Below are 83,706 nucleotides of genomic sequence, written 5' to 3' on the forward strand. Positions count from 1 at the left end.
CGCAGTGGCCAGGCATGCCTCCACCCCACCGACCGGGCTGGGTGGAGGCTGCTGCAGGGCTCTCCGCGTGGGAGATCAGAGGACCGGCCGTCGCAGGCACGTGAGTTCTTACGGTGTTCTTTCGGTGGTGCGGGACCGGACGCCCGTGACTGGCGCGCGGAGTTGACGCTTGGGGTGGCCGTGCCAGCGGTCGGCTGCGAAAAAGGCGGCCCCGAGACCGGCCCCGGCCACGAGCCGTACGGCCCAGGACTCGCCCGCGAGAGAGATGGCGATCAAGTCGACGATCAGGTGTCCCATGAGGAGGGGACCGATGCGGTGGTGGCGTATGTAGAACTGGGCGCACAGCACCGCGTACACCATCATCATGATGGCCGGGAGCCCGAAGTAGCTGTGGAAGAGGATCTCGGGTACGGCGATGACCGTGTAGATCTGCCAGGGCGGCCGGCCTGCGGTGTGCAGGAGGATGCCGACGGTGCCGATCACCACGCCTTCCACGACGATCGTCCACGGCAGAGCGAGGATCAGCTCCAAGCGGCCGGAGGCACGGAGGGCCTCTATCTGGCTGGTGCGCATCACGGGCAGCCAATCGGGGCCGAGCCAGCTCAGCAGCCAGACGGCCCCCTGGGTGGCCCCTGCGCCGTACAGGATGCACAGGTAGACCCGCTCGGTCTGCTTGTAGGCGGTGCGCCAGCGTGTCGCGCGGTCCTTCTCACCGGAGGGGGCGGAGAGAGGGATGCCGTGATGGCGGCAGACTTCGTAGGCCAGCCAGCCGAGCAGGACGCTGCTGATCAGCAGCCCGGCAGTGGAGCCCCCTGGCACCACCGTGTAGACGCTGAGGGCAAGCGTGCCCTCGGCGCATAAGGCGGTCAGGAGCAGCGCTCGGGTCCTGCCGCTGGTGGCGCTGGTGGTGATCCTGCGGCTCACCAGCCAGGCAAGCCATGTCAGCTGAAGGACGATGATGGCGAACGAGGTGAGGACGTAGGCGCGGAATACGGCGTGCGGCCACTGGACGCCGCCGAAATCAATGCCGGTGCCGAGCACGGCCGTAAAGAGGGTCGGCACGCTCGCCAGCGCCAGCAGGGCGAAGGCGTCAGCGACCAGCCGGGTCGGGGACAAGCGGTGTGGTGACAGGTGCATGGGATCTTTCGGACAGCGGGATGAGGGACACAGGGACGGGTTAGCGGAGTGCGGATGCCTCCGTGCTGCGGCCGGACTGCCACGCCCCCAGCTGGGTGCCGAGCAGCAGTGGTATCAGGCTGCTGAACAGCAGGAACGAACAGCAGGCAAGGCGTTTTCTGCGGGGAGTGCGGGAGGTGGGGGACACGGGAGGGCTTTCCTGTCGGGTGAATGGGGGTTGAGTGAATGAGTCCTGAGATGTGCGGGCGGGCGAGGTGTGGGTCCCCGTCTGGCTGGGGTGGGGTCATCCGGTGGGGGTGAGCATCTTTTGCACGGCCTTCAGGTCGAAGCGGGCGATAACCAGGCCGTGATCGCTCAGGGCCTCCAGTCCGGTGTTGACGACCTCGACGCCGAGCAGGGCGTCCGCCCAGTCGTGCGTGCCTAAGATCCAGTCGATCCGCTGCGGCGGGCCCTGGTCCTTGCGGGTCAGACTCGCGGTGAACGCGAGGGCTCCCGGCTGTCCCAGCCTTGTGGCCGCGTGGTGGCCGAGATCGGTGAACACGGGCTTCGTACCGCCGGTGAGAATCCGGCTGGGAGTGGTGTGTGGGACACGCCGGCCGTCGATTTCGACCGTGCGGTGCTGGATGTGGGTGGCGTCTTCGACGCCGTCGTCCCAGTCGATGGGGTCGGTGGTCTCGTCGGTGGCGCGGTGGGGGTAGGAGTTCGCGTCGAGACCGATCAGCACGGCACGGTCCCGCTCGGCGAACACGGTCAGGCGGGCCGCCTCCAGGTCGCGTAGCGGGTGGCTGTAGTGGGTCAGGTGGGCGGATGCGAGGGTGATGGGCTTGGGGCATCCCTTCAGGCGGACCTGGACCCCGCAGATCGGTTTCCAGGGCATGTCCTGGTCGGCGCGGGCCACCGTGGTGAAGAGGTGGGGGTCGAACATGATCCCCGGCGGGTGGCTGCTCCGGTCCTTCTTCGTTTCCGCCATGAACGCGCTCAGGCCGCCGATTTCCTCGGCTTCCGCGTACAGTGCCCGGCCGCCGTTTCTCGCTGCGTCGGTCAGCTCCTGCCGGAGCACGATGTGCGGCTTGAAGTCGGCGAGGATGCTGGACGCCTTCCTCGCTCCTGTCGAGGTGCCCCGGCCGTTATCCTTCACGTTCCACGACGCCACGACCAGCTCGTCGGTGGTCACTATCTTGCTCACTCCTGCTGAAGTCGGCTACAGGTGCTGTCGGTTCGGGCAGCCGTGGTGCCCCCGGCGCGCTCGCCTGCTGGCTGACCGGTGGGGTGCCGGTCGCGCTGTCGGGGCCGGAGGACCGGGTGCGGGCGGGGCAGGGTGCCTTCTGGGGGTGTGGGCGGGTGCCGGTGAGCGCGACCGTGCAGGCCGGTCGCAAGCCTGTGCGGACAGCCGCATCGCGGCTGCGGCGTCCTGGTGAGGCTGGCCGTGAGCGCCACGAGGTTCGCTGCGGCGAGCACCGGATGAGGCGGCAACGTGCGGGCGTGGGCGTACTGGTGGGCGATGACCGCTCGTTCCAGGTCCCAGTTCGTGGCGTCCCTTTCGCCCATGCGCCTGCGGAGTGTCTGCTCCAGGTTGTGTGCCTGTTCCGATGAGGGCAGGGCGGGATCGGCCTCCTTCATCAGGAAGGTCGCGTTGTGTCCTGGGCTATCTGCTCCTGGGGAGTTCTCGGTTCGGGCTTCGGTTGGGTTGGCCGGCCCTGGCGTGGAGCGCGGTCCGCGTCGTCGGCGGTCGCGGAAGCCGGGAGGGGCGGCAGACGCGGGACGCTGTCGGCGGGAGCCCACCGGGTGGGGGGCTGCGGTTCCGGTCTCGGGCCGGGCAGTGCGCACAGGACGTACCGGGCCCCGCCCGGTGCCGGGGAGCTGAGATGAGCGGTCACGACGGGGGCGCACGGCACCTGGTCCCACACCGCACGGAGCGCGGCCGTCGAGGGGCTCTCCAGAAGTCTGGTCACGGTCGACGGCGGGCGCAGTTCGCCGGACGGGTCGGGCACCAGCAGGATGTCGTGTCCGTGGCGGACCACCGCGACGACCGCCTCACGACCTGGTGCCTGCCGTGCGGCTGGCGAAGCCGGGCATCCGCAGTCCGCCTCGGACCTGGTGTTGTGAGCCGTCTCGCACCGGTCGGCGGCGTGCTGCTGTGCGGCCGTGCGTAGCGCGGCGGCGGCATCCGGCCCGCTCACAGCTGCAGCGAGGAGTGTGTCGATGGCGGCCTCGGCGGCCGGATCGGCGCGGTAGGACGGCTCGTAGCCCTCGCTCACGCACAAGGTGCGCCCGCTGGGCAGGTTGAAGCGGCTGCACAGCGCGCCGAGTAGGTTGGCCAGTGCGGTCAGCTGGGGTGAGCGGAACGAGACGATCCGCAGGTCGAGACCGGTCTCGGTGCGGTGGGCGAGTGCGGTGAGCCGCCGCGCCGTGTGCTGCGGGCAGCCGGACCGCCTGTACAGGAGCTGGTCCTGGAGGACGAGCGTGGTCAGCGCGCGGGGCCACGGCCGGGGGCCAGCCCGCGAGGGCACGGGCACGGGCGGGTCCCAGTCCCATTGGGCGGGCCACAGGGGTCCCAGGGCGACCGCCGTCATTTGTCCCGCCGCCTGTTCGGCCGCGGTGAGCCGTTCTGCCGCACCGGGGAACAGGTCCCTGAACACCGGGTCCCTGTTGACCGTGAGCTGGGTGACGGCTTCCCGTTCGGCTTCGCTGTCGATGCCCACCGCGGCCCCGGCCGCCAGGGCCTGCGGCACTGTCGGGGCTGCGAGCCCGGATTCCAGCAGGTGCACCTCGCCCGTGGTGCGGTCGAGAACATCGGCGACCGCGCCCGTGGACAGGCCCGCGCCGAGCCGGCGGTGACGCAGCCACATGCCCAGGAGAACGGCGGCCACAGGAGCGGGAGGAGACCAGAGGCCACCCGTACCCAGCGTGGGTCCGATGGCCTTCATGGGCATCTCGGTGACAGTCTGCCGGGTCACGCGGTCACCGCCGGGAGCACGGTGGCCCCGGAGTTCCGGGCGCCGTTGGTGGCGGGGAGCGCTGCCGGAATGTGGGCGGGTTCGTCGATCGTGGGGCGCTGGGCGGGGATCCGCGCACGGGAGGCGGTGCCCAGTCGCCATGCCGCGTCGCACAGTGCCCAGCTCGTGAAGCCCTGTGGGTAGTTGCCGACGTGGCGTTTGCGGACCGGGTCCCATTCCTCGGCGAAGAGGCCGAGGTCGCTGCGCAGGGCGAGAAGCCTGGCGAAGAGTACGCGGGCCTCGTAGGCCCGTCCGGTCATGGTGAGGGCTTCCACGAGCCAGGCCGTGCAGGCGAGGAAGGCGCCTTCGTGTCCGGGGAGCCCGTCCACGCCCGGGTCGCTGCCCGGGGTGGTGTAGCGCAGGAGGAACCCGTCTGCGGTGGTGAGTTCGCGCTGGACGGCGTCGATGGTGCCGGTGACCCGCGGGTCACCGGGAGGCAGGAACCCCACGATGGGGATGAGGAGGAGGGCGGCGTCAAGGTCGGCCGAGCCGTAGGACTGGGTGAAGGTGTTGCGCACCGGGTCGTAGCCCTTCTCGCACACCTCTTGGTGGATTTCGTCGCGCAGTGCGCGCCAGTGTTCCAGCGGGCCGGCGGCCCGGCCGGACTCGATCAGCCGGACGGTGCGGTCCAGTGCGAGCCAGGCCATCACCTTGGAGTGGACGAAGTGGCGGCGTGGGCCGCGGACTTCCCAGATGCCCTCGTCCGGTTCCTGCCACTGTTCGGCGAGTTCGTGTACCAGTGCGATCTGGAGGGCGTCGGCCTGCGGGTCCGGCTCCAGTCCGTGGAGCCGGGCGGTGTGCAGGGCGTCGATGACCTCGCCGTAGACGTCGAGCTGGAGCTGCCCGGCGGCGGCGTTCCCGATCCGGACGGGCGCGGAATTCTCGTAGCCGGGCAGGTGGCCGAGTTCCCGCTCCGGCAGGTCCCGCTCCCCGCCGACCCCGTACATGATCTGCGTGGGCCGCCCGTCGGCGAGGGTGCGCACGAGCCAGGTGCGCCAGGCTCGGGCTTCGTCCAGGTGGCCGTGGCGGGTGAGTGCGGCGATGGCGAGGGCGCCGTCGCGCAGCCAGTGGTAGCGGTAGTCCCAGTTGCGGCTGCCGCCGATCTCCTCGGGGAGGGAGGTGGTCGGGGCGGCGACGAGAGCGCCGGTGGGGGCGTGGGCGAGGGCCTTGATGGTGATCAGGGAGCGGGTGACGGTGTCCCGGTCGGGGCCGGTGTAGGAGCACCGCTCGGAGAAGGCCCGCCAGTACGCCGTGGTGCGGGTCAGGGTGGTGGCGGTGTCGGGTATGGGTGGGGCGGGCCGGAAGTTCGGCTGCCAGGTCAGCGCGAACGCAAGCCGCTGCCCGGCGGCAATGGTGAACTCTGAGAGGAGCGAGGCGTCGTGGAGGCGGGTGGGCGGCTCGGCGTCCAGCCACAGGCTGCCCGTCCCGGTACGGATTGTGAACCGGTCACCGACGGTGCGGATGCGGGGGCGGCGGCTGCCGTATCTGGGGCGTACGGCGAGGCCGGAGCGCATCGGGACCCGGCCGCGGACGCCTTCGACGATCCGTATCAGCTGGACCGGGCTGTTGTCGTCGGTGTGGGGCGGCATCAGGTCCAGGATCCGCACGGTGCCCTCAGGGGTGTCCCACTCGGATTCCAGGACCAGGGTGTTGTCCAGGTAGCGGCGCCGGGACGCGGGCGCGGGGGTGCCGGTGGCGGAGAGTCCGGTGGTGGGGGCGAGGCTCCATTGGCCGTGTTCCGGGGTGCCGAGCAGGCGGGCGAAGACCGCGTCGGCGTCGAAGCGCGGCGGGCACCACCAGTCGACGCTCCCGTCCCGGGAGATGAGCGCGGCGGTGTTCATGCCGCTGAGGAGGGCGTAGTCCTCCAGCGGCGGGGCGCAGACAGTCATGACGTCCTATGTCCGTTCGGTTGCCGCCGTGGGACCGGCGGGCGGAGCTGGGGGCGGGCAGGGGATGCGCCTCTTCGTCAGCCGATGGCGCAGTCGTGGCCTGCGCGGCGAGGACGACCGGGTGCGGTGAGCTTCAGCGGCGCCAGAGGGGCGACCTTCCGGTGCAGCGCGTCGATGGCTCTGCCATGGTGGAAGACGGCTTTGACGGCTTTGTGGTCGGAGCCGTCGATGTCCAGCACCTCGACTTTGATCACGGCCTGCACCAGGTACGGGTCGCCGTAGATGCGGTCGAGGCGGCTGTAGCCGCCCTGGTCCTCGGTGCCGGGGGCCCATCCGGCCGTGTGGGACAGCGCTTCGCGCTGACCCAGCGTGTGGGCGGCGTAGCGGGCCACGTCGTGCAGTCCGCATCCCAGCAGCTTGCGGTCCAGGTAGGTGCAGCTCTCCAAGGTGCCGTCAGGGCCCGGGTTGGTGCGGTACTGGATGTGAGGCAGGTCCCGCACCGTGGTCCAGTCGATCTGCGGGACTGTCTCCCCGTCCGGTGCGGGATACTCATTGCAGTCTCCGCCGCCGATCCATCCGCCGTGGCGGCCGACGCCGACCAGCCGGGAAATGTCATCGGCCTCCCTCTCCCGCTGGCGGGGTGAGGTCGGTGTGTTGTGCCATGACATCAGGATGATCGGAACGCGGGGGGCGCCGTCCAGCGTGGCGATGATGTTGGTCGGCGGTGTGCGCCAGTCCGTCAGCTCGTACTGGTGGGTGACGGTGAGAACGTCCGGGCGAACGAAAATTGCGGTGGGGTGCTGGCCGACTCCTGCGGGCGCGAGGAAACCTCGCATGCCCCCCAGTGCCCGTTCGGCGAGGTGGAGGCGGGCATGGCCGTCCGCTCGGGATCGGGTCGCTTCCTGCCGGAGGAGAATGGCCGGGTCGTGGGCTGCGAGCGCCTCGTGGGCATCGTGCCACCTCTGGGACGGCCTGCCGTGCTCGTCGGGGCCGCCGTCGAGTTCAAGATTGAAGCTGATCACCGTGAACGTTTCCACGCGTTTCCTCCTGTGATGGGTTCGGGAACTCTGGGCAGACGCCTGTATGTGCGGTGCGCAGGCCCCTGGAATCCGCCCGGCCGCAGGTCCTTGCCGTCTCGAACACTGCGGTCGGGGCCGGCCCGGGCGGCTATCGCCGTGCTTCCAGGTGGCGGTTGAGGTGGCTGCGGACGGCGGGGTGGACGCGGGGCAGATAGGTGCCGATGTCGATGATCGGCACCCACCTCATCTCGACCGTCCCGGCAGCAGTGGGGGCTGCCCAGCTCAGGTATCGGCAGGCCACGAAGGTGGTGCGGGTATGGGTGCGGGGGTGGATCTGATGGCCCAGCCGGGGCCCGAAGACCACCCTCGCTCCGGTCTCCCGGTGAGCCTCGCGGGCCGCGGCGTGCTCGGGTTTCTCTCCGGGGGAGACCTGTCCGCCGGGCAGACGCCAGAGCGGGACAGCGGTGAGGGGGCGGACGAGGAGAACGTGGAGGTCGCGGACGACGACCGCGCAGGCCACGTCGGTGGTGCAGGACGGTGCCCCGGACGGGCCGCCGTCCGTGCGGGGGGTGGGGAGTGCGGACAGGGGCACCGGGGGGAAGCGGTCGTCGGCGGTGGCGCAGGTGACGTGGTCGGTGAGCAGGGCCGCGGCGGCGAGCTGGGTGCGGTTGCCGGCTGCGAAGAGGTCGTGCAGCCGGGAAAGGGTGGTTTCGACGGTGCGCCGGGTCCGGCCCAGATCGAGGGCGATCTCCTGGGCAGAAGCGCCACTGAACACTGCGTTCAGATAGGGACGCTGCCCCTCGGTGACAGGCGGGCGGGCGGAGGGCAGCGGAACGTCGGCGCGGGTGACCAGGTGGTGCAGGACGCCGAGTGACACCGCGTGGATGTTGCTGCCGGCCCCCATGGCCTCGCGCAGGCTGGTCAGACGGCCGGTCACCGAGCCCTGCGTGGTGCCGAGATGCTCGGCGATGGCCGGGGTGCTGGTCGCGGACGCGAGCAGCCGCAGCAGGACGATGCCGTCGGGTCCGATATCGGGACATGGTGGCGGTGCGGGCACGGTGGCCAGAAGGGTCTGGGGCGTGGAAGACACAGAGGCTCCGGAGCAGCGGCGCTGGGGCGGCGTGTGAGGTGTTGGGCAGGTCAGGTACGGGTGGCCGGCGCAGATGCCGGGGCGGAACGGGGGCGGGCGAAGCGCTGTGACCACTGCGGGTGTTTGTCCGGGGTGAGGGCTTCTTCGGCGAGCCGGTGCAGCTGGATGTCGTTGGTGCCTGCGGGGGGTTCGACGCACTGGGCGTCGCGCAGGTAGCGCTCCATGGGCAGGTCGGCCAGGAGTCCGGCCGCGCCGAGCGTCTTCATGCCGAGGGCGGTGGCCCGCAGGGCTGCTCGGACGGTCTGGTACTTGGCGGCCATCAGGTCCGGATCGCAGGGGAGGCCGTGGTCGAGCCGGTGGGCGGCGTGGTAGACGGTGAGGCGGGAGACGCGGAGCAGGACGTCGATCTCCCCGACCCGGTTACGGACCGCGCTCTCCTGGGAGATGCGCGGTCTGCCGCGTACGTGGGCGGTGACGTGGTCGCGGGTGGCGGCCAGGATGCCCAGCGCGATGGCTGCCAGGTTCAGCCTCCCGTACAGGACGGAGCTGGAGTAGGCGATGTCGAGTCCGTCACCGATCTCGCCGATGCGGTGGGTGTCGGGGACCCGGACCGTGTCCAGGACGAGTTCCCCGAAGGAGAAGCCCCGCAGGCCGATGCGCGGGGTGTGCGGGGCCAGGTGTACGCCCTCGCGGCCGGTTTCGACGAGGAACGCCGTCAGTCCCTTCGTACCCTTGCCGGTGCGGACGACCACCCCGTGCACGTGCCCGATGTGCGAGTTGCCGACGTACACCTTCCGGCCGTTCAGCACCCAGTGCCTGCCCCGGCGGCGGCCGGTGGAGGTCATGCCCAGGACGTGGCCGCCGGAGTCCCGTTCGGTCACCGCGATCGTGGGCAGTACGGATCCGTCCGCGACGGCCGGGAGCCACTCGCGCTGCTGTTCCCCGGTGCCGAAGTGCTCGATCATCGCGGTGCCGAGGACGGACGCCTGGACGGCGGCGCCCATGGCAGCGCTGACGTAGGACAGTTCCTCGGTGAGGACGGTCTTCGCGGTGTGGCCGGCGTCCATGCCGCCGTGCTCGGAGGGGACGGTGATGCCGATCCAGCCCATTTTGGCCATCTCGCTCACGAGGCCGTCCTCGATGGCGCCGGTGGCTTCCATGTCGGGTATGCGGGGTGCGATCTCCGCCTGGGCGAAGGCGCGGACCGTGGCGCGCAGGTTCTGGTGCGGGTCGGGATCGGGTGCGGTGGCCCTGTCGCGGGCTGCGGCGGCGCCGGGGCTGGGGCTGGGGTGGAGGTCTGGGAGTCGGTCGGGCATCGCTCTCCCTCCGTTTCTGAGGTCAGCGGTCAGCGGTCGGCGGAGGGCAGGAAGAGAAAGGGCGCCAGATCGTCGGATTCGGACTTGATGAGGGCGAGGTAGTGGTAGGCGTCCGCGTCGGGGCGGGGCGCGGTGTCGATGAAGCAGAGGGTGGCCAGGGTCCGTCCGGACTCCGGGTCGACGAGGGGCGCACCGACGTAGGTGCGGACGCCGAGGAGGTCCACGACCGGGTTCGAGCGGAAGCCGGGATGGGCCCACGTGTCGGTGATGACGAGGGCCCGGCCTTCGCGGGCGATCAGGGACGGGCAGAAACCATGGGTGAGGGGCATGGTGCGCGGGATGAGCGGCAGGTCGGGCCGGTCCGCCCGGTAGAGGCCGGAGAAGTACTGGCCGTCCGCCATGAGGAGGTTGACCATCGCGTACGCGGCTCCGGCAGTGCTGCCCAGCTTGGTGACCGCCTCGTCGAGGTCGCCGCGGGGCTGTTCGTGCAGGCCCAGTTCGTGCAGGCGGGCGGCGCGGGCGGCGGAGGACGGGGCGGGCGCGGGGAGCAGCCCGGGGGCCGGATGGTGTCGGTTCACAGGAGTGCTCCACGCGGCGTGGGAGGGGTCAGGGAGGTGAGGAGGGTGGCCAGGACCGTGGCGACGGACTGCGCGTCGCGGGCGTCGCACGTGACCACGGGCACCCCCTCGCCCACGTCCAGGGCGGCGCGGACCTCACGGGCGGTGTAGCGGCGGGGGTCGCGCTCGAACTCGTTGACCGCGATGACGAAGGGGATACCGAGCTGTTCGGCGAAGTCCAGGCCGGGGAAGGAGATCTCCAGGCGGGAGGTGTCGACCACGACGATCGTCCCGAGTGCGCCGTGGGCGATCTCGGCCCACGTGGAGCTGAACCTGGGCTGTCCGGGCGTGCCGAAGAGGAACACCGTCATCGGAGGGTCGGCGTCGGCGAACGTGATCCGGCCGAAGTCCAGTGCCGTGGTCGTGGTCGTCTTGCCCTCGGCACCGGTCAGCTCGTCGGTGCCGACGCTCGCCTGGGTCAGGCCGGCCTCCGTGTGCAGGGGTGCGATCTCGCTGACCGAGCCGACCAGGGTCGTCTTGCCCACGGCGAACCCGCCGGTGACCACGATCTTCACGAGCCACTCGGGCTGTTCGTCAGGCCGCACTGGGGTTCACCCCCCACCTGCGCTGGAGATGGGCGAGCAGTGCGGTCAGGACGGCGGGATCGCGTCCCTCGCTGCCGGAACGGCCGGAAAGGGGGACCGTGATGCGCAGTGCGCCGTCCTTGAAGAGGTCGGAGACGATGACCTTGACGATGGGGGCGGGCAGGCGCAGCGTGCCGGCGAGTTCGACGACGGACCGGTCCGCGCCCGTGCACAGGCCCAGCAACTGCCGTTGCTCGGGGGTCGGTGTGGCCGGGGTGTTCTCCGGCCGGGCGCGGACCTGGGTCTCCAGGAGCAGGGTGACATCGGGCGCGGTGCGTCCGCCGGTGAGCGCGTAGTAGGGGACGCGGGGGGTGACCTGGTCCCAGGTGTCCGCCATCTCACTGGCCTTCCGCGCGGTCGGGGGTGGCGAGGTGCCGGCCGACCTGTTTCACCAGGAAGTTCATCTCGTGGGCGACCATGCCGGGGTCCGCCGTGAGGCCGGTGACGACGGTCAGCAGGCTGCCCTTGCCCGCCGCCATTGTGTAGACCATGCAGTCGGGGCGTTCGATGGCGATCTGCCGGGTCTCCTGCGCCGGGTCGCTGCCGAACGCCTGGGCGAGCGCCCTGCATCCGGCCAGGACGGTGGCCGAGGCAGCGGCCACACGGTCCCGGTCGTCCCTGGACAGTGATGCCGTGGCGGAGCGGACCAGTCCGTCCCGGGACACGAGGGCCGCGCGGGTGGGGGGCCCGATCTTGTCCGCGAACTGATCCAGGAGCCAGTCCTTGTCCTCAAGCTCGCTCGTCGCGCTGGTGTTCTGGGCGGTCATTGATCGCTCCTGGGCTGGATGTGGGGGGATCGGGGAGTGGCCGAGGGCCCGACGGCGGGAGCGGGCGGGTGCTCGGCGGGCGGAGCCGTCGCCCGGCTCTGGCGGGAGGCGCTGAAGAAAGCACTCACGAAGCCGGGCGGGGGCGGATCGTGGGGCAGGTCCGCGTCCGCAGGGCTGTCGGTCGTGGCGGTGTCGTCGCTGTCCGGTGCGGCGGAGGCAGTGGCGCCCCGGACACGGTGCGGCAGCAGCGGCCGGTCTTCCGGATCGCCGGGTGCCGCAGGCGGGTGGGGCGTTGAGGTGTCCGCGCGGGGGTCCGGCGTGGGTGCGCCGGCGGCCGTCTGGCCGCGGCCCGGCAGGGCCACCCGGGCCGGCAGGCCCGCGACCGGGGCGGCGGCAGGGGTGGGGAGCGGGCGCTCGGGCCGGGCGGCGGGCGGCAGTTGCTCCCAGGTGACCAGGAGCCGGCGCGGCAGCACGACGGTGGCGATGATGCCCTGTTCCGGCGCCGGTTTGACCCGCAGGCCCACCGTGATCTCGTACGCTGCGGCCAGCCGCGCGACCACCGGCAGGCCGATCCGCCCGTCGGTGAGCCCGGGCAGCACCAGATCCGGCGACGGATCGGCCAGCAGCGCGTTGGCCCGCGCCAGATCATGCTCGGGCATGGACAGGCCGTGGTCCTCGACCTCGATCCGCAGCCCCCGCGAATGGCGTTCGATCCGGACGCTGACCGGCTCGTCCGGCGGGCTGAAGCCCAGCGCGTTGTCGACCAGGGCGGAGAGCATGTGGATCACGGCCGGGCCTGCGTAGCCCACCAGCCACAGCTCCTGGTCGAGCGGCCAGCGGGTCTCCACCCGGCGGTAGTGCTTCGTCTCCGCGATCCCCTGCCGCACCACCGTGCCCAGCGGTACCGGGTCCCGGCTCGGCGCGAAGCGGTCACCGCCCAGCACCATCAGGCTCTCGCAGTAGCGCCGCGCCAGCGACGCGTGGAGTTCCGCCCCGAACAGCGTCCGCAGGACCTTCGGGTCCTCGATGCCGTTCTCCACGTCCTCCAGCGCGGCCAGAAGCTTGGTGATGTGGCTGTGCAGACGCGGAGCGACACTGGCCACGATCCTGGCCTCGCGCCAGGCTTCGCCCTGCGCGCGGGACGTCTCCACCACGGCGACCGCCTCGCTCAGCACGGCGGTCAGGATCCCGTCGAACGCGGAGAACGGGTCCTGACCGTCGTCCCCCTGGACGGCCGGTGCCTCGACACCGGCCCTGGCGTGCATCTCCGCCCGGCCCCGGTCGAGCGTGGCACTGTACTGGTCCATCCAGGCCCGCGTGTTCGCCAGCGAGGCTTCCAGCTCCCCGGCCCGGACCGTGAGCCTGGTGTGCTCCCCGGCCATCTCCCTCAGCGTGCCGAGTTCGGCCTGCGCGGCCTGCCGGGCCGATTCCGCTGCGCGGTCGCGGCGGGCGCCCACCACGGCGAGCCCGGCACACAGGGCAGCCGCACCCGCCGCCGCCCACGGCCACGGCCACACCAACACCCCCGAGGCATCCGCGGCCCACGCGCCGGCGGGCACAGCCACACCGGCCAGCACCGAGCCGAGGTTGCCCCCCAGCAGCCGGGGCCCCGGTGCGTGGGTGTCCGGCGGGATGCTGCCGCCGCCTATCCCGACATGGACAGAGCGGCGCCGGGCCGTTCGACGAGACGAGATCATGGCTCCTCAAAACGCTTGATACCGGCATAAGAGTTTGAAAAAGAGGGGTGGGAAGGGACCGGCTGCCGCAGGGATCTGAGGCCAACTGCGGCAGCCGGGACCGGCGCGGGGCCCGACCGCCCCGCCGCCATCACCCCGGCCACTGGACCTGACTGTGATCCAGCGAAGCCGGGACCTTCGGCCAACTCGCCCCCGCTGCCCGGCTTGCCGGGGCGGGGAGGCCGGCCGGACCGTCCCGGGGTGGCGCCCCCGGACCCGTGACCACGGGGGGGAGTCGCCGGGACCAGGGCAGCTCACCCCGGGACGGCCGTCTTCACCAACCGGGCGGCCTCACGGCCCCCGGCCCACGACACCCGCCATCGCCACGCCGCGCGTGGACAGCAGGCCGCTCTCATGACCTCTCAGGACGGCGTGCACCGCGGAGCGGGCACCCAGCTGCCGGCACACCGCCAGTTCCACATCCCCCAGCCCACCCGGCGCGGTCGCGAGCAGGTCCGCGACCCGCTCCCACGGCGCCCCGGCCGCCCACGCCTCCAGCAGGCCCATACCCTGCGGACTCAGACCGACCGGCTGCGACCGTACGGCCGGAACCACACCGCGGCACACCGCCTCGTGCACGACCGCCGTCCACGCCATCCCCCGCCACCCGGTGAGCACCTCGCCCACCACAGCCATCCGCTCGAACACCTCCCGCTCGCACGAGACGAGACGGCAGGTGATCAGAGCGGCGACCGGCGTGCCGTGCGCGAGAGCATCCACAACCACCGCGTCCCGCACCCCCAGCCGCCCCGCCCCGCCTGCGCCGTAGAACAGACGACGGCCCAGGACACTGATCCGAGCAGGACATACCGCACCCCACACCACCAGCAGCCCACCCTGGCCGTCAGCCTCCAGCCGCACACCGTCGAAGCCCGGCAGAACGGCCAGGACCTCCACCACCTCGGCGGCGAACGCGGCCAGGACCGGCAGACTCCCGCCCAGCCGTCCCGGCCCCGACGGGACCGCCAGCAACTCCCCGCCCTCGGACAGGCCATCAAGCCGCAGTGCCACCGCGCCCGTCAGCAGCGCCGCATCGCCCAGCCAGTGCGCCGACGCGGCGCCATAAGCGACGGCAGCGGTCTGCGGCGCCTCGACCGACACCCGGCCGGACTCCCCCCGCCGCAACACGTCCGCAGCGCCCGGCCCCGCCGGGCAGACAACGGTCACAGCATCTCCTTCGACGAGCAGGAAACAGGGGCCGCGGCGGGCCAGGGCGCAACCCACGGGGACAGAGCCCTTTTCAGAGCGGGCAGGAGATCTTCCCCGGACGGGAACGGGGCTGGCATCCGGCGCAGCGGCTGCCACGGGGGGCTGTCCCACACCACGCCCGCCGTGGGCGGCAGCGGGAACAACTGCGTTTCGGTGACGGTCCGGATGTTCTCCAGGCCGGCCAGCATCCCGCCCGTCCCCGCGCGCACCAGCAGCATCACGCCGTCCCCGGTACGGATAGCGGGGACCGGCGCCGTGTCCGGCTGCAGAGACGAATGCGCCTCCAGGACCACCAGGGCCTTGCGGCCTTCCTCCAGCGGCAGGACGACCGCATCGACCCCCGCAGCCGCGCACCGGGTCCCGATCACCGTGTCCGGATCCGCCGCCAGCCGCCGCAGCGCCTCCGCGGCCGACACCCGGCCTCCGGCCCCGCCCGCGACCGTCACCAGCGGCCACTCGAGTACCTCGGTGTAGGCCGCCAGCAGCGCGGCAGGATCACTGGAACGAGGAGGCCAGGCGGCGGTGGTCATCCACATCACTTCCTTGGGGCCGGTCTGGAGAGAGCGGGGGACTGCCACGCCGGTTGCCGGGACGACGGTGCCACCACGGCCTGCATGGTCACGTCCCGAGGGGGGTCGGGCACGCTCCGTACGGAAGACGAGAAGCGTCGCAACCACCGGGGCGTCAAGGCCACCCTCATTCCGCCCTCGGAACAGCGCGCGAGGATGACGCACCTTCCCGGTCTTCCCCCGGAACGCCCCCGGAGTTCGACCAGATGCTCTAACCCGTCTGCGGAGAGGGAACATTGACCGGCGAGAGGCCCTGCCGTCACGACGACGAAAGGGAGACGGACAGGAGGAAGCCGGATGAAGACCCTCTTTCGCCACCTGCTCGACCATCGAGAACTCGGCGATCACCGGGCGTTCCTCCCCGCCTTCCGCAGAGCCGCACACGAGCTGGCGGAGATCGAGGACGACCCGTCGCTGCGGGGCCTGGACCCGGCCCTGACGACGTTCGAAGGCTGGTACTACGGACGCCGCCAGCCACAGCGGGACGCACGACGAGTGCTCAGGCACTGGCTCGGATACAGCGTCGAAGCCCTCTGGAGCCCGGCGGACTCCGTCCTCGCGCACGAACGCGAGAGGGCCGCCGAGGACGGCCGCGCCACGACGGGCGCGGTCCTGGACGAGATGAGAAGGACGGCAGCGATGGCCGCACAACGCGCAGCAGACTTCGCCATGGGAGCCGAGCACGGCAGGATCGGCCCCGAGACCCTCGCCATCGTCACGGACAAGGTCGCGGCGATAGTCGAGGACTACCCCCGCGTCCCCCTGTCCGTCATCTGGGAGGAGATGGCAGCCACCCAGGACCAGGTGTTCCGCCTGCTCGACGGCGGCCGGATCCAGCCCTCCCAGGGCCGCGACCTCGGGGTCCTGGCCACCATCCTCTCCTTCCACATGGCCAAGGGCTCCAACGACATGGGTGAACCCAGGCAGGCCATGATCCAGGCCCGCGCCGCCGGAGTCGCCGCCCAGTGGGCCGAGCACACCGGACTCGTCGGTCTCACCCTGGGCCTGAAATCCCTGATCTCCTACTGGTCGAACCAGGCGGGCCAGGCCCTGCACTACGCCCGCCAGGGGGCCGAACACTGCACGAACTCCCGCGGCACGGTCGGCGTCTGGCTCGCCGCGCTCGAAGCCCGCGCAGCTGCCCTCCTGGGCGACGAGCCATCCGCGACCGCCGCCCTCACCCGCGCCACCGACCTGCGCCGGCACGTCCAGCCCGACGACCTCGACCGCCTCGGCGGACTCCTCACCTTCCCCGAAGCCAAACAGCTCTACTACGAAGTCGAGACCCGCGTCCTGCTCAACCACCGGGGCACCGAAGTCGTCGCTCTTGCCGAACAGGCCGCCGACGCCTTCGCCGACGCCGACCTGGCGCACTGGGCCTTCGGCGACCAGGCCGGAGCCCAGTGCAACCTCGCCCTGACCCGCCTCAACCACGACCAGCTCGAAGGCGCCGCCGAAGCCGTACGCCCCGTCCTCGACCTCGAACCCACCCGCCGCAACCTCGGCATCGTCGTCTCCGCCGGCCGCATCGCCACCGCCCTCGTCCACAGCCCGGCCCGCGACGCACGCAGCGCCCGCGAACTGCGCCAGGAGATCGAGGCATACAGCTCCACCGCCCCCTCCCGGCCCGCACTCACCCGCTGACCGCCGGTAGAGTTCCCGCCCATGTACCCGGTCAGCCGCACCAGCGAGCGCCTTGCCCTGCGCGAACTGCGCGCCGACGACACCGACGACGTCCTCGCCATCTACGCGAACCCGCAGGCCACCGAGCACCTCTCGTTCACGCCACGCACCAGGCAACAGGTCACAGCCATCGTCACAGGTTCCATCACCTCGGCCACCGCAGAGCCCCGCACCGAGTACGCGCTGGCCGTCACCAGCCGCGAGAACGACCGCCTGATCGGATACACCCGCCTCGCCCACGACCCCCACCAGCAGCGGGCCGCCACCATCGGCTTCGCCCTCAACCCCTCCGCCTGGGGCACGGGATACGGCACCGAGACCGTCCGGCTGCTGCTCGCCCTGGCCTTCGAGGACCTCGGTCTCCACCGCGTCTGGGGAGCCCGCTCGCCCCTCAACCACACCTCCGCCCGCACCTTGAACAGTGCTGGCATGCTCGAAGAGGGGCGCATCCGCGAGCACATCCACAAAGACGGAGCCTGGCGCGATTCCGTCGTCCACGCCATCCTCGACCGGGAATGGACCAGCTGACCCCGCCGGTTCATGACGATCCGGCAGACTGGCGAGCACTACGTCTCCCGGAAGTGGTTCGCCCCTGTCCACCCCACCGACCGACTGGATCGCCTGGAACCCCACGACATGTCGCTTTCGGGAATCACTCTGCGGGTCATCACCCACGGGCCAGTCGATTCCACTGGCCTGGGCCACCACTCGATCGCCCCGTGCGTTCCGACGGGCCCGTGCCGTACGGCACGGGCCCGGGCCCGTGCCAACGGGACGCTCCTTTAGCAGCCAGCCCCCGCGCACGGACCCCCGCGAAGTCGACAGGGGAAGTGCCCTGCCTCCGAGGCCGACCAGCCCGTGGTGAAGGGGTCCTCCTACGCCCCGCCCTTCGAACGCACACTGCCCTCGCTCGAGAACGAGGCGAACGCCGCCGTGCAGGACAGCGCCGCGTCCTTCTGGCGCGTCAGCGCCGCGTGACGCCAACGATTCAACCGCACGGATTCGCAGCCTGGTTTGCTGGTTGCTCGGCATGACTGCGAAGTTACGGGCGGTCACGGAGGGAGGCCAGGCATGTAGCGGTGCACTTTCGGTGGCGTGCCGTCAGAAGTAAACAGGCGCTGTGTAGTTACGTGAAAATGCCCAGGTGAGAACCCACCTCACGCATGTCCGTTGTGAGAGTCCGGCGCTTTTTCGTGATCTCTTCGAACGTGATAGCCGCCGATGCTTGATGCCGGAACCACTCGGGGGCGGCCTCGTCGAGGTGCGTCAACTCTTCCATGGCAGCCGTGGCGTCTCCGGTGCGAACGTACGCGCGGGCAAGGTCAAGGCGGTAGCGATGGCCGTCGTTTGTGCTGGGGCCGCCGAGCCTGGGCCAGTGCTTCTCCTGGAGGGCCTCATCGGCCTTGGACTTCCGGATCACGGACCGCGCATCACCCGTGATCATGTGGTCTTCGAGTTCCTTCATGGCGACTGTGACAGGGCCGAACCTCGACCAGTGCCGCAGGAGGTTCTTGTGGCCCTTGCCGACTGCCTGAGCTGCGGTACTTGCTGCTCGACGGAGGGCTCTGGCCTCCTCTGGCCGGTTGTTTCGTACCGCTGCGGCTGCGGCCTCCATCGCCAGCCCGCCCCACGTTGCGTACTGGTCTGCGGTGGCTCCCATGATCTTCGGCTCCACGGCATCCATCGACGCGACGGCGATGTCCTCCGCTTCATCGAAGCGCTGGCTCCGGATCAGAAGCCAGCACATTCCGCCGACCCCGGAGGCCGCGACGATGTTGTCCCCTGCGACCTTTGCGTCCTCAATGGCGCCCTTGGCTGCCACATGTGCCAAGTCGAATTGCCTGACCTGCGTCAGGTACCTGCCCACGACATTGAGTGCCTGCGACCGGATGACGAGGGCTTCCGCACGCTGCTCTCCGGAGTCGTAGTAGGCCACGGCGTCGTTCGCGCCCCTGATGAGCGCGGGCAGGTCCGCGGCGATACTCCCATACGTGTCGCTGAAGTACAGGACGGAATTGTCGTACGTCATGCGGCGCAGACGGCGAAGATCGGGTTCTTCGCCAACGGGGGTGCTGGCCGGGGCCAGGCTGGGCGCCGGTGTGAGTGCGATACGCAGGTCACGCAAGTTCTGGCTGTTCGGATCGGCCAGCTTGACCGGCTCCGGGGGCCCAGCCGCCATCAGATCCGAGGTTTTACGCCAAGCGCTCGGGCGATGGCGTGAAGCGTCTCCATTCGGACGCCGTCGTCGCCCTGCTCGATTCTGCGAACCGGACCAACCGAGAGACCGGCACGGTGTGCGAGCTGCTCCTGGCTGAGCCCCCTTGCCCGTCGGAGGCGCCGTACGTTGTCCGCGAGTTGATCTGACATGCGTCACCATCCTTCTCCAGCCAGCGTACGACGCGACGGGGAACAGCGAACTGCCTCCGGTAGCGCTTCCGCGGGCATGCCGAAGGGGCGGGGTTCACGCCGGGACGACGCCCCCCTTCGGCCGAGGAAGTTCGGCGAGCCGGCCCGACAAGCCGCGCTCGGGCGCACAGAGTCCCCCGAGCAGTTGTGGCGCAGGTGTGTGAGGCTCCGTCGTCGTCATGGACTCTGGTATCCATGGGTGATTGATGCGACTGGGATCCGCGCCTCGTGTGTGCGGGGCACGGTGACGGCTCGCTGCGGGGGAGTGGCCGGTATCCGCTGGTGGCGTGGAGGGACGGCGGCCCGACATGTTTGCATGGGCGTTCAAGAAGCGCCGACCGGTGGGCTGTGCTCAGCGGGGCGATGCGAAGGGTGGCGGTGTGGCCGGGACGGATGTGGGAACGACGTCGACGGATGCGCTGCGCGCGAGGCTGGTCGCCGGCCTCCGGGGTGATGGCTCGATCGCGTCCGAGACGGTCGCTTCGGCCTTCCTGGCCGTGCCGCGGCACAAGTTCGTGCCCGAGCTGGATCCCGGGCAGGTGTATGCGGCGCCGGAGGCGCTCTTCACCAAGTACAACGCGCAGGGCCGGCCGACCAGTTCGCTGTCCGCGCCGTGGCTGCAGGCACAGATGCTGGAGGCTGCCCAGGTCGAGCGCGGTATGACCGTACTTGAGATCGGCTCCGGCGGCTGCAATGCGGCGATGGTGGCAGAGCTGACCGGCGATCAGTCGCTGGTCACGACGCTGGATATCGATCCCGACATCACCGCGCGGGCTCGCAGGCTGCTGTCCGGGGCCGGGTACGGCGGTGTGGGTCGTGACGGCGGACGGCGCGAGGCCGCTGCCCGAAGGGGTTCCCGCCCACGGGTTCGACCGGATCATGGTCACCGTCGGTGCAGCCGATCTGCCGTCGGCGTGGCTCGACCAGCTCGCGCCCGATGGACGGCTGGTGGTGCCCCTGTGGTTCCGCGGTCTGTCCCGGACCATCGGCTTCGCCCGAGAGGGCGACCACCTGCGCAGCGACCACCTCATCGTCTCCGGTTTCGTGGCCATCCAGGGAGAGGCGGCACACGCGCCCCGCGTGGTGCGCCTGGCCGGGGCGGACGTGCGGCTGATCGTGGACGAGGGGCAGCCCGCCGACGACGGGGTACTGGCCGGGGCGTTCGCCGGGCCACGCCACGAGCAGTGGACGGGCGTCGAACTGGGCGGGTCGGAGGGAATCCTCGCGCGGCTGGAGGTGTGGCTCGCGGGCGTGATCGCCCCCTACGGCAGGCTCCGCGCCACCAGGAATGCCGCCGAGCAGGGATTGGTCGGCTGGGTGCTGGACAAGGGAACACCCGCCGCGTGGACCGCGGACTCCCTGGCCTATCTCACCCTGCGCCAGGTCCCCGGGGCGAAGCCCGAGCGGTACGAGCTGGGCGTCATCGCGCACGGCCCGCACCATCGGGCGCTGGCCGCCGACTTCACCGAGGCAGTGGTCCGGTTCGACCGCGAGGCCCGCCACGCTGCCCGGCCCGTCCTACGGGCATTTCGCCGCGGCGATACGGAGATCCCCGGCAAGGTGACCGTCACCAAGCCGCACGTGGCGCTGGTAGTCGCCTGACCTTCAGATGGGGCTGCCCGCTCGGGCGGTCCGGTGTTGCGTCCGCAGGCGCCCGCCCGCGGACTTGTTGTGGAGGGAGCACCCATGGCACCACCGACAACCCAGGCCCAGCCGGCCGAGGTGACGGCTGACCTGCCCGCGAGCCTGGCGGACGCTTTCGACCTCGACCCCACCACGCGGGACATCGCCGTCCTGGGGGCCTTCCTGAGCGACGAGGACGGGGACGAGGGCGACACGACGGGAGACGGCTGCGGGCAGTCACCGCCACAGGGACCCACGACCGGCTGCTGACACCGCCGCATCCCGGGGCCGGACCGCCCGCGCGGCCCGGCCCCTCCACCCGTACCGCTTCCCCGACGGGATGGTCCTGTGCGCCGACTCTTCGATCCCGGCCCGATGGCCATGGCCCGCATCCCGCTCCGCCCCCTGCTCGGCCCCGCCGCCGAGAACAGTGAAGGGCTGCTGGACGAAGGGATCTTCCTGGCCAGCCGGAGCGCCGAACAGGCCGCACCCGGCACGGGGCGAGCGGCGGCGACCCGGATCGCCTACGATCTGCGCTCGCGACACCGCACCACCCCCCACGGTGTGTTCGCCGCCGTCGCCGAGGCGACCCTGAGCGCTCCGGCACCCGAGCTGCGCCTGGGGCGCCGGCATCGTGCCCTCACCGCCCTCACTCCCGCATGGCTGGCGGCGGAGACGGAGCAACTGCTGCGCCAGGAACCAGGGCTGGTGCGCGTACTCACCCTGACCGCCGCCTCCGGCATCGTGCGCCGGGGTGACCGGCTGGAGGCCGAGCATCCCGCGCCCGGCGGTGCCCGGCTGGCGAGCGTGCGTGCAACCGACGTCTCGCTGTGGCTGCTGGAGGCGACCCGCGACGCAACGCCGACGCGGGAAGTCCTCGGCCGGCTCGCCGACCGGTATCCCGGAGCGGGCCCGGAACCGGTTGCCCGCGCGGTGCTCGACATGATCGGTGCGGGGCTGCTGCTGACCGACCTGCTGCCCGATGATCCCCGCACCGACCCGCTGGCCCACCTCCTGGACCGGCTCCCGCCCTCAGCCCTGGCCCGGCCAGTCCTCGTCCGCCTACGTCAGCTCCTGAACGACAGTGACAGGCAGCGGCCCGGCACTGTGCGGCGGCGCGAGCTGCTGGAACAGGCCCGCACCCTGGCCGACTCCCTGCACCGTGCCGAACGTCCGCTCGCGGTGGACACCCTCGCCGACGCGAAGATCGCTCTGCCCGCCCCCGTCGGCGCACAGGCGGCCGAGGCCGCCACGCTGCTGTGGCGGATCGGCCACCGAACCCCGCCCCTGGCCGACTACCACCGCCGCTTCCTCGCCGCCTACGGCCGCCACCGGCTCATACCGGTGACGGAGGTCCTCGACCCGGTCACCGGCCTGGGACCGCCCGGACCGGCAGACGCGATCGGCACCCCGCAAACCCCCGACCCGCGCCGCACCGCTGTCCTGGCCCGTCTCCTCGCCGACACCCTCACTGCGGGCAAGGACGAACTCGTTCTGGACGACACGCACATCGACCAGCTCGCCAACCCCTCACCCCTCCCGCCCCCGCGCACCGCGGAGATCCACGTCCAGCTGTTCCGTGATGCCGGTCGCCTGCGGGTGGCGGTCTGCCCCGGCGCCGGCTCCCAGACCGCGGGCGCGGCTCCGGGGCGCTTCGCCCGCCATCTGCCAGCCCTCGTCCCCGCCGAGGCGGCCGACACCGGGAGCGGCCCCATGATCGCGGAGATCGTCTGCCGCCCCCGCACCGCCGCTGCCGCCGCCGTGACCGCCGAGACCGGCGCCGCACCCTGGCGCATCCCCCTCGACGTCCCCGCCCGCACCGGCGACCTCCGCCTCGACGAACTCGCCGTGACCACCATCGGCACGCACCTGTACCTGTGGTCGACCCGCCACCGACGCCCCGTCACCCCCGTCCTCCACAACCGGCTCGCCTCCCGCCTCCTGCCCCCGGCCGCACACCTTCTCCACCTCCTCGGCCACGCCGGAACCCGCCCCTGGCACCCCTGGAACTGGGACATGCTGGACTGCTGGCCCCACACCCCACGCGTCCGCTACCGGGACATCGTGCTCACACCCGCCCGCTGGCGCCTGCCCGACACCGTCACCGGAGCAGCCGGCCACCGCGAGGCGTTCCACCACGCCCTCCACGCGTGGAGGGCCGATGCCCGTCCGGCACCGCCGCCGGTCCTGGTGGTGGAGGAAGCCGACCGGCGCCTCCCCCTCGACCTGAACCAGCCCGAACAGCGCGAACTCCTGCGCCGCAGCATCCACCGCGGCACCCGCACCCTGGCCGAACCCATCGCCGCGCCCGCCGAACTCGCCGTCCTGGACGGCCCGAACAGCGCCCGCCACAGCCTCGACCTCGTCATCCCGCTACGCCGCCGCCACACGCCACGCCCCGTACAGCCGGACCCCCGCCTCGCCGTCCGCGCCCCGGGCACCGGCACCCACCTGCCGGGAAGCACCTGGCTCTCCACCACCCTCACCGCACCCGCCCGCCTCCACAACCAGATCCTCACCGAACTCACCCCGCTCCTCACCGCACTACCGGACCAGGTCGACCGCTGGATGTGGCTGCGCTACACCACCCCCGCCCTCGGCCCCCACCTGCGCCTGCGCTTCCACGCCGACCCCCACACCCTCACCACCCGCCTCCAGCCCGCCCTCGCCGACGCCGCGACCCGGCTGCATCAGAGCGGCCTCACCGGCCCGGCCGCTCTGCGCGTGGAACCGTACGAGCAGGAGACCGAACGCTACGGCGGACCCCAGGCCATTGCTGCCGCCGAGAACCTCTTCAGCACCGACAGCCGCCTCGCCCTCGCCACCCTCCACCACACCGAGGACGAACGACTCCTCCTCGCAGCAGCCGTCGCCGCTGCCACCGCCCGCACCCTCGCCCCTGACGACCCCCGTACCGCACTCCGGCCGGGCCGCCTCACCACACAGCAGCGCAGCCATCGCGACACCCTCCGTACCCGCACTACCCCCAGCCTTGCTCCCACCTCAACGCACCTGGGCATCCTCCACACCGAACGCCAGAACGCACTGACCGCCTATCGCGACACCCTCACCCCGGCCATCGCAGCACGGTGTGCCAGCGACGTCATCCACCTCCACGCCAACCGCATGATCTCCACCGACCCCGCCGCCGAGCGCATCATCCGCACCCTCGCCGCCGACCTCCTCCACCGGCCGTGACCACCCTCCAGAACCAGGCCGCCCGAACCGCCCTGGACATCGCCCACAACCTCCGCAGCCCCGACACCATCACCCGCACCGTCTCCGAACGCGCCGCCCACACCCTGTGCTACGGACTGGCCGGAACCGCACTCCTGCACGCCTGCCTCGCCCACACCGACCCCGCATCCGCGCGCCTCGCGGCCGAACACTGGGACGCCGCCGCACACCACCTCGGCAACGCCCCCGCCGACGGCATCCACACCGGCCCCGGCGCACTCGCCGCCTCCCTGATCATCGGCACCGGCTACCTCCCCACCCCCCACACCCACCGCACCACCCTCACCCGCGCCACCACTTGGCTCTCCGCCCGAGTCCACGCACTCGCCCACCACCACAGGGAACGCTCCGCCCACCACCAGGCCACCCCCTGGGCCGTCTACGACACGATCAAGGGCCTCACCGGCATCGGCCGCATCCTGCTCGCCGCCCACCACCGCGGCCAACACGCCGAAGCCGAACCGGGCCTCACCGCCGCCCTGTCCGCCCTCACCCACATGATCCTCACCCCCCACGGCAAACGCCCCGGCTGGTGGATCCCCGCCGACCTCCACCCCTCCACCGTCGAGGTCCCCGCCACGGGCGCCGCCACCACCGGCCTCGCCCACGGCATCGCCGGCCCCCTCGCACTCCTGTCCATCGCCCACCACGCCGGGCACACCGTGCCCGGCCAGACCGACGCCATCCACACCGCCGCCCAATGGCTCCTCACCCGGCAGACCCCCGACCACACCTGGCCACCCCACATCAGCGCCAAGACCCTGGACAACCCCGCCACCCGCACCCCCTCCACCGCAGAGGGACGGACCACCGCCTGGTGCTACGGCACACCCGGCATCGCCACCGCACTCACCCACGCCGCCCTCACCACCGGCCACAGACCCTTCCGCCGCACCGCAGAGCACGCCATGAACGCCCTCGCCGCTCGCCCACCGAGCCAGTGGGACACGGAGGGCAGCGCCCTGTGCCACGGCAGCGCCGGAGTCCTCCATAGCGCCCGGCGCCTGGCATGCCCCGAGCTGGCTCGACTGGCCGCCAACTCCACACTCGATTCCACCCCCGCCAGGCGGCCAGAGGGCTTCCTCACCGGCCGCGCCGGAACCGCCCTGGTTCTGGCCGATCTCGGCGCCCTCCTGCCGCAACCGGACGACCCCTGGGACAGCATCCTCCTCATCTCGTGATCACCCCCGCCGACCGCGGACCGGGACGGCAGTGGCGGCCGGGCACCCGCCGCCGGCGCCGATCGACCCGGACCTCCCCAGCGCGGACATCCGCATCGGCTACGCTGTTCGACCCTCGGCGTCGAACTCCACAACGAAGCCGCCCCGGCCGCGTCCGATCCGGGGACACCACCGGCCTTCCTTTCGCCGAGGACCTCGACTACGACGCCTACCGGGGCGGCGAATGAACTATCGCATCGCCAACGAGGCCAGATCCGGGCTCGACGCCCTCTCCGGCCCGGCCCGCAAAGACTTCAACACCCGCATCGCCGACATCACATCCATCGCCCGCAATCCGTGCGGCTGCGGCTCCACGGCGGTTCGAGGTGATCGCGACCGGCGTGATGCCACCATCGGCCACATCGCGATCATCCGCTACGGGGTCAGTCACGGTGACCGTCCTGCGTGTCATCAGCCTCTGACCTTTGCGTGCCGGACGACCAGACCGCACCAGGCGATTGTTCGTTGGCAGGCTTCTTCTGTGCCGCCGTCCTTGAGCTGGACGGACGGCGCGCAGCACAGCGTCGACGACGCAGGCGTCCAGGAACGGGTTGTGCAGCTCGATGCCGGACGACGCGGCCATGTCGGAGCACGCCGGCGCCATGGGGCCGTGGCTGGCCACGGCATGGGACTGGACTACCGTGGCGCGCGTCGCGGACGTCGGTGGGGGCACGGGCAGCACCTTGCGCGACGTCCTGGCCGGCCACCCCCACCTGCGGGGAACCTTGATCGACCTGCCGGGGACCGTGAGCCGGGCTGAAGCCGGGCTGAGTGGTGACGCCGTGCTGGCGGGCCGTGTGACCATGAGCCCTGGTAGCTTCTTCGACCCGCTGACCGGCGGCCACGACGTTCTGATTCTGGCCCACGTCCTGCATGACTGGGACGACGACGACTGCGTCCGGCTGCTGCGCCGGTGCGCCGAGGCCGTCGCCGACGGCGGAGCCGTCCTCGTGGTCGACCGCGTGGTGGACGAATCCTCCGTACAGGGTCAACTTCCCGTCAGTCAAAGAGACGTGGCGATGCTCCTCCTGCTGGGCGGCAAGGAGCGAACCGAGGACGAGTTCCGGATGCTGGGCAAAGCGGCGGAACTCGGGCTGCGCCGCCCTCCCGTGGCCGCGCCCCACGAGGGGTTGTGCCTCCTGGAGTTCGGCAGGAGCGCAGAGGGCGGCGGATAACGGCGGCGCCCCGCCGTCGCGACTCCCCGCCGCTCCCTGCCGCGTCATCGTTCTCCGCCTTTCACCGCCGGTGGCTCCGCTCCGTCCGCGCGGCCGCGCTCGCCCGCTGCGCCGCCCCCCGACACCGCGTCCACGGGCCCGGCAGACCCGTCCGGGACGTTCACCGGGACGGACCGCACGGTCCACCACACGGCCCCGAGCGCGAGTCCCACCAGGAGGGCGGCCACCGCCGGGAGGAGACCGGCGTCGATGACCACCAGGGCGCCACCCAGACCTCCGCCGACAGCCGCTCCCACATAAGCGGAGCTGCTGTGCAGGGCCATCGCCTGGGTGGCGCCCTCGGGGCCCACCCGGTCGACCATCAGGGCCTGGATGGCGGGGGGCACCGCCCAGGCTGCCGCCGACCACAGCATCAGCAAGGCGGCAACGGGAACGAGCGAGACCGGACGGGCCACCCACAGCAGGCAGAACGCGGCCATCCCGGCGCAGAAGAGTCCGCCTGCCGCGACGAGGGCGCGCAGCGATCCGTACCGGTCGACGAAGCGTCCCGCCAGGCGCGTCCCGAGGAGGCCGCCCGCACCGGAGATCACCAGCAGGAGCGCCAGCTGCCTGCGGGTCACGGAGGCGAGGTCGGTCAGGAAGGGCGCGAGGTACGTCTGGAAGGCGAGGTTGCCCGCGACGGTCACCACGGTGACGAGGAGGACGACGAGGACGGCACGGTTCAGGACGGGGCGCAGCAGCTCCCTGACGCCTGCCGCCGGTTCCGCCGCGGCGGGGGTACTGGGCGCGGTCACCAGGACCAGCAGCAGCGCCGCCGCGCCCAGCGCCCCGGCGAACACGAAGGTCGCCTGCCAGCCGGCGGCGTCGCCGATGTACGTACCGGCGGGGACGCCGATCAGCACCGCGCCGGTCAGTCCGGTCATGACCGTGGCGAGATAGCGGCCACGCCGGTCGGGCGGGGCCGCAGCCGTGGCTGCGGAGAGGGCGGCGGGCAGTACGATGGCTGCGGCGAGCGCCGCACAGAGGCGCAGGGCCATCAGGGCGGGAAAGGACGTGACGAGCGGGACGACAAGGTTGGTGGCCGCGAACACGACGAGCGCTCCGCACAGCGCCCGCTTGCGGTCGGTCCGCACGAGCAGCAGTGCCCATGCCGGGGCGGCCAGTGCGTAGACGAGGGAGTACACGGTCACCAGCTGCCCTGCCGCTCCCTCGCTGACGTGCAGGTCACGGGCGAGGTCGGGGAGGACGCCGATGATGATGAAGTCGTCGGTCTGCACCGCGAAGGCGGCGATCGTCAACGCGTAGAGCCAGAGGGGCGTTTGGCGGAAGGGCACACTCACTCAATAAAGGTAACATGCGTTTCCCTTACGGAGTGTGAGACCGGATGTGAAATGCTGGCAGCACACCGAAGGGCCCCCGGGGCACCCCGGAGTCCGCCGAGACAAGGAGGGCCGACGCCCTGCCCAGACCCGTCAACCCGGACCGCCGCCGCGAGGTGCTCGACGCCGTGATCGCGCATCTCGCCCTCACCGGCATCGGCCAGTTCACCCTGCGCGGCATCGCCGCGGCGCTGGGCCAGAGCACCCGCGTCCTGACACACCACTTCGCGGACAAACGGGAACTGCTCCTCGCCGTCATGCGGCGCCTGGACGAACAGCAGCACGACGCACTACGGACGACAGAAGGCTGGGAGGACCCCTCCGTACCGGTCAGCGCCGTCGTACGGTCGGCCTGGGAGCGCAACCTGGGCGAGGCGGAACTCTCCATGACGCGGCTGATCCGCGAGATCGAAGGACTGGCTGCGGCAGACCGGCTGCCCGCGGCGGTACCGGACTTCGTACGGGGGAGGGCAAAGTTCGTGGCCTCGTGCCTGACACTGCGCGGCGTACCCGAGCGGACGGCGCTGATCACGGCGACGATGCTGAACGCCACATTCGCCGGACTGCAGGCGGACTACCTCACCACCGGCGACGCCGACCGAGCACGGGGCGCACTGGACGAACTCTGCCACTGGCTGGACGCGGCGGTGGAGGCGAGGGCGTAATCGCGGTGAGGAGACACTGCGACCCGCGCACGACGCCGCCCCCCTGAACAGGCATCAGCCCGCCCGTCGGCGCCCCTGCCCTCCCCATCCAAGACCGCCCCGTCTTGCTCGGCCGACCAAACCCGGGGCATGGGCACCTCGCCGCAGCCAGGTTCTCCGCCGCCGGCGCCGATGAGCCTCGCCGAGAACGCACGATGGCGACTTCCCGGACACCAGGTTTTCCGGATTGCCCGCCCCGGCACCCTCCTGCGCTCCCCGAACACCCTCACCGGCCCCGCCCACCGCACCACCGCGGGCATCTACCGCGCCTCCGCCGCCTACTCCGCGCACTCCCCAACCGCACGCCGCGATGTCCTCGCCATCGACGCCGCCCGCTACCAGCAACCCCACGTCGCCGCCCGACTGGCCCGCACCCGTCCCTGGACACCCCGCTGGGCCACCGGAATCCTCGTCAACCCCACTTTCCGCACCATCCTCACCGGTCACACCGACCGGTTGGTGAGGCCGCCGAGCACTGCGGGTGGCCCTGCTACGACGCCGACGAGCAGGACAAGGCCCGGCTGTTGACCACGGCCACCATGCTCCGCGACACGAACCTGGAGATCCTGGCCTTCTCATCCATGTCCCTCCAGGCATGCCACCAGGGCCGTCCCCGGGACGGCCTCGATCTCGCACGGGCCGCCCAGGAACGCGCCGCCCGTATCGGCTCCCCCGTCCTGCAGTCCCTCATCGCAGCCCGCGAAGCCCGCGCCCTGACCCTCCTCGGAGACGGCACGCCGGCCGGAAAGCGGCTCGCCGATGCGATACGGCTGATCGACTGCAAGGCCCACGGCCGGCCCTCCCCCGACTGGGCCGCCTTCCACGGACCGGCAGAGCTGGAGTACTTCCAGGCCCTCATGTACGCGGAGCTGGGCTCCCACGGCCGGGCGGCCCAGTTCCTGCGCGCCGCACTCATCCACCAGGAGACCAGCTACGGCCGCAACCGCGCCCTGTACCGGCTCACCCTGGCAAAAGCCCTCGTGGACGCCGGGGAGGTGGACGAGGCCGCCGAGCATGCCGTAAAGAGTCTGGAGCACCTGGAAGAGGTCGAATCCGGGCGCGTCGCCCGCAAACTGCGGGAGATCACCGGGGCGCTGCGCGGGATCGACGCCGACTCAGCCCGCCAGACCGTCGCGACGCTGGACGAGCACGCACACACGAGGGGAGCCGCGCAATGGCAGAGCTGACGTACGAGCGGTACGACGGCGAGGAGGCCGCCCCCGCCCTCGACGCCTTCCTCCCGGCCTACGAGGAGGTCTACGCCGAACCCCCCTACAGCGAGGGCCCCAGCGACGTCGCCCAGTTCATCGACCGCTACCTCCTCCACGTCCAGCGGGACGGGATGCGCCTGGGCATCGCCCGCGACGGCCGGGAAGTGGTCGGCTTCTCGTACGGCTACCTGCTGCCCGCCGATACCGGGTGGTGGGCCAACATGGACCAGGAACTGGCCGGCGACTTCGTCCGCGAGGACGGCACCCGCACCTGGGTGATCCTGGAACTCGCCGTCCGCAAGCCGTGGAGCCGACGCGGGATCGCCGCCTCCCTCCACACGGCGCTCCTGGACGGCTTGGCCGTCGAGCGCGTCACCCTCACCGTCCGGCCGGAGCCGGAAGCCGCCGCCGCTCAGGCCGCATACCACGCGTGGGGCTACCACCCTGTCGGCACCTCCCACCCCTGGGCAGAAGCCCCCTACTACCGCGCGATGGTCCTGGACCTAGCCTGCCGCACCACGTAGACCCTCGGCCTCGGCCACCACCAGCAGTGTCTCCCCGGGACACTGCCCTCGACCTGGCTGCGCGCGAGGAGACCGAGTGGCACCTCGCCCAGACCTGGCTGGCGTATGCCGGAATTGTGGCCATGCTCCACCGGACCGGCGGTCACGGATCGTCCGTCCGCGCGGGTCGACCATGGCACCTCGTCCCCGGGTGGGGCATGGTGGAGGCCCGGCCCGTCGTCCGTCCCCCCGTGGCTACGGGCCGGGCCTGTGCTCAGCGGGCCAGGGTGACGTCGACCGGCGCGTTCGGGCAGGCGCTCAGGATGTCGGTGAGGGCAGCCCGTTCGGCGGTGTCGATCGCGAGCTGCCAACGGGTTTTGATCACCACCCAGTGGGTGATGTAGGTGCAGCGGTAGCTGGTGGCGGGGGGCTGCCAGGTGGCGGGGTCCTGGTCGGCCTTGGACCGGTTTGAGGCGGCGGACACCGCGATCAGGGCGCGGTCGTCGCCGAGGTCGTTGGCGTACGCCTGCCGTTCCGCCGCGCTCCAGACGGAGGCGCCGGAGTCCCATGATTCGGCGAGGGGGACCAGGTGGTCGATGTCGAGGGCTCGCGCCTGATCGAAGACGGTGTCATCGTAGGGCGAATACCACGAGCCGCCGCTCAGAGTGCAGTTGGCGCCCTGCTCGGGAGCGGTGACCGCTTCCTCCAGGAGAACCTCGGCCCTTGTGGTGCATCCGTCGCGGTCGGCGTCGGTCCAGTGCCGGAACTTGCTGCGCTGGTATCCGGTGCGGTCCTCTGCCTGTACGGGGAGCGCGGCGAGGGCGTCGCGGACGGGCAGGGTGACCGTGTTGCCGGGGGTGGCCTGGTGGGTTCGGACGGCCGGCGCGGAGGCGGTGCCGGCCTGGGCGGCAGTGGCGGGGGCGAGCAGGGCGGCGAGCGCGGCCAGCGCGGAGGCTGCCGCGCCGACGGTCCTGGTGTATCGCACGGTTGGTCCCTTTCGGAGGTCACATATGGGTCGTGATCTTCGTAGCGGCCGTCCAGGGTGCCGGGTGGTGTGATCATGCGTCGGATCACCTGTGGGAGTGGCAGCCGTACCCGTTGTTGTGACAGGTGGGGGAGCGGGTGACGAGTGTGAGTGCGGTTTCGGCGTCCCGCATACAGGGATGGCCGGGAGTGCCGGGGCGGAAGGCTCAGCCGGGCGCTCGGCGATCTCCGCCTTCTCAGTGCCGACCACGAGGGCGTGCGATGGTAGTGCACCGGCGCGTACACGAGCCCCCGGTGAAACCCCTCGGGGCCCTGCCGTCCGGAAAGTCGCCTACCGGCCGCGCTGCGGCTCGATGCGCTCGGCGGCACGGCGCGCATCACCCAGGGCGCGCTTGGCCGCTTCCACCGCCTTGGCCGCGCTCGCCGTATCCGTCTCGGTCCTGGACCGGGCGCGGCGGGCCTCCTGCAGCTCGTGCTCCAGGCGGCGGACCTGATCGGCCGCCTCCCGGGCCTTGCCCTCGGCCGTGGTCTGGGCATGCTGTGCCGTGGCGAGTTCCCGCTCGCGTCGCTGGAGAACGGCGTCGGCCTCCCGCGGCCCAGCGCGGGCCTGTTCGGCTTCGCGGTGGCGCCCTTCGTCGCGTGTGGCGCGATGCTCGGGCGCGGGCGGCTCGGCGGGGGAGGGGCGGTCGGGGATCTCGCGCGGGGCGACGGCCGTGAAATCGACCGTCGTCTCCGGCACCTTGGTGAGCCGGCCTTCGGCCTAGAGCGCGGCGATGTCCGGGCGGGCGAGCACGGCGTGAAGAGTCTGCTCGATCTCGTGGAGCACGGTGTCGCTGACCGGCTGCCCGCTCTCACGGGCCAGGGCGGCGGCGGTACGGGCGAGCGTGGTGATGAGGCGGTGCTGCCGGCGGCCCGCCTCGCGCAGCTGCTCGCGGGCGAGTTGGTTCGCCGCCCAGGCCGCGAGCGGGCTCCATGAGGGTCTCGGCGGCCGTGAGCGCTCTCGGTGACGGCAGCGGACTTGGACATGGACCCTCCTGCACAAGAGAGTGCTGGAGTCCCCACCGGACGCCTACCGTGCCGGCCTCGTCCACCGCCGGGCAACAGACCTCTACAGCTCCATCCCGGCCCAGCACACCCCCGGGTGATTCCGTACTGCCGCATCCGGCCGGCCAGTGTGTCCCACACGAGGATGCGAAGTCCGTCCGCGATCCGCTCGATGGTGTCCAGTGCGGTGATGCCCGTCTTGCCTCGCGCGACGCGGTAGCCCGGAGGCGGACGGCGCACAGTGGCGCTGTGGATGTGGAGGAAGTGACCACGACCCCTGTCCGGTGTGCCTTCCGCCTCCCGCCAGGGGGGTCGGGCGACCTCGGCGTTTGGGTGAGCGGGATGCCGGCGCGGTCCTCGGTCAGATTGCGCCGGAACAGGTCGTAGTCCAGGTAGTACGGGCCTTCGATGGCCTCCGTCGCGAGTGGGTAGCAGTCCGCCGGGAGGTCCGTGGGCCGGTCCGTTCAGCGGTCGTCGGCCTGGGGAGGGCCGTCGGCGCGGAACCGCCGGGCCTGTTCCACGTACCAGTCGATCGCCTCGGGATTGGCCAGGGAGCCACGGTTGACGGTGGTGTTCGGGTCGTGTCCGACGAAGAGTTTCTTGACCGGAACCTCGATCTTCTTGAGGGCGTGGGTGAAGGGCACGCCGGGCGCGGCGATGATGTCGTCCGGAACATGCCGGTGCGAGGTGCGAGGTGCGTTCGCGGATCGTCGCCTTGATCCTGGCCGTGAGCTCGCCGGTGAGACGGGTGCCGTCGTCGAGGACCACGAAGAGCGGCATCCAGTAACCGCCGTCCGGTCGCTCCACCCCGATGACCAGGGCGTCGCGGATCTCGGGCACGGCCCGGAGCGCGGCGTAGATGTCGCCGCTGCCGAGGCGCACCCCCCGTCCGTGGTCGCTGTCACCATCCTCTGTGAACAAAACGCCTCAAGCGCTATGTACTAGTGAGGTCCATGACCTACGTGATTCATGGCGCCACCGGCGCCCAGGGTGCCCCCGTTGTCGCCGCTCTCATCGCTGCGGGCAAGTCCGTAACCGCCCTGACCCGAAACCCGGACGCCGTCGTGGAGGGGGCGCGAGTCGCGACCGTCGGGTACTTATCCGTCGAGGACCTGACTGAGGCCTACCGCGGTGCCGACGGCGTGTTCGTTCATTTGCCCCTGGCCTCGGAAGACGACCGGCGGACCTACGCGCGCAACATCGTCGCCGCCATCCGTGACGCTCGCCCGGCCCGCGTGGTGTCTCCACAAGCGGCGTCCCGATCGACCTTGCCGACGACCACGCGGCGGCGCGGCTGGCCCGCGGCCTGACAGGCACCGGGGTGGCCCACACGTTGATCGCTCCCACGCAGTACCTGGAGAACCTGCTCATGCCCTATGTCATGGACGCCGTGCGTGAGCGGGGTGCGCTGCCCTACCCGATCGCGGCCGACTTTGCCGTCTCCTGGGCGTCGCATCTGGACGTCGCCGATGTCGCGGTCGCCCTGTTCCGCCGCGCGGACGTCACCGGCGTGGTGTCCGTCGGCCAGTACCCCGCGGTCACCGGATCGGACTTGGCCGAGGCGTTCGGATCCCGCCTTCGACGGAACGTGGTGTTCGAGCCGATCACCCCCGACGACTTCCGCGCCTACGTCGCCCCACTGATCGGCGAAGGGCCTGCGGCGGCTGTCGCCGCGGGCTATCAGGCCATGAGCGCTTCCGGGCCTCTCCATCACGGCTGAGAACTCTGCTCAGAGGCTGCTCGGGATCACTCCCCGGACCACCCACCAGTGGCTGGCCCACGTCGGTCTCCAGTAGAGCTTGGTCAGATCGGTGTGACGCTTGGTCCGTCGCGGTGGCAGGTGGGGCGGGCGCCGGTCAAGGTCGTGAGCAGCAGCTGTAGTTTGCGGACGACTACAGAGGCCGGGGTAGGGGTCCGGCCGGCGCCGTTCCTCTTGGGGCCCTGGCCAGTCGTGGCAAGGTGCGCAAGGCGTGGGGCGGAGACGAGAGTGACGTGGCAGTGCCAGCCGTTCCAGGCGCGGCCTTCGGAGTGGGCCGGGCCGAGGGCCTGTTTCATCTCCAGCATGTGAAGCCCCGCATCGGCTGGAAGGAAGCCGCGGTGACGGTCACCGACACCGTTGGAGACCCCGTCACCAGCGATGTGACCGCGGGCCCGAGTGCGACGACGTACGCGCTCAGCGGCGGTCTGGCCGACCTCCTCGCGGGCAAGCCCAACGACGGCTTCACCCTGACCCCCGTCAAGACCAGCTGAACCGGTAGCCGATCCACCGCAAGCGGGCCCGCCCCACAGACACAGGCGGACCCGCCGGTCCAGACCGGAACGAACAAGCCCCAAATCGCTGCTTGGGAAGACCGGGCGCTCAGCAGAGCATCATCGCACGTCGGGTGAGGTACGTCCGCAGCATCTTGAGCACGCAGACGAGCGGCGCCCGGCGGGTCACCTGGCGTCGCTCGGCCCGGGTGGTTCACCGGGCGCCGCGGAGAACGATCCTTCCTTTCGAGTCGGCTCGGGCACCTCGGATGGTGAACCAGCGACTTATCATTAGGTATGCCCAGAGTCAGTGCGGAATTCCGTGAGTGCCGCAGGCGGCAGATCCTCGACGCGGCGGCGATCTGCTTTGCCCGCAAGGGCCTGCACGCCACGTCCATGCCGGACATCTTCGCCGAATCCGGCCTGTCTTCCGGGGCCGTGTACCGGTATTTCTCCGGCAGGCAGGAGATCATCACGGCGCTGCTCGAATCGATCATGCAGCCCGTTCAGTGTGCCTTGCGTGAAGCCGTGTCGAGGGAGCCCGCGCTGACGGTCCCGCAGATCGTCGATCTCATCATTCGCGAGATGGTCACCGTTCTCGACGTCGAGGACGCTTCCTCGCTGATCGTTCAGGTCTGGGCCGAGTCGATGCGCACGCCCCACTTGTACGAGTCGCAGGGGCGCGATATCGCCGACCTGCACGATGCGCTGACACCTCTGTTGGCTCGCCTGACGCCCGAGGGCCGGGTCGACCCCGACGCCTCATGGGCCGTACTCTCGCTCGGCCTCGGCACATTCATCTCCCAGACGGTCCTCAAGTCCAACGCCACCCCCACCCAGACGCTGGTCGACGAACTCCGCACCTTGCTCGCCGCCCCGGAGGCAAGCTGACGTCGCCGGCGGTCCGCGTTAGTTGGGATAGTCCGGCGGAAGGGTCACCGGAGGGGGTGTCGCGCCAGGGTCGATGCCAAGCACGATCGACGCCCGAAAACCGTGCCGGATCGAGGCGTTGCCTCTCAGCGGGGTGACGACCATGGTGGACCCTGGCCCCTTGTCGCCCCACAAGTAGAAGTAGTCCTCGTCGTTGCGGAGCCGGGGGGTCTGGTTCGACACGTAAGGCTCTTCCACGGCGACCCTGTCGTTGATCGACTCGGGGAAGTAGACCTGCCCGGTGTGCGCGACATGGCCGCCGGTGACCGAGTCCGGACCGACGGACGCACCGACAATGGTCTTGACGTGCACATGTAGCGCGCGATCCCAGTACCAGCCGGGATAGATGGACCGGAACCGGACGGAGCCCTGCTGGTCGGTGATCTGTACGCCGCGCAGGAAGGTCTCGTCGTCGGTGGGGGTCGCGTGACCGTTCTCGTCAAGTGGGGGCAGTTCGGACCCTGAGTTGGCGGTGTAGCCGGAGTAGAGGCCTGCGGCGTCGCAGTGCCAGATGTCCACGGCCACGTTCGGCACAGGGCGGCAACTCTTGCTGTCCACGACGGTGAAACCGAGTTCCAGCGGGATACCGACACGGTCTTCCGCAATCGATCGCCTGACCTTGTCGATGTCCAGGTAGTACGGCCCTTCCAGTTCCTCCGGTGACAGTATGCAGGATGGCTCGAAGGTGCGGGTTCGGGCCGTCGCGGCGGCTGCAGTTCCGCCGCTGCTCACCGCGGCAGCGGCTGCCACGCCTAGTCCCGCGCTGCCGAGTGCGGCGAGCAGAGTTCTGCGGGTTCGTATCGGACCGGATCGGGGGTCTGGGGTTTCGGTCACAGTTCAACTCCTCGGCTGTGTGGGTGTGATCGTTGACGGTTCGGGCTCCGGCAACCGTGACCCGAGGTCGCAGCGCGGCACACCCTTTAAAGAGAAAGCTCATTCTCTTGAGAGTTAAGCTAATCGGGCAGCCCTCAACGAGTCAAGCGACAGAAGGGGGATGAGTATCGACGCGGATGGACAGACGCGCCGCCGGGCGGAGTGGTCAACTCCGCTCCCTGCGCGCGTGACTGACCGCTTGTCAGATCCAGGATCCCTTGACCGGTGACCCGGAACACGTCACGGCCGCCGACAGGGTTGACTTCTCCGCGCGCTCGCCTGCCATCGTCCCTCTCGCCGTCGTCGACAGCCGCTCGCCCAGCAACAGCGCGTGGCCGCGTACATCGGGCGGTCTCCAGCCGCTCCCCGTCCTGGTGCCGGTAGACGCGTGAGCGGGGCGAGGGCCTGTTCGAGAACCGCGTCGTGGAGGGCCCGTGGCATGGGCAGGAACGCTCTTGCTGACGCGGGGCCGGCGGTGTTTCCAGTCCTCGGTGACCTGCTCCAGGTTGTCGATGTGCAGGGTGTGCGAGCAGGCCGATCGCTTTGCAGGCGGGGTCGATGACCAGGCCCGGTGTCGGCGGCGGGTACGCATCATCGCAAGTCGGTCCGTGGCCGTGACCGTGCCCTGTGCGGCGAGGCCTTGCAGCTCAGACGCACAACCCAGGGCACTCATCGAACTATTGTGCGTACCCTTCGGTTGGCGGCTTGGCAGTGTCTCGCAGGTGTCCCATGAAGGGGGTATGACGATTCGGCCAGCTGGTCGGTTGTGGCTCAGGGCTCACTGTCGGGATCACGAGTCAGGAGGCTCGGGCTGCCGAGGGTCCCGACGCAGAAATCGGCGAACGCGGTGGCTCGCCGTGTCGGCCGGGCGCTTCGTGGCCATGCCAGCACGATGTCGACGGAGCGGACGTCCTCGGCGATTTCGCGGTACACCAGTGGCGGTCCGGCATAGGTGAACCGGTCCGGTGGCCGCATCAGCAGCACCGAGTACCCGGCGCCGCTCGCGACGAGTGAGCGCACCGACTCGAAGTGGGTCGATACGAACCGGATATTCGGCTCCACTCCGCCCGCGGCGAGTACCTCCCGGAACATCTCCATGCTGGGGGGCATGTCGAGCATGATCATCGGTTCGTCGCGCAGTTCGCGTAGCGAGATCGGCTCGGGCCGTGCGAGGTGGTGGTCCGCCGCCAGCAGTACGTAGGGGCGTACGGTGCGGAGCCGGGTGCGGGTGATGTCGGGCCCGAGGCCCAGGTCGTACATCAGGGCGATCTCGCAGGTGCCCTGCCGCATTCTCTTGATCGTGTCTGTGACGGACCCTTCGAAGAGGTGGAGCGTCACGGCGGGGTGGAGCCGGGGAAACCCCCGGAGGATCTCCGGCATCAGGAACGGCGTGAGGCTCGAGTAGCAGCCCAGCGTCAGATTCCCGCTCACGGTCTGTCCCAGACTGCGGGCGGTCGACTCCACCTCACCGGCGTGCGACAGCAGACTGCGGATCTCCGGCAGTACCTCGCGGGCGGCGCCGGTCAGTTCGATGCCGCGGGATTTTCGGCGCATGAACAGCTGTACGCCCAGGGCGCGTTCGAGATCGTTGATCGCCAGTGAGATGGCGGACTGGGAAATGTGGTGTCGTTCCGCTGCGCCGGCCATCGTGCCTTCTTCGGCCACGGAGACGAAGTAGTCGAGCTGGCGCAAGGTGATGCGGATGCCTCGGGCTGCCATGCACAGAGCATAGATGTGCATCAGATTTTCTCAAGTAGTTCATTCGAAACGTGTGCTTTACGAATGAAGAGGGCCGAAGGAGCCTGTGAAGGGACGACGGCGACCACGTTTGAGGAGTGATCATGGCCAAGGCCACCTTTCACCGCGGCGGCACGGACCTCGACGTCGTGGAGACCGAAGCCGGGACCAGCCTGATGCGGGCCGCACTCCAGCACGGCGTACCTGGCATCGTCGGCGAGTGCGGCGGCCAGGCCATGTGCGCCACCTGTCACGTCTATGTCCGCGACGCCTATCTCACCGCGCTGCCCGCCATGAGCGAGGAAGAGGACGAGATGCTCGACTGCACCGCCACCCCCCGCGATCCCCGCCGCAGCCGTCTCGGCTGCCAACTGCTCGTCGGCGGCGCCCTCGACGGCGTCGAAGTCGACGTGCCCGCCCACCAGGTCTGAGGACCAAGACCGGGAGAGCCGGCCCACCGCAACCGAACCGGGCTGGTGCACCGTGCCCACGTCCGGTCGCCACCGAGCCCGGGTACTCAGCCCCTTCTGCCATCCGGCCGGGCCGCGGCGGCGAGCCGGCCGAGACCACTGGAGTTCCCATGACGACCAGTTCCGACCCCACCGCGGTCACGCCCACGCCCCCGACAGCGACGGCCGCCCCGATCGCCGAGTGGGTCGACCCCAGGGCCATGCTCCGCGACCCTTACACCACCTACGACCGGCTCCGTGCGATGGGACCGGTCGTCAAGGTCCCCGCGCTGGACCGCTACCTGGCCGTGTCGTTCGAGGCGTGCCGTCTCATCGAGGCGGACCAGGCGACGTACTCCGCCGCGGTGTCCGGGAGCGGGGCGACGCTGGTCCGGGCTCTGGGTGCCCGGTCGATGCTCCGCAAGGACGATCCCGAGCACGCCGCTGAACGCGGGGCTGTCAACCCCGTCCTGCGTCCCCGGAACATCCGGGAGACCTGGCTGCCGCGTTTTGAGCGCAGCGCGGAGCGGTACCTGACGGAGCTGCTGGAGCGGGGACCGGACGACGCCGACCTGAACCGGGACTACGCCGCTCCCCTGGCGGCCCGCAATCTGCTCGACATGCTGGGCCTGCACGGCGCGATCCCTGCCGAAATGCACCGGTGGTCGCACGCGTTCATCGCCGGCATCGGCAACCTGCATGACGATCCGGAGATCTGGGCGCGCTGCGACACGGCGCAGCGGGAGGTCGACGGCCTGCTGGACGGGCTGATCCCGCACTACCGGGCCCATCCGGACATGACGATGATCTCCGCCCTGGCCAACGCGGGCCTCGACGAGGACGACATCCGCGCGAACGTCAAGCTCGTCATCTCCGGAGGCATGAACGAGCCCCAGCACATGATCACCAACCTTGTGTGGGCGCTGAGCGCACACCCCGAGCAGCGCGACCGGGTGCTCGCCGACCCGCGGCTGTGGCCCGTCGTGTTCGACGAGACCGTGCGCTGGCTCTCCCCGATCGGCATGTACCCGCGCCAGACGACCAGGGATGTCGTCCTGGAGGGTGTCGAGATCCCGGCGGGCGCGCTGCTCGGGGTTGTGGTCGGCTCCGCCAACCGCGACCCGTCGGTCTTCCACCGGGCCCACACCTACGACATCGCGCGACTCAAGCGGCCCCACCTCGGCTTCGGCAGCGGTGTCCATCTCTGCGCCGGGCACTGGGCCGCACGTATCTCCGTCGGCGAGAGCGGTGTGCCGCTGCTCTACCGGAGGCTGCCCGGACTCAGGACGGATCCCCGCCGCCAGGAGGAGTGGGTCGGCTGGGTGTTCCGCGGGCTCACCTCGCTGCCGGTGACCTGGGACAGGCGATGACGGATCGGCGGTAGACGGAAGGAGCGGCGATGACGGCGGCCACCTCAGCGGGAGGGACCGGCACCCCGCACGTCCCCCAACGAGCCGTCCTGCTGCGCGGACTCGACATCCTCGACTGCTTCGACAGCCGGCAGCCGGTACTCGGCGTCACCACCATCGCCGCACGCACCGGACTGCCCCCGGCGACCGTCTACCGGCTGCTCACCACCCTGCGCGAGTGGGGAGCCGTCGAGCGTGTCGACCGCGGCCGGTACCGGCTCGGACTGAAGCTGTGGCGGCTCGGCTCGGCCGCCCCGCAGGTACGGCAACTGCGCGATGCGGCACTGCCCTTCCTGGAAGACCTCTACGAGGCCACCCATGCCGTGGTGCACCTCGCCGTCCGGGATGGCCACGACACCCTGTACATCGAGAAGATCTCGGGGCGCGGAGCCGTCCCCGTCGCCTCATGCGTGGGCCGCCGCCTCCCGCTGCACGCGACCGGCCCGGGCAAGGTACTCCTCGCGTACGGCCCCCCGGGCGTGTTCGACGATCTCGTTGCCGCCGGCCTGGACCGGCTGGCCTGCGGGACCATCACGGACCCCGGTGAACTGCGCCGGACCCTCGCTGCCATCCGCACCACGGGCCACGCCGTCTCCCGCCAGGAAGCATCGGACAGCACAGCCTCGGTGGCCGCCCCGGTGTTCGGCCCGACGGGCACCGCGGTCGCGAGCATCTCCGTCGTGACACCACTGGGGACGTTCACCCCCCTCGCCTTCGTTCCCGCCGTCCGGGCGGTGGCGAGAGCGGTGTCGCGCGCGCTGGACGCCCCGGGCCGCTCCACGGAGAAGTTTTCCGCTCAGTGAGACGTGGTGCTGTGCCGCAGGGCACGTGCGGCGAATCTCCTGGTGGGGCACGGACGCCCCACCGACTGGGAGGTACCGTATGAGCCTGCTGAGTGACCGGCAGTGGCAGGGAAAGATCTTCGTCAACACCTGGGTGGACGGCGCCGACAGCCGCGACATCGTCGAGCCGGCGACCGGGGACGTGCTGGGATCGCTCGGGCTCGGCTCCCCGGACGACATGCTGCGGGCCGCCCGAGAGGCGGCCCGCGCCCAGAGCGCCTGGGCCGCCCGGCCGCCCCAGGACCGGGCAGAGGTGCTGCGCCGTGCCGGTGACCTGTGGCGCGAGCACGCCGATGACGTAGCCTCCTGGCTGGTCCGCGAGGCGGGGTCGATCCCGGCCAAGGCACAGCTGGAGACCGAATCGGCGGCGCAGCTGTGCTACGAGGCTGCCGCCCTTGCGACCCACCCGAGGGGTGAGGTCCTCGCCTCGGCCGAGCCGCGGTGGAGTGTCGCGCGGCGCACCCCGGTGGGCGTGGTGTCGGTCATCGCCCCGTTCAACTTCCCCCTGATCCTCGCGATCCGCTCGGTCGCTCCCGCGCTGGCCCTCGGCAACGCGGTCCTGCTGAAGCCGGACCCGCGCACGGGGGTGTCCGGCGGGGTGGCCCTGCTGCGGATACTCCAGGCGGCGGGGTTGCCCGACGGCGTGCTCCAACTGGTTCCCGGGGACGCCCGGACCGGAGAGGCAGCGGTGACGGCGCCCGAGGTACGGGTGGTCGCGTTCACCGGCTCGACGGAGGCCGGCCGGGCGGTAGGAGCCCTCGCCGGACAGCACCTGAAGCGGGCACACCTCGAACTCGGCGGCAACAACGCCCTGATCGTGCTCCCCGGGGCGGACGTGCCCGCCGCGGCGTCCGCCGGGGCATTCGGCTCCTTCATGCACCAGGGGCAGATCTGCATGACCACCGGCCGTCATCTGGTGCACGAGTCACTGCACGACGCCTACGTCGAGGCGCTCGCCGAGAAGGCCGGACATCTGCCAGTAGGCAACCCGGCCACCGAGCAGGTAGCCCTGGGACCGATCATCGACCACAGACAGCTGGGCCGGATCGACCGACTGGTGCAGGACACCCTTGTCCAAGGCGCCCGGCTGGCGGCGGGCGGCACCTACGAGGGCCTGTTCTACCGGCCGACCGTGCTGTCCGGCGTCAAGCCCGGCATGCCCGCCTACGCGCAGGAGGTCTTCGGGCCGGTCGCACCTGTCATCCCGTTCGCGTCCGCCGAGGAAGCCATCGCTCTCGCCCGCGACTGCGAGTACGGGCTCTCCCTCGGCATCCTTGGCGACATCGCGCAGGCCATGCGCATCGCCGACGCCGTACCGAGCGGCATCGTGCACATCAACGAGCAGACCGTCGCCGACGAGGCGGTGATCCCCTTCGGCGGGGTCGGCGCCTCGGGCAACGGCTCCCGTGTGGGCGGGGCGACCGCCAACGCCGACGCGTTCACCGAGACCCAGTGGCTCACCATCCGCGGCGACATCGCGCCGTACCCCTTCTAGGGCCAGGCGTCGATCACCCCATGCGTCGATGACGGCCGGGCCGCCGCCGACATCCACCGGGCAAGCACACAGGAGAACCGTGACCAGCCGAACCGTTCGTGACACGACCCTCGACCTGTGGCGCCGGTCGGGGCTGACCAGGATCTTCTCCAATCCGGGATCCACCGAGATCACCCTCCTGACCGACCTGCCCGCCGACTTCGCCTTCGTGCTCGGACTGCACGAGGGCTCCGTCGTCGGCATGGCCACCGGATACGCCCTCGCCCGGGACCGGCCCGCGCTGGTCGTCCTGCACACCACCGCCGGGCTCGGCAACGCCGTCGGCGCCCTCGCCACAGCCCGGGTCAACCGGGCACCCCTGGTCGTGGTCGTCGGCCAGCAGGACCGCCGGCACCTCGCGAACGCGCCCTTCCTCTCCGGACGACTCCGGGACCTGTGCGGGGACTACCCGGTGAGCGTCGCCGAACCGGCAAGGGCCGCCGATGTTCCCGCCACGCTCGCCCAGGCCCAAGCCCTCGCCGTCGCCCGGCGCGGCCCCGCCCTCGTCGTCGTACCGATGAACGACTGGAACGAGCCCTACGACGACGACTTGGAGCTGGCCGCCCCACAGGACGTTCTCACCGCCTGGTCGGTCGACGAGCGGGCCGTCGACCATCTGGCCGGCCGGCTGCGCGAGGCCACCGCCCCGGCGATCGTCGCGGGCGCCGACGCGGACCGTCAGGAGTGCTGGACCGGCCTGGAACGCGTGGCCGACGCGCTGGACTGCCCGGTGTGGCAGGAGCCGTTCGGCGCACGGGCCGGCTTCCGCCAGGACGCGCCCCGCTTCGCCGGGCACCTACCGTCGGACCGGACCCGGCTGAGAGAGGCCCTGGCAGGCCGTGACCTGGTAGTGTTCGTCGGCGCGCCCGCGGTCCGGCAGTACGCGTTCGACCGGGGCAGACTGTTCGCCGAGGGCACCGAGGTGATCGTGGTCGGCGAAGACCTGGACGACCTCGCCACCAGCACCGCCGCCACCGCTGTGCACGGTCCCCTCGGACCGCTGTGCACCGCGCTCGGCCGCCGCTTCGAACAGCGGGCGCCCGCGACCACCTCGTCCGGGCGAGCCCCGGCGACGGCACCGGACCCGGCACAGCCGATGACCGCCGAGGGCGTCTTCGCGATGCTCGCCGAACGGCTCCCGGCGGACACGATCGTGATCGAGGAGTCGCCCTCCACCCGGCTCGCCCTGTCCCGGCACCTTCCCGCACGGCAGCCGCTCGGATTTCTCAGCGCCGCGATGGGCGGGCTCGGCTTCGCCCTGCCCGCGGCGGTGGGCCTGCGGATGGGCCGCCAGGACCGGCCCGTGCTGAGCGTCGTCGGAGACGGCTCCGCGATGTACCAGATACAGGCCCTCTGGTCCGCACAGCACTACTCCGTCGGCGTCTGCTTCATCGTGCTGTCCAACGGCGGCTACGCGATCATGGACCAGCTGGCCGACCGCGCCGGCGGAAAGCCACCGTGGCCAAACACGTTCGGCCTGCGCATCGACGAGATCGCCCGCGGCATGGGCTGCGCCGCGACCAGGGTCGAGAACTACGCCGAACTCGCCATGGCCCTGGCCACCAGCACCGTAGGGCTGGCCTCGGCGTCCCGGCCACAGCTGATCGACATCGTGGTCCGATGACGGCCCGTTCACCAGGCGAGCCGCGAGGGCGGGCATCCTTCGTGAACCCGGCCGGCCCCGGGGTCACAACGCCTTCGCGTGCTCCTTGAGGCTGAAGGAGGGGTCGGCGACCTGTTCCATGGTCGGCCGGTCCCGCACGGCGAGCACGCGCCGCGCCGCCAGGTGATCGGCCGGCCGGTTGAGCGACTCGACCGCAGCCAGCCGTCCCGCACGGAAGCAGAACACGGAGAACCGTCCCCCGGCGCAGTCACCGGCCACGACCGTGCTGTCGCCGTGGCGGACCAGCCCCGCGATCTGCAAACGCAGCGGGCCCTGATGGCTCCAGAACCACGGCACCCTGCTGTAGGCGGCGCCCCCGCCCAGGATCGTGTCGGCCACATGACGGGCCTGGTCGGTCGCGTTCTGCACCGATTCCAGCCGAAGTCTGCTCCCGTCGGCGCCGCCCGGGAAGCTCGCACAGTCGCCGACCGCGTACACGGCCCGGTCGGCAGTGCGCAGCCCGCCGTCCACGACGACGCCGTTGTCGACAGCCAGCCCAGCGGCGCGTGCCAACTCGTCCCGGGGACGCACGCCGACACCCAGGAGCACGGCGTCGGCCGGGTACTCCCGGCCGCTGGTGCCGCTCACGGCGACCACCGATCCGGACCGGCAGGTGATCGCCGCCAGGCCCTCGCCGAGCCGCAGCTCGGTCCCCATACGCCGGTGCGCGTCGGCCAAGTGCCCGGACATCGACGGGGACAACGCCCGCGCCATGGGCCGGCCGGCGGCCTCCAGCACGGTCACGGCGACACCGCGCCCCCGTGCGGCGGCGGCCACCTCCAGTCCGATGAAACCGGCGCCGACCACGACGACCGTACGGGCGGAGGCCAACGCCTGCCGCAGGCTCCCGGCGTCCGCCAGGGTCCGCAGCTCGTGCACCCCGTTCGCGTCGATGCCGGGCACATCGAGGCGTCGGGACTCGGCTCCGGTCGCCAGGACCAGGGCCGAGTAGCGCAGCGTCTCACCGTTGTCGAGGCGCACCCGGTGCGCCGCCCGGTCCAGGGCCGTCACCCGGACTCCGGTGCGCAGATCGATCCGGTGCGTGCCGTAGAAGCGTTCGGCGCGCAGCGGAAGCGCCACCGGGTTCTGGCCGTCGGCGAGGAACTCCTTCGACAGCTGCGGCCGTTGGTAGGGCAGTACCTGCTCGTCACCGATGACGGTCAGTGCCCCCTCGTACCCCCGGTCGCGCAGTGAGTCGGCGACCTGGATCCCTGCCTGACCGGCGCCGACCACCACCACGTGCGGGTGGGCATGGGTCTCTTCCACGGCGTGGCCTCAGATCCGCCCGGTCCGGCTGCCGGGCGCGCTGCCGTCGTGGTGGTGGATGACCTTCGTCATGAACGCTCCTCAAGCGGGCCGGTCACTGCTCCGGCCGTGGCGACGGATGCTTTCGACCAGCGTCGGCCGCCCGGCTTCATTCGTAAAGCACGCATTCCCGAGGAACTACTTGAGGAAAACTCTTCAGCGCTGCCAGGCGAGAGTCGCGACGGTCAGGGCCTGGATGCCGGTGTTCAGGGCGGGTTCGAGGACCGGGGCGAACTCGGGGGAGTGATCGCAGGGTTCCAGCCGCCCCGCGCGCCGGACCGCGGGCGTGCTCTCCGTCTCCAGTCCGCCCCAGAACCAGCCGCCGGCCGGTGGGACCGCGGCCGTGCCGAACAGCCCGGCATCCTCGCTGGCGTTGAGCGGCGGCAGGGGCATCAGCCGCAGTCCACCGAAGGTGCCGGCGAAGGCGGCCAGGGTTCGTGCGGTCGCGTCCGGGTCGCTGATCAGCCGGGGAACGCTGTTCACCCAGTCGATCCCAGTTCCTTCGGCGCTGCGCCGGCGGCCGACTCGGCGCGGACGACACGTTCGATCGCGGAGCAGACCAGCGCCCGCTCCGCGGAGTACGGGGCGCACACTGATGCCGAGTTCAGCGGTGTCGGGGATGTTGTTGCCCTCCGTGCCGCCTGGAGACGGCCGACAGTCATCACGATCGCCTCGTGCGGCGGGACCTCCCGCGCCACGATCCCCTGCAGCCGGGTCACGACGTGTGCGGCCATCAGAGCCTGGCAGGCCGGTGACCACCCGCGACATCTGATCGACGCGGATCAGCAGTTCGCGCACGTCGTGAGGGCCACGATACTCCGGCCGACCAGGCGGAAGGGGCCCAGGGGACGGGCAGCCCGACTCCGTAAGGTTCATCGCCGGTGACCCACAGCCTCCGGGCCGCTGCGGCGAGAGGGTCCAGCGTGAACCGAGCCAGGCGCCGACGCACGACATCCTCCGGGATGCCCGCCTGCGCGAGCAGCGGGAGGGGCATCCTCGCCGCCCGTTTCGAAGGTTCTCAGCAGGTGCTGCACCAGGTGAATGGGCATGGCGTCGTCGGCCACGGGACCACCCTGCTGATGCCGGGGCACAGGCTTCGTCCCCGCCGAAGCGGTGACTTGCCGCCGGTCCACGACCGCAGGTGACAGCATCCTGCCCCGCCGGGCGGGCCTGTCAGTGCTGGGCCCGGGACAGGCTGTGCCCCTCTCCCCCACGCTCAGTCGGGTCTCCAGGAGGAAAATTCACCAAGGGACCTTGACACTTTTTGAGTGTCTTCTAGTGTGAGGGGCAAGGCCCGATCGTGGTGCGAACCGCTGGTCGCGGCATCGTTTCTGGGAAAAGCGGGGACAGGATGCGCCTTGCGCGATACTCCGGCCATGCAGGCTCCAGGCTAGGGGCGGTGACGGACACGGGCGACGTCGTTCCCCTGCCGTGGCAGTCGTTCGACGAACTGTTCGCAGCGGACGATCCTGCGGCCGAGGTGGCGGCGGTGCGACCGGAAATCGAGGCCGCGGTCACCCCGGAGCGGCTGCTGGCCCCGGTCGTGCACAGGCCACAGATCATCGGGACGGGCGGCAACTACGCGGATCACACCACAGAGGCGAGGCAGGCGATCCAGATCTCCGAGCCGGTGTTCCTGCCCTACCTGTGGGGCGCCGTCATCGGGCCCCGGGAGAGCATCGTCATCCCCTACCCGGACAGTAAGACCGACTACGAGGTGGAGCTCGCCGTGGTCATCGGGCGAACTGCCAAGCACCTCACCGAAGAAGACGCCATGGAACACGTCTTCGGCTACACCGTGGTCAACGACGTCAGCGCCCGCGCGGTCATGGAACGCGAGAAGTACCAGGTCATGCTGTGCAAATCGATCGACACCTACATGCCCGTCGGACCGTACGTGGTCACCAAGGACGAGATCCCGGACCCCTACGCCCTGGGCATAGCGACCTACCTCAACGGCGAGGCGCGCCAGAAGTCGGTCACCGGTGCCATGACGCACCGGATTCCCCGGCTGCTGACGACGCTCACCCGCAGCGTCACCCTGCACCCGGGCGACATCGTCAGCACAGGCACACCAGGAGGCGTGGGCTTCTTCCGGACGCCGCAGGAGTTCATGCGGCCGGGAGACGTCATCACCGCCGAGGTGGAGGGGGTCGGCCGCCTGACCAATACCGTCGTCGCCGGGTGGTGAGCCTTGGGGGGCGGCGCAGCCAGATCGTATGTCGGTTAGTCTCTTGGTGACTTTTGGGGCTCCGGCATACGGGGATTCCCCGGCCGGCGACGCGTGTGATGAGGAAGTGACCTGTTGGGAACACGGAAGGCACCAAGCACAGGGCTGGAGCCGCTCGCGGCGTCAGCGAGCCAGGTCGGTCGGCCACGGGTATCGGACCAGGTCATCCGGCAACTCCTGACAAAGATCGCCTCCGGGGCGCTGCCCCGCAAGAGCAAACTCCCGACGGAGCGGGAGCTGGCGAGCTTGTACGGTGTGAGCACGCCGACCATCCGCGAGGCGCTTCGCGCGCTGGGTGCCATGGGCGTGATCGAGGTCCGGCACGGTAGCGGCGCGCATGTCGCCGCCACCCCCGCCGGCATCCTGAACAACCCACTCACGATGCTGGTGCAGATGGAGAACGTCGGCGTCCAGGACCTGATCGGCCTGCTGCGCGTGCTCAACCTCTATGTCGCCGAACTGGCGGTCAAGCAGGCGACGGACGAGGACATCGCCACGGTGTCCGCGGCGGCTGTAGCAACCGCCCGGTGCGAGACCGTGGAGGACGTCACCGCGACGGTACCGGCCTTCCTCATCGCCCTGGTGGCCACAGCCCACCAGCCGTTGCTGGACGCGATCTGCGGCTTCCTCATCAACCTCATCGTCCGACTGGAGACCGCCAACTTCGGCAGCCGGTCCCCCCGCTACTGGAAGCGCTGGGCCGCGGAGACCTCGGTCCTGCGCAAGGACGTGGCCGCCGCCCTGGAGCAGCGGGACCGCGAATGGCTGATCGCCTCGGTCAACCGGCTGCATGCCCACGTCAGCAAGAGAATCTCCGCGAACCCGGAGCTGAGCCGCGCCCGCATGTCCGACCCGGGGATCGCACCGCTGGTCTCCGAGGCATTCTCCAGCTGAGGGCAGTCCAGCAGTCCTTCCTCCCACCGGCCCACGGTGGGAGGAAGGACGCCGGCCCCAGACCGGCGGCACCCTGCGAGCCAAGATTTGTCATGGCCATGCCTTATGTGCCTGGTGGTGGAATTCTGCGCAAACCGTTGACCACCCGAGGCGCGCCCGAGTATGAATTCAACAAGTCACTTCTTGAATCTGGCCGGGAACACATCGGAGGATCAGCGTATGCGTCATGGAACGGTCATCTTCGACAACGTGGTGCACATCCACAATCTGAGCGACGGCAACGTCATCGAACCGGCGGGCCGGGTGGCGCACAACTTCTTCCACCGCATGCTGAAGAAGGAGAAGGGAACCGACTTCCCCTACGAGGAGTTCGCCTCCGCCTGGACCGGGCGCAGGGTCGGCGAGATCCTCTTCCGGCCCGGGTCCGAGATCGACTACGCCATGGTGCAGACGGTCCCCATGTTCGACCTGTACAAGGACGGACTGGACGCGGTGGAGCGCCAGTACGAACTGGTCCAGCTGTATCCGGAGCGGGTGATCTTCTGCGGCGGCACCGATCCCCTCCTGCGGGGAATGAACACCGCCATGCACGACATCGACCACCAGATCCAGGACCTGGGGGCGCGATCGATCAAGTTCTACACGGCGCACACCGGCGGCCGGTCCTGGCGAATGGACGACCCGCGCGTCGCGTACCCGCTCTATGAGCGGATGCTCGAACTTGGTGTGGACATCGCCCAAGTACACAAGGGCAACCCGCTGGGTCCCGAGCCGCTGACCGCGCTTCAGGCGCACGACGTCGGGCAGGCCGCGCTCGACTTCCCGCAGATGCGGTTCATCATCCACCACCTCGGCGTGCCCTACGAGGACGAGACGATCACCATCGCGGCCCGTCACGAGAATGTCTTCCTGTCGATGTCGACCTGGATCAACCTCCTCAAGGTCGCCCCGCGCCTGACAGCCGAGCGGCTCGGAAAGGCGCTCTTCCATGTCGGCCCCGAGCGCATCCTGTGGGGTTCCGAGGCCCCCCTCGGCCCCGATCCGCAGACCCTCCTGGAGTGGTGCTGGTCCTTTCAGATGCCCGAGGACCTGCGGGAGGGGTACGGCTACCCGGAGATCACCGACGAGCACCGGCGGATGATGTTCGGCGGCAACATGCTGAACCTCCTCGGCATGAAGGCCGTCGCGCCGCAGCCCCCGCAGAGGGAGGCGGACGACCATGCGGCCTGAAGACCTGGCGCTGGGGCTGAATGTCCAGCGCCTGCTGGACAGCACGATCCGCCCACTGCTGAACGTGGACGCGGGTGACATCGAGGTGACGTCCGTCGTGGACGGCCGGGTGACCCTCACCCTGCTCGGCGGCTGTTCGCGCTGTGTGTTCCGGCTGTCCTGCGCCTCCTACACGGTGCTGGACCGGATGCAGGAGCGGTTCGCCGACCGGGACGCAACCTTCGAGGTGGCCAACGCGCCGGTCGCGCCGCGCACGACCGGCCGGGGAGCGCCCGACTCCCTGCGCTCCGCTCAGGCGTCGCCGGCGGCCGAGCCGGCCTCTTCGGTCTGAGCAGCGGGCGGCACCTCCCCGCTGGCGAGGACGGCACCACGTCCTCGCCGACCCACCCTCTTGACGGCATTTTCCCGGTCTGAAATTTCCCGCAGTGCCGGTTGGTGTTTCCCACATCGGCTGGCGCCGCAATTCCAGAGGGTTCAACCGTTGTGCTCGGCGGATACCTTCACCCGGGCCGGGGGCCGTCATAGTATTCCCCGCACCAATCGTTCAACGGAGAACGTCATGGTCATCAGAAACCGGATTCTTCCGACCGCTCTTCTGTGTCTGCTATCGGTTACGGCATGTGGCACCTCCGCCGGTGGAAGCGGCACGGATGCCACGGCCTCCGGGGCTGTCACCAGCCTCAAAGTGGGCACCAGCCCGGCTCTCACGAATGCCTCGCTGTATCTCGCGGCCGAGGACGGTACGTTCGCGAGGAACCACGTCAAGGTCACCCCGCAGGTGCTCAATTCCGGAGCTCAGGCCGTTCCGCTGCTCCTCAACGGACAAATCCAGTTCGCGGCATCGGACCCGCTGAGCGCGCTGGTAGCCATTGCCAACAACACCTCGCTCGTGATCGTCGCCCAGGGGCCCGTGGTGCCGGAGAATTCCGCGGACGATCCGACGGGACTGCTGGTACCGAAGGACTCCTCGATGCGGGAGGCGACGGGAACGGCCGGCAAGACGATCGCCATCAACGCGCTGAACAGCGTCTCCGAAGTGAGCATGAAGGCCGGTATCGACGCCCTCGGAGGCGATTCCAGCAAGGTCAAGTTCGTCGAGGTCCCGTTCGCGCAGATGGTCGACGCCGTCACGGCGGGCCGGGTCGACGCCGTCGGCACCACCGAGCCCTACGTCACCGAGGGCACGGAGAAGGGACTGGTCCGAGCATCGTACGGCGGGCTGAGCCAGACCATGGGCGGCGTGCCACAGTTGGTGTACCTGGCTTCGGAGTCGTATGCGGACAGCAACCCCTCAGTGGTGAAGTCCTTCGCCGATTCCATCACCGCCGCCAACGGCGCACTGGAGAATGACCCGGAGAAGATCCGGACAGTGGGCGCGGAGTCCACAAGTGTCCCGGCATCTGTCCTCGACAAGATCACGCTGCCGACGTTCATCGCCTCCGGTCTGACGCTCGACCAGCTGACCAGGCTCCAGGACCTCATGGTCAAGTACGGGGTGATCGACAAGCCTGTGCCGGAGCTGGCGCAGCACGTCATCACCGCCACGGGGTGACGAGGGTATGAAGACCGCTGTCACCTCTGCGGTGGACGGCCGGGCCGAGGCCGGCCGCGCCACCGTCAAACGGCGCGGACGGCCGGGCCGGGCGGCCCGGCTGAGACCAGCAGGCCGCCCGGCGGCCCCCCGGACCGGAGCCACGCTGCTCGCACACCGGCTGCTGTGCGTGGCCGCGGCCCTCGGGCTGTGGCAGGCGGTCGTGGCCCTGGGCGTCGCACCGCCCTCCGCCCTCGCCGCCCCGTCGGCCGTCTTCCCGGAGCTCGTCGCGGTGTTCCCCACCGCGGAATTCTGGGCGGACATCGGCGACACGCTGCGCAGCTGGGTGACCGGGCTCGCGATCTCCCTGGCCGTGGCCGTACCGGTGGGCCTGGCCCTCGGCGCCAGCGATCTGGCGTACCGCATGTCCAGGTTCACCATCGATTTCCTGCGCACCATCCCGCCCGTCTCACTCATCCCCCTCTCCCTGCTGCTCTATGGGGCGAGCGAGCGGATGGCGCTGATCCTCATCGTCTTCGGTTCGGTCTGGCCCGTACTGATGCAGACCATGTACGGGGTGCACCAGGTCGACCCGGTGGCCCGGGACGCCACCCGCGCCTACCGACTGAGTCGAAGGGATGTGATCTTCGCCCTGGTGCTGCCCAGCGCCGCACCCTTCATCGCCACCGGAATCCGTATCGCGGCGACGATGAGCCTGCTCCTGGCCATCGGCGCGGAACTGATCGGTGGCGCACCGGGCATCGGCCGGGCGATCGCTCTCGCCCTGGAGAGCGGCGACATTCCCCGGATGTATGCCTTCGTCGTGGTCAGCGCCGTTCTTGGCGTCCTGCTCAATCTCGCGATGGTCACCTGTGAAAGGAGGCTGCTCGGATGGCACCCGTCCCACCGGCCCCGCGTCCTGTGACCGGCCGCCGCCTGGCCAGAGGCCTGATCGGCACCGGCGTCGAACTGATCGTTCCGGCCGGGCTCATCACGGCCTGGTGGCTGATGAGTTCCGGCAGCACCTCTCCGTTCTTCCCGCCGCTGTCCGCCATTCTGTCCGCGCTGCGGGAGACTTGGCTCTTCGCCCACTTCAGTTCCGACGCGCTGCCGAGCCTCGGGAACCTGGCCGTCGGCTATCTCATCGCCAGCGCGGCCGGTGTCCTCATCGGGCTGGTGCTCGGCATGGCCCCGGTGCTCGGCGACGCCGCGGCCCCCGTGGTCGAGTTCCTCCGCGCCGTGCCCGGAGTCTCGCTGCTGCCCGCAGCCGTCCTGCTGCTCGGCATCGGCTCACAGACCCAGATCGCGCTCATCGCGTACGGCGCCGTCTGGCCGGTCCTGCTGAACACCGCCGACGGAGTGCGGGGCATCGATCCGCTGGTCGGCGAGGTCGGACGCAGCTACCGGATCAGCAGACGCGACCGCGTCCTGCGGATCGTCCTGCGCGCGGCGAGCCCGCAGATCGTCGCCGGGATGCGCACCGCCTTGTCGATCGGGATCACCATGATCGTGTTCAGCGAGATGGTCGGCTCAACCGAAGGCATCGGATACCAGATTCTCCAGAGCCAGCGAGGCTTCGCCGTCCCCGAGATGTGGGCGGGCATGGTCCTGCTCGGCATCCTCGGCTACCTCCTCAACATCGCCTTCCGCGGCTTCGAGAACATCGTTCTGAAGTGGCACCGCGGCATGCGCGAGCGATCCCAGTAGCACCCATAACACCGCGAGGAGCGCAGATGCACAGCGATACGACGACCAAGGCCGGGGCCGCCTCCGGCGAGGCGGGCGAGGTCCTGCTGTCCGTACAGGGCCTGTCCCGGAGCTTCGCCGGCCCGGACGGCGAGCGGCTGGTGCTGGGAGGTATCGACCTGGAGGTGCGGCGTGGGGAGTTCCTCTGCGTTGTGGGACCGTCGGGCGCGGGCAAGACCACGTTCCTGCGGTGCGTCGCTGGACTCATGAGGGCGTCGGGCGGAGCCGTCCTCCTCGACGGGCAGACCGTAGAGAGCCCGCCCCCTGCCCTGGCCGTCGTCTTCCAGGACTACAGCCGTTCCCTCATGCCGTGGATGTCCGTGGCACAGAATGTCATGCTGCCCCTGCGGTCCAAGGGTCTGCCCAAGCGCGAGCGCCGGGAGCGGGCGAGGGAAGCCCTCGACGCCGTGGGCCTCGTCGGCAGTGCCGCCCAGTACCCGTGGCAGCTCTCGGGCGGAATGCAACAGCGGGTGGCGATCGCCCGGGCTCTGGCCTACGAACCCGAGGCACTCCTCATGGACGAGCCGTTCGCGTCCGTGGACGCACAGACGCGCGCGGATCTGGAGGACCTGATCCTGGGAGTGCGGGAACGGTTCGGCGTGACTGTCATCCTCGTGACCCATGACATCGACGAGGCCGTCTACCTTGGCGACACCGTCGTCGTACTGTCGGGCACCCCCACCCGTGTCCGCGCCACGATCACCATCGGTCTGGGCCGCCATCGTGACCAGCTCACCACCAAAGCACTGCCGCGGTTCGGTGAGTTGCGCACCAGGATCCTCGGACTGATCCGCAAGGAGGCATCCCCTGCGCCAGAAGCCTCCTGACCGGCAGGCGCACGGCGGCGAACGCCGCCGCACCGATGACTTCCTGACGCAATGCACGACGTAGGGACATGGACCGTGGAGCTGCTCTAGGCCGGGCGGCGTCCACCCCGCACGCGGGTGCCGTCGCGGGCGCGAGCCCGCTCCCCGGCGAACCCGGGACTAGGAGCTGTTTGGGGTTCGGATCTCTTCATGGCTCGGTGGTGTGCTGAGTGGTGCTGGTAGAACTCGGATGTGGCGCGTTTTGATGTGACGGATGCCGAGTGGGCGTTGATCGAGGGGCATCTGCCGGTGGCGGCGACCGGTCCGCTGCCGCGGCGGGTGCGGGATCAGTTCAACGGGGTGCTGTGGCGGTTCCGGGCCGGGACCGGCTGGCGTGATGTGCCGGAGCGCTATGGCCCCTGGGCCACGGTGTATTCACGGTTCAATGCCTGGGCGGGGGCGGGAGTGTTCCAGGCCCTGATGGACGCTCTGACCGCCGAGGCTGCGGCGCGGGGCCGGGTCGGGCTCGAACTGGTCGGTGTGGACTCCACGGTCGTGCGGGCCCACCACGAATCGGCGGGGCTGGCGGTCGCCGGGGAGACCCTGGACGCTCTCGAACAGGCCCTGACCGAGGAAAAGGGGGTCCCGCTGCCGCAGCAGGGACCGGTCCTGCGTGTGATGCCCCGCCGCCCGCATCCGGTGCGGGCACCGGGGACGAGCCGCAACAGGACCGTGCTGCGGCACGGCGCCGCACCCGCGCGAGGGCGAAGGGGGCCGGGCTCGGCCGGTCCAGAGGCGGGCTGAGCAGCAAAATCCATGCCGTGGTCGATGCCTCGGGTCTGCCGCTGGCCTTCGTCCTGACACCCGGCCAGGCCGCCGACAGCCCGCAGTTCCAGGCAGTGCTGAACAGAATCCGGGTCGCCGGCCCCGCCGGACGCCCGCGGACCCGGCCCGCCGCGGTGGCCGCTGACAAGGCCTACTCCTCCAAGGCCAACCGCACCTACCTGCGCAGACGCGGTATCACCGCAGTCATCCCGGAGAAGAAGGACCAGGCCGCGAACCGGAAGAGGAAGGGCTCGGCGGGCGGCCGGCCCGTCACCTTCGACCCTCACCGGTACAAGCAGCGCAACACCGTCGAGCGCTGCTTCCAGAAGATCAAGACCTGGCGCGGACTCGCGACCCGTTACGACAAGTCCCCGGAAAGCTACGAGGCGGGACTCCACCTCCGAGGATCGATCATGTGGCTGAAGCACCTCACCCCAACCACATGATCCGAACCCCAAACAGCCCCTAGTACTGCAACGGTCCTTGTGGTGACGGTTGGGCAGGTCGGTCGTTGGGCTGCTCATGGGTGGGGAACTGTCTGATGCCCGGTCATGGGCGGGTGAACTGAGGGCTCTGCACGAGCGGTTCGTGCACCGCTTCGCGAGGTCTGAGCCGCGTGAATCGGCGCTGGCGTACATGCGGGGGCTGATCGCTCCTCTGGAGCGGAAGAACGGCTGGACGCTGGCGGAGGAGGCGGGTCATGCGGGACCTGACCGGATTCATCGACTGCTGAACCGGATCGACTGGGACGCGGACGAGGTCCTGGACGACGTGCGTGAATACGTGGTGGAGCATCTTGGCGACCGGGATGCGGTGCTGATCGTCGACGACACCGGGTTCCTGAAAAAGGGTGTCCGCTCGGCAGGTGTTCAGCGGCAGTACTCGGGCACGGCGGGGCGGACGGAGAACTGCCAGGTCGGGGTCTTCCTCGCCTATGCCGCCAGCCACGGCCGTACCCTGATCGACCGGCGCCTCTACCTGCCCGCTTCCTGGACGGACGACCGGGAACGGTGCCGACGGGCCGGCATCGACGGCACCGTCGTCTTCGAGACGAAGGTCGCGATGGCCAGGGCGATGGTCCGCCGCGCGATCCAGGAGAAGATCCCGTTCCGGTGGATCACCGCGGACGCCGGCTACGGCTACTCGAAAAGCTGGCGGACCGAGCTGGAACGGGCGGACGTCTTCCACGTCATGGCCACCACCCGGCACGACACCGTCGTCACCCGCTGGGCCCTCGACCACCCCGTTCGTGACCTGTTTCCCGGGCTGCCGAGGCAGAAGTGGAAGCGCCGTTCCTGCGGGAACGGCTCCCACGGCCCCCGCGTCTTCGACTGGGCCCGGGTCGAGGTCCGGCCCTGGCACCGGGACGACCGCCGGCACTGGGTGATCGCCCGCCGCAGCGTCCGCCGACCCGAGGAGATCTCCTACTACATCGCTTACTGCCCCGCAGACACCACGCTTGACCAGATGATCCGTGTTGCCGGTGCCCGCTGGGCCGTCGAGGAATGCTTCCAGACCGCGAAACAGGAATGCGGTCTGGACGACTACCAGGTCCGCCGCTATCCCGGCTGGCACCGCCACATGACCCTGGCCATGGCCGCCCACGCCTGCCTCACGGTCCTGCGGGCCCGCGAGCTCGACACCGGGAAAGAAGAAACGGATCCTCCGGCCTTGTCCCCCTCAGCCTGGCCGAACTCATACAGCTGATCCACCGGCTCACACACCGCCGGCCGGCCTCGATCGACCACATCCTGCACTGGTCCCGCTGGCGCCGACGACGACAGCACCAAGCCCGCATCTGCCACTACCAACAACGCGGCCACACACCACCCGAAACTGCCCAACCGTCACCACAAGGACCGTTGCAGTACTAGCTAGCGGGCCTCGCCAGCATGGGACCCTGGCGAACCGTGCCCGACGGTGGCCGTAGGCGGGACCCGCCCTCGCCGCGATGTCGCCACCACCATGCGGCAACGGCCAGGACAGTGCCGTGACGCGCGTTCCGGCCCTCACCGCGTTCGGTGAACCACCGATACCGGTGTAGGGGCCGGACGAGGTGCTGGCCGCGGTCCACGCCGTCGGCCTGTGCGGCACGGACCTCAAGACCGTCTCGGGGAGCACATGGCGGTACGGACCCGCAACCTCCTGCCGTTCGCCGACACCGACACCGACACCGACTGCGCCGCAGCCGCTTGGACGCCGTGGCCTCAGCATGGCACGCCTTCGCCAGCCCGCACTTCCTCTGGACCCGGAGGGGGTACGGGCGTACCGGCCACCGGGCGGATGACCCGGTGACCTCACCCCACATCACCGGGGCCGTATGTGTGAGGCCCTGGACATCATTGCGTTACGACACGTACAGTAAATGAATCCAGTCGGGCATCGGGCCCTGACGGCGGGTCCGTATGCCCGGCGCGTCCCCGTCGTGATCCAAGGCGACGCTGGCGGCCGGACGTCACGTGGCGGGGGCCTGAGCAGAACCGCCCGGGCGTCGACGCCGTCAGGTCGCTGGCATGTCGAAGAGAAGGGTGACCAGGGCGCCGGCCGACCCCTTGTCCTGCCCGTGGGCGCGACAGACCCATGATTCGAACGGAAGTCCGGAATGGCCAGTGAGCGAATCTTCATGCCCAAACTCGGCATGCACATGACTGAAGGCGCAGTGTCCGAATGGCTGGTCGCGGACGGCGAACAGTGCACCGAGGGCGCCCCCGTCGTGGAGATCGAGACGGACAAGGTCACTCAGGAGGTGGAGGCCCCCGCCTCGGGCCAGGTACGCATCATCGTGCCCGCAGGGACCACCGTCGACGTGGGCGCGGTACTCGGCGAGATCACCAGTACCCCCGCCACGGGGGACGACGAGCGCAGTGAACACGGCTGGACCGGAGAAGCGGGAGGCACGCCGGCATGACTCTCACCGACGAAAAGAAACTGACCCTGTTCCGCACATTGCTCCGCGCCTCCCGGATGGACGAGTACGCGCGTGACTGCCTGCGGCAGGGCGCCATCAAGCTGTTCTGGCACAGCAGCGCAGGCATGGAAGCGGTCGGCGTCGGAGGTGCGAGCATGCTCGCACCCGATGACTACGTCTGGTATCACTACCGCGGTCACGGCCTGCCGTATCTGCTGGGCCGGGGCGGCGATCCCCGACCGCTGTTCGCCGAGCACTTCGGGAAGGCGTCCGGCTGCGCGCAGGGCCGGTCCGGCTACCACGTCGTCGCACCCGAGGTCGGCATCTTCGGATTCTTCGGGTTCCTCGGCGCGGGCCTCGGCGTCGCGACCGGATACGGCATGTCGGCACAGCACCGCGGCGCCGGCCAAGCAGTACTGTGCGGCCTCGGCGACGGCACCGCCAACCGCGGCAACATCCACGAGAGCCTCAACCTCGCGGCCCTGCGGAAGCTGCCCGTCGTCTATCTCTGCGAGAACAATGGCTACGTCGTCTACACCCCGCGGTCCAGCACGTACGCGGGCCCCTCAGGCGACTACAAGGAACTGGTCGAGAGCTACGGAATTCCCGCCCGTGTCGTCGACGGCCAGGACGTGTTCGCTGTGGCCGAGGCGGTCGCCGAAGCGCTGGAACGGGCCCGCGCCGGATACGGGCCGGCGTTCATCGAGGCGAAGACGTTCCGCTACCGCCCGCACTCCGAGGGCCAGGCCGATCTGACCCTCGCGGCGAAGCGTGAGGTCCAGGGCCTGGACCGTGATCCGCTGCGGCTGGCCCGGGAGCGGCTGGCCCGTGAAGAGCTGCTCGGCGACGAGGAGTTCGCAGCCATGGAACAAGAGGTGGCCGCGGAGATCGCCGAGATCGACCGGTTCGCCCGCAGCGCCCCGGACATGGTGCCGACCGTCGAGAGCCTGCGGGCCGCGACGTACGCCGATTGATCACACCACCAGCGGAATCGGAGAGTACTCGTGCCCAGAAAGAACATCGTCCAGGCCATCCGGGAAGCCACCCGCCTGGAGATGGCGCAGGACGAGCGGACGCTGCTCATCGGCCAGTCCGTCCAGGGCTCGCTGTTCGGTACCGGAGCCGGCCTGGTCGCCGAGTTCGGGCCGGACCGGGTCATCGACACGCCGCTCGCGGAATCGACGGCCGCCGGAGCCGCGATCGGCATGGCACTGACCGGCTACCGGCCCATCCTCGAACACATCGCCTCCTTCTCCATGGCCTCCTTCGAGGAGCTGTTCCTGCTGGCCCCCAGTTGGAAGATGCTGCACGACCAGGCCGTACCGCTGACCATGCTGCTGATCGGCGGCGGCGGAACCGGCTCACCCGACCACTCGGTCCTGCCTCTCGGCATCGGTCTGCAGTGCCCCGGGCTCAAGATCGTGGTTCCCTCCAACGCCTACGACGCCAAGGGCTTGCTGGCCACCGCGGTGGCCGATCCCAACCCGGTGCTGTTCATGGCCCATGTGCACACCCTGGCGGACCGGACGGAGGTACCCGACGAGCGGTACACGATCCCCTTCGGGCAGGCGCAGGTGGTGCGGCCGGGCGACGACGTCACCGTGGTCACCTCCTCGTTCGGGGTGAAGCTGGCGCTGCGGGCGGCCGAGGCCCTGGCGGACGAGATCAGCGTGGAGGTCATCGACCTGCGGACCCTCGAACCGCTCGATGTGCCCACCGTCCTCGCCTCGGTGCGGCGGACCCGGCGGGCCGTCGTGGTGGACCAGGACATCGACCGGGGCGGACTCGCGGCGGAGCTGGCGGCCACGCTCTCGAGCGCCTGTTTCGGATCGCTGCTGGCCCCCGTGCAGCGCGTCGCGCGTCTTCCGGTCCCGGTCCCCGGCGGACTGGCCGGGGACCTGTTCGTCCAGCCGGACGCCGAGAAGATCGTCGAGGCGGTCCGCGCCACCACCAGGGCCACCGTGCCCCAGAGCAAGGGACGAGGGTGAGTCGGGCATGCAGCAGGAGACCCCCGCGGCGGACGACTCCACCGTGCGGCCCGTGACGCCGTCAGCCCCTGTGCCGTACGACGTCGTGCCGTTCAGCGGCATCCGCCGCCGGACGGCCGCCCACATGGTCCTGTCGAAGGCGACTGCCCCGCACACGCTGTGCGCGATCGAGGCCGACTACGCCGCGGTCGACCGTGTCCGCAAGGCGGCACGCCTGTCGTACCTGCCCTTCACCGCCCAGGCCGTGACGATCGCGCTGAGGGAGTTCCCGCAGCTCAATGCCTCGGTCGTGGGCGACGCGCTGCACGTTCACCAGCGCGTCAATCTGGGCATCGCCGTCGATCTGGGGGCCGCCGGTCTCGTCGTACCGGTCATTCACGACATCGGTGACCTGAAGGTCACGGAGATCGCCGGACGTGTCGCCGACCTCGCGGACCGGGCCCGGCGCAAGAAGCTCACCCTGGACGACGTGGCGGACGGCACCTTCACCGTCACCAACCCTGGACCGTTCGGCACGCTGGTCAGCGCGCCCATCATCAACCAGCCGCAGGTGGCCATCCTGGCCACCGATGGCATCAGGAAACGCCCGGTCGTGCTGGACGTGCCCGGCACGGGGGAGGTGATCGCGATCCGTCCGGTCGGCACCCTCTCCCTGTCGTTCGACCATCGTGCCGTCGACGGCGCCTACGCAGCCGGGTTCATCCACCGCGTCAAGGTGATCCTGGAGACCACCGACTGGAAGGCCCGGCTGTAGCCGCCTGGCAGGGCTCAGGGATCACAGCCCGGGGTGCGTGAGGTGAGCCGGTGCGGCCCGCCGGTTCCTGGGGCGGGAGCCGTCTCCTGACGTGTGCTTCGAGCAACGCGGGGCTACCCTGGCCCGGTCAGTGCGGGGCAAGTACAGGGGCGGTGGTCACCGGTGACTCGCGTCGGTGAGGACCGGGGACCGGCACCCGGCCGGGCGCTGACCGAGTGCCTGGTCGCGTTGCTCGCGCGGCGACCGGGCCCGGCCCCGTCCACGGTCGCGGAAGCCGTCCGTCAGGTCTGCGCGGTGGACCATGTGGCTCTGGTTGAGATCGGGCCCGAGGAATGCACCGTCATGGCGGTGGCCGGTCCCGATCTGCTGACGGTGGGGACGAGCTCGCCCCCGACGGTCTCGACCCGGCTTCTCGCGGTCGCCCAGGGCCGCGTCTGGTTCTCCTCGGACATGAGCAGGGAAGAGGGGTTCGACCGGCCGATCGATCAGTTGCACTCGGCTCTCGGCATCAAGGCCGGGGCAGGTGTCCCGCTCCGGGTCGGTGGTCGGCCTGCCGCGGCGGTGCTGCTGAGCTGTACGGCCCCTGGACGCGACTGGGGCCCGGCGGTCGCCGGGATCGAGGAGGCGGCCGGACTGCTTCTCACCGCGCTCGGTTTCGGCCGCGGCGAGGACGACGTCCTGCGGGTCGTGGTGATGTACCCGGACGATCAGCTGATCGCCCATGGTCTGGCCAGGATCGTCGAGCGGGGGCTGGCCGCGGAGGTCGACGTGATCGCGGGTCCATGGGTGCCGCGGCTCGCCGAGCTGGTCGCCAAGGCCGATGTCGTCGTCACCGACTCGGCGGCGGACTGGGCGGGAGACACAGGCCGCCTCGTCGTCGTCCACGACGGCCCTGGGCCCGCTCCCGCGAGCGGCACCGTGGTCTCACGCGACGCGGCGGCGATGTCGCTGGTCGCCGCTGTGGCACACACGTCGAGCGTGGCCGGACCGCAGCGCCCGGCGCCCGTCGCGACCGGCCTGTCGCCGCGTGAGGTCGAGCTTCTTCGTGAACTCGCCGGCGGCCGGTCCTACAAGGAGATCGCCGGCCGGCTCCGGCTCTCGACGGCGACATTGCGCGGCTACTCGCGCGGCCTGTACGCGAAACTCGGCGTGCACTCGCGCGCCGAGGCGGTCGCCAAGGCCACGCAGAGCGGGTTCTGATCCAGGTCACCCACAACTGTGGCTGACCACGACTGCCGTCCCACCTCATTGATGCGTGGTGGCATCTCTCGGGGAAGCGCAGACTCGGTAGGTAGCGAGGGTCTGGGAGAGATGCCTGGCCACCGAGACAGCAGCCACCCGCAGGACCGCTTCGGCTTCCGGGCGGTTTGCCGACCGAGCCCACGTACCCGCCCAGAAGCACTTTGGCCCAGCGACCCCTCGACCACCCGACGTCCCGAGCAGTGAGGCTTGCGACATGATGTTTCCGACCCAGCCCCTGCCAGCACCTTCCACCGGTGTTCCCGGCAGGTGGTACGCCCTCGCCACCGTCGAGATCGACGGACGCACCCAACCCGGACTGCTACTCGAAGACGGCACCCTCATCGCCCCGCCCGAACTCGCCGCGACCACCGTGAAGGAACTGCTGAACCGCTGGGACACGGCCCAGCCCGACCTGGCGGAACTGGCGGCGCGTCCCGGACCGCCCGTTCCCTCCGGGACACTGCTCACTCCGGTGCGGTACCCCGATTCGCTGATCGCCGTCGGCGCCAACTATGCAGGCCACCTCAAGGAGATGGGACTCGAGGTCAAGCGCTGGGTCCCCATGCCGTTCTTCCACTGCCCACCACGTTCCCGTCTCGTCGGGCCGGGAGCCACCGTCCGTATCCCGGATTCCACCACGCAGTTCGACTGGGAGTGCGAACTCGCCGTCGTGGTCGGCCGTACCCTGCGCCACGCCTCGCGGGACGAGGCCCGTGCCGCGATCGCCGGCTACTCGATCGGACTCGACCTGACCTGCCGTGACCTGATCCAGGTCGACGGCCTCGGCCTCGACCTCGCTCGGGGCAAATCCCAGGACAGCATGGCCCCGTGCGGGCCGGCGGTCGTACCGGCCCGGTTCATCCCCGATGACGGCGACCTCCGTATCACCCTGTCCGTGAACGACGAGCCGATGATGGACGCGTCGACCAAGGAGATGCTCTACCCGGTCGATGAGGTGCTCGCCGAGATCAGCCGCCACAACACGCTGAGGCCCGGTGACATCGTCTTCACCGGCTCACCGGCCGGCTCCGCCGGCGACCACGGTGGCCGGTGGCTGCGTCCGGGGGACCGGATCGACGCGGCCATCACCGGTATACCTACTCTGACGGTGACGATGACGCGGGAGGACTCATGACGGCGTTCCCGACCCTGTCCGGTATCCACCACCTCAAACTGCCGGTCCGGGACCTCACCGCGAGCATCGCCTGGTTCGCGCGGGCGTTCGGGGCCCAGTACCTGGAGCAGTTCGACCACCATGACGCATCGGGCGCGCGCTTCGCGGTCATCGTGATGCTCCCGGGCGTCGGCGTACCGGTCGAACTGCGGCTCGCCCCGGCGGCGGCCGAGGCTGTCGCCGGGTACGACCCGGTGACCTTCGGTGTCGCGGACCGCGCGGCGCTCGACGCCTGGAGCGCGCACTTCGACGCCGTCGGTGTGCCGCACAGCCCGGTGGTCAGAGGGTTCATCGGCGAGGTGCTGGAGGTCGTCACGAACGACGGCCTGCCGCTGCGCCTCTACACCGATCCCGTGGGCGGATTCGGCGCCGTGCGACTTGACGAGGATCATGTCGACCTCGCAGGATCCCCTTTCGGACAGGACATCATGAAAGCCTGAGCGGCCACCGGCCGCCGACTTCAGTCCGCGATGGCGCCGCACGCCCGAGGCCCCGTGAGAGCCCTGCCGGTCCTGCTCCCGCACGAAACGGCTCGGATGACCGGCCAGATTATCGAGTGGCCAGATTATCGAGCGGGGGGATGGCCGTGGGTCGTGCCCCGCGCCGTCCCAAGGACGTCCGCGGTCACCCAGTGTGGTGCCGCAGTCCCCGCAGTACGACCTCCAGCAGGGTGTGGGCCCGTTCGCGTGCCATCTCGGCCCGGCCGGTGAGCTGGTGGACGAGAACGGAGGCGAGCAGCCCGTCGGCGACCGCGTCGAAGTCGACGCGGGGGTCGATCTCCCCGGCGTCGGCGGCGGTGCGCAGCCGTGCGGCGATCGTTTCGTGGCGTGGGCCGGTGAGCAATTCGAACAGGGGCCGGGAGTCGTCCGGGCTTTCGGTGCAGGCCGCGATCAGCGCCTGCACCAGAGCGGCGTTGTCCGGGTCCGTGCCGACAGCGGCGAAGGCATCGAGCCACTCGTGCAGATCGTGCGCGAGGTCCCCGCTGTCGAGTGGTGCCTCCACGGCCAGGGGTGCCGCGCGCACGGACAGTGCGGTCACCACGGCGTCAGCGACCAGCGCCGGTTTGTTCGGCCAGCGACGATACAGGGTCGGCTTGCTCACCCCGCTGCGCGAGGCGACCGCTTCCATGGACAGCCGGGCGTAGCCGCCGTCGAGCAGGAGCTCGCGGGCGGCGCTCAGGATCGCATGATCCGTACCGGCCCGCCGCGGCCGGCCTCGCGGCGCGGACGGCGCGGGGACCGTCGAGTCGGGGTGGTCGGCTGCGGCGGGCGTGGGGGTGACCTCGGTCATTTCCGTAACGCTACGTTTCAAAACTTAGCCCGTCCAATCCGGCGCAGACCTGACTGTCCGCCCCTGTCACCTTCCGCACGGTTCCCTCCGGCACACCGTTCCCGATCATCACGCCCCTTTTCGTTTACGCACCGTGAAGCGAAGGGTCCGGGCGCAGTGCCTGACTGTCGACGAAGTGCTGGCGTGGATCACGAACGCGGTCGGCCGACGAGGGAGGTGGCGGGAAGCGGACCGGCATCGTCGGCGAGGGCTGATGCCGGGGTGTTGCGGATGTCGGGATCTCCGGAACGAGTTCGCCCGCTGCCTTCCCGTCCGCCGCGCGGACCTGGCAGGGACCGGGGCCCACCGCGAAGACCGGATGCCGGGCCAGTCCCGGACGGTCCGAGGGCAGATCCCGACTGTGGCCCGAGGTCCGAGTACTGCTCCATCTTGATGAAAGTTAGCCAATTTGCCGACCGGGTGCCCTGGGCTGCTGCCCGGATCTGGGGCGCAGGCTGGGGCCGAAATTTCTGAGAGTTGAGGCGTGGCGGCCGTGTCCGGATCTCGTCCCGACAATTGACAAGAGATTGTCAAGGGGGGATCGTCCGTTGGGACAGCTCACGCTGATGCTCTCTCCGGTCGGCGTGAACGGTTTGTCTGTTCCACTCCATCTGTCTGTCTCGTTTCGAAGGAGAACAGCACATGACGACACCGCACTCCGCTCCCACCCTCGACACCGGAACAGGCTATGGGCGGCCCCGGTCCTCACACGACGCACGGCTGACCGAGGTGGGTCCTGGAACGCCGATGGGGGAGGCACTGCGCCGGTACTGGCATCCGGTGGCCTCCTCGGGCGGGCTCGGTGACATGCCGCACCGATTCCGCCTGCTGGGCGAGGACCTGGTGGTGTTCCGCGACGGGGCGGGACGTCCCGGGGTGGTGTTCGAGCGCTGCGCGCACCGGGGCAGCAGCCTCTTCTACGGGCGGATCGAGGAGGACGGGATCCGCTGCTGCTATCACGGGTGGAAGTTCGACGTGCAGGGACACTGCCTGGAGCAGGCGTGCGAGCCGGGCCTGGGGCGGCGCCGGGACGCGGTTCGCCAGCCGTGGTACCCGGTCGAGGAGCGCTACGGCCTGGTGTTCGTGTACATGGGGCCGCCCGAGCGCAAGCCGCTCCTGCCACGCTATGACTTCCTTGAGGAACTGGGGGAAGACGAGTCGATCTTCGTCCAGCTCGACGAGCCGGAGAGGCAGGCGACCGGCCTCCTCCACGACTACAACTGGCTCCAGGCGTTCGAGAACTCCATGGACCCGGTGCATCTGCCCTGGCTGCACTACACCCACAGCGGGCGGCAGTTCGACGGAGTGGGCGAACCTGACGGGCTCCCGCACTCGCTGTTCGACCCTTACAAGATCGCCGAACGGGTCGGCGGGCGGTACGAGCGGACCGAACGCGGAGTGATGCAGCGCCTCAGCATGGAGCGCGAGGAACCCGACGGCAGCATCCGCGCGATCGAATGGCACATGGAGGCCCAACTGCCCAACATCATCGCGCTGACCGACTTCGTGCAGGTCGTCCCGGACCGACCCCACGACTGCCTGTTGTGGATGGTGCCGTCCGACGACACGTCGTTCCGGGTGTTCATCGCGGCCCGGGCAACCAGCCCCCAGCGCCTGGCCAACGTGCTCAACGGTATCCGGCAGAACGGCAAACTGCCCTGGGAGGTGACCGAGGCGGAGCAGCACAAGTTCCCCGGTGACTTCGAGGCCCAGCGCTCGCAGGGGCCGATCACCCAGCACTCCGAGGAGACCCTGGCCACGTCGGACAAGGGGATCGTCCTGCTGCGCCGCCAGCTGCGGCAGATGGTCGATGACGTCGAAGCCGGCCATGACCCGCAGAACATCGACCCGGGTGAGACCGGCCCGTGCTCCACCACGTCCGGGTACTTCACCGCCGGTATCCGGACCGCCGAGCCCGCCACGGCCGCCGCCGCCCAGGACTCCTGAGGTGGCGGCTTCCTGGGTCGAAGCCGTCGTCACCGGCAGGGAGATGACGACGTCACGGGTGGTCGTGCTCGATCTGGAGCCGGCTGACGGCACCCTGTTCCCGGAGCACACCGCCGGGGCACACATCGATGTGCTGTGCGGCCCGCCCGGCGCCCGGGACGCACCGGTCCGGCAGTACTCGCTGTGCGGCCCGCCCGGTGACCGTGCCCGGTACCGGATCGCGGTGCTCCTGGACCAGCGCTCGCGAGGCGGTTCGCTGGCCGTGCACGGGTTCCACACCGGTGACCGGGTACGGGTCTCGGCACCGCGCAGCGCCTTCCGGCTGACGGAGGCGCGGCGACATGTGCTGTTCGCCGGAGGTATCGGGATCACTCCGCTGTGGGCTATGGCCCAGCACCTCGACAAGACGGGCGGGCAATACGCGCTGCACTACTGCGCGCGCTCGGCTGCGGACGTGGCCTTCGCCGACCGCCTCGGCGCCCATCCCCGGGTCACCGTGCACCTGGACGACGGGCCCGGCACCCAGCGGCTGGACCTGCGCCGTGACCTCGGGAACCCGGTCGTCGGCACAGCCGTGTACGTGTGTGGGCCGGGCCCGTTCATGGACCACGTCCTGGACATCGCCGCGACCCTCGGCTGGCCGCAGGACACCCTGCACACAGAACGCTTCGTCCCGGCCGCGCCCACCGGAGCCGAGCCCGGTGACGGGTTCACCGTCCGGCTGGCCACCAGCGGACACACGTACCATGTCGCACCCCACGAGAGCATCCTGGACGTGCTGCTCCGCAACGGGGTCGACGCACCCCACTCCTGCCAACTCGGCATCTGCGGCGAATGCGTCGTCCAGGTACGCGCAGGAGACCCCGACCACCGCGACGACATCCTCACCGACGACGAACGGGCCAGGGGACTGTTCACCCTCTGCTGCTCCCGTGCGAGAGGACCGTCCATCGAACTGGCCCTGTGAAGTCAGGCCCTGGGTATAGTGAAAAGATGGCTGACAAGGATTCATCAAAGCCTCGGCCGGTTGGCCGCCCTCGGCGGCGGTCGCCCGAACCACACCGCAAGCAGGATCCGGAGCGCACCCGCCGACTGCTCCTGGAGGCAGCGGCCGAGGAATTCAGCCGCCACGGTTTCGACGGGGCGAGGGTCGCCCGGATCGCCGCCGCGGCGGGCGTCGGCCATCAGCTGATCACCTACCATTTCGGCGGCAAGAAGGGCCTGTACGACGCGCTCGACCAGCGCTGGCTGGAGCGCAGCACCGCACTGGTCTCCGGGCCGGATTCGGTGGTCGAGCTGGTCAGGATGTTCGTCCACGAGGCGCATCGCGACGAGGCATGGGTCAGGACGCTGATCCGCGAGGCACTCGACGGCGGATTCCCGATCAGTGACGGACGTGTCGCGCGTCTCGTGGAGTTCGTGGAGAAGACCCGGCTGCGCCAGAAGCGCGGTGAGATCAGGGACGACCTCGACAGCGGCGCTGTCATCCTGGCCCTTTTCGTGGCATGCATGGCCCCCGTCGTCCTGCCGGCATTCGCTCGCGCCTTCGCCGGCCTCGATCCTTCCTCGGCGATGTTCGCGGACTACTACGCGGAGCAGATGGCAAGGATCGCCGGGAGCCTCGCCCCGACGGGGCCCGGACCGGAACCGCAAGGCGCCGACCCTCGTCCGTGATCCGGGCAGGATCCCGCCGGAGACGTGACCGCTGCACGCGAGCAGCCGGTGCAATCTCCGTCGGCCTCCTCATCGAGGGCGGCCAGGAAGTCTCTGGCGGGTGACTCGACACCGTCACGGGCGAGCAGGAGACGGTCGCTGTGCCCAACACGGAATCGGCCGACGAGCGCTCGCCGGGTCTGCCGCACCAAGCGCTGCCTCATCGGACCGGCTCGGCGAACGCGAGCCGGTCCGTGGCACGAAGGAGAGGTGATGATGACGCCGGGCACAAGGCGGCGATCAGTGCGCCGTTGGCAAGGACGCAGGTGCGGCGGCGCTGAGCGGCGGTAGCCCCGCACGGTGGCGACGTGGCGGTCTTCGACGGTGTGTCGATGAGCGGCGGCCTCCCGCTGCTCTCGGGCATGGTGCCGACCTGCGTGCTCCCATGGGGGGCCGGAGCAGGTGCGGATGCACGTCCAGCCGACCGCGTGTTCCTCGGCCGCCGCGTGCCGGCCGGCGACTTTCCTCACCTTGACGAGTGGGCGCGGCTCTCGCAGCGGTGGCGGGCGATGGCGGCGTGCCGTTCGGTCAATTCCCCCCACTGCCCTGCCCCGGCTGCGCGCTCGGGCCGCAGGCGGTAGGACAGGGGACAGACGGGACACCGTCGGAGGGGCGGCGACCAGCGGGCCCGGCGACCGGTCGGGCGCCTGTGTGCGCCTGCCGCCCGTGGAGGGAGTGGGATGCGGATCGTGGTGGACCTCAACCGCTGCCAGGGGTACGCGCAGTGCGTCTTTCTGGCCCCGCGGGTGTTCGAGCTGCACGGCGAGGAGGCGCTGATGTATCTCCCCCGGGTGACTGACGAGCAGCAGGGTCGTGTTCGCCGTGCGGTTGCCGCCTGCCCCATGCAGGCCATCTCGGCAGGAGGGCCCGCGGGTGCCGGGCACTGACGGGACAGCGCCCCGGCGGATTGTGATCGCCGGGGCGTCGCTGGCCGGGTTGCGGGCCGCCGAGGCCCTGCGCGAGGGCGGCTTCGCTGGGGAGCTGACCCTCGTGGGGGAGGAGACCCGGCCGCCGTACGACCGGCCGCCGCTGTCCAAAGGGGCCCTGCTCGGGCGGATCGACGCCGGGGACACGGTGCTGCCCGCCCGGCGGGAGACAGACGCCCGGTGGCTGCTCGGGGTGCGGGCGGAAGGACTCGACCTCGAACGGGGGCGGCTGCTGGTGTCCGGCGGTGAGCAACTGCCCTTCGACCGGCTGCTCATCGCCACCGGGACCCGGGCGCGGCAGTGGCCCCGGCCCGAGGAGGCCGCGCTGGACGGGGTGCTGGCCCTGCGCACCGCCGAGGACGCCGCTTTGTTGGCCCGGCTGCTGGAGGCCGGGCCGGAACGGGTCCTGGTGATCGGCGCCGGGTTCACCGGGTCGGAGATCGCCTCGGCCTGCCGGGAGCGGGGCCTCGCGGTGACCGTCGTGGAACGCGGCCAGGCCCCCCTCATCGGTGCGCTGGGCGGCATCTTCGGCTCGTTCGCCGCCGCGCTCCAGCGGGACCACGGGGTCGATCTGCGCTGCGGGGTGACGGTGACCCGGCTGCTGGGCAGCGGCGGCCGGCTCATCGGGGCGGAACTGTCCGACGGCGGGCGGATCGCCGCCGAGGTCGCCGTCGTCGCGCTGGGCGCCGTACGGAACACCGAGTGGCTGGACGGTTCGGGGCTGGCCGCCGGGCCCCGGGGGGTGACCTGCGACGCGGGCTGCCGCGCCTTCGACCGTCACGGGATCGTCACCGACGACGTGTTCGTCGCCGGTGACGTCGCTCGTTTCCCGCATCCGCTCTACGAGTTCCAGTTGCTGTCCCTCGAACACTGGGGCAACGCCGTCACCCAGGCCGAGACCGCCGCGCACAACATGATCACGCGGGGGCCGGGCCGCCGCCCGCACCTCACCCTGCCCGCGTTCTGGTCCAGCCAGTTCGGCCTGAACATCAAATCCGTCGGGGTGCCCACCTTCTCCGACCAGGTCGTCCTCGCTCAGGGCTCCCCCGCCGAGCGCCGGATGGTCGCGGTCTACGGCTACCAGGGACGGATCACCGCCGCCGTGAGTGTCAACCGGGCCAAGGCGCTGGAGTACTACAAGGGTCTGATCGAGACCGGCGCCCCCTTCCCGCCCGCCCCGGGCGCCGCCGAGGCGCAGTGGGTCCCCTCCCCGGTCCCCTCGGACGTACCCGACCCGCATCTGCTGTCGCACGGCCCGACCGCCGCTGTCACCGGGCACCTGCCGGGCCGGCCGGACCCAGGAGGCGCAGGCCCTATGCCGTGACCGTTCCGGTCCTTGCCGGTCCGGCCTGCCCGCCCCACACCGTTCCCCTCCCACACGACCGCTCCACACTGTGAGGAAGCCGCCATGCCCGCCGCCCCTTCCCCTTCCCCACCGCCGTCCGTGTCCGGTTCCCCGGAGACCCTCCTGCGGCGGATCACCGACTACACCAACCGCGCCGATCCGTATCCCCTGTACGCCGAACTGCGTGAGGCCGGGGTCGTCCGCCAGGAGGACGGCACCTATCTGGTAGGCACCTACGCGGGGGTCGCCGCCCTGCTCAGCGACCCCCGGGTCAGCTCGGACCCCCGCAACCGCACCGGCTACGACGCCGAGGGCAACAGCGACGAGCCGGTCTCGTTCATCCGGCGCGACGACCCAGAGCACGACCGGCTCCGGCGGCTCGCCATGCGCCCGTTCGGGCCGCCGCACTCCCCAGGACGGGTCGACGCCCTCCAGGGCGACATCACCCGGATCACGCGCGAGCTGACCGCAGGCTTCGCCGGACGCGACCGGATCGACCTGGTGGACGACTTCGCCTATCCGCTGCCCGTCACCGTCATCTCGACCCTGCTGGGCGTGCCCCGGGAGGACCTTCCCCGGATCCACGCGTGGGCGGATGCGTTCATCACCGCCCTCGACCGGCCCCGGGGCACCGGGTCCGAGGACGAGTCAGAGGCGGCGGAGGCCCAACGGACGGCGATCCGGGAACTGGGCACCTACATGAACGACCTCGCCGAGTCCCGTCGCGGACATCCCTCGAACGACATGCTATCCGCGCTCGCCAACGACGATGGCCCCGACGGCCGGCTCACCCCGTCCGAACTGCGGACCACCGCCGCGCTGCTGCTCATCGCCGGGCACGAGACCACCGTCAACCTCATCACCAACGGCATGCTGACGCTGCTCCGCCGGTCCGACGCCCTCGCCCTGCTGCGCGAGCGGCCCGAGCTGATGCCGTCCGCCGTGGAGGAACTGCTGCGCTACGAGCCTCCAGTGCAGCTCGTGCCCCAGCGCGCGCCGCTCGTGGACATCGAGGTGGCCGGGGTGACCGTCCCCCGAGGAGCCCCGCTGATGCTGGCCATCGGGTCCGCCAATCGCGACCCTCTGCGCTTCGCTGACCCTGACCGCTTCGACCCCGCCCGCCGTGACAACCGGCACCTGGGCTTCGGCGGCGGCCCGCACAACTGTTACGGGGCCCCTTTGGCCCGCCTGGAGACCCAGATCGCCCTCACGGAACTCCTGCGCACCCTGGACACCCCCACCCTGGTGTCCGATCCGCCTCCCTACCGCCACAGCGCCGTCCTGCGCGGGCCGCGCCACCTGCTCGTCGACCTGTAGCCCGCACCGCCCCTCCCGCGTCGGGGCCGACAGCGATCGAGGGCGGTTCCGCAACCGGGTTGGGCTTCCGCGGGGCCGTCAGCGTCGGCCCGATCAGGACCCGTCCGGTAGCCGGGCCAAGGTCGCTGCGGGATGCGGATTCCGCTCACACGCGGCACAGCGTGATCCCGAACGATTCGGGACATCACACTCCGCGACGCGGCGGGTGGTTCCGCCCGATTCTCAGACCGGACGACCAGGCACGTCCGCGGCGTTCGGCGTCTCGCGCCCGGGTGGCCCGGTGCGGGACGCGGAGGGGTCCCGCACCAGGCAGGGGTGCCTGTCGCGTGACATGCGGGAGGTCAGTCGACAGCTGGCGCAAGAGGCAGAAGCCGCCGGTAGGCGGGGACGGCGACCAAGGCGACCACCACGTGCATCACCATCAGCGCAGCGACCGCGCCCCAACTGGAGCCCTGCCCGTCACCGGAGAGCCCGAGCGGGATGTCGGGCACGAAGGAGACGAGGAGCACGACGGGCACCAGCGTCCGCAGCACTCTTTCGGGACGGGCGGCACGGGCGCGGACCGCGGCCCAGCCTCCGGCGCCGGCCAGGACACCGAGCACGGTGAAGACCCCGTAGGCCCCCAGCTGAAGTTGGATAGAGTCCTCGGAAGCTCCGGCGGCGTGGGCGATCGCCGCGACAGCGGCATTGAGGGCTGTGGCGAGGACGGCCGTGGCAAGGAGGCCGCCGGCTATGGCGGTGCCGCCGGGCTGGGCGGGATGGCGTGAGTGGTTCGCGGTCATGCTGAGAGTTCTCCAGTTCAGGTGAGGGCGGGTCGTGGTCGGCCGGCCCTCAGCCGGCGAGGACGACGGAGCGGCGGTGCGCAGCGCCGTCCTGGGCGGCGGCGATCATCCAGGCCGCGACGTCGGCACGGGCGATGGTGTCGCCCATGCGCAAGGTGGTGTCCTTGGAGAGTTGTTTGGCGGTGCCGGTGGCCGGGCCATTGGTGAGGCGGACGGCGTGGACAACGGTCCAGTCCAGGTCGCTGGCGCTCAGGGCAGCCTCGGCGGCGGTCTTGTCCTTGATGATCGCGGCCATGGTCATGCCGGTGATCGCCTTGGCGGGGCGGGACAGGCGGCCGGTGAGCACGGCGAAGGACGACATCTCGACGAAGCGGGTGACGCCCGTGCTCCCGGCGGCGCCGATGACCGCGTTCGTGGCGTCGGTGATGACGGTGCCCTTGTTCGCGCCCAGGGCGCTGATCACCGCGTCCATCCCCGTCATAGCCCTCGCGACGTCGCTCGCGTCGGTGGCCTGGCCGGTGATGACCTCCAGGCGGGCATGGGTCGTGGTGAGCTTCTGAGGCGAGCGCACCAGGGCCCGCACGCCGTGACCGGCGGCCAGCGCCTGGTCGATCAGCAGGCGGCCCGTGGCGCCGGTGGCGCCCAGTACGAGCAGGTCCATGTCGGATTCCCCTTCGGGTTCGCCGCCCGGTGCCGAACCCGGGCAGTCACTTCACGCTTAAAGTGAAAGTACCCCGAGATGACTTCATGCTTCAACTCATCGAGCGGGTGGCTGAGGTTCAAGGTGCAAGTGCGGGTAGATTCGGGAGCATGACGATTCCGGACGAAACCGAGCCGCGGTGGCTCAATGAGCAGGAGCGCCGTGCCTGGCTCGCCCTGTCCAGCGTCCTGCTGCGCCTGGACGGCGCCCTGGACGCACAGTTGCGCGAGGTGGAACTCAGCCACTTCGAGTACGGGGTACTGGCCGCCCTGTCCGAGGCTCCCGGTCGCACCCTGCGCATGAGCGTGCTCGCCGCTTTCACCGAGGGCTCCCTGTCCAGGCTCTCCCAGGTGGTGGGGAGGCTGGAGCGGCGTGGCTACGTGCGGCGCACACCCGACCCTGCGGACGGTCGCTACACCTTGGCCGCGCTGACCGGCACGGGCTACGAGAAGGTGCTGGCCACCGCCCCCGGACATGTCGCGGAGGTCCGCCGTCTGGTGTTCGATCAGCTCACCAAGGCACAGATAAAGCAGCTCACCGACATCAGTCTGCGCATCTTGCGGGCCATCGATCCCGAGAATTTCGGTTCTGGTCGGGCGTGCCGCCCCGACGCCTGACCGGCCACGGTCCAACGGGTGGGCCGCCGGGACCGGATGACACCCCGGGCGGGCCCCGGGTCTGTGCGGGGTGCGTCCGCTGCGAGCAATGATGCCGGGGAGACCACCGCCGTCTCCCGGTTCGTGATAGGTGCCGAGCGTCCTGAACAGGGTCGAGGAGGTGCATCGGGCGGTGCACGGTCATGCGGTCTGGCGGGTGCCCTGTCGCTCCCGCACCCTCGTACGCGCGCAGGTGCCCTCCTTGCTCCGTTGAGTCCCGGGAAGGGTTCGCCGCAGCCCTTGGACTGCGGAACAGGCGCCCCTCAGCGGTCACGTGTCCCCGAGTGCTGCCCGGAGAGTTCGCCGGGATCGGCCGTGAGTTGCCACCCAGCGCAGTCACCTTGGGTGGAACTCGCAGTCCGTGAGGTCAAGCCGATCGCGACGGTCGTTGGGGTCACCCCGGGTTTGGGCGACTGCCGAAGCGGGTCGAATCGATTCTTGGGCTCGACGACGTATCCCCCTTCGAAACGCTCCAGGCCCTCAGGAGTTCTCCAGCCTGGTGGCAATGCGGCACTTTCGTCCGGCACCACTTGTAGATGTACCGCTCCATGCCTGCGGAGGGTGTCCAGCAGTTCTTGCCCTGTGTCCCGGGGGTGCGGCCTGGCCATGCCGGTGGAGTACCGGCCGGCTCCCCAACACCCCGAGCCGGCTCCGATGGAGGATCGTCACGCCAGGGTGGTCTGGTCGGCGCCGAACGCCGTGGAGCCGGGCAGCGGTCCAGGGCGGCCGATCATGTCCGGGCGAGTGCCGCCTCGGGGCGTCCCACGCGGTCCGAGAGGAGTACATCAGGTGTGCGCTGGAGGCCTGAAGTACAGAGGCGAGGGCCGGACCGTCATCTCCTACCGGGAAACCGGAGAACGAGAACACACGCCGGTACCCGGCCCTCGGCTCACCGGGTTCCGGAAGACGCAGAATGCGTCACCCCCGAAACTCCCAGGCGGCTTCCTTGAGCACTATGTACCATCAAGCAGCCACATATTGCGCAGAACGCCGAACGGGACTGTCATCGAGCGACGGACAGTCAGCCCCGGGAGGTAGCGAGGATGGGCAGCACACTGGGTGAGAGCATCACCCTGGCCGAGCTGGAGAGAGATCCCTTTCCCTGGTACGCGCGGCTGCGGGCGGAGCAGCCCGTGGCCTGGGTTCCGGCCGCGCACGCGCATTTCATCACCAAGTGGGACGACGTGGTGCGGGTGGCACGGGACACGGAGAGCTTCAGTGCCGCTGTGCATGACTCGCCCCTGACCGAGGCCATCGGACCCAACCTCCTGCACAGCGACGGGACGTATCACGCGCACCGCAGGGCCCCGCTCACCGCGGCCCTGCGGCCGTCGGCGCTGCTGGTGAACGCCGAGCCGACCGTACGGGACCTGGTGTCCGGGCTCATCGGTGAACTGCGCTCGGACGCGGGCCGACAGGCCGATCTGATCAGCGCCTTCGCGGTCCCGCTGTGTGTGCGGACCCTGTGTGCCGTCACCGGACTGCCGCCCGGTCTGCCGGACGAGCAGGTGTGGGGGTGGATCGGCGCGATCACCACCGGCGCGGCCAACTACGAACGCGACCCGGCGAAGAAGGCCGCCGCGCTCGCCGCAGGCGCGGAGATCACCGAGGTGGTGAGGGACGTACTCAGGGAGGGGCCCCCGGCGGGATCGCTGCTGGAAGGGCTGGCGGCGGCCGAAACGGAGTCCGGTCCCATGACGCTGGCCGAGATCGTCTCCACCGTGCAACTGCTGGTCATCGGCGGTATGCAGGAGCCGCGCGATCTCTTCGGCATCGCCCTGGGCGCTTGCCTCGCCGACCCCGAGCTGGAGGAGGAGGCCCGTGCGGGACGGGGTGCTGTCGAACGCGTCGTGGAGGAGGCACTGCGCTGGGGCTCACCGGTCGGCACCCTCACCCGGCGAGTCGTACGACCCGCCGACGTTGCGGGAGTACGGCTGCCCGAGGGCACCGTCGTCGCAGCGGTACTGGCGTCCGCGAACCGCGACGAAGAGCACTGGGAGGCACCCGACGTCTTCGACCCCCACCGACGGCAGAGCCACCATCTCGCCTTCGGCGGCGGCGTGCACGCCTGCGTGGGCGCCCCGCTCGCCCGGACCATGGTCACGACGGCGATCACCGCCATGCTGGACACCTTTCCCTCGCTGCGACTCACCGCCGCGCCCCCGTTCCATGGCTGGGAGTTCCGCGGGCCCACCAGACTCCAGGTGGAGTGGTCGCGATCCGGAGCCGGCGGCGGGTCCGGGACCGAGGGTGGCGGCGGGCGGGCCGCCGTCGCCGTACCCGGCCCGCCGTCCGGTCCCCCTCGTCCACCCGCGCTCCTCGACGCGGTGGTCACCCAGGTGCGGGAAGAGGCGCCAGGGGTGCGCTCCGTACGGCTGGAGCTCCGGGACGGCGGTGAGCTGCCGCCGTGGCAGCCGGGGGCCCATATCGACGTACACCTGCCGGAGCCGGAAAAGTCTGGGGGCGGGCGGTCCCTTGCGCGTTCCTACTCGCTGTGCGGGTCCGTGCGGGACCGGAAGGGCTGGCGGATCGCGGTGAAGCTGGACCCTGAGGGGCGTGGTGGTTCGCGGCGGGTGCACCGGCTGAACGCCGGGGACGTCCTGCGGGTGAGCCGGCCCCGTCAGCACTTTCCGCTGCCGGACCGCCCGAGTTATGTGTTCGTCGCCGGGGGCATCGGCATCACCCCGCTGCTGCCCATGATCGAGGCCGTGGAGGCGGCCGGGCGTCCCTGGCGGTTGCTGAACGTGGTGCGCTCCAATGCCGAGGCGCCCTTCCATGCTGAACTCGCCTGTCATGGAGACTGGGTGGACTGGTGGGACACGGCGGAACGGGGGCGGCCCGACCTCGCCGCCCTCGCGCTCACCGGGGAGGAGGCGGTGGTCTGCTGCGGTCCTGAGGGGCTGATGGCCACGGCGGAGCGACTGGCGGTGGAGGGACCCGCCGTGTGGCGCTCAGCCGCGGTGTCTGTGGAGCGGTTCCACCCCAGGGCGCACGGCGCGAACGGGCCGGAGCTGCCTTTCGAGCTGCACCTGGCGGGCAGGGGCGAGGTGGTCCAGGTGGCGCAGGGGTGCTCGGCGCTCGACGCGCTGGAACGGGCCGGAGTGCTCGTGCCCTCGACCTGCCGTGAGGGGACCTGCGGGTCCTGCGAGGTGCGGGTGGTGTCGGGGGACATCGACCACCGCGACAGCCTGCTCACCCCGGAGGAACGCGCGCGCGGTGACCTGATGCTGGTGTGTGTGTCACGGGCCGCGGGTGAGGCGCTGGTCGTCGATCTCTGAATGGATCGCGGGCTCGGGGAAGGCGGGGGAGCACCTTCCCGAGCCCACGATGGTGCAGCCGGGCCGTCGTCCGGTCTGTCGACCGGACGACGGTCATCCGGTCGTCCGTGCGGTTCACCGTCGGACCGGAGGTCGGCCGTCTGGATCGGCTGGCCGGACCGCCCATCGGCCGTCCGCCGGTCCGACGGTCCGTCGGTCACGCCTCGCGCTGCGGAACCTCGATCAGCCGGGGCTCCGTCGCACTCATCCCCACCTTCACCAACTGGGTCAGCTCGTCCAGCGACTCGACGCGCTGGGCCGCCACGCCGTACCCTTCGGCGATCTTGACGATGTCCACGTCGGGGACGTCGAGATACGAGCCCTCCGGGACGCCGAGCAGTCGGGAGAAGCCGCTCAGTGCCCCGTAGCGTCGGTTGTTGGCGACGATGAAGGTCACCGGCACCCGGTAGCGGGCCGCGGTCCACAGTGCCGAGGTCGTGTACTGCATGGCGCCGTCCCCGATCAGCGCCAGCACCGGACGGTCGGGGCGGGCGAGCCGCAGGCCGATGGCGGCGGGCATGCCCCACCCCAGTCCACCGGCCGCGGGGAAGAAGCGGGACTGTGGATGGGTCGTCATGAGCCGGTCGATACTGCCTGTCCCGGAGGTCCATTCGAAGCTGATCACGGCGTCGTCGGTCTTGCCGCGATCGATCGCGTCGGCGATCGCCTCGGCGGTGAACGCGGGACCGGAGGTGTCGGCCACAGGCAGCGCCTGCGCCTCGGGCCGCGGCCGGGTGCTGACCGGGACGGTCGCGACGAGCCGTGCCAGGGCGGCGGCCGGGTCGCCGATCACGACGTGTCCGAAGGGGGCGCGCGCGGCTTCGTCGGGATCGTCGGTCACCCCGTGCACCGCCACCCCGGCGGGGAGGAAGTCGTCCTTGCTGGGGGCGTGGTAGCGGAAGAGCGGCGCGCCGAACACGAGGATCAGGTCATGGCCGTCCAATGCCTTGGCCAAGTCACCTGCGGCGGAGGCGAGTTGGCCCCGGTAGTAGGGGTGCGTGGTCGGGAAGGGCGCCCGGGGCGCGCTGGGGGCGTTCCACACCGGTAGCCGTGAGCGCTGCGCGAACGCGATCGCGGCAGGGTAGCCGATCGGTGTGTCCACGCCGGGGCCCAGCACGAGGACGGGGGCGGACGCCTCGGCGAGGGCCTGGACCAGCGGCTCCAGCGCCGAGTCAGGGGCGACGGGGTGCCCGTGGACCGAGCGGTCCAGGAGCTGGCGCTGTGTGGCGGCGTCGGCGGGCCGGTCCCAGTCGTCCAGCGGAACGGAGAGATAGACCGGGCCCGCCGGCGCGCTCTGGGCGAGCAGCAGCGCCTTCGACGCCAGCAGCGGAGCGTCCTCGGGCCGCAACGGCTCCCCGGACCACTTCACCAGCGGATCGCACAGCTTCGTCGCGTCGACGTTGGTCAGCAGCGCGTTCACCGGGTGGTAGCGACGGGACTGCTGCCCGGCGGTGATCAGCAAAGGCGTGTGACTGCTCGCGGTGTTGGTGAGACAGCCCATGGCGTTGCCCGTGCCGGAGGCCGCGTGGAGATTGACGAAACCGACCGTGCCGGACGCCTGGGCGTAGCCGTCGGCCATGGCGATCGCCGCGCCTTCCTGAAGAGCCAGGTAGTACGGCAGCTCGTCGGGGAGATGGCGCAGGAAGGGCAGCTCGTTGGAGCCCGGATTGCCGAAGACCGCGCCCACCCGGTGCTTGAGCAGGACTTCGCAGAACGCCTCACCGACCGATGCCATGGTGCCTCGTCTCTCACCGGGAGTCCGGTGCCTTGCGTCTCCGGTGGCGGGACGACTTACGTGCACGCCACACCTTCCAATCCCCGGAACACTAGGTCACCTAAAAACTAGAGGTCAAGGTGAATGTCCGCCTGCGGGCTGCCGACCGCTGTGCGGGCTCCTCGGACGATCGGGTCAGTCACCTACCTTGACTCTAGGTCTCTAGAGGATTAGGTTGCGGATATGAGTGTGGATGCCGGGGCGAGGAAGTTCGCCCGTGAGAGGGTCTCGGACCTGATCTACGAGGACCTGCGTGACCGGATCCTGAGCGGCGCTCTTCCCCACGGCGCGAGACTTCCCGCGGAGCGGGACCTGGCCGCCGAGTACGGCGTGAGCGGGCAGACGGTCCGCGAATCGATCCGGGCGCTCACGGCCATGGGCCTGGTGTCCTCGAAGCAGGGGCGTGGCGCCTTCGTGACGGCCCGCAGCGACAGTCTGACGGCGTTCTCCCTGGCCTCCGTCATCCAGCTGGACAAGCTGGGGGTGGCCGATGTCCTCGGTGTCCTCGGCGCGCTGCTGACCCACGCGACGGCGCTCGGCGTCACCCGCGCCTCGGACGAGGACCTCGCCCAGCTCCGCGAGAGCGCGGAGAACATGCTCGTACCCAGCCCGGAGAAGTCCGCGGAGAATCTGAGCGTCTTCCTGCGCCGGCTGGCCGCGGTCGGTCACAACCCGCTGCTGACCGTGCTGTGCGGATTCCTGATCGACGTTCAGGTACGTCTGGCGCTGGAACTGGGCACCAAGAGGCCCACCGCGTGGAAGAAGGCGGCCGGTGCGCTTCAGGACGACCGGATGGCCCTCGTGGCGGCCCTGGAGGCCCGCGACGCGGAACGGGCGGTCATGTGCCTGGAGACGTACTCCGACCGGATGCGCGAGCTGATCGACACGGCGTCACAGTCGAAGCGGTTCCGGCTCACCGACACCGATTTCGCCCGGCTCGTCTCCCAGCTGTCGGCGGATCAGAAGAAGCTGCTCGACTGAGCCCGAACCGCCGGGCAGGATACCGCCACGGTCGGCGACCGAAGTCGCACTGAGCTCGGCGATCGGTGCGCACCGGAGGGAGTGGTCCATGCAAGCACCTCACAGTGAATCGGTGCTCTCCCGCACCGTACGGATCATCGAGGCGTTCAGCCCCGATGAACCGGTGCTGACCGTGTCCGAGATCGCCCGCCGCTCGGGGCTGCATGTGGCGACCGCCTCCCGGCTCGTGGGCGAGCTGGTGGCCCACGGCCTGCTGAGCCGGGATGCCGACCGAAGGGTGCGTCTCGGCGTGCGGCTTTGGGAACTGGTCACCCGCGCGTCCCCCACGCTCTCCCTGCGCAACACCGCCCTGCCCTTCATGGAGGGTGTGCACGATGTGGTCGGCCATCACGTCCAGCTCGGTGTGCTGGACGGCGAGGAAGTGCTGTTCCTGGAGCGGCTCACCGCCCCCGGCAGTGTTGTCAACTACACCCGGATCGCGGGACGGCTGCCTCTGCACGCCTCCTCCAGCGGACTGGTCCTGCTCGCCCACAGCGCGTCGGCCGTCAAGGAACACGTGCTCGCGAGCCCGCTCACCGTCTACACCCCTGACACCCCGGCCACACCCGCCCGCCTCCGTTCCCTGCTGGCCGAGGTACGCAGCAGGGGATACGCGTACTGCCCCGGCTTCGTCCACGAGGAGGCGCTCGGCATCGCGGCGCCGGTCCGCGCGGCGAAGGGCGGTGTCGTGGCCGCGCTGTCCGTGATCGTCCCCAACGGCGCCACCGGACGCGCGGTGCTCCCCGTCGTACGGACCGCGGCTCGCGGCCTGTCCCGCGCACTGGGTGGCTGACCAGGCTCCGCAGGCACCGGGCCGCTGGGCTGCGTCGAGGATCCGCGAGTGTTCGCGGGGCCCACAGGCATCGGAAATCCCGCGGGTGGGGCGCGGAGGACAAAACTCCCCTCTCGCTGAGTGAGAAGCCTCTCGCGCCCCGCCCCCGTCCCCGCGCATCCTTCCTGCATTCCTCAGACGGGAGGCGACATCGTGGTCGCAGACAATCGGCGTGCCGCCGAAACAGGCCTCGAGACGGCCGCGCCGCGTGAGAGCGTGCCGAACACGGTGATGCTGGTGGTCCGGAACAAGGAGGCGGTGGCCGAGGGCGTGGTGTCCCTGACGCTCGCCCGGCCGGACGGTGGACGACTGCCGGACTGGGCGCCGGGGTCCCACATCGATCTGGTCCTGCCCGGCGGAGTGACCCGCCAGTACTCGCTCTGCGGGGACCGGTGGGACGCGCACGCCTACCGCGTCGCCGTGCTCCGTGAGCCGGACGGGCGCGGCGGATCGGCCCAGGTCCACGACCGGCTCGCCGTCGGCGACCTCGTCGGCGTGGGCGGCCCGCGCAACAACTTCCCCCAGGTCCCGTCCCACGGCTTCCTCTTCATCGCCGGAGGCATCGGCATCACCCCGCTCCTCCCGATGATCCACCAGGCCGAGTTGCTGGGCGCGGACTGGCAACTGCTGTACGGAGGGCGCACCCGTGCCTCCATGGCGTTCGCCGACGACCTGGCACGGGCCCACGGCGAGCGCGTCCACCTCGTCCCGGAGGACGAGTACGGGCTCCTGGACCTGGCGTCGTGGCTGGGCCGCGCGGTGCCGGACCGCAAGGTGTACTGCTGCGGCCCCGCCCCTCTGCTCGCCGCAGTGGAGCAGCACTGCGCCCACTGGCCGGCCCACAGCCTGCGCACCGAGCGGTTCACCGCCTCCGAACTCACGGCGCCCGTGCACCAGGCGCCCTTCGAGGTCGAGCTGCGCCGCACCGGACGCACGGTGACCGTCACCCCCGACGTCTCCGTGCTCCAGGCCCTGCGCGGCGTCGGAGTCGATCTGCTGTCCTCCTGCGAGCAGGGCACCTGCGGCACCTGCCTCACCACGGTCCTGGACGGTGTCCCCGACCATCGTGACTCCGTGCTCGCCGACCATCAGCGGGCAGCTAACGACTGCATGTTCCCGTGCGTGTCCCGCTCCCGGGGCGATCGCCTCGTCCTGGACCTGTGATCCCCCTCAACCCCCGTCCCATCAGCGCCCCGATCGCTGGAGCCGCCATGACCGACCTCCTGGCACCATCCGTGGTGCCCCCCACGAGCGACGCGGACCCCTTCGCCGACGAGCATCTGCGCGACCCCGGGCCGCTGCACCGCGCCCTGCGTGAGGCGGGCCCGGTGGTCCACCTGGCGCGCTACGACGTCCACGCCCTGGCCCGTTACGAGGAGGTGCACGCCGCGCTGGTCGACTGGCAGACCTTCGAGTCCGGTGCCGGAGTGGGCCTGTCCAACTTCCGCCACGAGAAGCCCTGGCGCCCGCCCAGCCTGCTGCTGGACGCCGACCCGCCCGCCCATGACGCCCCGCGCCGGGTCCTGCGCGAGATCCTCGCCCCGCCCGCCCTGCGCCGGCTGAGCGCGGCCTGGCGATCGGTCGCGGAGGACCTGGTGGACGACGTACTGGCTCAGGGCGCCGAGTTCGACGCCTACGCCGCGCTCGCCAAGGCGTTCCCGCTGCGGGTCTTCCCCGACGCGGTCGGCCTGCCCCCCGGCGACCGGGACAACCTGCTGCCCTACGGCAACGTGGCCTTCAACGCCTTCGGCCCCCGCAACGCACTGGTCGCGGCCGACGCCCACCGGGTCGCCGAACTCTCCGCATGGGTGAACGCGCAGTGCGTGCGCGAAGTTCTCGACGACGACGGCTTCGGCGCCCGGATCTGGGCCGCCGCCGACCGGGGCGACCTCACCCACGAGCAGGCCCCGCTGGTGGTCCGCTCCCTGCTCACCGCCGGGGTCGACACGACCGTGCACGGCCTGTCCGCCGCGCTGTACGCCTTCTCCACCCACCCCGAGCAGTGGCAGCGGCTGCGCGAGCGGCCGGAGCTGGCCCGGGTCGCGTTCGACGAGGCGGTCCGCTGGCAGTCCCCGGTGCAGACCTTCTTCCGCACGGCCACCACCGATGTCACCGTCGCGGGGACCGTGATCAGGGCGGGCACGAAGATCCTCATGTTCCTCGGATCGGCCAACCGCGACCCGGCACGCTGGCAGGACCCGGACCGCTTCGACCTCGCCCGGGACCCCTCGGGGCACGTCGGATTCGGCATGGGCATCCACCAGTGCGTCGGCCAGCACGTCGCCCGGCTGGAGGCAGAGGCCCTGCTGACGGCGCTGGCCCGCCGGGTTGAGCGCATCGAACTGGCCGGGGAACCAGAGCGCCACCTCAACAACACCTTGCGCGCGTGGGCCTCCCTCCCGGTCCGCGTCCACCGGGCCGCCTGAGCCACCCACTCCTGTCCCTTCCCCACTCCGTAATCAACCCCCCCCGCAGTCAACGGAAAGGTGTTTCCCATGCCCCAGCAGGTAAGTGGTGTCGTGGTCCGAGCCAAGGGCGAGGAGGCCGGCGTCGAGACCATCGTCATACCCGACCCCGGTCCGGGCGAGGCCGTCGTGCGTGTCCAGGCGTGCGGTGTCTGCCACACCGATCTGCACTACAAGCAGGGCGGCATCAGTGACGACTTCCCCTTCCTGCTCGGCCACGAGGCGTCGGGTGTGGTGGAGTCCGTCGGCGCGGGGGTCACCGACGTGGCGCCCGGCGACTTCGTGATCCTCAACTGGCGTGCCGTGTGCGGCCGGTGCCGCGCCTGTCTGCGCGGGCGCCCCTGGTACTGCTTCGACACCCACAACGCGAAACAGCGGATGACGCTCACCGACGGCACCGAGCTGTCCCCGGCCCTGGGCATCGGCGCCTTCGCCGAGAAGACCCTGGTCGCCGCCGGGCAGTGCACCAAGGTGGACCCGGCCGTGTCACCCGCCGTGGCCGGGCTGCTGGGCTGCGGGGTGATGGCCGGCATCGGCGCCGCGATCAACACCGGCAATGTGGGCCGGGGCGACACCGTCGCCGTCATCGGCTGCGGCGGCGTCGGCGCGGCGGCCGTCCTGGGCTCCGCACTGGCCGGGGCCGCGCAGATCATCGCCGTCGACATCGACGACCGTAAACTGGAGACCGCCGCGCAACTGGGCGCGACCGCGACGGTCAACTCGCGGGACACGGAACTCGTCCAGGCGGTCCGCGACCTCACCGGCGGCTTCGGCGCCGATGTCGTCATCGACGCGGTCGGCCGCCCCGAGACCTACCGGCAGGCGTTCTACGCCCGGGACCTGGCCGGAACAGTCGTCCTGGTCGGCGTACCGACCCCCCAGATGCAGCTGGAACTCCCACTGCTGGACGTCTTCGGACGCGGCGGATCGCTCAGGTCGTCGTGGTACGGCGACTGCCTGCCCTCCCGTGACTTCCCCCTGCTGATCGACCTGCATCTGCAAGGACGCCTGGAGCTGGACGCGTTCGTCACCGAGACCATCGGACTCGACGAGGTGGAGAAGGCGTTCGCGCGCATGCACGAGGGTGATGTGCTGCGCTCGGTGGTGGTGCTGTGATGACCGTCCGCGTGGAGTGTCTCGTCACGTCCGGGGAGTTCACCCTCGA

General features: G+C 70.6%; 79 protein-coding genes and 2 pseudogenes. 51 read left to right on the forward strand and 30 right to left on the reverse strand.

What is annotated here, in order from left to right:
* Nucleotides 1-108: 108 nt before the first annotated feature.
* The 15 genes from ACFRFC_RS06080 to ACFRFC_RS06150 all read right to left on the reverse strand — a co-directional run bounded on the left by ACFRFC_RS06080 (nucleotide 109) and on the right by ACFRFC_RS06150 (nucleotide 14,890).
* A complete protein-coding gene (locus ACFRFC_RS06080; RefSeq protein WP_382692016.1) occupies nucleotides 109-1,137 on the reverse strand; it encodes a hypothetical protein in 1,029 nt (342 codons plus the stop codon).
* A gap of 40 nt (nucleotides 1,138-1,177) precedes the next feature.
* Nucleotides 1,178-1,324 (reverse strand): hypothetical protein, encoded by a 147-nt coding sequence (locus ACFRFC_RS06085; protein WP_382692015.1) that lies wholly within the window; start codon nucleotides 1,322-1,324, stop codon nucleotides 1,178-1,180.
* Nucleotides 1,325-1,420: 96 nt separating this feature from the next.
* Nucleotides 1,421-2,311: an endonuclease/exonuclease/phosphatase family protein gene (locus ACFRFC_RS06090; protein ID WP_382692014.1), complete on the reverse strand. Its 891-nt coding sequence runs from the start codon at nucleotides 2,309-2,311 to the stop codon at nucleotides 1,421-1,423.
* 445 nt (nucleotides 2,312-2,756) lie between these two features.
* Nucleotides 2,757-4,094, reverse strand: coding sequence for a hypothetical protein (locus ACFRFC_RS06095; protein ID WP_382692013.1), 1,338 nt, complete (start codon nucleotides 4,092-4,094; stop codon nucleotides 2,757-2,759).
* The gene (locus tag ACFRFC_RS06100) at nucleotides 4,091-6,022 is read right to left on the reverse strand and encodes a glycoside hydrolase family 15 protein (protein ID WP_382692012.1); all 1,932 of its coding nucleotides are present in this window, start codon (nucleotides 6,020-6,022) and stop codon (nucleotides 4,091-4,093) included. Before ACFRFC_RS06100 ends, ACFRFC_RS06095 begins: the two co-directional genes overlap by 4 nt.
* A 77-nt stretch (nucleotides 6,023-6,099) precedes the next feature.
* Entirely contained in the window at nucleotides 6,100-7,059 is a 960-nt protein-coding gene (locus ACFRFC_RS06105) for an endonuclease/exonuclease/phosphatase family protein (protein ID WP_382692011.1), read from the reverse strand.
* A gap of 130 nt (nucleotides 7,060-7,189) precedes the next feature.
* A complete protein-coding gene (locus ACFRFC_RS06110) occupies nucleotides 7,190-8,131 on the reverse strand; it encodes an NUDIX domain-containing protein (protein ID WP_382692010.1) in 942 nt (313 codons plus the stop codon).
* Between the two features lie 50 nt (nucleotides 8,132-8,181).
* Nucleotides 8,182-9,447 carry an acyl-CoA dehydrogenase family protein gene (locus ACFRFC_RS06115; RefSeq protein ID WP_382692009.1) on the reverse strand — a complete coding sequence of 422 codons (1,266 nt, stop codon included), beginning with the start codon at nucleotides 9,445-9,447 and terminating at the stop codon, nucleotides 8,182-8,184.
* Between the two features lie 29 nt (nucleotides 9,448-9,476).
* Nucleotides 9,477-10,025: a GAF domain-containing protein gene (locus tag ACFRFC_RS06120; protein ID WP_382692008.1), complete on the reverse strand. Its 549-nt coding sequence runs from the start codon at nucleotides 10,023-10,025 to the stop codon at nucleotides 9,477-9,479.
* Nucleotides 10,022-10,609 carry an ATP/GTP-binding protein gene (locus ACFRFC_RS06125; protein ID WP_382692007.1) on the reverse strand — a complete coding sequence of 196 codons (588 nt, stop codon included), beginning with the start codon at nucleotides 10,607-10,609 and terminating at the stop codon, nucleotides 10,022-10,024. Before ACFRFC_RS06125 ends, ACFRFC_RS06120 begins: the two co-directional genes overlap by 4 nt.
* A complete protein-coding gene (locus ACFRFC_RS06130) occupies nucleotides 10,599-10,985 on the reverse strand; it encodes a DUF742 domain-containing protein (RefSeq protein WP_382692006.1) in 387 nt (128 codons plus the stop codon). The genes ACFRFC_RS06125 and ACFRFC_RS06130 overlap by 11 nt, the downstream gene beginning before the upstream one ends.
* 1 nt (nucleotide 10,986) lies before the next feature.
* A complete protein-coding gene (locus ACFRFC_RS06135; RefSeq protein WP_382692005.1) occupies nucleotides 10,987-11,415 on the reverse strand; it encodes a roadblock/LC7 domain-containing protein in 429 nt (142 codons plus the stop codon).
* Nucleotides 11,412-13,112 carry an ATP-binding protein gene (locus tag ACFRFC_RS06140; protein WP_382692004.1) on the reverse strand — a complete coding sequence of 567 codons (1,701 nt, stop codon included), beginning with the start codon at nucleotides 13,110-13,112 and terminating at the stop codon, nucleotides 11,412-11,414. The genes ACFRFC_RS06135 and ACFRFC_RS06140 overlap by 4 nt, the downstream gene beginning before the upstream one ends.
* A gap of 330 nt (nucleotides 13,113-13,442) precedes the next feature.
* Nucleotides 13,443-14,318 carry a DUF6302 family protein gene (locus ACFRFC_RS06145; protein WP_382692003.1) on the reverse strand — a complete coding sequence of 292 codons (876 nt, stop codon included), beginning with the start codon at nucleotides 14,316-14,318 and terminating at the stop codon, nucleotides 13,443-13,445.
* Nucleotides 14,315-14,890, reverse strand: coding sequence for a hypothetical protein (locus ACFRFC_RS06150; RefSeq protein WP_382692002.1), 576 nt, complete (start codon nucleotides 14,888-14,890; stop codon nucleotides 14,315-14,317). Before ACFRFC_RS06150 ends, ACFRFC_RS06145 begins: the two co-directional genes overlap by 4 nt.
* A gap of 336 nt (nucleotides 14,891-15,226) precedes the next feature.
* Here ACFRFC_RS06150 and ACFRFC_RS06155 point away from each other — a divergent pair, with 336 nt between their 5' ends.
* Nucleotides 15,227-16,573: a hypothetical protein gene (locus tag ACFRFC_RS06155; RefSeq protein ID WP_382692001.1), complete on the forward strand. Its 1,347-nt coding sequence runs from the start codon at nucleotides 15,227-15,229 to the stop codon at nucleotides 16,571-16,573.
* Between the two features lie 21 nt (nucleotides 16,574-16,594).
* Nucleotides 16,595-17,140, forward strand: a complete 546-nt coding sequence (locus tag ACFRFC_RS06160) for a GNAT family N-acetyltransferase (RefSeq protein WP_382692000.1) — start codon at nucleotides 16,595-16,597, stop codon at nucleotides 17,138-17,140.
* 598 nt (nucleotides 17,141-17,738) lie between these two features.
* On the opposite strand, the gene ACFRFC_RS06165 is transcribed toward ACFRFC_RS06160, so the two are convergent.
* A complete protein-coding gene (locus tag ACFRFC_RS06165; protein ID WP_382691999.1) occupies nucleotides 17,739-18,641 on the reverse strand; it encodes a transcriptional regulator in 903 nt (300 codons plus the stop codon).
* A 149-nt stretch (nucleotides 18,642-18,790) separates the two neighbouring features.
* The gene (locus tag ACFRFC_RS06170; protein WP_382691998.1) at nucleotides 18,791-18,979 is read right to left on the reverse strand and encodes a helix-turn-helix domain-containing protein; all 189 of its coding nucleotides are present in this window, start codon (nucleotides 18,977-18,979) and stop codon (nucleotides 18,791-18,793) included.
* Between the two features lie 347 nt (nucleotides 18,980-19,326).
* On the opposite strand from ACFRFC_RS06170, the pseudogene ACFRFC_RS06175 reads away from it, so the two are divergent.
* The 6 genes and pseudogenes from ACFRFC_RS06175 to ACFRFC_RS06200 all read left to right on the forward strand — a co-directional run.
* Nucleotides 19,327-19,797, forward strand: a pseudogene (locus ACFRFC_RS06175) (hypothetical protein); the annotation flags it as partial.
* 37 nt (nucleotides 19,798-19,834) lie between these two features.
* Entirely contained in the window at nucleotides 19,835-20,620 is a 786-nt protein-coding gene (locus ACFRFC_RS06180; protein ID WP_382691997.1) for a hypothetical protein, read from the forward strand.
* Nucleotides 20,621-20,704: 84 nt separating this feature from the next.
* Nucleotides 20,705-20,911, forward strand: coding sequence for a hypothetical protein (locus ACFRFC_RS06185; RefSeq protein ID WP_382691996.1), 207 nt, complete (start codon nucleotides 20,705-20,707; stop codon nucleotides 20,909-20,911).
* A 78-nt stretch (nucleotides 20,912-20,989) separates the two neighbouring features.
* The gene (locus ACFRFC_RS06190) at nucleotides 20,990-23,839 is read left to right on the forward strand and encodes a lantibiotic dehydratase (RefSeq protein ID WP_382691995.1); all 2,850 of its coding nucleotides are present in this window, start codon (nucleotides 20,990-20,992) and stop codon (nucleotides 23,837-23,839) included.
* A complete protein-coding gene (locus ACFRFC_RS06195) occupies nucleotides 23,836-25,059 on the forward strand; it encodes a lanthionine synthetase C family protein (protein WP_382691994.1) in 1,224 nt (407 codons plus the stop codon). Before ACFRFC_RS06190 ends, ACFRFC_RS06195 begins: the two co-directional genes overlap by 4 nt.
* Nucleotides 25,060-25,679: 620 nt before the next feature.
* Nucleotides 25,680-26,273, forward strand: coding sequence for a methyltransferase (locus ACFRFC_RS06200; protein ID WP_382691993.1), 594 nt, complete (start codon nucleotides 25,680-25,682; stop codon nucleotides 26,271-26,273).
* Nucleotides 26,274-26,317: 44 nt separating this feature from the next.
* On the opposite strand, the gene ACFRFC_RS06205 is transcribed toward ACFRFC_RS06200, so the two are convergent.
* On the reverse strand, nucleotides 26,318-27,613 hold the full coding sequence (locus ACFRFC_RS06205; protein ID WP_382691992.1) for an MFS transporter: 1,296 nt from the start codon (nucleotides 27,611-27,613) through the stop codon (nucleotides 26,318-26,320).
* 167 nt (nucleotides 27,614-27,780) lie between these two features.
* On the opposite strand from ACFRFC_RS06205, the gene ACFRFC_RS06210 reads away from it, so the two are divergent.
* The 4 genes from ACFRFC_RS06210 to ACFRFC_RS06225 all read left to right on the forward strand — a co-directional run bounded on the left by ACFRFC_RS06210 (nucleotide 27,781) and on the right by ACFRFC_RS06225 (nucleotide 30,091).
* Complete coding sequence (locus ACFRFC_RS06210; RefSeq protein WP_382691991.1) at nucleotides 27,781-28,317, forward strand: TetR/AcrR family transcriptional regulator; 537 nt, start codon at nucleotides 27,781-27,783, stop codon at nucleotides 28,315-28,317.
* A gap of 171 nt (nucleotides 28,318-28,488) precedes the next feature.
* Nucleotides 28,489-28,884, forward strand: a complete 396-nt coding sequence (locus ACFRFC_RS06215) for a hypothetical protein (protein WP_382691990.1) — start codon at nucleotides 28,489-28,491, stop codon at nucleotides 28,882-28,884.
* Nucleotides 28,885-28,895: 11 nt separating this feature from the next.
* The gene (locus tag ACFRFC_RS06220) at nucleotides 28,896-29,543 is read left to right on the forward strand and encodes a hypothetical protein (protein WP_382691989.1); all 648 of its coding nucleotides are present in this window, start codon (nucleotides 28,896-28,898) and stop codon (nucleotides 29,541-29,543) included.
* Nucleotides 29,531-30,091 (forward strand): GNAT family N-acetyltransferase, encoded by a 561-nt coding sequence (locus ACFRFC_RS06225; RefSeq protein ID WP_382691988.1) that lies wholly within the window; start codon nucleotides 29,531-29,533, stop codon nucleotides 30,089-30,091. The genes ACFRFC_RS06220 and ACFRFC_RS06225 overlap by 13 nt, the downstream gene beginning before the upstream one ends.
* Nucleotides 30,092-30,344: 253 nt before the next feature.
* Here the strand turns inward: ACFRFC_RS06225 and ACFRFC_RS06230 are convergent, their stop codons facing one another.
* The 4 genes from ACFRFC_RS06230 to ACFRFC_RS06245 all read right to left on the reverse strand — a co-directional run bounded on the left by ACFRFC_RS06230 (nucleotide 30,345) and on the right by ACFRFC_RS06245 (nucleotide 32,742).
* The gene (locus tag ACFRFC_RS06230; protein ID WP_382691987.1) at nucleotides 30,345-31,055 is read right to left on the reverse strand and encodes an HNH endonuclease family protein; all 711 of its coding nucleotides are present in this window, start codon (nucleotides 31,053-31,055) and stop codon (nucleotides 30,345-30,347) included.
* A 330-nt stretch (nucleotides 31,056-31,385) separates the two neighbouring features.
* Nucleotides 31,386-31,793, reverse strand: coding sequence for a hypothetical protein (locus tag ACFRFC_RS06235; protein WP_382691986.1), 408 nt, complete (start codon nucleotides 31,791-31,793; stop codon nucleotides 31,386-31,388).
* Between the two features lie 21 nt (nucleotides 31,794-31,814).
* The gene (locus ACFRFC_RS06240; RefSeq protein ID WP_382691985.1) at nucleotides 31,815-32,096 is read right to left on the reverse strand and encodes a hypothetical protein; all 282 of its coding nucleotides are present in this window, start codon (nucleotides 32,094-32,096) and stop codon (nucleotides 31,815-31,817) included.
* A 466-nt stretch (nucleotides 32,097-32,562) separates the two neighbouring features.
* Nucleotides 32,563-32,742, reverse strand: a complete 180-nt coding sequence (locus ACFRFC_RS06245) for a hypothetical protein (RefSeq protein ID WP_382691984.1) — start codon at nucleotides 32,740-32,742, stop codon at nucleotides 32,563-32,565.
* Between the two features lie 309 nt (nucleotides 32,743-33,051).
* Here ACFRFC_RS06245 and ACFRFC_RS06250 point away from each other — a divergent pair, with 309 nt between their 5' ends.
* The 4 genes from ACFRFC_RS06250 to ACFRFC_RS06265 all read left to right on the forward strand — a co-directional run bounded on the left by ACFRFC_RS06250 (nucleotide 33,052) and on the right by ACFRFC_RS06265 (nucleotide 35,239).
* Nucleotides 33,052-33,408, forward strand: coding sequence for an SDR family oxidoreductase (locus ACFRFC_RS06250; protein WP_382691983.1), 357 nt, complete (start codon nucleotides 33,052-33,054; stop codon nucleotides 33,406-33,408).
* Nucleotides 33,409-33,431: 23 nt separating this feature from the next.
* Entirely contained in the window at nucleotides 33,432-33,818 is a 387-nt protein-coding gene (locus ACFRFC_RS06255) for a hypothetical protein (RefSeq protein WP_382691982.1), read from the forward strand.
* Between the two features lie 272 nt (nucleotides 33,819-34,090).
* Nucleotides 34,091-34,348 carry a hypothetical protein gene (locus tag ACFRFC_RS06260; protein ID WP_382691981.1) on the forward strand — a complete coding sequence of 86 codons (258 nt, stop codon included), beginning with the start codon at nucleotides 34,091-34,093 and terminating at the stop codon, nucleotides 34,346-34,348.
* Nucleotides 34,349-34,645: 297 nt separating this feature from the next.
* Complete coding sequence (locus tag ACFRFC_RS06265) at nucleotides 34,646-35,239, forward strand: TetR/AcrR family transcriptional regulator (RefSeq protein ID WP_382691980.1); 594 nt, start codon at nucleotides 34,646-34,648, stop codon at nucleotides 35,237-35,239.
* Nucleotides 35,240-35,257: 18 nt separating this feature from the next.
* On the opposite strand, the gene ACFRFC_RS06270 is transcribed toward ACFRFC_RS06265, so the two are convergent.
* On the reverse strand, nucleotides 35,258-36,028 hold the full coding sequence (locus tag ACFRFC_RS06270; protein ID WP_382691979.1) for an intradiol ring-cleavage dioxygenase: 771 nt from the start codon (nucleotides 36,026-36,028) through the stop codon (nucleotides 35,258-35,260).
* An 894-nt stretch (nucleotides 36,029-36,922) separates the two neighbouring features.
* Nucleotides 36,923-37,870, reverse strand: coding sequence for a LysR family transcriptional regulator (locus tag ACFRFC_RS06275; RefSeq protein WP_382691978.1), 948 nt, complete (start codon nucleotides 37,868-37,870; stop codon nucleotides 36,923-36,925).
* A gap of 122 nt (nucleotides 37,871-37,992) precedes the next feature.
* Here ACFRFC_RS06275 and ACFRFC_RS06280 point away from each other — a divergent pair, with 122 nt between their 5' ends.
* The 5 genes from ACFRFC_RS06280 (at nucleotide 37,993) to ACFRFC_RS06300 (ending at nucleotide 43,746) form a co-directional block, all read left to right on the forward strand.
* A complete protein-coding gene (locus ACFRFC_RS06280; RefSeq protein WP_382691977.1) occupies nucleotides 37,993-38,319 on the forward strand; it encodes a 2Fe-2S iron-sulfur cluster-binding protein in 327 nt (108 codons plus the stop codon).
* Nucleotides 38,320-38,468: 149 nt separating this feature from the next.
* Nucleotides 38,469-39,707: a cytochrome P450 gene (locus tag ACFRFC_RS06285; protein ID WP_382691976.1), complete on the forward strand. Its 1,239-nt coding sequence runs from the start codon at nucleotides 38,469-38,471 to the stop codon at nucleotides 39,705-39,707.
* 29 nt (nucleotides 39,708-39,736) lie between these two features.
* Nucleotides 39,737-40,549, forward strand: a complete 813-nt coding sequence (locus ACFRFC_RS06290) for an IclR family transcriptional regulator (RefSeq protein WP_382691975.1) — start codon at nucleotides 39,737-39,739, stop codon at nucleotides 40,547-40,549.
* A gap of 79 nt (nucleotides 40,550-40,628) precedes the next feature.
* Nucleotides 40,629-42,083, forward strand: a complete 1,455-nt coding sequence (locus ACFRFC_RS06295) for a benzaldehyde dehydrogenase (protein WP_382691974.1) — start codon at nucleotides 40,629-40,631, stop codon at nucleotides 42,081-42,083.
* Between the two features lie 79 nt (nucleotides 42,084-42,162).
* Entirely contained in the window at nucleotides 42,163-43,746 is a 1,584-nt protein-coding gene (locus ACFRFC_RS06300; protein ID WP_382691973.1) for a thiamine pyrophosphate-dependent enzyme, read from the forward strand.
* Nucleotides 43,747-43,809: 63 nt separating this feature from the next.
* Here ACFRFC_RS06300 and ACFRFC_RS06305 read toward each other — a convergent pair whose 3' ends face one another.
* The gene (locus tag ACFRFC_RS06305; protein WP_382691972.1) at nucleotides 43,810-45,051 is read right to left on the reverse strand and encodes an NAD(P)/FAD-dependent oxidoreductase; all 1,242 of its coding nucleotides are present in this window, start codon (nucleotides 45,049-45,051) and stop codon (nucleotides 43,810-43,812) included.
* A gap of 195 nt (nucleotides 45,052-45,246) precedes the next feature.
* On the reverse strand, nucleotides 45,247-45,573 hold the full coding sequence (locus ACFRFC_RS06310) for a hypothetical protein (protein ID WP_382691971.1): 327 nt from the start codon (nucleotides 45,571-45,573) through the stop codon (nucleotides 45,247-45,249).
* Nucleotides 45,574-46,489: 916 nt separating this feature from the next.
* Between ACFRFC_RS06310 and ACFRFC_RS06315 the strand changes: the two genes are divergently transcribed.
* The 17 genes and pseudogenes from ACFRFC_RS06315 (at nucleotide 46,490) to ACFRFC_RS06395 (ending at nucleotide 62,858) form a co-directional block, all read left to right on the forward strand.
* A complete protein-coding gene (locus ACFRFC_RS06315; RefSeq protein ID WP_382691970.1) occupies nucleotides 46,490-47,281 on the forward strand; it encodes a fumarylacetoacetate hydrolase family protein in 792 nt (263 codons plus the stop codon).
* 114 nt (nucleotides 47,282-47,395) lie between these two features.
* A complete protein-coding gene (locus ACFRFC_RS06320) occupies nucleotides 47,396-48,214 on the forward strand; it encodes a FadR/GntR family transcriptional regulator (RefSeq protein ID WP_382691969.1) in 819 nt (272 codons plus the stop codon).
* Nucleotides 48,215-48,433: 219 nt separating this feature from the next.
* A complete protein-coding gene (locus ACFRFC_RS06325) occupies nucleotides 48,434-49,444 on the forward strand; it encodes an amidohydrolase family protein (RefSeq protein ID WP_382691968.1) in 1,011 nt (336 codons plus the stop codon).
* Nucleotides 49,434-49,775, forward strand: coding sequence for a NifU family protein (locus ACFRFC_RS06330; RefSeq protein ID WP_382691967.1), 342 nt, complete (start codon nucleotides 49,434-49,436; stop codon nucleotides 49,773-49,775). Before ACFRFC_RS06325 ends, ACFRFC_RS06330 begins: the two co-directional genes overlap by 11 nt.
* A gap of 228 nt (nucleotides 49,776-50,003) precedes the next feature.
* The gene (locus ACFRFC_RS06335) at nucleotides 50,004-50,996 is read left to right on the forward strand and encodes an ABC transporter substrate-binding protein (RefSeq protein ID WP_382691966.1); all 993 of its coding nucleotides are present in this window, start codon (nucleotides 50,004-50,006) and stop codon (nucleotides 50,994-50,996) included.
* Between the two features lie 7 nt (nucleotides 50,997-51,003).
* Nucleotides 51,004-51,900 (forward strand): ABC transporter permease, encoded by an 897-nt coding sequence (locus ACFRFC_RS06340; protein ID WP_382691965.1) that lies wholly within the window; start codon nucleotides 51,004-51,006, stop codon nucleotides 51,898-51,900.
* Nucleotides 51,867-52,682: an ABC transporter permease gene (locus ACFRFC_RS06345; RefSeq protein ID WP_382691964.1), complete on the forward strand. Its 816-nt coding sequence runs from the start codon at nucleotides 51,867-51,869 to the stop codon at nucleotides 52,680-52,682. The genes ACFRFC_RS06340 and ACFRFC_RS06345 overlap by 34 nt, the downstream gene beginning before the upstream one ends.
* Nucleotides 52,683-52,708: 26 nt before the next feature.
* A complete protein-coding gene (locus ACFRFC_RS06350) occupies nucleotides 52,709-53,548 on the forward strand; it encodes an ABC transporter ATP-binding protein (RefSeq protein ID WP_382691963.1) in 840 nt (279 codons plus the stop codon).
* 231 nt (nucleotides 53,549-53,779) lie between these two features.
* Nucleotides 53,780-54,798: pseudogene (locus ACFRFC_RS06355) on the forward strand (IS5 family transposase).
* 76 nt (nucleotides 54,799-54,874) lie between these two features.
* Nucleotides 54,875-56,059, forward strand: coding sequence for an IS701 family transposase (locus ACFRFC_RS06360; RefSeq protein ID WP_382691962.1), 1,185 nt, complete (start codon nucleotides 54,875-54,877; stop codon nucleotides 56,057-56,059).
* A gap of 895 nt (nucleotides 56,060-56,954) precedes the next feature.
* Complete coding sequence (locus ACFRFC_RS06365; protein ID WP_382691961.1) at nucleotides 56,955-57,260, forward strand: lipoyl domain-containing protein; 306 nt, start codon at nucleotides 56,955-56,957, stop codon at nucleotides 57,258-57,260.
* Nucleotides 57,257-58,234 (forward strand): thiamine pyrophosphate-dependent dehydrogenase E1 component subunit alpha, encoded by a 978-nt coding sequence (locus ACFRFC_RS06370; protein ID WP_382691960.1) that lies wholly within the window; start codon nucleotides 57,257-57,259, stop codon nucleotides 58,232-58,234. The genes ACFRFC_RS06365 and ACFRFC_RS06370 overlap by 4 nt, the downstream gene beginning before the upstream one ends.
* 30 nt (nucleotides 58,235-58,264) lie before the next feature.
* Nucleotides 58,265-59,248, forward strand: coding sequence for an alpha-ketoacid dehydrogenase subunit beta (locus tag ACFRFC_RS06375; RefSeq protein ID WP_382691959.1), 984 nt, complete (start codon nucleotides 58,265-58,267; stop codon nucleotides 59,246-59,248).
* Nucleotides 59,249-59,255: 7 nt separating this feature from the next.
* Nucleotides 59,256-60,002 (forward strand): 2-oxo acid dehydrogenase subunit E2, encoded by a 747-nt coding sequence (locus tag ACFRFC_RS06380; RefSeq protein WP_382691958.1) that lies wholly within the window; start codon nucleotides 59,256-59,258, stop codon nucleotides 60,000-60,002.
* Between the two features lie 162 nt (nucleotides 60,003-60,164).
* Nucleotides 60,165-61,202, forward strand: coding sequence for a LuxR C-terminal-related transcriptional regulator (locus ACFRFC_RS06385; protein ID WP_382691957.1), 1,038 nt, complete (start codon nucleotides 60,165-60,167; stop codon nucleotides 61,200-61,202).
* Between the two features lie 256 nt (nucleotides 61,203-61,458).
* On the forward strand, nucleotides 61,459-62,379 hold the full coding sequence (locus ACFRFC_RS06390) for a fumarylacetoacetate hydrolase family protein (RefSeq protein ID WP_382691956.1): 921 nt from the start codon (nucleotides 61,459-61,461) through the stop codon (nucleotides 62,377-62,379).
* Nucleotides 62,376-62,858 carry a VOC family protein gene (locus ACFRFC_RS06395; protein WP_382691955.1) on the forward strand — a complete coding sequence of 161 codons (483 nt, stop codon included), beginning with the start codon at nucleotides 62,376-62,378 and terminating at the stop codon, nucleotides 62,856-62,858. The genes ACFRFC_RS06390 and ACFRFC_RS06395 overlap by 4 nt, the downstream gene beginning before the upstream one ends.
* Before the next feature lie 184 nt (nucleotides 62,859-63,042).
* On the opposite strand, the gene ACFRFC_RS06400 is transcribed toward ACFRFC_RS06395, so the two are convergent.
* Entirely contained in the window at nucleotides 63,043-63,708 is a 666-nt protein-coding gene (locus tag ACFRFC_RS06400; RefSeq protein ID WP_382691954.1) for a TetR/AcrR family transcriptional regulator, read from the reverse strand.
* A gap of 681 nt (nucleotides 63,709-64,389) precedes the next feature.
* Between ACFRFC_RS06400 and ACFRFC_RS06405 the strand changes: the two genes are divergently transcribed.
* The 6 genes from ACFRFC_RS06405 (at nucleotide 64,390) to ACFRFC_RS06430 (ending at nucleotide 70,995) form a co-directional block, all read left to right on the forward strand.
* Complete coding sequence (locus tag ACFRFC_RS06405; protein ID WP_382691953.1) at nucleotides 64,390-65,694, forward strand: Rieske 2Fe-2S domain-containing protein; 1,305 nt, start codon at nucleotides 64,390-64,392, stop codon at nucleotides 65,692-65,694.
* A 1-nt stretch (nucleotide 65,695) separates the two neighbouring features.
* On the forward strand, nucleotides 65,696-66,661 hold the full coding sequence (locus tag ACFRFC_RS06410) for a PDR/VanB family oxidoreductase (RefSeq protein ID WP_382691952.1): 966 nt from the start codon (nucleotides 65,696-65,698) through the stop codon (nucleotides 66,659-66,661).
* A gap of 26 nt (nucleotides 66,662-66,687) precedes the next feature.
* On the forward strand, nucleotides 66,688-67,368 hold the full coding sequence (locus tag ACFRFC_RS06415; RefSeq protein ID WP_382691951.1) for a TetR/AcrR family transcriptional regulator: 681 nt from the start codon (nucleotides 66,688-66,690) through the stop codon (nucleotides 67,366-67,368).
* Nucleotides 67,369-68,087: 719 nt separating this feature from the next.
* Nucleotides 68,088-68,294 carry a ferredoxin gene (locus tag ACFRFC_RS06420; protein ID WP_382691950.1) on the forward strand — a complete coding sequence of 69 codons (207 nt, stop codon included), beginning with the start codon at nucleotides 68,088-68,090 and terminating at the stop codon, nucleotides 68,292-68,294.
* Nucleotides 68,281-69,657, forward strand: a complete 1,377-nt coding sequence (locus ACFRFC_RS06425) for an NAD(P)/FAD-dependent oxidoreductase (RefSeq protein WP_382691949.1) — start codon at nucleotides 68,281-68,283, stop codon at nucleotides 69,655-69,657. The genes ACFRFC_RS06420 and ACFRFC_RS06425 overlap by 14 nt, the downstream gene beginning before the upstream one ends.
* Nucleotides 69,658-69,741: 84 nt before the next feature.
* On the forward strand, nucleotides 69,742-70,995 hold the full coding sequence (locus tag ACFRFC_RS06430) for a cytochrome P450 (protein ID WP_382691948.1): 1,254 nt from the start codon (nucleotides 69,742-69,744) through the stop codon (nucleotides 70,993-70,995).
* Nucleotides 70,996-71,336: 341 nt separating this feature from the next.
* On the opposite strand, the gene ACFRFC_RS06435 is transcribed toward ACFRFC_RS06430, so the two are convergent.
* Both ACFRFC_RS06435 and ACFRFC_RS06440 read right to left on the reverse strand, forming a co-directional pair.
* Nucleotides 71,337-71,777, reverse strand: coding sequence for a DUF6069 family protein (locus tag ACFRFC_RS06435; protein WP_382691947.1), 441 nt, complete (start codon nucleotides 71,775-71,777; stop codon nucleotides 71,337-71,339).
* Nucleotides 71,778-71,826: 49 nt separating this feature from the next.
* Entirely contained in the window at nucleotides 71,827-72,438 is a 612-nt protein-coding gene (locus ACFRFC_RS06440) for an NAD(P)-dependent oxidoreductase (RefSeq protein WP_382691946.1), read from the reverse strand.
* Nucleotides 72,439-72,587: 149 nt separating this feature from the next.
* Here ACFRFC_RS06440 and ACFRFC_RS06445 point away from each other — a divergent pair, with 149 nt between their 5' ends.
* On the forward strand, nucleotides 72,588-73,094 hold the full coding sequence (locus tag ACFRFC_RS06445) for a MarR family winged helix-turn-helix transcriptional regulator (protein WP_382691945.1): 507 nt from the start codon (nucleotides 72,588-72,590) through the stop codon (nucleotides 73,092-73,094).
* A gap of 1,082 nt (nucleotides 73,095-74,176) precedes the next feature.
* Entirely contained in the window at nucleotides 74,177-76,411 is a 2,235-nt protein-coding gene (locus ACFRFC_RS06450; protein ID WP_382691944.1) for a cytochrome P450, read from the forward strand.
* Nucleotides 76,412-76,607: 196 nt separating this feature from the next.
* Here ACFRFC_RS06450 and mdlC read toward each other — a convergent pair whose 3' ends face one another.
* Entirely contained in the window at nucleotides 76,608-78,185 is a 1,578-nt protein-coding gene (gene mdlC, locus ACFRFC_RS06455; protein ID WP_383112587.1) for a benzoylformate decarboxylase, read from the reverse strand.
* Between the two features lie 222 nt (nucleotides 78,186-78,407).
* On the opposite strand from mdlC, the gene ACFRFC_RS06460 reads away from it, so the two are divergent.
* The 5 genes from ACFRFC_RS06460 (at nucleotide 78,408) to ACFRFC_RS06480 (ending at nucleotide 83,657) form a co-directional block, all read left to right on the forward strand.
* The gene (locus tag ACFRFC_RS06460; protein ID WP_382693776.1) at nucleotides 78,408-79,205 is read left to right on the forward strand and encodes a FadR/GntR family transcriptional regulator; all 798 of its coding nucleotides are present in this window, start codon (nucleotides 78,408-78,410) and stop codon (nucleotides 79,203-79,205) included.
* An 88-nt stretch (nucleotides 79,206-79,293) separates the two neighbouring features.
* Nucleotides 79,294-80,037: an IclR family transcriptional regulator gene (locus ACFRFC_RS06465; protein ID WP_382693775.1), complete on the forward strand. Its 744-nt coding sequence runs from the start codon at nucleotides 79,294-79,296 to the stop codon at nucleotides 80,035-80,037.
* A gap of 270 nt (nucleotides 80,038-80,307) precedes the next feature.
* Nucleotides 80,308-81,240 (forward strand): PDR/VanB family oxidoreductase, encoded by a 933-nt coding sequence (locus tag ACFRFC_RS06470; RefSeq protein WP_383112590.1) that lies wholly within the window; start codon nucleotides 80,308-80,310, stop codon nucleotides 81,238-81,240.
* 47 nt (nucleotides 81,241-81,287) lie between these two features.
* Nucleotides 81,288-82,502, forward strand: a complete 1,215-nt coding sequence (locus tag ACFRFC_RS06475) for a cytochrome P450 (protein WP_383112588.1) — start codon at nucleotides 81,288-81,290, stop codon at nucleotides 82,500-82,502.
* Between the two features lie 69 nt (nucleotides 82,503-82,571).
* Nucleotides 82,572-83,657 (forward strand): S-(hydroxymethyl)mycothiol dehydrogenase, encoded by a 1,086-nt coding sequence (locus tag ACFRFC_RS06480; RefSeq protein ID WP_383112589.1) that lies wholly within the window; start codon nucleotides 82,572-82,574, stop codon nucleotides 83,655-83,657.
* The last annotated feature ends 49 nt before the right edge of the window (nucleotides 83,658-83,706 follow it).

This window comes from Streptomyces sp. NPDC056734, assembly GCF_042790455.1.
In the GTDB taxonomy this organism is placed as follows: Bacteria; Actinomycetota; Actinomycetes; order Streptomycetales; family Streptomycetaceae; genus Streptomyces.

Excerpts from the sequence above, each read along its gene's own strand:
- ACFRFC_RS06380 (WP_382691958.1), top strand. The coding sequence starts at position 59,256 with ATGCAGCAGGAGACCCCCGCGGCGGACGACTCCACCGTGCGGCCCGTG.
- ACFRFC_RS06475 (WP_383112588.1), top strand. The coding sequence starts at position 81,288 with ATGACCGACCTCCTGGCACCATCCGTGGTGCCCCCCACGAGCGACGCG.
- ACFRFC_RS06415 (WP_382691951.1), top strand. The coding sequence starts at position 66,688 with ATGGCTGACAAGGATTCATCAAAGCCTCGGCCGGTTGGCCGCCCTCGG.
- ACFRFC_RS06100 (WP_382692012.1), bottom strand. The coding sequence starts at position 6,022 with ATGACTGTCTGCGCCCCGCCGCTGGAGGACTACGCCCTCCTCAGCGGC.
- ACFRFC_RS06215 (WP_382691990.1), top strand. The coding sequence starts at position 28,489 with ATGAGCCTCGCCGAGAACGCACGATGGCGACTTCCCGGACACCAGGTT.
- ACFRFC_RS06440 (WP_382691946.1), bottom strand. The coding sequence starts at position 72,438 with ATGGACCTGCTCGTACTGGGCGCCACCGGCGCCACGGGCCGCCTGCTG.
- ACFRFC_RS06390 (WP_382691956.1), top strand. The coding sequence starts at position 61,459 with ATGATGTTTCCGACCCAGCCCCTGCCAGCACCTTCCACCGGTGTTCCC.
- ACFRFC_RS06360 (WP_382691962.1), top strand. The coding sequence starts at position 54,875 with ATGGGTGGGGAACTGTCTGATGCCCGGTCATGGGCGGGTGAACTGAGG.
- ACFRFC_RS06345 (WP_382691964.1), top strand. The coding sequence starts at position 51,867 with ATGGCACCCGTCCCACCGGCCCCGCGTCCTGTGACCGGCCGCCGCCTG.
- ACFRFC_RS06405 (WP_382691953.1), top strand. The coding sequence starts at position 64,390 with ATGACGACACCGCACTCCGCTCCCACCCTCGACACCGGAACAGGCTAT.
- ACFRFC_RS06185 (WP_382691996.1), top strand. The coding sequence starts at position 20,705 with ATGGCACCACCGACAACCCAGGCCCAGCCGGCCGAGGTGACGGCTGAC.
- ACFRFC_RS06200 (WP_382691993.1), top strand. The coding sequence starts at position 25,680 with ATGTCGGAGCACGCCGGCGCCATGGGGCCGTGGCTGGCCACGGCATGG.
- ACFRFC_RS06155 (WP_382692001.1), top strand. The coding sequence starts at position 15,227 with ATGAAGACCCTCTTTCGCCACCTGCTCGACCATCGAGAACTCGGCGAT.
- ACFRFC_RS06225 (WP_382691988.1), top strand. The coding sequence starts at position 29,531 with ATGGCAGAGCTGACGTACGAGCGGTACGACGGCGAGGAGGCCGCCCCC.
- ACFRFC_RS06365 (WP_382691961.1), top strand. The coding sequence starts at position 56,955 with ATGGCCAGTGAGCGAATCTTCATGCCCAAACTCGGCATGCACATGACT.
- ACFRFC_RS06275 (WP_382691978.1), bottom strand. The coding sequence starts at position 37,870 with ATGGCAGCCCGAGGCATCCGCATCACCTTGCGCCAGCTCGACTACTTC.
- ACFRFC_RS06295 (WP_382691974.1), top strand. The coding sequence starts at position 40,629 with ATGAGCCTGCTGAGTGACCGGCAGTGGCAGGGAAAGATCTTCGTCAAC.
- ACFRFC_RS06130 (WP_382692006.1), bottom strand. The coding sequence starts at position 10,985 with ATGGCGGACACCTGGGACCAGGTCACCCCCCGCGTCCCCTACTACGCG.
- ACFRFC_RS06265 (WP_382691980.1), top strand. The coding sequence starts at position 34,646 with ATGCCCAGAGTCAGTGCGGAATTCCGTGAGTGCCGCAGGCGGCAGATC.
- ACFRFC_RS06370 (WP_382691960.1), top strand. The coding sequence starts at position 57,257 with ATGACTCTCACCGACGAAAAGAAACTGACCCTGTTCCGCACATTGCTC.
- ACFRFC_RS06165 (WP_382691999.1), bottom strand. The coding sequence starts at position 18,641 with ATGACGTACGACAATTCCGTCCTGTACTTCAGCGACACGTATGGGAGT.
- ACFRFC_RS06170 (WP_382691998.1), bottom strand. The coding sequence starts at position 18,979 with ATGTCAGATCAACTCGCGGACAACGTACGGCGCCTCCGACGGGCAAGG.
- ACFRFC_RS06290 (WP_382691975.1), top strand. The coding sequence starts at position 39,737 with ATGACGGCGGCCACCTCAGCGGGAGGGACCGGCACCCCGCACGTCCCC.
- ACFRFC_RS06115 (WP_382692009.1), bottom strand. The coding sequence starts at position 9,447 with ATGCCCGACCGACTCCCAGACCTCCACCCCAGCCCCAGCCCCGGCGCC.
- ACFRFC_RS06160 (WP_382692000.1), top strand. The coding sequence starts at position 16,595 with ATGTACCCGGTCAGCCGCACCAGCGAGCGCCTTGCCCTGCGCGAACTG.
- ACFRFC_RS06280 (WP_382691977.1), top strand. The coding sequence starts at position 37,993 with ATGGCCAAGGCCACCTTTCACCGCGGCGGCACGGACCTCGACGTCGTG.
- ACFRFC_RS06335 (WP_382691966.1), top strand. The coding sequence starts at position 50,004 with ATGGTCATCAGAAACCGGATTCTTCCGACCGCTCTTCTGTGTCTGCTA.
- ACFRFC_RS06480 (WP_383112589.1), top strand. The coding sequence starts at position 82,572 with ATGCCCCAGCAGGTAAGTGGTGTCGTGGTCCGAGCCAAGGGCGAGGAG.
- ACFRFC_RS06080 (WP_382692016.1), bottom strand. The coding sequence starts at position 1,137 with ATGCACCTGTCACCACACCGCTTGTCCCCGACCCGGCTGGTCGCTGAC.
- ACFRFC_RS06445 (WP_382691945.1), top strand. The coding sequence starts at position 72,588 with ATGACGATTCCGGACGAAACCGAGCCGCGGTGGCTCAATGAGCAGGAG.
- ACFRFC_RS06150 (WP_382692002.1), bottom strand. The coding sequence starts at position 14,890 with ATGACCACCGCCGCCTGGCCTCCTCGTTCCAGTGATCCTGCCGCGCTG.
- ACFRFC_RS06285 (WP_382691976.1), top strand. The coding sequence starts at position 38,469 with ATGACGACCAGTTCCGACCCCACCGCGGTCACGCCCACGCCCCCGACA.
- ACFRFC_RS06465 (WP_382693775.1), top strand. The coding sequence starts at position 79,294 with ATGCAAGCACCTCACAGTGAATCGGTGCTCTCCCGCACCGTACGGATC.
- ACFRFC_RS06395 (WP_382691955.1), top strand. The coding sequence starts at position 62,376 with ATGACGGCGTTCCCGACCCTGTCCGGTATCCACCACCTCAAACTGCCG.
- ACFRFC_RS06350 (WP_382691963.1), top strand. The coding sequence starts at position 52,709 with ATGCACAGCGATACGACGACCAAGGCCGGGGCCGCCTCCGGCGAGGCG.
- ACFRFC_RS06430 (WP_382691948.1), top strand. The coding sequence starts at position 69,742 with ATGCCCGCCGCCCCTTCCCCTTCCCCACCGCCGTCCGTGTCCGGTTCC.
- ACFRFC_RS06460 (WP_382693776.1), top strand. The coding sequence starts at position 78,408 with ATGAGTGTGGATGCCGGGGCGAGGAAGTTCGCCCGTGAGAGGGTCTCG.
- ACFRFC_RS06135 (WP_382692005.1), bottom strand. The coding sequence starts at position 11,415 with ATGACCGCCCAGAACACCAGCGCGACGAGCGAGCTTGAGGACAAGGAC.
- ACFRFC_RS06400 (WP_382691954.1), bottom strand. The coding sequence starts at position 63,708 with ATGACCGAGGTCACCCCCACGCCCGCCGCAGCCGACCACCCCGACTCG.
- ACFRFC_RS06340 (WP_382691965.1), top strand. The coding sequence starts at position 51,004 with ATGAAGACCGCTGTCACCTCTGCGGTGGACGGCCGGGCCGAGGCCGGC.
- ACFRFC_RS06420 (WP_382691950.1), top strand. The coding sequence starts at position 68,088 with ATGCGGATCGTGGTGGACCTCAACCGCTGCCAGGGGTACGCGCAGTGC.
- ACFRFC_RS06250 (WP_382691983.1), top strand. The coding sequence starts at position 33,052 with ATGACCTACGTGATTCATGGCGCCACCGGCGCCCAGGGTGCCCCCGTT.
- ACFRFC_RS06325 (WP_382691968.1), top strand. The coding sequence starts at position 48,434 with ATGCGTCATGGAACGGTCATCTTCGACAACGTGGTGCACATCCACAAT.
- ACFRFC_RS06435 (WP_382691947.1), bottom strand. The coding sequence starts at position 71,777 with ATGACCGCGAACCACTCACGCCATCCCGCCCAGCCCGGCGGCACCGCC.
- ACFRFC_RS06450 (WP_382691944.1), top strand. The coding sequence starts at position 74,177 with ATGGGCAGCACACTGGGTGAGAGCATCACCCTGGCCGAGCTGGAGAGA.
- ACFRFC_RS06140 (WP_382692004.1), bottom strand. The coding sequence starts at position 13,112 with ATGATCTCGTCTCGTCGAACGGCCCGGCGCCGCTCTGTCCATGTCGGG.
- mdlC (WP_383112587.1), bottom strand. The coding sequence starts at position 78,185 with ATGGCATCGGTCGGTGAGGCGTTCTGCGAAGTCCTGCTCAAGCACCGG.
- ACFRFC_RS06220 (WP_382691989.1), top strand. The coding sequence starts at position 28,896 with ATGCTCCGCGACACGAACCTGGAGATCCTGGCCTTCTCATCCATGTCC.
- ACFRFC_RS06330 (WP_382691967.1), top strand. The coding sequence starts at position 49,434 with ATGCGGCCTGAAGACCTGGCGCTGGGGCTGAATGTCCAGCGCCTGCTG.
- ACFRFC_RS06470 (WP_383112590.1), top strand. The coding sequence starts at position 80,308 with ATGCTGGTGGTCCGGAACAAGGAGGCGGTGGCCGAGGGCGTGGTGTCC.